The sequence below is a fragment of the Psychroflexus salis genome, assembly GCF_014640175.1.
GTDB lineage: Bacteria > Bacteroidota > Bacteroidia > Flavobacteriales > Flavobacteriaceae > Psychroflexus > Psychroflexus salis.
The window spans coordinates 1-115,343 of sequence record NZ_BMGL01000011.1; the positions used below are offsets into that span (position 1 = coordinate 1).

The 115,343-nt window shown below is 33.7% G+C and carries 103 protein-coding genes, 1 tRNA gene and 1 pseudogene (1 of these 105 running past the window's edge); 65 read left to right on the forward strand and 40 right to left on the reverse strand.

The window, feature by feature from the left end:
• The first annotated feature begins 580 nt into the window (after positions 1–580).
• Positions 581–781 (forward strand): twin-arginine translocase TatA/TatE family subunit, encoded by a 201-nt coding sequence (gene tatA, locus IEV63_RS09845; protein WP_188406643.1) that lies wholly within the window; start codon positions 581–583, stop codon positions 779–781.
• A 330-nt stretch (positions 782–1,111) separates the two neighbouring features.
• Here tatA and IEV63_RS09850 read toward each other — a convergent pair whose 3' ends face one another.
• Positions 1,112–3,094: a putative porin gene (locus tag IEV63_RS09850; RefSeq protein ID WP_188406644.1), complete on the reverse strand. Its 1,983-nt coding sequence runs from the start codon at positions 3,092–3,094 to the stop codon at positions 1,112–1,114.
• A 101-nt stretch (positions 3,095–3,195) separates the two neighbouring features.
• Here IEV63_RS09850 and rnhB point away from each other — a divergent pair, with 101 nt between their 5' ends.
• The 13 genes from rnhB to IEV63_RS09915 all read left to right on the forward strand — a co-directional run bounded on the left by rnhB (position 3,196) and on the right by IEV63_RS09915 (position 16,249).
• Positions 3,196–3,795, forward strand: a complete 600-nt coding sequence (rnhB, locus tag IEV63_RS09855; protein ID WP_188406645.1) for a ribonuclease HII — start codon at positions 3,196–3,198, stop codon at positions 3,793–3,795.
• A 139-nt stretch (positions 3,796–3,934) separates the two neighbouring features.
• Positions 3,935–6,241 (forward strand): putative monovalent cation/H+ antiporter subunit A, encoded by a 2,307-nt coding sequence (locus tag IEV63_RS09860; RefSeq protein WP_188406646.1) that lies wholly within the window; start codon positions 3,935–3,937, stop codon positions 6,239–6,241.
• A 3-nt stretch (positions 6,242–6,244) separates the two neighbouring features.
• Positions 6,245–6,655, forward strand: coding sequence for a Na+/H+ antiporter subunit B (locus IEV63_RS09865; protein WP_188406647.1), 411 nt, complete (start codon positions 6,245–6,247; stop codon positions 6,653–6,655).
• Position 6,656: 1 nt separating this feature from the next.
• On the forward strand, positions 6,657–7,010 hold the full coding sequence (locus IEV63_RS09870; protein WP_188406648.1) for a Na+/H+ antiporter subunit C: 354 nt from the start codon (positions 6,657–6,659) through the stop codon (positions 7,008–7,010).
• Positions 7,007–8,530: a proton-conducting transporter transmembrane domain-containing protein gene (locus IEV63_RS09875; RefSeq protein WP_188406649.1), complete on the forward strand. Its 1,524-nt coding sequence runs from the start codon at positions 7,007–7,009 to the stop codon at positions 8,528–8,530. Before IEV63_RS09870 ends, IEV63_RS09875 begins: the two co-directional genes overlap by 4 nt.
• Positions 8,520–8,996, forward strand: coding sequence for a Na+/H+ antiporter subunit E (locus IEV63_RS09880; RefSeq protein WP_188406650.1), 477 nt, complete (start codon positions 8,520–8,522; stop codon positions 8,994–8,996). The genes IEV63_RS09875 and IEV63_RS09880 overlap by 11 nt, the downstream gene beginning before the upstream one ends.
• A complete protein-coding gene (locus IEV63_RS09885; protein ID WP_188406651.1) occupies positions 8,993–9,271 on the forward strand; it encodes a cation:proton antiporter in 279 nt (92 codons plus the stop codon). Before IEV63_RS09880 ends, IEV63_RS09885 begins: the two co-directional genes overlap by 4 nt.
• On the forward strand, positions 9,264–9,695 hold the full coding sequence (mnhG, locus tag IEV63_RS09890; protein WP_188406652.1) for a monovalent cation/H(+) antiporter subunit G: 432 nt from the start codon (positions 9,264–9,266) through the stop codon (positions 9,693–9,695). The genes IEV63_RS09885 and mnhG overlap by 8 nt, the downstream gene beginning before the upstream one ends.
• Positions 9,661–10,833, forward strand: a complete 1,173-nt coding sequence (locus tag IEV63_RS09895) for an aminotransferase class I/II-fold pyridoxal phosphate-dependent enzyme (protein WP_188406653.1) — start codon at positions 9,661–9,663, stop codon at positions 10,831–10,833. Before mnhG ends, IEV63_RS09895 begins: the two co-directional genes overlap by 35 nt.
• 288 nt (positions 10,834–11,121) lie before the next feature.
• A complete protein-coding gene (locus tag IEV63_RS09900; protein WP_188406654.1) occupies positions 11,122–11,817 on the forward strand; it encodes a TetR/AcrR family transcriptional regulator in 696 nt (231 codons plus the stop codon).
• Positions 11,801–13,468, forward strand: a complete 1,668-nt coding sequence (locus IEV63_RS09905; RefSeq protein ID WP_188406655.1) for a peptidase domain-containing ABC transporter — start codon at positions 11,801–11,803, stop codon at positions 13,466–13,468. The genes IEV63_RS09900 and IEV63_RS09905 overlap by 17 nt, the downstream gene beginning before the upstream one ends.
• A gap of 11 nt (positions 13,469–13,479) precedes the next feature.
• Positions 13,480–14,829: an HlyD family secretion protein gene (locus IEV63_RS09910; RefSeq protein ID WP_188406656.1), complete on the forward strand. Its 1,350-nt coding sequence runs from the start codon at positions 13,480–13,482 to the stop codon at positions 14,827–14,829.
• A 4-nt stretch (positions 14,830–14,833) separates the two neighbouring features.
• A complete protein-coding gene (locus IEV63_RS09915; RefSeq protein WP_188406657.1) occupies positions 14,834–16,249 on the forward strand; it encodes a TolC family protein in 1,416 nt (471 codons plus the stop codon).
• Here the strand turns inward: IEV63_RS09915 and IEV63_RS09920 are convergent.
• From IEV63_RS09920 to IEV63_RS09930, 3 genes are all read right to left on the reverse strand, one after another.
• Complete coding sequence (locus IEV63_RS09920) at positions 16,246–16,479, reverse strand: VF530 family protein (RefSeq protein WP_188406658.1); 234 nt, start codon at positions 16,477–16,479, stop codon at positions 16,246–16,248. The two genes, IEV63_RS09915 and IEV63_RS09920, sit on opposite strands and share 4 nt — an antisense overlap.
• 18 nt (positions 16,480–16,497) lie before the next feature.
• A complete protein-coding gene (locus tag IEV63_RS09925) occupies positions 16,498–17,781 on the reverse strand; it encodes a DEAD/DEAH box helicase (protein ID WP_188406659.1) in 1,284 nt (427 codons plus the stop codon).
• A 239-nt stretch (positions 17,782–18,020) separates the two neighbouring features.
• Entirely contained in the window at positions 18,021–19,715 is a 1,695-nt protein-coding gene (locus IEV63_RS09930) for a glutamine--tRNA ligase/YqeY domain fusion protein (RefSeq protein WP_188406660.1), read from the reverse strand.
• Positions 19,716–20,007: 292 nt separating this feature from the next.
• Here IEV63_RS09930 and IEV63_RS09935 point away from each other — a divergent pair, with 292 nt between their 5' ends.
• Positions 20,008–20,691, forward strand: coding sequence for a LysE family translocator (locus IEV63_RS09935; RefSeq protein WP_188406661.1), 684 nt, complete (start codon positions 20,008–20,010; stop codon positions 20,689–20,691).
• Here IEV63_RS09935 and IEV63_RS09940 read toward each other — a convergent pair.
• The 12 genes from IEV63_RS09940 to IEV63_RS09995 all read right to left on the reverse strand — a co-directional run bounded on the left by IEV63_RS09940 (position 20,688) and on the right by IEV63_RS09995 (position 37,124).
• Positions 20,688–23,138, reverse strand: a complete 2,451-nt coding sequence (locus IEV63_RS09940; RefSeq protein WP_188406662.1) for a ligase-associated DNA damage response DEXH box helicase — start codon at positions 23,136–23,138, stop codon at positions 20,688–20,690. The two genes, IEV63_RS09935 and IEV63_RS09940, sit on opposite strands and share 4 nt — an antisense overlap.
• 206 nt (positions 23,139–23,344) lie before the next feature.
• On the reverse strand, positions 23,345–25,972 hold the full coding sequence (locus IEV63_RS09945) for a T9SS-dependent M36 family metallopeptidase (RefSeq protein WP_188406663.1): 2,628 nt from the start codon (positions 25,970–25,972) through the stop codon (positions 23,345–23,347).
• A 112-nt stretch (positions 25,973–26,084) separates the two neighbouring features.
• The gene (locus IEV63_RS09950) at positions 26,085–26,567 is read right to left on the reverse strand and encodes a DUF4199 domain-containing protein (protein ID WP_188406664.1); all 483 of its coding nucleotides are present in this window, start codon (positions 26,565–26,567) and stop codon (positions 26,085–26,087) included.
• Positions 26,568–26,590: 23 nt separating this feature from the next.
• Positions 26,591–29,956, reverse strand: coding sequence for a preprotein translocase subunit SecA (gene secA / locus IEV63_RS09955; RefSeq protein ID WP_188406665.1), 3,366 nt, complete (start codon positions 29,954–29,956; stop codon positions 26,591–26,593).
• Between the two features lie 109 nt (positions 29,957–30,065).
• Entirely contained in the window at positions 30,066–30,287 is a 222-nt protein-coding gene (locus IEV63_RS09960; RefSeq protein ID WP_188406666.1) for a DUF2795 domain-containing protein, read from the reverse strand.
• 127 nt (positions 30,288–30,414) lie between these two features.
• A complete protein-coding gene (locus IEV63_RS09965; protein ID WP_188406667.1) occupies positions 30,415–30,990 on the reverse strand; it encodes a cob(I)yrinic acid a,c-diamide adenosyltransferase in 576 nt (191 codons plus the stop codon).
• A 3-nt stretch (positions 30,991–30,993) separates the two neighbouring features.
• A complete protein-coding gene (locus IEV63_RS09970; protein WP_188406755.1) occupies positions 30,994–31,221 on the reverse strand; it encodes a hypothetical protein in 228 nt (75 codons plus the stop codon).
• 122 nt (positions 31,222–31,343) lie between these two features.
• The gene (locus IEV63_RS09975; protein WP_188406668.1) at positions 31,344–32,366 is read right to left on the reverse strand and encodes a UDP-glucose--hexose-1-phosphate uridylyltransferase; all 1,023 of its coding nucleotides are present in this window, start codon (positions 32,364–32,366) and stop codon (positions 31,344–31,346) included.
• 11 nt (positions 32,367–32,377) lie between these two features.
• On the reverse strand, positions 32,378–33,526 hold the full coding sequence (gene galK / locus IEV63_RS09980) for a galactokinase (protein WP_188406669.1): 1,149 nt from the start codon (positions 33,524–33,526) through the stop codon (positions 32,378–32,380).
• Between the two features lie 29 nt (positions 33,527–33,555).
• The gene (locus tag IEV63_RS09985; protein WP_188406670.1) at positions 33,556–35,208 is read right to left on the reverse strand and encodes a sodium/sugar symporter; all 1,653 of its coding nucleotides are present in this window, start codon (positions 35,206–35,208) and stop codon (positions 33,556–33,558) included.
• A gap of 19 nt (positions 35,209–35,227) precedes the next feature.
• A complete protein-coding gene (locus IEV63_RS09990; RefSeq protein WP_188406671.1) occupies positions 35,228–36,124 on the reverse strand; it encodes an aldose 1-epimerase in 897 nt (298 codons plus the stop codon).
• A 1-nt stretch (position 36,125) separates the two neighbouring features.
• Entirely contained in the window at positions 36,126–37,124 is a 999-nt protein-coding gene (locus tag IEV63_RS09995) for a GntR family transcriptional regulator (RefSeq protein ID WP_188406672.1), read from the reverse strand.
• A gap of 100 nt (positions 37,125–37,224) precedes the next feature.
• Here IEV63_RS09995 and IEV63_RS10000 point away from each other — a divergent pair, with 100 nt between their 5' ends.
• From IEV63_RS10000 to IEV63_RS10035, 8 genes are all read left to right on the forward strand, one after another.
• The gene (locus tag IEV63_RS10000) at positions 37,225–37,545 is read left to right on the forward strand and encodes an SDR family NAD(P)-dependent oxidoreductase (RefSeq protein WP_188406673.1); all 321 of its coding nucleotides are present in this window, start codon (positions 37,225–37,227) and stop codon (positions 37,543–37,545) included.
• A gap of 207 nt (positions 37,546–37,752) precedes the next feature.
• Positions 37,753–38,448, forward strand: a complete 696-nt coding sequence (locus tag IEV63_RS10005; protein WP_188406674.1) for a CoA transferase subunit A — start codon at positions 37,753–37,755, stop codon at positions 38,446–38,448.
• Between the two features lie 168 nt (positions 38,449–38,616).
• A complete protein-coding gene (locus IEV63_RS10010) occupies positions 38,617–39,270 on the forward strand; it encodes a 3-oxoacid CoA-transferase subunit B (protein WP_188406675.1) in 654 nt (217 codons plus the stop codon).
• 43 nt (positions 39,271–39,313) lie between these two features.
• Entirely contained in the window at positions 39,314–40,303 is a 990-nt protein-coding gene (locus IEV63_RS10015) for a DUF1028 domain-containing protein (protein WP_188406676.1), read from the forward strand.
• A gap of 94 nt (positions 40,304–40,397) precedes the next feature.
• Entirely contained in the window at positions 40,398–40,775 is a 378-nt protein-coding gene (locus tag IEV63_RS10020; protein ID WP_188406677.1) for a GxxExxY protein, read from the forward strand.
• Positions 40,776–40,973: 198 nt separating this feature from the next.
• Complete coding sequence (locus IEV63_RS10025; RefSeq protein ID WP_188406678.1) at positions 40,974–43,334, forward strand: S9 family peptidase; 2,361 nt, start codon at positions 40,974–40,976, stop codon at positions 43,332–43,334.
• 253 nt (positions 43,335–43,587) lie between these two features.
• Complete coding sequence (locus tag IEV63_RS10030) at positions 43,588–44,178, forward strand: helix-turn-helix domain-containing protein (RefSeq protein ID WP_188406679.1); 591 nt, start codon at positions 43,588–43,590, stop codon at positions 44,176–44,178.
• Positions 44,179–44,444: 266 nt separating this feature from the next.
• Positions 44,445–45,611, forward strand: coding sequence for an AI-2E family transporter (locus tag IEV63_RS10035; RefSeq protein WP_188406680.1), 1,167 nt, complete (start codon positions 44,445–44,447; stop codon positions 45,609–45,611).
• 82 nt (positions 45,612–45,693) lie between these two features.
• Here IEV63_RS10035 and IEV63_RS10040 read toward each other — a convergent pair whose 3' ends face one another.
• Positions 45,694–47,760 carry a M16 family metallopeptidase gene (locus tag IEV63_RS10040; RefSeq protein ID WP_188406681.1) on the reverse strand — a complete coding sequence of 689 codons (2,067 nt, stop codon included), beginning with the start codon at positions 47,758–47,760 and terminating at the stop codon, positions 45,694–45,696.
• Between the two features lies 1 nt (position 47,761).
• Positions 47,762–49,087 carry a M16 family metallopeptidase gene (locus tag IEV63_RS10045; protein ID WP_188406682.1) on the reverse strand — a complete coding sequence of 442 codons (1,326 nt, stop codon included), beginning with the start codon at positions 49,085–49,087 and terminating at the stop codon, positions 47,762–47,764.
• A gap of 181 nt (positions 49,088–49,268) precedes the next feature.
• Between IEV63_RS10045 and IEV63_RS10050 the strand changes: the two genes are divergently transcribed.
• From IEV63_RS10050 to IEV63_RS10075, 6 genes are all read left to right on the forward strand, one after another.
• Complete coding sequence (locus IEV63_RS10050) at positions 49,269–49,709, forward strand: DUF4199 domain-containing protein (RefSeq protein WP_188406683.1); 441 nt, start codon at positions 49,269–49,271, stop codon at positions 49,707–49,709.
• Between the two features lie 269 nt (positions 49,710–49,978).
• A complete protein-coding gene (gene rplU / locus IEV63_RS10055; protein WP_188406684.1) occupies positions 49,979–50,491 on the forward strand; it encodes a 50S ribosomal protein L21 in 513 nt (170 codons plus the stop codon).
• 25 nt (positions 50,492–50,516) lie between these two features.
• Entirely contained in the window at positions 50,517–50,777 is a 261-nt protein-coding gene (gene rpmA / locus IEV63_RS10060; protein ID WP_188406685.1) for a 50S ribosomal protein L27, read from the forward strand.
• A 393-nt stretch (positions 50,778–51,170) separates the two neighbouring features.
• Positions 51,171–51,932 (forward strand): exodeoxyribonuclease III, encoded by a 762-nt coding sequence (locus tag IEV63_RS10065; protein ID WP_188406686.1) that lies wholly within the window; start codon positions 51,171–51,173, stop codon positions 51,930–51,932.
• 42 nt (positions 51,933–51,974) lie between these two features.
• Positions 51,975–52,940: an OmpA family protein gene (locus IEV63_RS10070; protein WP_188406687.1), complete on the forward strand. Its 966-nt coding sequence runs from the start codon at positions 51,975–51,977 to the stop codon at positions 52,938–52,940.
• A gap of 345 nt (positions 52,941–53,285) precedes the next feature.
• A complete protein-coding gene (locus IEV63_RS10075) occupies positions 53,286–54,113 on the forward strand; it encodes an ankyrin repeat domain-containing protein (RefSeq protein WP_188406688.1) in 828 nt (275 codons plus the stop codon).
• 165 nt (positions 54,114–54,278) lie between these two features.
• Here IEV63_RS10075 and IEV63_RS10080 read toward each other — a convergent pair whose 3' ends face one another.
• Entirely contained in the window at positions 54,279–54,872 is a 594-nt protein-coding gene (locus tag IEV63_RS10080; protein ID WP_188406689.1) for a riboflavin synthase, read from the reverse strand.
• Positions 54,873–54,995: 123 nt separating this feature from the next.
• Here IEV63_RS10080 and pdxA point away from each other — a divergent pair, with 123 nt between their 5' ends.
• From pdxA to rpmF, 3 genes are read left to right on the forward strand one after another with little or no spacing between them, the layout of a single operon-like run.
• Positions 54,996–56,069, forward strand: a complete 1,074-nt coding sequence (gene pdxA / locus IEV63_RS10085; protein ID WP_188406690.1) for a 4-hydroxythreonine-4-phosphate dehydrogenase PdxA — start codon at positions 54,996–54,998, stop codon at positions 56,067–56,069.
• Between the two features lie 57 nt (positions 56,070–56,126).
• Positions 56,127–56,675 (forward strand): YceD family protein, encoded by a 549-nt coding sequence (locus IEV63_RS10090; protein ID WP_188406691.1) that lies wholly within the window; start codon positions 56,127–56,129, stop codon positions 56,673–56,675.
• Between the two features lie 12 nt (positions 56,676–56,687).
• On the forward strand, positions 56,688–56,894 hold the full coding sequence (gene rpmF, locus IEV63_RS10095; RefSeq protein WP_188406692.1) for a 50S ribosomal protein L32: 207 nt from the start codon (positions 56,688–56,690) through the stop codon (positions 56,892–56,894).
• 561 nt (positions 56,895–57,455) lie between these two features.
• On the opposite strand, the gene IEV63_RS10100 is transcribed toward rpmF, so the two are convergent.
• Positions 57,456–57,893, reverse strand: a complete 438-nt coding sequence (locus tag IEV63_RS10100) for a retropepsin-like aspartic protease (protein WP_188406693.1) — start codon at positions 57,891–57,893, stop codon at positions 57,456–57,458.
• Positions 57,894–57,944: 51 nt separating this feature from the next.
• Between IEV63_RS10100 and IEV63_RS10105 the strand changes: the two genes are divergently transcribed.
• The 8 genes from IEV63_RS10105 (at position 57,945) to IEV63_RS10140 (ending at position 63,292) form a co-directional block, all read left to right on the forward strand.
• Positions 57,945–58,721: a TatD family hydrolase gene (locus tag IEV63_RS10105; RefSeq protein ID WP_188406694.1), complete on the forward strand. Its 777-nt coding sequence runs from the start codon at positions 57,945–57,947 to the stop codon at positions 58,719–58,721.
• Positions 58,711–59,760: an asparaginase gene (locus tag IEV63_RS10110; RefSeq protein WP_188406695.1), complete on the forward strand. Its 1,050-nt coding sequence runs from the start codon at positions 58,711–58,713 to the stop codon at positions 59,758–59,760. The genes IEV63_RS10105 and IEV63_RS10110 overlap by 11 nt, the downstream gene beginning before the upstream one ends.
• Before the next feature lie 92 nt (positions 59,761–59,852).
• Positions 59,853–59,940 (forward strand) — tRNA-Ser (locus IEV63_RS10115).
• Between the two features lie 75 nt (positions 59,941–60,015).
• On the forward strand, positions 60,016–60,915 hold the full coding sequence (locus IEV63_RS10120; RefSeq protein ID WP_188406696.1) for a MotA/TolQ/ExbB proton channel family protein: 900 nt from the start codon (positions 60,016–60,018) through the stop codon (positions 60,913–60,915).
• A gap of 9 nt (positions 60,916–60,924) precedes the next feature.
• Positions 60,925–61,362 carry a hypothetical protein gene (locus tag IEV63_RS10125; protein WP_188406697.1) on the forward strand — a complete coding sequence of 146 codons (438 nt, stop codon included), beginning with the start codon at positions 60,925–60,927 and terminating at the stop codon, positions 61,360–61,362.
• Between the two features lie 3 nt (positions 61,363–61,365).
• The gene (locus IEV63_RS10130) at positions 61,366–61,977 is read left to right on the forward strand and encodes an ExbD/TolR family protein (RefSeq protein WP_188406698.1); all 612 of its coding nucleotides are present in this window, start codon (positions 61,366–61,368) and stop codon (positions 61,975–61,977) included.
• Between the two features lie 27 nt (positions 61,978–62,004).
• Positions 62,005–62,487 (forward strand): ExbD/TolR family protein, encoded by a 483-nt coding sequence (locus IEV63_RS10135; RefSeq protein ID WP_188406699.1) that lies wholly within the window; start codon positions 62,005–62,007, stop codon positions 62,485–62,487.
• Positions 62,488–62,584: 97 nt separating this feature from the next.
• On the forward strand, positions 62,585–63,292 hold the full coding sequence (locus tag IEV63_RS10140; protein WP_188406700.1) for a porin family protein: 708 nt from the start codon (positions 62,585–62,587) through the stop codon (positions 63,290–63,292).
• On the opposite strand, the gene IEV63_RS10145 is transcribed toward IEV63_RS10140, so the two are convergent.
• From IEV63_RS10145 to IEV63_RS10160, 4 genes are all read right to left on the reverse strand, one after another.
• Positions 63,287–63,892, reverse strand: coding sequence for a hypothetical protein (locus tag IEV63_RS10145; protein ID WP_188406701.1), 606 nt, complete (start codon positions 63,890–63,892; stop codon positions 63,287–63,289). The genes IEV63_RS10140 and IEV63_RS10145 overlap by 6 nt on opposite strands.
• Entirely contained in the window at positions 63,892–65,340 is a 1,449-nt protein-coding gene (gene rpoN / locus IEV63_RS10150) for an RNA polymerase factor sigma-54 (protein ID WP_188406702.1), read from the reverse strand. Before rpoN ends, IEV63_RS10145 begins: the two co-directional genes overlap by 1 nt.
• 106 nt (positions 65,341–65,446) lie before the next feature.
• Positions 65,447–66,889: an asparagine--tRNA ligase gene (asnS, locus tag IEV63_RS10155; protein WP_188406703.1), complete on the reverse strand. Its 1,443-nt coding sequence runs from the start codon at positions 66,887–66,889 to the stop codon at positions 65,447–65,449.
• A gap of 581 nt (positions 66,890–67,470) precedes the next feature.
• Positions 67,471–69,852 (reverse strand): efflux RND transporter permease subunit, encoded by a 2,382-nt coding sequence (locus IEV63_RS10160; protein WP_188406704.1) that lies wholly within the window; start codon positions 69,850–69,852, stop codon positions 67,471–67,473.
• A 352-nt stretch (positions 69,853–70,204) separates the two neighbouring features.
• Here IEV63_RS10160 and IEV63_RS10165 point away from each other — a divergent pair, with 352 nt between their 5' ends.
• From IEV63_RS10165 to IEV63_RS10175, 3 genes are all read left to right on the forward strand, one after another.
• Positions 70,205–71,452 carry a PAS domain-containing sensor histidine kinase gene (locus IEV63_RS10165; protein ID WP_188406705.1) on the forward strand — a complete coding sequence of 416 codons (1,248 nt, stop codon included), beginning with the start codon at positions 70,205–70,207 and terminating at the stop codon, positions 71,450–71,452.
• Entirely contained in the window at positions 71,445–72,482 is a 1,038-nt protein-coding gene (locus tag IEV63_RS10170) for a response regulator (protein ID WP_188406706.1), read from the forward strand. The genes IEV63_RS10165 and IEV63_RS10170 overlap by 8 nt, the downstream gene beginning before the upstream one ends.
• A gap of 77 nt (positions 72,483–72,559) precedes the next feature.
• Positions 72,560–73,348: a universal stress protein gene (locus tag IEV63_RS10175; protein WP_188406707.1), complete on the forward strand. Its 789-nt coding sequence runs from the start codon at positions 72,560–72,562 to the stop codon at positions 73,346–73,348.
• A 6-nt stretch (positions 73,349–73,354) separates the two neighbouring features.
• On the opposite strand, the gene IEV63_RS10180 is transcribed toward IEV63_RS10175, so the two are convergent.
• Positions 73,355–74,188: a universal stress protein gene (locus IEV63_RS10180; protein ID WP_188406708.1), complete on the reverse strand. Its 834-nt coding sequence runs from the start codon at positions 74,186–74,188 to the stop codon at positions 73,355–73,357.
• A 201-nt stretch (positions 74,189–74,389) separates the two neighbouring features.
• Between IEV63_RS10180 and rimP the strand changes: the two genes are divergently transcribed.
• Genes rimP through infB form a run of 3 tightly spaced genes read left to right on the forward strand, consistent with a single transcriptional unit; the run spans position 74,390 to position 78,879 of the window.
• Positions 74,390–74,863: a ribosome assembly cofactor RimP gene (gene rimP / locus IEV63_RS10185; RefSeq protein ID WP_188406709.1), complete on the forward strand. Its 474-nt coding sequence runs from the start codon at positions 74,390–74,392 to the stop codon at positions 74,861–74,863.
• A 4-nt stretch (positions 74,864–74,867) separates the two neighbouring features.
• Complete coding sequence (gene nusA / locus IEV63_RS10190; protein WP_188406710.1) at positions 74,868–76,103, forward strand: transcription termination factor NusA; 1,236 nt, start codon at positions 74,868–74,870, stop codon at positions 76,101–76,103.
• Between the two features lie 52 nt (positions 76,104–76,155).
• On the forward strand, positions 76,156–78,879 hold the full coding sequence (gene infB / locus IEV63_RS10195) for a translation initiation factor IF-2 (protein WP_188406711.1): 2,724 nt from the start codon (positions 76,156–76,158) through the stop codon (positions 78,877–78,879).
• 584 nt (positions 78,880–79,463) lie between these two features.
• On the opposite strand, the gene IEV63_RS10200 is transcribed toward infB, so the two are convergent.
• The 6 genes from IEV63_RS10200 to gldJ form a co-directional block, all read right to left on the reverse strand.
• Positions 79,464–79,625 carry a hypothetical protein gene (locus IEV63_RS10200; RefSeq protein WP_188406712.1) on the reverse strand — a complete coding sequence of 54 codons (162 nt, stop codon included), beginning with the start codon at positions 79,623–79,625 and terminating at the stop codon, positions 79,464–79,466.
• Positions 79,626–79,635: 10 nt separating this feature from the next.
• A complete protein-coding gene (locus IEV63_RS10205) occupies positions 79,636–81,096 on the reverse strand; it encodes a P-loop NTPase family protein (protein ID WP_188406713.1) in 1,461 nt (486 codons plus the stop codon).
• Positions 81,097–81,098: 2 nt separating this feature from the next.
• Entirely contained in the window at positions 81,099–82,220 is a 1,122-nt protein-coding gene (locus IEV63_RS10210; RefSeq protein ID WP_188406714.1) for a vWA domain-containing protein, read from the reverse strand.
• Between the two features lie 216 nt (positions 82,221–82,436).
• Complete coding sequence (locus IEV63_RS10215; RefSeq protein WP_188406715.1) at positions 82,437–83,783, reverse strand: MATE family efflux transporter; 1,347 nt, start codon at positions 83,781–83,783, stop codon at positions 82,437–82,439.
• 1 nt (position 83,784) lies between these two features.
• A complete protein-coding gene (locus IEV63_RS10220) occupies positions 83,785–85,062 on the reverse strand; it encodes a UDP-N-acetylmuramoyl-tripeptide--D-alanyl-D-alanine ligase (RefSeq protein ID WP_188406716.1) in 1,278 nt (425 codons plus the stop codon).
• Between the two features lie 74 nt (positions 85,063–85,136).
• Positions 85,137–86,798 (reverse strand): gliding motility lipoprotein GldJ, encoded by a 1,662-nt coding sequence (gldJ, locus tag IEV63_RS10225; RefSeq protein WP_188406717.1) that lies wholly within the window; start codon positions 86,796–86,798, stop codon positions 85,137–85,139.
• Positions 86,799–86,971: 173 nt separating this feature from the next.
• Here gldJ and porU point away from each other — a divergent pair, with 173 nt between their 5' ends.
• The 7 genes from porU to IEV63_RS10260 all read left to right on the forward strand — a co-directional run bounded on the left by porU (position 86,972) and on the right by IEV63_RS10260 (position 96,986).
• Complete coding sequence (gene porU, locus IEV63_RS10230) at positions 86,972–90,814, forward strand: type IX secretion system sortase PorU (RefSeq protein ID WP_188406718.1); 3,843 nt, start codon at positions 86,972–86,974, stop codon at positions 90,812–90,814.
• Between the two features lie 40 nt (positions 90,815–90,854).
• The gene (gene porV / locus IEV63_RS10235; RefSeq protein WP_188406719.1) at positions 90,855–92,018 is read left to right on the forward strand and encodes a type IX secretion system outer membrane channel protein PorV; all 1,164 of its coding nucleotides are present in this window, start codon (positions 90,855–90,857) and stop codon (positions 92,016–92,018) included.
• Between the two features lie 7 nt (positions 92,019–92,025).
• A complete protein-coding gene (gene cdd, locus IEV63_RS10240) occupies positions 92,026–92,508 on the forward strand; it encodes a cytidine deaminase (RefSeq protein WP_188406720.1) in 483 nt (160 codons plus the stop codon).
• Positions 92,509–92,676: 168 nt separating this feature from the next.
• Positions 92,677–93,675, forward strand: a complete 999-nt coding sequence (gene pdhA / locus IEV63_RS10245) for a pyruvate dehydrogenase (acetyl-transferring) E1 component subunit alpha (RefSeq protein ID WP_188406721.1) — start codon at positions 92,677–92,679, stop codon at positions 93,673–93,675.
• A gap of 9 nt (positions 93,676–93,684) precedes the next feature.
• Positions 93,685–95,361, forward strand: coding sequence for a pyruvate dehydrogenase complex dihydrolipoamide acetyltransferase (locus IEV63_RS10250; protein WP_188406722.1), 1,677 nt, complete (start codon positions 93,685–93,687; stop codon positions 95,359–95,361).
• Positions 95,362–95,484: 123 nt separating this feature from the next.
• A complete protein-coding gene (locus IEV63_RS10255) occupies positions 95,485–96,222 on the forward strand; it encodes an MlaE family ABC transporter permease (protein WP_188406723.1) in 738 nt (245 codons plus the stop codon).
• A complete protein-coding gene (locus tag IEV63_RS10260) occupies positions 96,222–96,986 on the forward strand; it encodes an ABC transporter ATP-binding protein (protein WP_188406724.1) in 765 nt (254 codons plus the stop codon). Before IEV63_RS10255 ends, IEV63_RS10260 begins: the two co-directional genes overlap by 1 nt.
• A 28-nt stretch (positions 96,987–97,014) precedes the next feature.
• Here IEV63_RS10260 and IEV63_RS10265 read toward each other — a convergent pair whose 3' ends face one another.
• The 7 genes from IEV63_RS10265 to IEV63_RS10295 all read right to left on the reverse strand — a co-directional run bounded on the left by IEV63_RS10265 (position 97,015) and on the right by IEV63_RS10295 (position 103,135).
• On the reverse strand, positions 97,015–98,463 hold the full coding sequence (locus tag IEV63_RS10265) for a DUF389 domain-containing protein (protein WP_188406725.1): 1,449 nt from the start codon (positions 98,461–98,463) through the stop codon (positions 97,015–97,017).
• Positions 98,463–99,545 (reverse strand): mannose-1-phosphate guanylyltransferase, encoded by a 1,083-nt coding sequence (locus IEV63_RS10270; protein ID WP_188406752.1) that lies wholly within the window; start codon positions 99,543–99,545, stop codon positions 98,463–98,465. Before IEV63_RS10270 ends, IEV63_RS10265 begins: the two co-directional genes overlap by 1 nt.
• A 14-nt stretch (positions 99,546–99,559) precedes the next feature.
• Positions 99,560–100,153, reverse strand: coding sequence for a SprT-like domain-containing protein (locus IEV63_RS10275; RefSeq protein ID WP_188406726.1), 594 nt, complete (start codon positions 100,151–100,153; stop codon positions 99,560–99,562).
• A gap of 2 nt (positions 100,154–100,155) precedes the next feature.
• Complete coding sequence (locus IEV63_RS10280; RefSeq protein ID WP_188406727.1) at positions 100,156–100,839, reverse strand: SDR family NAD(P)-dependent oxidoreductase; 684 nt, start codon at positions 100,837–100,839, stop codon at positions 100,156–100,158.
• 1 nt (position 100,840) lies between these two features.
• Positions 100,841–101,752 (reverse strand): M20/M25/M40 family metallo-hydrolase, encoded by a 912-nt coding sequence (locus IEV63_RS10285; protein ID WP_188406728.1) that lies wholly within the window; start codon positions 101,750–101,752, stop codon positions 100,841–100,843.
• A gap of 69 nt (positions 101,753–101,821) precedes the next feature.
• Positions 101,822–102,151: a MerR family transcriptional regulator gene (locus IEV63_RS10290; protein ID WP_188406729.1), complete on the reverse strand. Its 330-nt coding sequence runs from the start codon at positions 102,149–102,151 to the stop codon at positions 101,822–101,824.
• Positions 102,152–103,135, reverse strand: coding sequence for a M23 family metallopeptidase (locus IEV63_RS10295; RefSeq protein ID WP_188406730.1), 984 nt, complete (start codon positions 103,133–103,135; stop codon positions 102,152–102,154).
• Positions 103,136–103,253: 118 nt separating this feature from the next.
• Here IEV63_RS10295 and alaS point away from each other — a divergent pair, with 118 nt between their 5' ends.
• From alaS to IEV63_RS10355, 12 genes and pseudogenes are all read left to right on the forward strand, one after another.
• Positions 103,254–105,887 (forward strand): alanine--tRNA ligase, encoded by a 2,634-nt coding sequence (alaS, locus tag IEV63_RS10300; protein ID WP_188406731.1) that lies wholly within the window; start codon positions 103,254–103,256, stop codon positions 105,885–105,887.
• A 1-nt stretch (position 105,888) separates the two neighbouring features.
• Positions 105,889–106,836: a GSCFA domain-containing protein gene (locus tag IEV63_RS10305; protein WP_188406732.1), complete on the forward strand. Its 948-nt coding sequence runs from the start codon at positions 105,889–105,891 to the stop codon at positions 106,834–106,836.
• Positions 106,833–107,393: a TetR/AcrR family transcriptional regulator gene (locus tag IEV63_RS10310; protein WP_188406733.1), complete on the forward strand. Its 561-nt coding sequence runs from the start codon at positions 106,833–106,835 to the stop codon at positions 107,391–107,393. The genes IEV63_RS10305 and IEV63_RS10310 overlap by 4 nt, the downstream gene beginning before the upstream one ends.
• 54 nt (positions 107,394–107,447) lie before the next feature.
• Positions 107,448–108,407 (forward strand): Fic family protein, encoded by a 960-nt coding sequence (locus IEV63_RS10315; protein WP_188406734.1) that lies wholly within the window; start codon positions 107,448–107,450, stop codon positions 108,405–108,407.
• A 310-nt stretch (positions 108,408–108,717) separates the two neighbouring features.
• Positions 108,718–109,791 carry a 2Fe-2S iron-sulfur cluster-binding protein gene (locus tag IEV63_RS10320; protein WP_188406735.1) on the forward strand — a complete coding sequence of 358 codons (1,074 nt, stop codon included), beginning with the start codon at positions 108,718–108,720 and terminating at the stop codon, positions 109,789–109,791.
• 203 nt (positions 109,792–109,994) lie between these two features.
• On the forward strand, positions 109,995–110,978 hold the full coding sequence (paaA, locus tag IEV63_RS10325) for a 1,2-phenylacetyl-CoA epoxidase subunit PaaA (protein WP_229737230.1): 984 nt from the start codon (positions 109,995–109,997) through the stop codon (positions 110,976–110,978).
• 34 nt (positions 110,979–111,012) lie between these two features.
• On the forward strand, positions 111,013–111,297 hold the full coding sequence (gene paaB / locus IEV63_RS10330) for a 1,2-phenylacetyl-CoA epoxidase subunit PaaB (protein ID WP_188406736.1): 285 nt from the start codon (positions 111,013–111,015) through the stop codon (positions 111,295–111,297).
• 21 nt (positions 111,298–111,318) lie between these two features.
• The gene (gene paaC / locus IEV63_RS10335) at positions 111,319–112,074 is read left to right on the forward strand and encodes a 1,2-phenylacetyl-CoA epoxidase subunit PaaC (protein WP_188406737.1); all 756 of its coding nucleotides are present in this window, start codon (positions 111,319–111,321) and stop codon (positions 112,072–112,074) included.
• 45 nt (positions 112,075–112,119) lie between these two features.
• Positions 112,120–112,338 (forward strand): DUF433 domain-containing protein, encoded by a 219-nt coding sequence (locus IEV63_RS10340; RefSeq protein WP_188406738.1) that lies wholly within the window; start codon positions 112,120–112,122, stop codon positions 112,336–112,338.
• Between the two features lie 56 nt (positions 112,339–112,394).
• A pseudogene (locus IEV63_RS13145) lies at positions 112,395–112,535 on the forward strand (DUF5615 family PIN-like protein); the annotation flags it as partial.
• 158 nt (positions 112,536–112,693) lie between these two features.
• Positions 112,694–113,194: a 1,2-phenylacetyl-CoA epoxidase subunit PaaD gene (gene paaD / locus IEV63_RS10350; RefSeq protein ID WP_188406739.1), complete on the forward strand. Its 501-nt coding sequence runs from the start codon at positions 112,694–112,696 to the stop codon at positions 113,192–113,194.
• Positions 113,195–113,306: 112 nt separating this feature from the next.
• Positions 113,307–114,269 (forward strand): glycosyl transferase family 90, encoded by a 963-nt coding sequence (locus IEV63_RS10355; protein WP_188406740.1) that lies wholly within the window; start codon positions 113,307–113,309, stop codon positions 114,267–114,269.
• A 204-nt stretch (positions 114,270–114,473) separates the two neighbouring features.
• On the opposite strand, the gene IEV63_RS10360 is transcribed toward IEV63_RS10355, so the two are convergent.
• Both IEV63_RS10360 and IEV63_RS10365 read right to left on the reverse strand, forming a co-directional pair.
• A complete protein-coding gene (locus tag IEV63_RS10360) occupies positions 114,474–114,791 on the reverse strand; it encodes a heavy metal-binding domain-containing protein (RefSeq protein WP_188406741.1) in 318 nt (105 codons plus the stop codon).
• A gap of 49 nt (positions 114,792–114,840) precedes the next feature.
• Positions 114,841–115,343, reverse strand: partial view of a Gfo/Idh/MocA family protein gene (locus IEV63_RS10365; protein ID WP_188406742.1) — the 3' portion only. It continues 472 nt past the right edge of the window; 503 of the gene's 975 nt are visible here — the last part of the coding sequence; the start codon falls outside the window, past its right edge; the stop codon is at positions 114,841–114,843.

Here is a 115,343-nt window from a genome sequence, read left to right on the forward strand (position 1 = left end):
GTAAATTGTTGAGTGAACTCATCGACAAGACAAAAAATATCAGTAATTTTGCTGTAAGATAACATAAGAAATAGCTTTTATATATTTGAATTTCAACACTTTAAATATAAAGCTATTTCTTTTTTTTATGCAATAAAACTTTCAAAAATATTAATTGAACTCAGGTTATTAGCTTCATTACCATAGGAATAACAATATTACAAAGTTATTTTGCGTATTTGTTTTATTTTGCTAAAGGTTTTCAACATCCTTGAAAGCTTCATAAATAGGGCATTGCCGCATTTGTGCTTTTTAATGTTAGACGTTTACCTATTAATTTTTCCAATATATGTATTAGTTCATTTATATATAATTTTATTTTAAAATACCTTTTGTAATTAGGAGATTTTTAAAAAATCTGCCAGAAGCAAGTTTTAATCTCGGTATTAAAGATTAGAATCTTACATCCTCACACTTTTTAATCAAATTAGTGTTACTACACAAGTCTGATCTATACACATTCATCTAGATACATTATTATCTTTTTAAAATAGGCATCATTTGTTTTTATTTCCGTAATTTTGCATCAAATAAAAAGCTTATGAATACTTTATTTGTAATTATGGGAGTGGTTGGACCTTGGCAAATTGCTGTTGTGGTCGTTTTAATTTTACTATTGTTTGGGGGTAAAAAAATTCCTGAATTAATGCGCGGATTAGGTAGCGGAATTAAAGAATTTAAAGATGCTTCTAAAGAAGAGAACGAAGATAAAACCGAAGATTCTAAAAAATCAATCAAGTAATATAGGTACTTAGTACTAGTTATAACTACAAAGCGCTTCTTATACAGATGCGCTTTTTTTGTTGAATAAAAACCATCCTACATCCCTTGTAATTTGAGTTAAAACAGATGCGGATGTTAGTTAGTAGTGAGTAGTGAATAGTGGGTAGTTTTTTAGTTAGTAGTGAGTAAGTAGTTTTTTAGTGAGTAGTTTTAAAGAAATATTCTTGATTTAAGCTTCTTTTTTGCTTTTCCCGACTAATTTGGGATAGGATTGGGGGTAAATAGAAAGCAATTTTGTTTTATTAACGACCTTGTGAAATCAAGTTCGTATTATTTTAAAAGTAGCGAACTACAAAAAGAAATTCCAAACCAAGCCAAACCGAAATCTAAAGTCTCGTAATGCGTAGCCTGGCGCTGTAAAATTAGTATTACCTTCAAACAAGCCTGTTGCATTTTCTAAGACAAAAAACAATCTTGCCGAGCGTACTTTAGCATTAAAAAACAGATCTACATTGTAAAAACCTTCTAAGTTTGTAAAGTCCTGCACAACAAATTCGTTTAAAATAGGATTAAACATAGTCGAGTTGAAATCGGTAAAGTATTTAAAGCTAATTCCTGTTTGAATAAAAGTTGCTTTTTCGAACCAATGATCTTGATAATAAAGTGTGTTCCGGCTTACAAAGTCAGGCGTAGGGAGTAAATTTTCACCATTTAACACATTTTGGTATAACAAGCTGTGATGCATACCAAAAACACCAAACTGCATATCGTTTGTAGCCTTTACTTTTACATACCGCACATCTTGGTCTGTAGCCTGTAAGGCTTTTACATTGGTAAAAACTTCTTCTAAACTTTCAATCTCTCCTAGGCTGCCGAAGTAGGTGTAATTTTTAATTTGTGTTAGGGAAGCTTCTAAGTTTCCGAATTTTTTGTGGCTAATTTTTCCACCTAAAATTTGGGTATCTATATTGTCTAAATTATTAAACCAGTTGTAATTTTGATATGCGCTTTGATTTAATAGGTAATTAAAATCTGGTGCGCGCGAGCTAACAGATAAAAAGGCGTTTACATCGGTTTGTTTATTAATGGCGTAATTGAGTTCTCCTTTTAAAAAACTTCCATCAAACTCTCCTGCAACATTATATTTTGCTTCGCCTTTATAAGATAAGTCTCCTATTTTGTTAGCATAAATTCCACTTAGCGAATACAGATTGCCATTTAATAAATTAGGGATTAAACTACCATCTTCTTGAACATAAATAGCGTTGTATTGGTATCTAAAGTCGGTAATTTGTGCTGCAAATTCAAATTTACCAAGCAAATTTTGCTTATAACTAGCTTTTAGCTCATTTTGATATTCAAAATGCTTTACTTCATCTCGTATATTGTCGTTTACCAAGGTTGGCCCAAAATAAGAACTTGCATCTTCTTGGTTAAAAGCATAATTTTTATCTTCAATGCTCAATTCGTGTGCAAGCCGTATTTGGTTATTTTGTGTAGAGTCGTTTCCGCGAACCAAAATATATTCTTGGTCAATGTATAACCTATTGCCCCATAAGCGACTAAAGGCATCTTGAAATTGAACGGCCAAGGAAGCTCTGTTTTCAAATTCGGGTACTTCATTAACAAAATTTTGAACAGATTCTGTGGTTAGTCCACCATTTTCTTGCTGTTCTAAATCATGCGAAGTAAAGTGAAAGCGTAAAAAATACCGATCACTTTTATTTCGGTAATTAAAACTCGTAGAAAAGTTGCTGGCTTCAGAACGCGCATGAACATATTCTCCTAAGGAATTTAAAGCTTCATAAGCAACTGAAAAATTTAACCGAGGATTTAAATTGGTAGTAAAAAACGATTTCAAACTTTGGCCTTGTTCCAAAACCGTTCTAAAATATAATTCTGTAAAAGGAGTAGGTGTTTCGTAATAATAAATATCGTCTTTTGTTTTGTAATTAAAATGTTTAGCACTTGCTCCTAGCTTAGGTGTAAGCGAAAAATCTTGAAAATCATGCCCTAATTTATTGTAAGGCATACCAACATTATGCAAGGCTAATAATTCAAAATTATCTTTGCGTAAATAATTGGCCTTAAAGTATTTTTGAATGCTTAAAGAAGTATCTACAACAGTAGTATCGCGTTCTCGGTTAATTATTTTATAGTCGGTAGCAGGTGGCATATCGTCTTTTTTGTTAACCCGCTGGGTATCAATTCCGCGTTCTGCACGATTTACAGGTTCGCCTCCGCCAGCACCTTCTGTTTTTTTTAAGCGCTCTTGGCCTTGCATAAAACCAATGCTAAAAACAAATATGAAAAAATAGATATACCGATGCATAATTTAAAAAAACAACAGCCGCAAAAGTAGCATTATTTTAAAGAATGATTTTGAATAGCTAGACTTCTTATGGCTTATTTATAAATTTGTATTTTTGAAGTATGCTTAAAGCCTTTTTAAATAAAAATCTATTAGAGTGCGGAACAGATGAAGCTGGTCGTGGTTGCTTGGCTGGTCCTGTTACTGCAGCAGCTGTAATTTTACATCCTTCTTTTTCTAATTCTGTTTTAAACGATTCTAAACAGCTTAGTTTATTGAAGCGAAATAAGCTAAGGGGATTAATTTTAGAAGAAGCAATTTGCTTCGGAATTGCCCACGTTATGATGCATGAAATTGACGAAATAAACATTTTACAAGCATCGATTAAGGCTATGCATAAAAGTATTGCACAATTAAAACCTAAACCAGAATTTATTTTAGTCGATGGTAATAAATTTCATAAATTTAAAGGTATTCCTCATCAATGTATTGTTAAAGGCGATGCCAAATATTTAAGTATAGCAGCGGCTTCTGTCCTAGCTAAAACCCAACGCGATGCTTATATGGAAAAAATTCATCAAGAATTCCCTATGTACAATTGGAAACAAAACAAAGGTTACCCAACAAAAGAGCATCGAGCAGCTATTCAAAAATATGGAATTACCCAATACCACCGTAAAAGCTTCAAATTACTTCCAGAGCAATTGGCTCTTCCACTTTAATCGTTTAAAAGGCATCATATTAGTTCCAAATAAATGCTTAAGAGCTTAACTAAATTCCATTTCCTTAACAAAGCTTTCAACTTCTAAAAATAGTCTCAATTATTATAATGCCTATATTTGCAGCTTATTGTTACAAGATATGTTGTATTCTATTTTAGCTGGGTTTGTTGTGGCCATAGCTTTAATTTTCACGGGAAAAATCTTTAAATCGAAATGGTCGGTTGCACTTACATTGCTTCCGCTTAGTTTATTTGTTTATTTTTTAAGCTATATTCCTACTATACAATCGGGTGCAACTGTATTTCAAAGCATTAGTTGGATCCCTTCATTTGGCGTAAATTTAAGCTTCCAATTAGATGGTTTATCCTTGTTGTTTTCGTTAATGATTACGGGTATTGGTACCTTGGTATTTGCTTATACTTCAGCTTACTTAAAAAAGCATGTTTACTTAGATCGTTTTTATGCTTATTTGAGTTTGTTTATGGCAGCTATGCTGGGCTTGGTACTTTCAGATAATTTAATTTCACTCTTTGTTTTTTGGGAATTAACAAGTATTTCTTCGTTTTACTTAATCGGCTTTAATAATACTTCTGAAGCTTCTCGAAAATCGGCTTTAACTGCATTAGGAATTACAGGAATTGGTGGGTTGTTTTTATTAGCTGGAGCTTTATTATTGGGATATATTACAAATTCCTATTCAATTGTTGAAATGCTTCAGCATAAAGAACTGCTTCAACAACATGAGTTTTATCTAGTAGCGGTGGTTTTTATATTTGGTGCAGCCTTTACCAAATCGGCCCAATTTCCTTTTCATTTTTGGTTACCCGGTGCTATGAAAGCTCCAACACCGGTTTCTACTTATTTGCATTCGGCAACTATGGTAAAAGCGGGAGTATATTTGTTGCTTCGTTTTAGCCCGACACTAGGCAGCACAGAATTGTGGAACACTACACTCATTATTGTTGGTGCAGCAACCATGTTGTATTCTGCTTTTCATTTAATTTTCAGAACCGATTTAAAGGGAATTTTAGCTTATTCTACTATTGCAGCTTTAGGAATTTTAGTGTTTTTAATTGGTTTAGGTACGCAAGCCGCAATAACAGCTGCTTTGGTTTTTATTGTTGTACATGCTTTGTATAAAGCATCATTATTTTTAATTACAGGAATTATAGACCACGAAACAGGAACAAGAGATATTACACAGCTTGCAGGTTTACGAAAAGTGCTTATGCCAGTTGCTGTAGCAGGATTTATAGCAGCTTTAATAAGTGGAGGTGTACCACCAAGTATTGGTTTTGTTGGCAAAGATTTAATTTATGAAGCTACTCTACACATGCCTAATAATGCGGTTTTATTAACTGCAATAGCTATTGTAACCAATATTTTACTTTTTTATGCTGGCTTTGTGGTGGGCGTAAAACCTTTTATGGGAAAGCTCCCTACTACATTTGAAAATTTGCATATGCCAAGTTCATTAATGTGGGTGCCACCATTGCTAATGGTAACTGCAGGATTGGTGTTTGGTATGTTTCCTAATTTAATTGAAACAGCTTTTGTAGCCAATGCAGTTTCGAGTTTAGTGATAGATAATGAAGCCTTTCACCTTAAACTTTGGCATGGATTCAACACTGTTTTAGGTTTAAGCGCTCTTACTTTAGGTCTTGGTGTTATAGTGTATGTAGTATTGAAACCCAAGCACAAACTCGAAAATTTTATCGAAAAATTAGAAGTAGCTTCACCTAAAAGCATCTTGTTTTTTTTAACCAACGGCTTTGAAGATTTTTCGAAGTCATGGACAAACTTTTTTCAAAATGGCTATTTGCGCCATTATATTGCTACTATAGTTGGTTTTTTGGTAATAGCTTTGGCTTTTATTATTTTTTCTAACTTCGATTTAAAGTTAGATTTTAGTTCATTTTCAGAATTAACAGCTTACGAAATTGCTATAGTACTAATGATGATTGGTGCCGTAGTATTTACTGTTTTTACAAACTCAAGGCTTGCAGCTGTAGCATCGATGGGTGTAGTTGGCTTCGCTTTTTGTTTGTTATTTTTATTTTATTCTGCTCCCGATTTGGCAATGACGCAATTTTCTGTAGATACCTTAACGGTAATTTTATTTGTCCTAGTCTTGTATAAATTACCTAAATACTTACATCTTTCTAAAAATGTATTGCGATTAGAACACGGAATTTTAAGTTTGACTTTTGGAGGTTTAATATCCATCTTGGTATTAAAAGTATTACAAGAAGACCAGAATTCAGAAATTACTAATTTTTATGCTGAAAATTCTTACTTACTCGCCAAAGGCAAAAACGTGGTAAACGTAATTTTAGTAGATTTTAGAGGAGTAGATACTTTAGTAGAAATAAGTGTGCTAATTGTAGCCGCCCTCGGGGTGTTTGGTTTATTAAAACTGCGTTTAAAAACAAGAGATAAAAAATAAATTATGAAAACCATTATATTACGTACAGCATCAGATTTTTTGTTACCCGTATTGCTTTTGTTTTCGCTGTTTATTTTATTGCGCGGACATTATTTGCCAGGTGGTGGGTTTATAGGTGGTTTGGTAGCTGCCATTGCATTTGTACTAGATGCTTTTGCTAATGGATTAAAAAATGCAAAATCGCTTTTAAAAATTCATCCAGGTTTTTTAATGCCTGTAGGTTTGTCGTTAGCTTTTTTAAGTGCTATAAGTCCACTTTTTTTCGATTTACCTATAATGACAGGGCTTTGGGCTAGCGAGCCGATACCTGTAATTGGCAATTTAGGTTCGGCTTTGATTTTTGACACAGGCGTTTATTTAGTAGTTATTGGCGCAGCTTTAACCATTATTTTCACCATTTCAGAAACGGCTTAATATGGAAATACTTTTAGCTATAGTAACAGGAATTCTTTACGCAGCTGGCATTTATATGATGTTAAGAAGAAGCCTTGTAAAACTAATTTTAGGAATTATACTCCTAGGTAATGGTGTAAATTTATTAATCTTTTTACTAGGAAGAATTACCAAAGGCAAACCGCCTATTATTCCTGAAGAAGCTAAAGTTTTTGAAGAGCTTTACGCAGATCCAGTCCCACAAGCCTTAATACTAACTGCAATTGTTATTAGCTTTGGCTTACAGGCCTTTGCTATTATTTTAGTAAAAAGAGCTTATAAGGTTTTAGGTACAGATGATCTTGATCAATTAAATACAACCGACGAAGACTCATGAGCAATTTAATTATATTATGTCCTTTATTAATCCATTTGCTGTTTAGCATCTTGCTCATGTTTGCATGGCGTAGCTTAAAATGGCAAAAGAGTTTAACCATAATAGGAAACAGTTTTGCATTAGTAGCCAGTATTTGGGTGTTTATTTTTATTTATGAAAATGGTACACAAACCGTGCAATCGGGTAATTGGGAAGCTCCATTCGGAATTACATTTGTAGCTGATATGTTAGCAGCTACATTGGTTTTACTAACCTGTATAAGTGGCTTTGCAGTTGCTATTTTTTCTGTTGTTTCAGTTATAAAAGCTAGATTAAAATTTGGATATTTTAGTGTATTTCATTTTTTATTAATGGGCTTAACAGGAGCGTTTTTAACAGGCGATATTTTTAATTTATATGTTTGGTTCGAAATAATTATTATTAGCTCTTTTGTACTTATTAGTCTAGGTGGCGAACGCAACCAACTAGAAGGTGCTGTAAAATATTTTACGCTTAACATCCTGGCTTCTATGATTTTTCTAACTGCACTTGGAGTTTTGTACGGGTTAACGGGTACTTTAAATATGGCAGACCTTTCTCAAAAAATTGTCTTACTCGAAAACCAAGCACTAGTCGAAATTTGTGCAGTCTTGTTTTTAGTTGGTTTTGGTATTAAATCGGCTGTTTTTCCATTGTATTTTTGGTTGCCAGCATCCTACCATACACCACCTTCTGCAGTTTCTGCTATATTTGCCGGTTTGCTAACTAAAGTAGGTGTTTATGCTTTAATTCGGGTATTTACCTTGATTTTTGTAGGCGATTTATTCTTAGAAACACTTTTAATAAGCATTGCTATTTTAAGTATTTTTAGTGGAGGTATAGGCGCTTTAATTCAAAATAATATACGCAAAGTATTTTCGTATTTAATTATTTGTCATATCGGATTTATGATAGGTGGCTTAGGCTTATTTACAAGTGTAGCCATTGCGGGAACAATTTTTTATTTAATACACGACATTATTGTAAAAACCAACTTGTTTTTAATAAGTGGTTTAATTTACAGATTACGTTCTACATCAAGCTTAAAAAAACTCGGTGGCTTGTATAGCGAGTATCCTAAAATAAGTTTGCTTTTAGCTATTCCATTATTTTCTTTAGTTGGCATACCTCCTTTATCTGGATTTTGGCCAAAAATATCCTTGTTATTAGCTGGTTTTGAACGTGAAAATTACTGGTTTGTTGGAGCTGTTATTTTTGGAAGTTTAATTACTTTAGTTATTATAGCCAAAGTTTGGTCTGAAGCTTTTTGGAAGAATCCCCAGCCCGTTAAAAAATGGAAAAATTTTGTCGATTTTTGTGAACTTAAACACATACAGAAAGCACAACTAATTTTTCCTATAGCTTTTTTAAGTGTTGTATCTTTATACATTGGTTTTGGAGCTGAGCATATTCAGCAATTATCCGAACGTATAGCCATGGAGCTTATGGATAACCAACAATATATAGACGCTGTCTTTAAAACTAGAGCCAATGCGAGGTAAATTTTTAGCCAACATACTACTTACCATTATATGGGTGTTTTTAACAGGAAGTTTTGCTGTTGTCAACTTCATTTTTGGTTTTGTAATTAGCTTTTTAATCTTATGGATTATAAGTGCTCGCGATCATGAAAATAAATATGTACAACTTATACCAAAGTTAATTTCATTTTTTCTATTTTTTTTGTGGGAAGTTATAAAAGCAAATCTTCAGGTAGCTTACGAAGTAATTACTCCCACTAACAACATGAAACCTGGTATTGTAAAATTACCTCTAGATGCCAAAACTAATTTAGAAATAACATTGCTTGCCAATTTAATTACACTCACACCAGGAACCTTAAGCTTAGATGTTTCTGAAGATAAAAAAGTACTTTACGTACATTCAATGTATGTACACAATAAACAAGAATTTATAAACGATATTAAAAATGGCTTTGAACGCCGCTTATTAGCTATTTTACGATGAGTTTACACGATTATTTATATTACGTAATTCTGCCTATTCTGGCCATTTCATCGCTAGTTGTTTTTATACGCTTTGTAAAAGGGCCAACTATTGTAGATCGCGTTGTTGCGCTAGACCTAATTATAACATTAGGTATTGGCGAAATTGCTATTTATAGTATTATAAACAATAAACCTACTTTTTTAGATATTGCTACTATTTTAGCATTAATAGCCTTTTTAGGAACTGTGGCATTTGCCTTTTATTTAGAAAAAAGAAATAAAAAAGATGACTGATATTTTTATATTCATTCTAGCAACACTAGGAGCTATATTTGCTATGTTAGCCGCCATTGGCATACTAAGAATGCCAGATACCTATTTGCGTATATCGGTAACAACTAAAGCAGCAACTTTAGGTATAGGTTTAATATTAGGAGCAGCTGCACTTTATTTTGGCGATTTTGCAGTTTCTACACGTGTGCAAGCAATTATTATTTTTATTGTATTAACTGCTCCAGTAGGAGCCCACTTAATCGGTAGGACGTCCTACTTTACAGGGAATAAAATGTGGAAAAACTCTGTTATTGATGAGCTCGAAGGAAAATATGATAAGAAAAAACATCAACTACTTAGTGAAGATGTAAAAAAACAACATCAAAAAGAAGAACAAAAAAAAGAAGCTGATGGAAGAAAAAAAGCAGAAGAAGATAAATGGTAGTTTTCCTCTTCAACTTCACCATAAGCTAGCTGAACGGAAAAAAAACAAAAACTTAAGAACCCTACCTGATTATTTTCCAAAATACGATTTTTCGTCTAACGATTATCTTGGTTTTGCCAAAGTAAAAAGCATTACAGAAAAAGCACATGATTTACTTAAGGAAGAATCCAATATAAATTCTGCTACAAGTTCGCGGTTAATTCGAGGAAACTATTCTTTGTTAGAAAAAACTGAACGTGAATTGGCTGCATTTTATCAATCTGAAACTGCGCTTATTTTTAATTCGGGATACCTTGCTAACTTAGGATTGTTATCGAGTATTCTTACAAAAGATGCTATTGTTTTTTACGATGAATTAGCACATGCATCCATTCGAGACGGTTTACAGCTTGGGTATGGCAGGTCTTATAAATTTCAACATAATCAAGTAGCAGACTTAGCTAAGAAAATTAAGCTTCAACAAAGTAAACATCCAAACACAGCAATTTATGTAATTACTGAAGCTATTTTCTCTATGGATGGAGATGGTCCCAACTTAAATGAAATACTGCAAGTTTGCAAAAACACAAATTGCTACTTAATTGTAGATGAAGCACATTCTAATCCAATTTTTAAGCTTAAAGATTTATTGAGCGAGCATGCTTTAAACGATGTTTTTGCCAGAATAGTAACTTTTGGAAAAGGCATTGGTGTGCACGGAGCAGCTATTTTAGGTAGCGAAAAATTAAAAGCCTATCTAGTTAATTTTAGCCGAAGCTTTATTTATACTACTGCAGCAGCTCCGCATATGGCCGCTTCAATTATAGCAGCACATCGGCATTTTGAAGCAGATAAAAATCAATTGAGCTTTTTAAAAGAAAATATTAGTCAATTTAGAAGTGTAATGCATCAATTAAATTTGCAACATTACTTTATTGAAAGTTACAGCCAAATACAATCTTGCGTTATTAAAGGAAACGAAAAAGTAAGCCAAGCAGCAGCATTTCTTCAAGAAAAAGAATTTGATGTTCGTGCTATAAAAAGCCCTACTGTACCCCAAGGAAAAGAGCGACTTCGGTTTTGTATACATAGTTTTAATAATCCTAGTGAGATTGAAGCTGTGTTAAAAAATTTAGCTGTTTATTTAACTGATTATTAAAATGATATCTTTTAGATGTTAAACATATTTTTTATAAAAATTGATTTCTATTTTCTAAGCAGAAGTTGAATCCTTTAAACCACAACATAAGTTTAACACGCATTTTTTAAGAAAAAAAAATGATTTTCAAGACTATTAACCTAGAAAAATTATTCTTAATACTTGATTATTAGATGTTTATTCGCCTTTTTACTCGTCTGATTTTTAGATTAAACGCGTTAAAAATATGGTAAAGCTTCCTAATGTAATAGTATTACTATTATCTTTGTTAGTCTCTATATGAAGTGAATGACAGAAGCATTAAGTAATATTCGAATTCAAATCAACGAAAAGTTGTATTTAAAAGATCCTGAAAGCTCACAATTAGGGTCTTTAATTGTTTCTGAAGGAATCCAACTCATCAATTTAATCGGTTTCGAGCAGTTTACTTTTAAAAAACTTGCTAAGCGCATCAATTCTACAGAAAGCTCTGTATACCGTTATTTTGAGAACAAGCATAAATTTTTGTTGTATATTACTTCATTATATTGGAGTTATATGGAGTATAGGCTGGTTATAGCCACAAATTCTATAAAAGACAAATACGACAAATTAATGAAGGCAATAGAAATTGTTACAAGTACACCAGATAATTCATTTTTTAATACATCAGTAGACCAAATTGCACTTCGTGAGATTGTAATTTCAGAATTTACGAAAGCATACCATAATAAGTCTGTAGACGAAGAAAATAAACAGGGTTTTTTTAAAGTATATAAACGCTTAGTTTTTCGCTTAACCGACATGATAGAAGATTTAGATTCAAGTTATTTACATACCAAAAGTCTTGCATCTTTGTTGTTAGATGGTGCTTTACATCAGCATTTTTTGGCGATGCATTTTCAAAGCATTACCAACTGTAGTACAGCTCAAAAAACAGGTGATTTTTTTAAAAACTTGGTGAGTAATCAAATAAACTATACGCCCAATGAGTTCACAAAATAGTCCAGGACCTTTACAAAGGTTGTTTAAATTATTACGTTTAGAACTACGTAGCATCTACCTTATATTAGGTTATGCAGCTTTTGCTGGAGTGGTTTCGCTTTCTTTGCCTTTAGGTATACAAGCCATAATTAACTTTATTCAGGCTGGAGAGTTTAGAATTACTATGATTGTACTTATAACATTGGTATTAATTAGTGTAATATTTACAGGCTTGCTTAGTTATATGCAAATGAGAGTTGCTGAAGATTTACAGCAGCGATTATTTACGAAAACATCTTTCGAATTTATTTATCGTTTCCCTAGAATTCTTACTACTGCTTTTGGTTCAAATTATCCACCAGAATTAGCCAACCGCTTTTTCGATACTATGACCATACAAAAAGGAATTCCTAAAATGTTAATCGATTTTTCTACATCGGGAATTCAAATTTTATTCGGTTTAATTTTACTATCTTTTTATCATCCATTTTTTATTCTTTTTGGTGTTTTCCTTGTTTTGTTAATGTATTTAGTCTTCAAATTTAGTGCTCCAGAAGGTCTTCGTACCAGCTTAATTCAATCAAAATACAAATACCAAACTGCTCATTGGATCGAAGAAGTAGCTAGAAATACCGATAGCTTCAAAGTTTTAGGAAGTGCAAAACTTGCTTCATCTAAACACGATGATATTGTAATAAAATACTTAAATTCTAGAGAAAATCATTTCAAAATATTGAGACTACAATTCTTTAAAATGATTGGTTTTAAAGTTCTAGTATTGGGAGCTCTTCTTATTATTGGTGGTCTACTAGTGGTTAATCAACAGATGAATATAGGTCAGTTTGTTGGAGCAGAAGTAATTGTAATTTTAATGGTTAATTCTGTAGAAAAACTTATTCTCGGATTAGAAAATGTTTACGACGTTTTAACTGGGTTAGAAAAAATAGGAGCTGTAAACGATTTAGAATTAGAACGTTTTGGTGGAATTACACCTTTTAGTCCAAAAGATAATTTTGAAATAGAATTAAAAGACATTGGACTACAATTTAAAAATGCTACACGCAAATCTCTCAACGGAATTAATCTTAAAATAGAATCTAAAGATCGAATTTTTATCGATGGTACATCTGGTTCAGGAAAAACAACTTTACTTAAATTAATTTCAGGATTAGTACTGCCAACCGAAGGAGATTTCTTTGTTAATGATCTCACTTTTAAAAATATACAAATTGATCATTATAGAAGTTTCGTAGGACATTCGTTAATTGGCAATTTCCCATTCGAAGGTAGCATACGAGATAATATTACTTTTAACGATGCTAATGTAAGTCAAGAAAATTTAGATTGGGCCATCGAAAAACTAAATTTAATGGGCTTTATTAAGTCTCAAAGCCATGGAATAGACACCGTAATTGCTACAGAAGGAAGAAACATACCTTACACAGCTGCTAAAAAAATAATGCTAGCCAGAGCTATTGTTACTAAACCTAAACTATTAGTGCTAAAAGATCCTTTAGTAGAGTTTCAAGACGACGAAATTAACAAAATAATGAACTTTTTATTCGAACCTTCCAATCCTTGGGCAATAGTCGTAGTTAGTAGAAACAGCAAATGGATAGAAAGGTGTAATCGAAAAATATTTTTGGATAAAGGAAAAATAACTAACACTTAAGTATTGTAATCATGCTACATATTTCTAAAAATAAAATTCAAATTAGGGAAGATTACAATAAGTTTAAATCTGTAAAATTCTCATCAGACGATAGGAGGTATAACAGCTTCAACAAGTTTGTTATAGCCCTTTTTATAATTGTATTTATCGTTTTGTTTTTGCCGTGGACTCAATTTGTTCGTGGAAACGGAAGTATTACTACTTTACGGCCAGAACAAAGACCCCAATCTATACAATCGGCTATACCTGGAAGAATTGAAAAATGGTATATACAAGAAGGCGATTATGTTAGTAAAGGCGATACAATTGTGCATATTTCTGAAGTTAAAGATGCCTATTTCGATCCTGATTTATTGGCAAGAACCCAATCGCAGGTTAAAGCTAAAAACTTTTCTTTTGAATCTTATCGAAACAAAGTAAAAGCACTCGATTATCAAATTGCAGCATTAAAAGAAGAGCGTGACTTAAAATTAGAACAGGCTCAGAATAAATTACTACAAGCCAATTTAAAAGTGCAAAGTGATAGTATTAATTTTGAAGCAGCTAAACTTCAATTAAGCATCGCCGAAAGACAGTTAAATCGTAATGAAATACTAGAAAACGAAGGTTTAAAAGCGGTAACCGATGTAGAATCAAAAAAGGTAAAATACCAAGAAAGCTTAGCTAAAATTATTTCGCAAGAAAACAAACTTTTAGAAAGTAAAAATGAAGTGCTCAATGCACAAATTGAAATTACGAGCATTAAGGCAGGTTATAAAGATAAAATAGCCAAAGCTGAAAGTGAACAATACACAGCAAAATCAGACCAAGCTAATACAGAATCGCAACTGTATAAGTTAGAAAACGAATTTGTAAATTATAGCATACGTAGTGGTTTAAACTATATTGTTGCTCCACAAGATGGTTATATTAATAGAGCAAGACAACAAGGTGTTGGAGAAACTTTTAAAGAAGGAGCAGAGATTGTTACCATTATGCCTGCAGAAGTAGAATTAGCTGTAGAAACTTTTGTAGCTCCAATAGACTTACCGCTTGTTCATGTTGGAGAAGAAGTTCGTATTATTTTCGATGGTTGGCCATTTATCTTTTTCTCCGGTTGGCCTAATTTATCTTACGGTACTTTTGGTGGAAAAATTGTAGCAGTAGAGCGTTTTATTAGCCCTAATGGTAAATATCGAGTTTTAATTGCTCCAGACCCAAAAGAGCCTAGTTGGCCAGAGCCTATCCGGGCAGGAACTGGTGCCCGATCTTTTGCATTGTTAAACAATGTTCCTGTTTGGTACGAATTATGGCGTCAAATTAATGGTTTCCCACCCGATTATTATCAGCCAGATGTTGAAACTACAAAAATTAAAAAATAATTTAATGAAGAAATATTTCTTATTTATTTTATTTTTTTCACTATCCAGTAGTGCCTTAAAAGCCCAGTCAGAAACCAACACAGGTTTAGATTTAAGCTTGCAAGAGTTTTTGGCATATGTTAAGTTGTACCATCCTATTGCAAAACAAGCAGAACTCAAAATTTCGCAAGCAGAAGCAAAATTGATGAAAGCTAGAGGAAATTTTGACCCTAAGTTATATAGCAGTTTTACAGAAAAAGATTTCAAAGAAACAGATTACTACCAAATGTTTAATGCAGGTTTAAGTATTCCAGTTTGGTTTGGATTAGATATTAAGGCAGGATACGAACAAGCAGAAGGTAGTTTTTTAAATCCTGAACGGACTGTGCCAGAAGATGGTTTGTATAAGGCTGGAATTTCTTTGCCTTTAGGCCAAGGTTTATTTATTAATGAACGTATGGCTACTTTAAAAAAAGCAAAAATTATTCAAAATTTAAATCAGGCCGAGCGCGATTTAAAAGTAAACGAAGTGCTGTATAAAGCATCTTTAACTTATATAGATTGGTACCAAGCTCAAAAACAAGTCGATATTTTTGAAGAATTTCTAGAAAATGCAGAGATTCGTTTTCAAGGCATAAAACAAAGTGCTTTACAAGGCGATATTCCAACTATCGATACGCTTGAAGCTAAAATTACTGTGCAAAAAAGAGAATTGAGCTTAGAAAAATCTAAGTTGAAACTCATCCAATCTCGATTTAAGCTATCCAACTTTTTATGGTTAGAAAACAACGTGCCTTTGCAGTTAGATGAAGGGGTTTTGCCAGCTGAATTAAACGAGCTGAGCATGGATAATATTTTAGGAACAAACCTTTTGCAGCTCGAAAATTACAATGTAGAACAACATCCTTTATTGCAATTTTTAAGCTACGGTATAGCATCTTTAGAAGTTGACAGAAAACTGGCTGCAGAACGTTTAAAGCCTGTTTTAGATGTAGAGTATAATTTTTTAAGCGAACAACCTAATCAAGTAGATACATTTACACCTAATAATTTTCAAGCTGGAGTTAGTTTTAGTATTCCTTTGTTTTTGCGAAAGGAACGAGGCGATTTAAAACTTACTAAACTTAAAATTCAAGATGCTGAATTAGAATACGAATTTCAAAATTTAGAGTTGCGTAACCAAATTGATGCTGCGCAAGAAAGTATTAGCTCTTTTGATAGGCAATTAGTTACCATAGAACAAATTGCTGTAAACTTTGATAAATTATTACAAGCTGAAGAACGCAAATTTTCTTTTGGAGAAAGCTCTGTTTTTTTAATTAACTCTCGAGAACAAAAATTAATCGATGCCAGACTAGAGCAAATAAAAGCGAATGCCCGTTTATTTGAATCGAAAGCATTATTGTTTAATTTACTTGCAAACGAGATTTTAGTAGATTAAAACAACGATTTGGTTTGCTTTAAATAAGAAATATACAAAGCTTCTACTTTGTTTCTAGCCCAAGGAGTTTTCCGAAGAAATTTTAAACTAGATTTTACAGAAGGATTATCCTTAAAACAATTAATGTTGATTTTTTCAGCTAATTTTCCCCAACCATATTCCTTGTGCAATTCTGTTATAATTTTTTCTAATGTAATGCCGTGTAAAGGATTATTTTGTTGCTTTTCCATACCTGTAATTTTTGAAAATTAGCGCCAAGATTTTTTCGAATTTGGTCTTGAATTTCCTGTTCTTGGTCGTTGTCCGCCAGATTTATTTCCACTGCTTTTTGTGTTTCCTGAATGTGCACTGGGCTTTCTTCCGCGTTGTTGTGGGTTAAATGGTTTAGTCGATGCATTAGGATCAGGTTCAAATCCTTCTAAAATATCCATCGGGATTTTATCGCCAATTAACTTTTCAATATCTCTTAAAAATGAAGTTTCATCAGCACTTACCAAAGAAATAGCTAATCCACTTGCTCCAGCTCTTCCTGTTCTTCCAATTCGGTGAACGTAATCTTCAGATACGTTAGGCAATTCAAAATTAACCACAAATGGTAGTAAAGGAATATCCAGCCCACGGGAAGCAATATCTGTAGCAACCAATGCTTTTACACTTCCGTCTTTAAAACCAGCTAAAGCTTTGGTTCGTGCACCTTGACTTTTGTTGCCATGTATGGCTGCAGCATTGATGTTTGCCGACTCTAATTTCTTGGCCAGTTTATTGGCACCGTGCTTAGTTCTAGTAAAAATGAGTATTTGTTCCCAGTTTCCTTCAGAAATAAGCTTGATCAATAAATCGGTTTTTTTCTCTTTAGCAACTCTGTATACTTGTTGTTGAATAGCTTCTACAGTTGTGTTTTCTGGAGTAGATTCAACCGAAACGGGACTTTTTAGAAATTCACCAGCCAAATTTCGTATTTCTTTTGAAAAAGTAGCCGAAAACAAAAGCGTTTGCCGTTGCTTAGGAATTAATCCCATAATTTTTTTAATATCTCTTAAAAAGCCCATGTCTAGCATTCGGTCAGCTTCATCTAAAACTAAAATTTCAAGGCTTCTTAAAGACAATAAACCTTGGTTGTTTAAATCGATAAGTCGGCCAGGAGTGGCAATTAAGATATCTACTCCATTGCGAAGTGTTGCTACTTGCGATTTTTGGTTTACTCCACCAAAAATAACGCTAGAACGCAAGTCTACAAATCGACTGTAATCTTTAACATTTTGATAAATTTGAGCTGCCAATTCGCGCGTTGGTGTTAAAATTAAAGCACGAACAGGTCTATTTCGTAAAGGGGGTTTTTTAGCTAAGTTCTGGATTAACGGAAGTGTAAACCCTGCGGTTTTACCAGTTCCTGTTTGAGCTGATGCTAATACATCTTTACCTTCTAAAATAGGCGGAATAGATTTAGCTTGAATGGGAGTTGGGTTTTCGTAACCTTGTGCGCTTACAGCTTTTACAAGATTATCGGAGAGTCCTAATGACTTAAATGACATAGTTTGTTTTTTTGAAATGACAATCTATGGTATCAGCGGTCATTCCTTTTTATGAATTGGCAAAGGTAGGCTTTAATTTACAATTAACCTGCAGGTTAATTGTATTAGCAGTACTATGTATATTTATGGATGGTTTTCAATAAAAATAGCCACTACTACACGAATAAAAATTAGTGTACTTGCCTTCTGCAAGCAGGTTAGTGGCTTTATTATGAATTTTTAATTGAAGTAAAAGCTTTTTACTTTTCCTTCCAATTATCACGTAAAGTAACGGTTCGGTTAAAAATGAGATGGTTTTCTGTTGAATCTCGATCAACACAAAAATAGCCTTTACGTTGAAACTGGACTACTTCTTCAACTTTTGCATTTTTAAGGCTAGGCTCAACATAAGCGGTAATAACTTCCAAAGAATTTGGATTTATAAAATCTAGGAAATCCTTGTCTTTATATTCGGTCGGATCTTCTACACTAAACAAACGATCATAAAGGCGAACTTCTGCTGCAACCGCATGCGGTATAGAAACCCAATGCAAAGTCCCTTTTACTTTTCTTTTTGATGCTTCAGTGCCACTTCCACTTTTACTATCTTCATCGTAGGTACAATGTACTTCAACAATGTTTCCAGCTTCATCTTTAATGGCTTTTTCAGCTTTAATGATATAGGCATTTTTTAAGCGAACTTCTTTTCCCAATTTAAGTCTAAAAAACTTTCGGTTGGCTTCTTCTCTAAAGTCTTCTTTTTCAATATAAATTTCACGAGAAAAAGGAACTTGGCGTTCTCCTGCAGCTTCGTCTTCTGGATTACCAGCCTGTTCGGTAGGCAAGTTTTCTGCAGTTAGCCATTCTTCTTTTCCTTCAGGGTAATTCGTAATTACCACTTTTAATGGGTCTAAAACACTCATTACACGTGGAGCGGTTTTATTTAAATCTTCACGAACGCAAAATTCTAAATGAGAGAGGTCGATTCTGTTTTCTCGTTTTCCAATTCCTATGCTATCTGCAAAATTTCGAATAGAAGCTGGAGAATAACCTCTGCGGCGTAGTCCAGAAATGGTTGGCATACGCGGATCATCCCAACTTTCTACCACTTTATTTTCTACTAACTCAGCTAATTTTCGTTTACTTACAACGGTATGGCTTAAATTTCTTCTAGCAAATTCACGTTGTTTTGGGGGGAATTCGCCTGGCTTACAAACTTTATTTATAAACCAATTATATAATTCGCGGTGGGGTAAAAACTCTAAGGTACAGAATGAATGCGAAATTTGTTCAATAAAATCAGATTCGCCATGTGCCCAATCGTACATCGGGTAAATGTTCCAATCGTTTCCAGTTCGGTGATGTGCTTTATGTAAGCAGCGATACATGACAGGATCACGCATTAACATGTTAGGAGAAGCCATATCTATTTTTGCACGTACTACGTGTTCTTTTTCTTTGGTTTCCCCATTTTTCATGGCTTCAAAAAGAGAAAGGTTTTCTTCCACATTTCGGTTTCTGTACGGACTTGGTTTTCCAGGTTCAGACGGGGTTCCTTTTTGAGCAGCTATTTCTTCAGAAGTTTGGCTATCTACGTAAGCATCTCCATTTTTAATCAACTCTACCGTCCAATCGTATAACTGCTGAAAATAATCGGATGCATAACATTCTTTTGCCCATTTAAAACCTAACCACTCCACATCTGCTTTAATAGCATCTACAAATTCTTTTTCTTCTTTAATTGGATTGGTATCGTCGAAACGCAAATTAACAGGTGCGTTATATTTTAAGCCCAAACCAAAATTTAAGCAAATGGATGAAGCATGTCCAATGTGCAAATAACCGTTGGGTTCGGGGGGGAAACGAAACTTTAATTGATCTTTTGTATAGTCCTTTTGTAAATCTTCTTCAATAATTTGCTCAATAAAATTGAGTGATTTCTTCTCTTCTGACATGTGCTCAAGTTAAGCTGCGAATTTACTGAATTTCTACTTCACATAAAGCAAAGCTTAAAAAGAAATACGTACATCGTAAAAATACCTTACTATCGATGATTTATAGCTTAAAATTACGATGTGATAGCCATAGATAATAAATTGAGTTTTAGAAAATATTTGTTGCGAATACATGAATAAAAATCTATGCATTTGGGGCTGTTTTTATATAAATTTGGTTAACTGACCGAAAAACGGACATAAACTTATTTACTATTGAAACTTTGTTAACTTTGAACATCAAAATTAATTTATGCTACAAGATATTTTAGCAGCACTGCCGCTAGGTCTTTTTTTGGCTTTTTTAATTGGGCCTGTTTTTTTTATTTTGCTAGAAACAGCTGCTATGCGGGGATTTCGAGCTGCTTTGGCATTCGATTTGGGCGTGATTTTAGCCGATATTGTTTTTCTTTGTGTAGCTTATTTTGGAACCAATCAACTTTTGCTGCGCATTAAAGACGACCCTGCTTTGTTTTTGTTTGGTGGCACCGTATTAACTACCTATGGAATAATAGGTTTTTTAAAAGTGAAAAAAACCAGCCTAAATCCTGCTAAATTTCAAATTCAAAAACTCAAAGGTAAAGCTTACTTAGGCATTGCAGGAAAAGGTTTTTTACTTAACTTCATTAATATTGGCGTGTTGGGTTTTTGGTTGGGCTTAATTATTGTTTTTGGGCCTAGTTTAGATATGCAACCTAATCGACTTATTACTTTTTTTAGTACCGTATTAATAACCTATTTAGTCATTGATATTTTTAAAATTTTATTAGCTAAAAAACTAAATAAAAAATTAACTCCTACTCGTGTGGCCATGGCTAAAAAAATAATAAGTATTGTTATCATTGTTTTTGGTACAGTTCTTATATTTCGTGGGCTTTTTCCTAATCAAACTAAAAAATTTGAGCCTGGTGTGGAAGAAATAATGCCTAATCCTTAAGATTGAAGCTTTTTAATCATACGTTGAATGCGGTCTTTTAATTTTTCTGAAGAAAGTTTTTCGCGTAAGCGATCGGTGATAATTGGAAAGGAAAACGGCGTAGCATATTTGCAATCTCTCCAAATAATTTCTTGATTCTGAATGCGCTCTAAAGCCAATTGAAGCCTTCCTTGTTCTAAACTGTGCTCAAAAGTTTCTACGTAAGCTTGTTGGTATAATAAATTAGTAGCATCAAAATCTTTAAACACATCAAAAATAAGTTGCGAACTGGATTGTAAATGTTTGTTTTGTACACTTTTATTTGGATAGCCTGTAAAAACCAATCCCGCAATAACTGCAATGTCTCTAAATTTTCTTTTTGCCATTTCTGTAGCATTTAAGCTTTTTTCTAAATCTTGCATTAAGTAAGCCGAAGAAAATAAGTTGTTATCTAAGACTTGTTGCATATCTACTTTGGTGTCCGAAAGTAACTCGAATCCATAATCGTTAAACGCGATGGAAAACGATATGGGTTGCAGTAAACTGATGCGGTAAGCTAATAAACTCGCTAAAGCTTCATGTACAAATCGACCTTCGAATGGGTAAAAAACATGATGATTTCCTTCTCTAGTTGAAAAAGTTTCAATTAAAAATTCTTTATCTGTGGGAATGATAGATTCCAATTCCTGTCGTTCAAAAATTGGAGCTAAAGCTTGTAGTTCTTCAGACTTTTTGGGTTGATGCGCTGCATATAATTCAGCTCTTAACAATTCGGACATTTGCGAAGACAAACTTAATCTCCCGCCCATCCAGCTGGGTACTTTAGCCGTTTTTTGTTTCGATTTTCGTACCAAAACTTGCATGCTTTTTATACGTACCAACTCTAAATTTCTTCCTGCAAAAGTAAATACATCACCGGGTTTTAATTTAGAAATGAACCATTCTTCAATTGAGCCTAAAAACCCGCCACTGATATATTTTACTGTTAAAACTGCATCACTCACAATCGTGCCAATTTGAAGCCGATGCCGCATAGCAATTCCGCGGTGAGTTACTTTAAATTTTCTATCTTCTCCAATTTCGACTTTTTTGTATTCATTGTAGTTTTGAAGGGACTCGCCACCATACACAATAAAATTTAAAGCCCAATTCCATTGCGTTTCTGTTAGGGCTTGAAAGCAAAAAGTAGATTTTATTTCGGGATAAATTTCATTGGGGTAAAAACCATCAGAAACTGCTAAAGTGGTTAAATATTGCACCAATACATCGAAGGAGTTTATATAAGGCAGTCGGTTTTCTACTGCATTTTTTCGAACTGCTTTTTGCAAAGCAGAAGCTTCAATTAATTCGATGGCATGTGTTGGTAAAAAGTAAATTTTACTGGTTTTTCCAGGTTGATGTCCGCTTCGTCCCGCGCGTTGAAGAAATCGAGCAACGCCTTTAGGTCCGCCGATTTGTATAATGGTTTCTACGGGTGCAAAATCTACTCCTAAGTCTAAGCTCGAAGTACAAACCACAGCTTTTAAACTTTCGTTTCGTATAGCATTTTCTACCCAAATTCTAGTTTCTTTATTAATGCTGCCGTGGTGCATGGCCAATTCTCCTGCAAATTCAGGATATTTTTCTAATATTTTTTGAAACCAAATTTCGCATTGCGAACGGGTGTTAGTGAAAATTAAAGTGGTTTTCGAATTTTTAATAATTGGAATAATCTGCTCTAAAAGATGAATTCCTAAATGACCACGCCATGGAAACTTTTCCATTTCTTTAGGAATAATACTTTTTACTACAATCTTTTTTTGAAGATTGGCTTTTATAAGTGTAGTTTGTTTTTTATTAGAAGCCGCATCGCCTAAAAGAACTTCGAGTGCTTGCTTTAAGTTTCCGATGGTTGCCGAAATTCCCCAAATACGTAAATCTGTTGTAATATTTTTTATTCGAGAAAGCGCTAATTCCATTTGTACGCCGCGTTTGGTGCCGAGTAATTCGTGCCACTCGTCTACCACAATGGCATGGCAATTTTTGAAGGTCTCAGGGTAGTTTTTACTCGCCAATAACAACTGCAAGCTTTCTGGAGTAGTAATCAGGAAGTCGGGCATATTCCGTTTTTGCTTTGCTCTTTCTTTTTGTGGAGTATCGCCTGTTCGAATTCCAACTTGAAAAGGCAAATTTAAATCTTCGATTAAACGCTCAATAGATTGTTTAATTTCTAAGGAAAGTGCTCGAAGCGGTGTTATCCAGACTGCTTTTAATCCTTTTTCAGCTTTTGAAGCTGTTGAAGTTTGCAATAAATCGGCTAGAATCGGAATCCAAAGTGCGTATGTTTTCCCACTGCCTGTTGGCGCATTTAAAAGTCCATTTTTTCTTTCGGCATAAGCTTTCCAAGTATCTTTTTGAAACTGAAATGGCTCCCATCCTTGATGTCTGAACCAAGCTTCAATTTGATTTTGAAATTCGTTTTTTTTCATTGTAGCAGTTCGTTTCAAAAGTAGGCGATAAAGTTTTTATACCTAAAAAATAAAGTTACGATAATAAACTTTCAAATGAAGTATATCAACTTATTCACAAACTTTTTTACATCATCAAATAATACAAATTGAATACGTTTAGATTTTCAGTAAAAAAAATCTGCTTCAATGTATGAAGCAGATTTAATTATATAGAAAGCTTCAATTTAGTTTACCAATAGTTTTTTTGTGAATGTGGCTTCATTTGAAATTACTTTAATTAGATAAACTCCAGAATTCAATTCATTAATAGGTAATACAATTGCATTTGAAGCATCTTTTCGGTAATTTACTAGCTTTTTACCATTGATGTTAAATATTGAAATTTCAACTTCTCCCGAAATACGATTTCCTAAGTCCAAATGGATTTGATGCTTAGCCGGATTTGGCCACAATTTAAATTCTTCATTAATAAAGCCTTGATTGCTTAAGTTAGTACAATCGAGTTCATCGGTGGGTGGCATATCGAAAGCTTCAACTTGGTCAAAACGATTATCAGCATCGCCTTGGTCTGCGCTCCAACCTAAGCCCCGGTTGGCGAATGCTTGCCAAATTAAACATTGGTTAGCTCCATTGTTTGCCAATTCATCTGCCATTAAAATAGCATCTCGTCCATCGACAAATCCGGGACTACAGTTTTGTAATTTAAGGCCATCGATAACCAATTGTAAAGCGATGTTGTTACCGCCATTGCCATTATAAAGATCAGGGTCAAAACCGTATACATCAATTAAATCCCAGGTCATATTCCAAAGCATTTGTGCCCAAATGTATCCAATACCGTGTGGTTGAGATAAATTTTGGTTGTTGGTAATGTCAAAAGTGAAAGGACTAATTGCAGTGTTTGTACTATATGGGGTAGGGCGAATACCGTTTCCAGTAATGGGTTGAGAAATTGCGAAGGTTCCATAACCACGGCCTTGAGTAGCAACATCGGTAGCTTTCATAGTAAGCAAGAGGCCTAAAAAATCGCTCCAACCTTCGCCCATTTGTTCTTCGTTAAATAAACAATTGGCTTGCAAACTTCCGCCAGTTAATCGGTTAGAAACCCCGTGTCCATATTCATGAGCAATAATTCCGTTATCGAAATCACCATCGATAAAATAAGGCCCGTTATTAGCTAAAGTAGCGTTAATAGTAGTGTTCGATTCTAATTCTGTTATAAGTGCTTCCCCATCGGCTTGAGATACCATGATGGAAGGAATATTAATTAAATTTGAATTTCCTCCCATATTTATAGGCATTCCTCCAACGTTATTTACCACAATTACAGCTAAAGCTCCAGCTTGCTGAGCTTTTTCAACTTTAGAAACAAAAGTACATTCGCCTCTACGCACTACAGCAATTTTATTGTTTAGTTCGGCTGTGTTTGTTATTGTACCACAAGCCAGATAATCTGTAGTAAACTCATTAATGTCGTTTACTAAAACCAAATCTGTTGTTATAGGATCGCTAGAAAGTCGTGGGCCAAAGTTGGCTTCTAAACCGTTAATTCCATCAGCAAGATTAGTTGGGCTTACAATAGTTAAAGGAGGATTTATAGGGCCTACAGGCGACCATAAATACATGGTCATGGATGGATTGTTTCCATCGGGAGGTGTTCCAAAAGTAGCATTGTTTATACCTGCGCCATCTTGGGCATCGGCATACACAAAATCATTTCCAATACCTTCGCCAGTATAATTTGTAGCTTGAAAATTTCCTGAAGCCTCATCAAATCCATACTGATGTAGGATATCGTGTAAAATATTATTCCAATAAAACAAATTGGTAATAGCTGCATCCTCATAAACTTCTGGAGGAGCATCGAAAGCCAAGGGATAATCGAACACTAAATTGTTTCCGCCGTCGGGTGCATGTCCAATTGTATTTTGTCCCGCTCTATCTTCTTGCGCCCAGACATTATTTCCACGAGTAATAGTAAATTCTGCTCCAACAACTCCGTTGGTATCGTGCCATCCAAATGGCGATGCGTTGGCATCTGCTGGATCTATAATTAAACTCCTTTCTCCGTGATTGGGCGACTCTACAGGAATTGGATATACATTATATTGTGCACCATCGGTAGCTATTGTATAGTTTTGAAGGGTAGAAAATAAACTTTCATTCTGAGGAGCGATTGAACTACTTAAGCCTAAATTTTGATTACTATGCTTGTGGTTTAAGTTGCAAGATAAATTCCAATTGTTTTTACTTATTATTTCGCCAGTTTGTGCGTCTACCCGAACACTCCACCAATTATTTTGGTTTTTTGCATGAATGGAAAGATCCCAAGCTAAACGAATTTCATTTGCTCCTTTAATTTTTTGATACACTAATTTAACAGGAATTTGGTCGTAAGAAATATTGGCTTTATTGTATAAAAATTCTGTGGCACTTTTGGCATCTACAACTTGTAAATTAATAGGAGAATCTAACCCAAGTTGTTGACTAGCATTTACAATGGCTTCAGTTGGATTAATTGTTGTTGAAGAAGTATTGATTCGGTTTGCAATATTACTTTCGAAGTTGTTTGAGAAATGAAGCACTTTTTCGTCTCTTATTGCCAAAACACCCAAAGCATTAAAAATAGGAATTCCGCTAAATTGTTGAATTATATAAACGTTATTTGTTTTGGTACTTTTAGCATAATGCGAAGAATTTACTTCAACATCGGTAACATCTTGTTGACTAAATTTATTATTAGCAACTTCTTCGTTTAATTTTTGTTGAATAAGATTAGTAAAATCTTGTGCAAATAATGGGAATGAAAAGCTGTAAATGATACAGAATACAACTAACTTTTTAAAAGACATGTTTCAAATTTTGAACAAAATAGAGGAAAAATTTCTTTTAAAAAATTAAAAAGTGATTTGCAGTTTTTTTTTAACAATTGTAAATTAAAACTCTTGAGCTTTGTTGTTTATTTTAATCAGCCTTTTTGCTTTGAAGAAAAAGCGCAACAATTCCAGAAATAACAATTCCCATAGATACATTAAATAAAATTGCGTTTTTAATGTAAGCTTCTAAGCTGTGAAAGTTTTTAGCTGAAGTTTCTTTTCCGCCACTTATAAGGTATCGATCGATTGCTAAATCGATAAAATCTGGCGATAGAAATGTATTCATATAATAAATAGTTGCAGGAGAAAGGGACGCAATTAATATAGAGAGAATGCCGCCCGATAAAAAAGCTTGTTGCCAGCTAACCTTGCCTTTGTAGTATTGGTATTTTTTCTCGCGTATAGCTAAGTAAAAAAATACCACCTGTGGAAAAATGATTAATAAGCTATAAAAAGTATGGAATTGAATAAGCTCATCGTGCCAGCCTAAGTATTTTTCTAGCGAAAGCCAAAGCATATTGAAGGCGGTGCAGTATAATGCCCATTTAAATTCTATTTCAAACTTTTTCAAAATGCTTTGGTTTAATTAATTGTTTAATCATGCTTGGTTAATACCCATTCTCCTTTCTGAATTAAAGGGATGGCTTGCTTATATTTTACTGTTTTTTCTTCTCCGTTGCTTACGTTTTTAATCGTTACTTTATCGTTTCTTCCAATTTTAGGCTGTTCTCTAACAATGGTTTCAGTAACTTGTTGTTGAGGTCTTCCTGCTTGCTGTCCAGCAGCCCTATTTTGTGCAGCTTGCTCGTCTAAATTTCGAACTTCATCTTTGTGGGTTTGCACTCGTTCTTTTGGGCGTTGACTTTTGGCTTCTTGAATATTTGATGAATCGCGTTGAGGAATTTCACCTTTAAATAAAAATGAAATAACATCTTTATTAACTTCATCTAACATTACTTTAAAAAGTTCGAATGCTTCAAATTTATAGATAAGTAGTGGGTCTTTTTGTTCGTGAACAGCTAACTGAACGCTTTGTTTCAACTCATCCATTTTACGTAGATGATTTTTCCAAGCTTCATCTATAATAGCAAGTGTAATATTTTTTTCAAAATCGGTTACTAATTCTTTTCCTTGGCTTTCGTAGGCATTTTTTAAATTGGTAGCTACTTGTAAGGTCTTGGAGCCATCGGTAAATGGTACAGCAATACGTTCGAAACGTTCGCCGTGTTCTTCAAATACATTTTTAATCACTGGGAATGCAATTTCTGCATTGCGTTCCATTTTCTCCGCGTAATTTTGGTAAGACGCTTTGTACAATTCACCTGCAATTTTTTGCGGTTGCATTTTTTCAAACTCTTCTTTAGTAAATGGCGGCTCTATGGAGAAGAAACGAATACTTTCGAACTGGAAGTTTTCGTAATCGTTGGTTTGTTTATTTGTTTCGGTGATAGATTCTGCTGTATCGAAAATCATATTAGCAATATCAATGCGTAAGCGTTCACCAAATAAAGCGTTGTAACGGCGTTTGTAAATTACTTCACGCTGCGCATTCATTACATCATCGTATTCTAATAAACGTTTACGAATACCAAAGTTGTTTTCTTCTACTTTACGTTGAGCGCGTTCAATAGATTTAGAAATCATGGAGTGCTGAATTACTTCTCCATCTTCTAAGCCCATTCGGTCCATTAATTTAGCAATACGTTCTGAACCAAACAATCGCATTAAATTATCTTCTAAAGAAACATAAAACTGCGAACTTCCGGGATCTCCTTGACGACCAGCTCTACCACGTAACTGTCGATCAACTCGTCTAGAATCGTGTCTCTCGGTACCAATTATAGCTAAACCACCTGCTTTTTTTACTTCATCAGAAAGTTTAATATCTGTACCACGTCCAGCCATGTTTGTAGCAATAGTTACGATGCCTGGTTTTCCTGCTTCAGCAACAATATCGGCTTCTTTTTTGTGCAATTTCGCGTTTAGCACATTGTGATTGATGCTTCTAATTTTCAACATTCGGCTAAGTAACTCAGATATTTCAACGGAGGTTGTACCGATTAATACAGGTCTACCAGCTTCCGAAAGCTGTACAACTTCATCGATAATGGCATTGTATTTTTCTCGTTTGGTTTTAAAAACCATGTCTTGCCTATCGTCTCTAGCAATAGGTTTATTGGTAGGAATTTCTACCACGTCTAACTTATAAATTTCCCAAAATTCACCTGCTTCGGTTACTGCGGTTCCTGTCATCCCTGCAAGTTTACGGTACATCCTAAAGTAATTTTGTAGCGTTACTGTAGCAAAGGTTTGGGTTGCATCTTCAATTTTTACACTTTCTTTAGCTTCGATGGCTTGATGCAGACCATCGCTGTAACGACGCCCATCCATAATACGACCAGTTTGCTCATCAACAATTTTTACTTTATTGTCCATGACCACATATTCGGTATCTTTTTCGAATAGGGTGTATGCTTTTAAAAGTTGTCTTAGCGTGTGTATGCGTTCACTTTTTACACTAAAGTCTCTGTATAATTCTTCTTTTTTTGCAATTTCTTCTTCTTTAGGAAGATTGTCGTTTTCAATTTTTGCAATTTCTACACCAATTTCGGGTAAGACAAAAAAGTCTTGGTCCTCTTTTCCAGAAAGAAACTCAACTCCTTTGTCTGTTAAATCAATTTGATTGCTTTTTTCTTCAATTACAAAATACAAAGTTTCATCTACCTTATGCATTTCGCGATTGTTGTCTTGCATGTAGAAATTCTCTGTTTTTTGAAGCAATTGTTTTACACCTTCTTCACTTAAAAATTTAATTAAAGCTTTATTTTTAGGTAAACCACGGAAAACTCTTAATAATTGAAAGCCACCATCTTTGGTGTCGCCATTTTTAATTAGTTTTTTTGCTTCAGCAAGTACGCCAGTTAAATAAGCACGTTGGGCTTCAACTATTTTTTGGATTTGTGGTTTTAAGACTTCAAACTCGTGTACATCACCTTTAGGTACTGGGCCTGAAATAATCAAGGGTGTTCTTGCATCGTCAATTAAAACAGAATCAACTTCATCTACAATAGCATAATTGGGTTTACGTTGCACCAAATCTTTGGGTGAGTGGCTCATGTTATCGCGCAAATAATCGAAACCAAATTCGTTGTTTGTGCCATAAGTAATATCTGCATTGTAGGCGTCACGGCGTTCTTGCGAGTTGGGTTTGTAATAATCAACACAATCTACACGCATGCCATGAAACTCGAATAATGGTGCCATCCAAAGGCTATCTCGTTTTGCCAAATAATCGTTTACAGTAACTAAATGCACGCCTTTTTCGGTTAAAGCATTTAGGTAAACTGGAAGCGTAGCCACTAAGGTTTTACCTTCACCAGTTTGCATTTCTGCAATTTTACCTTGGTGTAAAGCTAAACCACCGATTAATTGTACATCGTAATGAATCATATCCCAAGTTACCTCTTTGCCAGCAGCGTTCCATGAATTACTCCAGATGGCTTTATCGTCTTTAAGTTTTATGTATTCTTTTGATGCAGAAAGTTGTCTGTCAAATTCAGAAGCTTCGACTTCGAGTTCGGTATTGTGGAAAAATCGCTTAGCCGTTTCTTTTACAGTTGCAAAAGCTTCTGGTAATATTTCTTCGAGTACTTTTTCTGAAGCTTCATAAATTTGTTCTTCTAAGGCATCAATTTCTGAGTAGATATCTTCTTTCTCAACAATATCTTCTACATTTTCAGCTTTTTCAGAAAGTTCGTCTACTTTTTTGGTAAACTCCGAAGTTGCATCGGCAATTTTTTGTTTGAATTGTATGGTATTAGCTCTTAATTGATCTAAGCTATACGTTTCAAATTCATTTTCGAATGTTTTTATTTTCTTGATGATTGGCTTTAAGGCTTCTACATCTTTTTTGGATTTGTCACCAACAAATACTTTTAAAACAGAATCTAATAATCCCATAGTGGATATTTAATTTTATACTTTACCTGAACTAAAATTTAGTACATCAAAGGTAATGAAAAAAAAAAGTCTCTTATGAGACTTTTTCGTTTTGTATGTTGAAATTTTCTTAATATTCGTCTTCGTTCCAGAGGTAATCTTCGTCTGTTGGGTAATCAGGCCAAATTTCATCCATTGAATCGTAGGTATCTTCTTCATCTTCAATAGACTGAAGATTTTCTACTACTTCTAAGGGCGCTCCAGTTCGAATTGCGTAATCTATCAACTCGTCTTTGGTAGCTGGCCAAGGAGCATCACTTAAATACGAAGCTAATTCTAATGTCCAGTACATCTTACGTAAATTATAATTTTTGCAAATGTAATTTTTTTGCGCTAATTGTCAAGTTTTTTTTTGTTTATTTAGGGAAAGGCTAGTTAGTTGTCTAGTTATCAGTATACTTAACTGTGTAGCCTGCCTTTTATTCTTCTTTATTGGGTATCCATTTTACTTCTTCGGCATTTACATCTTTGCTAATTTTTCTTGCGAGTACAAACAAATAGTCCGAAAGTCGATTTAAATATCGCAAAACATCTTCATCGAAAGTTTCAAAATTATAAAGAGCAGTTGCTAAACGTTCGGCTCTTCTACACACGCAACGTGCAATATGGCAATGTGAAACTGTTGGATGACCACCAGGTAAAATAAAATGTGTCATGGGTGGTAGCTCATCATTCATTTGATCTATGGCTTTTTCTAAAGTTTCAATATTTTGCTGATTTATTTTAGGAATATTTAATCGATCTTTCCCATTTTTAAGTTTCGCTTTTTCTGGGTCTGTTGCTAAGATAGCGCCAATGGTAAATAAGCGGTCTTGAATATGATTTAGCAATTGGTTGGCACTTTTGTTTGCATAGGTGTCTTTTACTAAACCAATGTGCGAGTTCAGCTCGTCTACGGTTCCATAAGCTTCGATGCGTAAATGCGATTTTGGTACACGTGTACCACCAAAAAGTGCAGTTGTGCCTTTATCTCCTGTTTTAGTATAAATCTTCATACATTACTTGTTTTTGTTTCTTCTTTTTTGATGAATGTTTTTTCTGAAATTTCGTTGTTCGCGTTCGTATCTTTTTTTACGGTTATGCTTGTTGTTTAAAAGTATAAGCACAAATAAGACAGCTATTAAAATAATAACTAAAATGAGTTGGATTTCGGGTGGAATAGCTTCTAACATAATGGCTATATGAATGTTTATAATTCCTGTAACTTTAGCTTTAATTTTGAACAAAGTTAAACAATAAAAAAAAAGCGATAATCATAATGAAATGCTTATCGCGTTTAAAAAATAGATTGAATTGTCTTTTTGAAGAATCTTAGATAGTTTAAAATACTTTATTTATTGTATAATTTTTATTTAATTAAGCTTTTTAATCGGTCAACCGCTTGTTCAGCTGTAATATCGCGTTGTGGGGTTCCGAACATTTCGTAGCCTACCATAAATTTCTTTATGGTTGCGCTGCGTAATAGCGGTGGATAAAAACTCATGTGCCAATGCCAATGTTTGTTTGCTTCACCATTAGTTGGAGCTTGATGAATTCCTGCTGAATACGGAAACGAGCAATTAAATAATCGATCGTAAGCATTAGTAAGCACCGAAATGGCTTCTGCGTAAGCGGTAACTTCTTCCATATTCATTTCTAAAATATTTTTCTGATGCTGTTTTGGAGCAATCATTACTTCAAATGGCCAAACAGCCCAAAAAGGAGTAAGTACAACAAAATGTTCATTTTGATAAATTATACGTTCGTTCAGTTGAAGCTCTTGTACTAAATAATTACCTAAAAGACTTGATTTATGGGCATCCCAATGCTTTTTTTGGCTTTTGTGTTTCTTCAAAACTTCATTCGGTATGGAAGACTGACTCCAAATTTGCCCATGTGGATGCGGATTGCTACAACCCATTATCGCTCCTTTGTTTTCAAAAATTTGTACGTGATTAATTTCCTTTTTAGCCCCTAAAGTTTGGTATTCATTCTGCCAAGCTTCAACCACTTTAACAATGTCTTTAACATCCATATCGGGCAAGCTTTTAGAATGGTCGGGACTAAAACAAATTACCTTACAAATTCCGCTTTCACTTTCAGCCTTTAGTAAGCCTTCGTTTAAGCTGAATTGTTTAGTATTTACCTGCAATGCTGCAAAATCGTTAGTGAAGATAAAAACATCTTTATAATTTGGATTTTGCTCACCGTTAATTCGTTTATTTCCTGCACATAAATAACAATCAGGATCGTGTGCTGGACGAGCTTCGTTAGCTACATCTTCTTGTTTGCCTTGCCAGGGTCGTTTGGTGCGATGTGGTGAAACCAAAACCCATTCACCCGTTAAAATATTGTATCGTTTATGCGAAAAATCTTGTAAGTCTGTATTCATCATACCGTGTTTTAATCTACTACATGTGTTCCTTTCGAAAGTTTTACTTTATAAATGGAACAGTCTTTTTGAAATTCATTTTTAAAAGCATGGCTTACTTCTTTTTTGAAGCTTTTTAGTTCTTTTTTATGCACTAAATTTAAAGTGCAACCCCCAAAACCACCACCCATCATTCGGGCTCCGATTACAGCATCAGATTTTTTAGCAAATTCGACCAAGAAATCTAATTCGGCACAACTTACTTGGTATTGTTGGCTTAAACCTTCGTGCGATTGATACAACAATTCTCCAACGGTTTTTAAATCCTGATTTTCTATAGCCTTCATAAAAGCACGGACTCGAATATTTTCTTGAATTACGTATAAAGCCTTTTGGTAATCTTCTTCTTTTAACTGACTTTTTATTCGGTTTAAATCTTGAATAGTCGCATCGCGAAGTGCTTTTACTTTCAATAATTTTGAAACCCGTTCGCAAACTGCTCTTCGATTATTATAAGCACTTTCAGATAAATCATGTTTTACATTGGTATTGATTAAAACGAGTTTGTAGTTTTTAAAATTAATTTGAAAAGCTTCTGAAGAAATGCTGTGACAATCCATTAATAGCGCACTTTTCTTTTCACCAAACATGCTGGCATATTGATCCATAATTCCGCAGTGAACCCCAGCATAATTGTGTTCTGCTTTTTGGGAAATTAAAATCATTTCATTTTTGCTCAAACCTAATTGAAACAATTCATTTAAGGCAAAAACTACACTGTTTTCCAAGGCTGCAGAAGAAGACATGCCAGCTCCACCAGGAATATTTCCCGAAAAAACAAGATTAAAATTTCCTAATTCAATTCCTTTCTTTTGAAGCTCGCCAATCACACCTAAAATGTAATTTTGCCAGCCACCTTTATTCAGCGGAGCTACATCTGTTAAGTAAAAGGAAAAACTTTCGTCCTTATCGATTGCAAAAGCTGTAGATTTTTCATTTTCAGTTTTAGCTATAGCTAAAGCAATTCCTTTATTAATGGCAGCTGGAAAAGCGAAGCCATCGTTATAATCGGTATGTTCGCCTATCAAGTTAATTCTTCCAGGAGAAAAAACAACTACTTTAGGAGAACTGAATAATTCTTCAAATTTTTGCTTTACGTTTTTTATTAATTTATTTTTCATATAAAATAGAGTCTAGTTCATTACATTATTTACGACCAAAACAGCGCATATAAAACCACCAGAATAATCATAATGGCAAAAGCTCCAATGTTGAAAAGTGGTGATGTTTTAAACAAATCTTTAGTTATTGAAATTCCTTTTTCATCATCTTTTCCTTGATGCTGGATATAACTAAAAACACCAATAACAAGCATGGTTAACAGCAGAGTGTATCCCATTTGGTCTAAAAATGGTACGTTTACAAAAAATGGATTTGTAGACCATTCTTTTGGAGCAACTTTAAAATACATCGCGATGGGTATGGAACTTAAAACACCTACAATAGCTCCTTTGTTGGTGGTTTTTTTCCAAAATAATCCTAATAAAAAAACAGCTAAAATTCCTGGACTGACTACACCTGTATATTCTTGAATAAATTGAAAAGCTTGATCAATTCCGCCTAAAAGTGGTGCCACAATACAACCGATGATTAAGGCAACCCCAGCCGATAAACGACCAACATTAACGGTAGTTTTATCGTTTGCATTTTTATTGATATACGGTTTATAAATATCCATGGTAAAAATGGTAGAAGTAGAATTAAGCATGGAAGCTAAAGAAGAAACAATAGCAGCCGAAAGTGCAGCAAAAGCTAAACCTTTCATGCCAACAGGTAAAAGTTGAAGCAACCAAGGATAAGCTTTATCAGCTTGACCCACCGAAGGAAGATTTTTTTGTCCAATATCGCCTAAACTTGCTAACAACTCAGGATCGTTTACAATTACATAAGCAGCAATACCCGGAATGACCACAATTACTGGAATAATTAGCTTTAAAAATGCGGCAAATAAAATTCCTTTTTGCGATTCTTTTAAAGATTTGGCAGCTAAAGTTCGTTGAATAATGTACTGATTAAAGCCCCAGTAATACAAATTAGCTACCCACATTCCGCCAACTAAAACACCAATTCCTGGTAAGTTTTTGTATTCTGGATTCGATTTATCTAAAATCATTTCGAATCGGTCTGGTACTTCGTTATATATAGTCTTAAAACCTGAAATAATTCCTTCTCCACCCGAGACGGTATTTAGTGCTAAGTAGGTGGTTACTACTCCGCCTAAAATTAAAAATACTACTTGTATTACATCGGTCCAAGCTACTGCCGATAAACCACCGTATAACGAATAAGCTGCAGCAAAAAGCGCTAAACCAATAACGCCATAAATTAATGGAACACCAATAATAGTTTCTAAAGCGAGAGCACCTAAATACAATACTGAAGCTAAGTTGACAAACACATACAGTGCAATCCAAAATATAGCCAAAATGGTTTTAAGGTTAGTAGAATATCGACTTTCAACAAAACCTGGAATGGTGTAAATCCCCTTTTTAATAAAAATAGGTAAGAAGTATTTTCCTACAATAATTAAGGTAATAGCCGCCATCCATTCGTAAGATGCAATGGCTAAACCCGAAGCAAAACCTGATCCAGACATTCCGATAAACTGCTCAGCCGAAATATTAGCCGCAATTAGCGAAGCGCCAATGGCCCACCATGGCAAGGATTTACTCGCTAAAAAATAATCTTCTGCTGTTTTTTGTTGCCCTTTCTTATCTCTCGATACCCACAAGCCAATTCCCAAAATTAAAACGGCGTAGCCTATAAAAATCAAATAATCTATTAATTCAAAGTTGGTTGACATACGTGCTTTTATTTTTAGGTTAGTTATTAAATTTTATTTTCCATGTTTCTGTGTAAGCTTGATTTTCTACTAAGGTTTTTAAACCTTTTTTATGATTAAAACTGTCTGATATTCCAGTCATAGGTTCAATCGCAATTCTATTTTCGTTTGTTGGAGCATACAATTGTAAATACTTTGTATCGCTGCCACCATTTACATTTAGCTTATAATTTTCGGTTTGTAGTTTTATGTTCGGGTTATACAAAACAAAACAATCGTCAATATAAGGAGTATTCAAAGGAAAGGGTTTGGGAGCAAAACTATGTGCTAATCCAATCGTAATTTGTTCTTGATTAAAAAGTATTTTCTTTAAGCTATCAAATTCTAAAAGAGTTTTCGCCATGTTTTGACTTACAAAATAAGGATGCCAACCTATGGTAAAAGGAAAACTTTCAGTTCCTTTATTAACTATTTGAACAGCCACATATAGTGCAGTATTTTGTAAAGTGTAAGTTAATTGTATACTATAAGGAAAAGGAAAACCATTTGGCGGGTTAACATCTTCAAAATTTAAAATTAGTATAGACTCCTTTTGGTTTTGGTACTGATTTACAAGCTTAAATTCCTTATTATATACCAAACCATGTATTGCGTTTTGAGCGCCATTCTCGTTGCAATCTAATTGATAATTTTTTCCGTTGTGTGAATAATTTCCATGTTGAATACGGTTAGCAAATGGAAACAAAATAGAAGAAGCAAAACTTTCTGCGTAGGTTTTGTGTTCTAAATCTGCAATAATAAGTTGATTTTTATAACTTAATTGTTGAAGTCTTCCACCTTCCAAAAGCGAAAAATCAGCTATCAAATTTCCATCAGGGCTTTGTAAGTTTATTTGTTTTAAAGCTTTATCTTTTGCAGTATACTTTTCAATTTTCATGTTAAATCGATTTTCGTAAACTCAATTTACTCGGGTTAGCAATTTGTTTTTTTTGTTGATTAGTAATCAATTCTGCCAATTGTTTTCCCATAAATTTAAAATCGGTTGAAATGGTGGTTATTCCGCCTTCTAAAACTTCTTTTAATAAGGAATCGTTATAAGAAACCAATCCGATATCTTTTACAAATTCAAATCCTTTGGTTTTCATTTGTTTTATAATCTTAATCAAACTTTTATCTTCTAAAACCAAATAGGCTTGATTTTTTTGAATGCTTATTTCCATATTTTCTGTGTGAATATGAAATGGAATTTGATAGGTTTCACAAAATTTTTCAAATCCAGTTAAAATTCCTTTAGGCTGTTTAGCTTCATTAAAAAGCAAATTGAATTGCTCGTATTTTTGAATGTGTTTTTCTATTTGTTGAAGCCCTTCAAATACATCATTTTCAAAATTCTGAAAAACTGCAGGATATTTTTGATGCTCTTCATGAATTTGATCCAAAATAAAAACTTTTTCAGTTTGTAATTGACTTATGCTTTGTTGTGTGTTAAGAAGATTGGCAGGCATTATTACGTAAAACGAATAATCTCCAATGTTTTCGTAAATAATTTGATCAAAAAATTTTTTGTTGAAATGATGAAAGTATACATCTACTTGCACATTTTTTCCTAAACCATCTAGCAAAGCATTGTACAAATCTTCTTTAAAAGCGTTGAGCTCATCAAATAAAACAAAGACCTTTTGAGTGATAGCTACATCTTCGCTGCTTACAAAATAGCCTTTTCCAACAATAGAATTGATTATTCCACGATTCTTTAATTCATTAAAAGCCATTAGCACTGTGTCTCTCGAAACCGAATGCTGTGTTTTAATTTTGTTTAACGAAGGAAGTTTATCGCCCTTTTTTAAATGTCCGTTTAAAAGAGCATATTCAAGAGATTTAATAATTTGCCGATATTTTGGTAAATTCGATTTTTGATTTACATGTATCAAATTCATAAAGCAAATATAAAATAATATTTCAATAAAACAAACTGGTAGGTACTAGTTGGTTTCCTGGTTAAATAATTCTACTATTGTGTTTTAAAATATATTCTATATGAAAGCTAAAGTAATAGTAACTGGTGGTTCCGGGTACATTGGTTCGCACACTGCAATCGAACTGATAAATGCTGGTTTTAAAGTTTTAATAATTGATGATTTATCCAACTCATCTAAAGAAACTTTAAACCGAATTGAACAAATTACCGAGAGAATGCCTGATTTTATAGAACTAAATTTAGCCAATAAAAAAGATAGGTTTCAAGTTATAAAAAAACAAAAAAGGACTCATATTACAGACAATGACAAGGCCCAAATCCTGCTATTTAAGGTGAAGAAAATCATCAGTTACTCCATATTGCTTACGAACATGCTTTAGTCTCCTGTAAATGGCTAAATCGCAGATTACCTAATGAAGCCTAACAAGAATCGGCCATAAAAGGAAATCGAGTAGTTTATAAGTTTACAAACTTATTAGTGTACAGAAAAATAAAATACTTTAAATACTTTTTTAATATATTTATTTTTGTATAACTTTTTTGTCAAACACTCAAAAAATCAGTATTTTTCACTAAAATTTTTAAGAATGATTAAAAAAGTAGTAGCAAACGCAACTGAAGCTTTAGAAGGCGTAGAAGACGATATGACTTTTATGCTGGGAGGCTTTGGGTTAAGCGGAATTGCAGAAAATAGCATAGCAGAATTGGTGCGTAGAAACGTGAAAAATGTTACTTGTATTTCCAATAATGCTGGGGTAGATGATTTTGGCCTTGGTTTATTGCTTCAAAAAAAACAAATTAAAAAAATGATTTCTTCCTACGTAGGAGAAAATGCCGAATTTGAACGCCAAATGCTTAGTGGAGAACTGGAAGTAGATTTAATTCCGCAAGGAACTTTAGCTGAGCGTTGCCGAGCAGCTCAAAATGGAATTCCTGCTTTTTATACTCCAGCTGGCTACGGAACTGAAGTTGCTGAAGGAAAAGAAGTACGTGAATTTAATGGCAAACCACACATTATGGAACATGCGTTTAAAGCAGACTTTGCCTTTGTAAAAGCTTGGAAAGGAGACGAAGCTGGGAACTTAATCTTTAAAGGAACAGCTCGGAATTTTAATCCCAATATGTGTGGTGCGGCAAAAATAACTGTGGTTGAAGTAGAAGAATTAGTAAAACCAGGCGAATTGGATCCTAATTTTGTACACATCCCAGGAATTTTTGTGCAACGCATTTACCAAGGGAAAAATTATGAAAAACGCATTGAGCAACGAACGGTGAGGAAATGATGAAAACGTTTTTGTTGGGTTTTATGAGGTGACAATGTTGTAGAGATGTTTTATTAAAACATCTCTACAACGAGAAAATACCCACAAACAAACCCATCAAAACAATCCACAACCAAAAAAGAGAAAAAAACATAATTATCAAATTAGATAATTTTCAAATTATAAAACATGTTAGACAAAAACGGAATAGCACAACGCATAGCCAAAGAAGTAAAAGATGGATACTACGTAAACTTAGGAATAGGAATTCCAACTCTCGTAGCCAACTTTGTTAGAGACGATATAGAGGTAGAATTTCAAAGCGAAAATGGAATTTTAGGCATGGGACCATTTCCATTAGAAAATGAAGTTGATCCCGATTTAATTAATGCGGGAAAGCAAACTATCACGGCTCGTCCTGGAGCCAGTTTTTTCGATTCGGCTATGAGTTTTGGGATGATTCGTGGTCAACATGTAGATTTAACCATTCTTGGTGCAATGGAAGTTTCGCAAGATGGCGACATTGCCAATTGGAAAATCCCCGGTAAAATGGTAAAAGGCATGGGTGGTGCGATGGATTTAGTTGGTTCTGCAGAACACATTATTGTAGCGATGATGCATACCAATAAAGCAGGCGCTTCAAAGTTACTCAAATCCTGTTCGCTTCCGCTTACTGGAGTAAAATGTGTAACCAAAATTGTAACTAATTTAGCGGTTTTAGAAGTAGCTAACGGAAAATTCAAATTACTAGAACGAGCACCTGGCGTAAGTGTAGAAGAAATTAAAAATGCTACCGAAGGCGAAATGTTGGTCCCAAACGACGTTCCAGAAATGCAATTATAAGTTTTAAAACATCCACATTTATTTTTCAATTCAAAAAAAATCAATGAAAAAAAATCTCTGTATACTCCTGTTTTCAGTATTATTTCTTCAAAATTCAGTTGCACAAAAGATTCCTTTACAAGATGATTTTGCACACACTTATTCCATTGTAGCTTACGACGAAAAGACTGGGGAATTAGCCGTTGGCGTCCAAAGTCATTGGTTTGCTGTAGGCAAAGTGGTACCTTGGGTAAAAGCTGGAGTTGGCGCTATTGTGAGTCAATCTTTTGTGAATATAGATTATGGAATTTACGGGCTTCAATATTTAGAAGAAGGTGTGCATCCTAAAGAAGCTTTTACCGAAGTTTTTAATAAAGATGAAGGTGCAGCATATCGGCAAGTTGCTATAATGAATACTAGCGGAGAAGTTTTTGCTTATACAGGCGAACAATGTATAGTGGAAGCTTCGCATTACGAAGGAAAAAACTTTTCGGTACAAGCCAACATGATGGCCAACAATCGGGTAGTTCCCAGCATGGTTGAAGCGTACCAAAGAAATGCAAAATTACCTTTAGCTGAACGTGTTTTAGCTAGTTTAAAGGCAGCTCAAGATGCTGGTGGAGATATTCGCGGAATGCAGTCGGCTGCTTTGGTAGTTGTCGATGGAAAAATTGATGAAAACACCAATCCTAATGTTAAAAAAATAGATTTACGCGTTGATGATGCAGCCTATCCTTTAGCTGAATTGGAACGTTTGTTGATTGTGCATCGTGCGTACGAATTTATGAATGAAGCTGATGTGGCTTTAGAAAAAAAGAATTTCTCAAAAGCACTTCAATTATACGTTGAAGCCGAAAAACTTCAACCTGAAAATATCGAAATTCAATTCTGGAAAGCTCTGGCTATGATGCAATCTTCCAAAAAAGATAAAGGCATTCGGGATATGAAAAAAATTATTAGTCAACACAACAATTGGCAACATTTATTATATCGATTAGTAGAGGCTGAAGTTGTGCCGCTTTCTAAAGCAGATTTGAAAGCTTTAGAACAGTAATAAAGCCACTAATGCACTAATACACGAATATTATTTAGTGTATATTCGTGAACTTGCCTAATGTAAGTTGGTTCGTGGCATTTAAGATATTAAAATGAGTAGAGAATTTATCTATAAAGAAGAAAGTTATAAAATAATTGGTAGGTGCATGGAAGTGCATAACGAATTAGGTCATGGATTTTTGGAAATTGTTTACAAGGATGCCTTAGAGTTAGTATTTAAACAAGATGATATTTTTTTTGAAAGAGAAAAGCCCTACGAAGTATATTTTAGAAACATTCTACTTCCCCATAAATTTTATGCTGACTTTGTGGTGTTTGATAAAATCATTCTTGAAATAAAATGTGCCACTGGAATTGCAGATGAACATATAGCACAAACCATTAATTACCTAAAAGTATCAGGAAATAAACTAGGTCTTTTAGTAAATTTTGGAAGAGGTAAACTAGAATATAAAAGAATAGTATATTAGTGATTAGTCCTGAATACAAGAATCTTCACAAAGCCTTATTCGTGTACATTTGTGTATCTGTGGCGATAAAAAATATTTAGTTTAAAATGAAGCCACGCATACACCAATTGATGTGAATATTTATTGTGAACATGCGTGCATTAGTGGCAAAAAAAAGTCGTGTTTTCTAAATCAACTTATAACCATAAATTTAAACATATGAAATATAAATACACTTTAACCGCTTTCATTTTTTTATTGATAAGCACAGTTTCTTTTTCGCAAACGTCTACATTAAACATCGAGAAAATAATGCAACACCCAAGTTGGATGGGTGTTTCTCCAGAAAATGTACAATGGAGTGAGCAAGGGGAAAAAATCTATTTTCAAGATCGAAATAGTCGACCTGAAGACGATTCTATTTTTGTATTAAGTGGAAAGAATTTCAATCAGCTTCATAAAATCGCTAGGCATGAAAAAGTAGAAACCCATTCACAATATGCTTCCTATTCAAAAAATAAAAAACAGAAGTTAATTACCGATGCTCATCAATTAAAAATCTATGATATTACTAAAAATGAAACTGAAACCATTTTAGAATTAGATTCAGCTATTCGAAATGCTAAATTTATTTCCGATCAAAACATTGCTTTTGAAAACAACGGAAATCTTTTTTTATTGGATTTGAAAAATATGAAGTTAGAAAAATTGACCAACTTTAATAAAGGAAGTGCTCCATCAGATTCAAATAAAAATAAGAATAAAGAAGAAACCTGGGTTGAAGCAGAAAACCTTCAATTATTAGCCGAAGTAAAAGCTAAAAAAGAAGCTTCAGAAGCTACAAAAAAGCAAAGAAAACCAGCTGATAAAAAATTCACTTTTTACCAAGAAGACAAACAGCTTCGGTATTTGAAGCTTTCACCAAACTTAAAACAAATTTACTTTTCACTTCGCCTACCCAGCAAAAGTAAATCAACTATAGTGCCGAATTATGTAGATGAATCGGGTTTTACCGAAGATTTATCAGCGCGTCCAAAAGTGGGGCAAAAACCAGCTGCAGAAGAATTGTATGTATACGATTTAGTAAAAGATACCGTTTTTCAAATCGATGCTACCAACTTACCCGATTTAAAAAAACTACCAGAATTCACGAATGATTATCCAGAAAAAGATTGGAGTAATTGGGAACGAACCTTACAATTTTCGGAAGTTAAATTTTCTGATAATGGAAATTTTGCGGTGGTAGATGTTCGATCGAACGACAATAAACACCGTTGGATTTGCAGCATCAATTCTGAAGATAAAAGCCTTGAAGTGCTTGATCATCAACACAACGAAGCTTGGATTGGTGGCCCAGGAATTAATGCTTATGCCAATTATGCTACTTGGGATTTTATTCCGAATACAGATAAAATTTATTTTCAATCGGAAGAAACGGGTTACTCACATTTGTATAGCTTCAACTTAAAAACTGAGACTAAAAAGGCATTGACTTCTGGTAAATTTGAAGTTTTTAATCCTATTCTTTCAAAAAATGGAAAACAGTGGTATTTCACATCTTCAGAAGTAAATTCTGGTGAGCGTCATTTTTATTCCATGAAATTGGATGGCAGCAAAAAGCAGCAAATTACTTCGTTTAACGGAAGTAATTTGGTTTCACTTTCACCCGACGAAAAGCAATTGGCAATTTTACATTCTACCGCCAACCAACCTTGGGAGTTGTATTTGAAGAAGAATTCTGCCAAAGCAAACCCCGTGCAAATTACCAATGGAGTTTCAATGGAATTTACAGCCTACAATTGGAAAACACCAGAATTTATCACTTTTGAAGCTGCAGATGGGGCAGAAGTACAAGCTCGATTATATCAGCCTACAGCAGAAGTAAAAAACAACGCAGCTGTAGTTTTTGTGCATGGCGCAGGCTATTTGCAAAATGCGCATCGGTGGTGGTCTAGTTATTTTCGAGAATACATGTTTCATAATTTGTTAAGCGATTTAGGTTATACGGTAATTGATGTAGACTACCGTGGCAGCGCAGGTTATGGAGCCGAATGGCGAACTGGAATTTACCGCCACATGGGTGGAAAAGATTTAAGCGACCAAGTAGATGCCGTAGATTTTTTAGTTGAAGAACACGGAATTAATCCCGAAAAAGTAGGCATTTATGGTGGAAGTTATGGAGGATTTATTACGTTAATGGCCATGTTTAACGAAGCGGAAACTTTTGCAGCTGGCGCAGCCTTGCGTTCGGTAACCGATTGGGCGCATTACAACCATGGCTACACCAGTAATATTTTAAACGAACCTACTACCGACCCAAAAGCTTACCAAAAATCCAGCCCGATTTATTTTGCAGAAGGTTTGCAAGGCGATTTGCTCATTGCTCATGGAATGATTGACACCAACGTACATTTTCAAGACGTAGTTCGCTTGTCGCAACGCCTTATCGAATTGCAAAAAGACAACTGGGAAATGGCGGTTTATCCCATCGAAGATCACGGTTTTACCCAGCCAAGCAGTTGGATAGACGAGTACAAGCGCATTTTAAAATTGTTTAATGAGAGTTTATTGGGAGATTAACAAAACATAAATGTATTTAGCTACGAATCACACTAATGTTCACTAATGCTTAAGTTGTTTTTATTATGTTGTGTGGGTTGAATAAAATTTGAAGCGTTTTATTCTAAGCTTTACTTACTTAAATAATCTTAAAATTTGAATTTTAGTTTGACGACATTTTAATGACAAAGTAAATGTCGTGTATAAATCCGAATAATAGCGCTAGAAATAATCTTCAAAATTTATACATTTAATCCAGCGTAAATGAAGACACATGAACGAGATAGGTAAAAAAATTCGAGGAATCCGAAAAGCAAAAGGGATGACACAAGAAGAGCTTGCTGAAAAATCTTCATTAAACTTGAGAACTATTCAGCGTATTGAGATTTCAAAGAACGAACCTAGAGGAAAAACACTTAGCCTAATTTGTGAAGTTTTAGAAATTGATTTAGAAGCTTTTCTTGTTGAAGAAAATTCAACTAAAAACCAAAGTGTAATCGCTCAAATTATTCAGGTAATTTTTCTTGTTGTTTTCAATTTAATCTTGATGGGCATTATTGGATTTTTAACCTTGGACTCCAAAGCAAATACCAATAGTTTGTTTGGTGGTGTTATTGTGAGTATTTTAATTCCCTTATTCATTGTCATTTTTACCCATACAATGAACAGAAATGAGCGCATGCTTAAATTTGGATTAGGCTATGGAATATATTTGACATTAGCTGTGGTTGAACTTGGACTTCCTATAGGATTTAAAACAGGATTAATTCCTTGTTTATTGATAAGTTTATTTTTTTTGTATTTTGGAAGTGAAATCATTACTCGTAAAGTCTCATTTCAAGAAAAAACACCGGAACATCGTTGATGTTTAGTGACTTAAAATCACACTAGACTAGGAATAAGGCTTTAAATTCTCATAAACACATATAGTGTTGTTTAGAAGCTTGTACCGAATGTTATTTAATGCAGCAAATGCTCCTTAAAAAACCTGCCAGCAGCAGCCTGGTAGGTCGATATTAAACATCTGAGCATTACATATCTACAATATATAATCAAAATGGTATTATTACCTTAATTTCTCTTAAGCTTTGCAGCAAAATTATTTGATTACTTTTGTTTAAAATCCTGTTTATGAACAAATCAACCAACTATAATTTTACCAAGATTATTTCGCAACCCTTTTACATGCGAGCCACCTTTGTTTTAATTGGAATTTGCTTATTTTTTTATGTACTTAACTTGTTAAGCAATGTTTTAATTCCCATAAGTTTCGGACTTATGTTTGCTATTTTACTAAATCCTGTTGTTAATCGTTTAAGAAGGTGGAAAATTCCCAAGATTATTGCTATTTTTCTTAGTTTGTTATTGGCTTTAGGAATAGTGATTGGCTTGCTCTCATTTATTTATACCCAAGTAGCTAGTTTTGCTGAATATGGCGATCAATTTAAAATACGTGGTACCGAAATAAAGGATAATTTGCAATTATGGGTAACCGATTCGCTCGGCTTTGATAAACAGGCGCAATCTGATGCGCTTAACAATTTAGTTGATAAATCTAAAGATTATATCGGAACGTTTTTAGATTCAATTTTGACTTTACTCACCAACATATTACTGGTGTTTATCTATATTTTTATGTTTTTACTTTACAAACCACTGTTCGTTAATTTCTTTTATGAAGTATTTGATGATAAACAACAGGATAAAGTGCATTCTATTTTAGAAAGTTCGAAATCTGCAATTCAAGGTTATGTGGTAGGCTTAATGCTCGAAATGCTCGTTATTGCAGTATTGAACTCAACTGCATATTTAATTATAGGCTTAGAGTATGCTGTTTTACTTGGTATTATTTGTGCTATACTAAATTTAATTCCCTATATCGGTGGCATTATTGGTGTTTCTTTACCCATAGTAATGTACATGTTAACTGGAGGAGACGATTTAACAACGCCTGTAATAATTGCAGCTGCTTACACGGGTATACAGTTGTTCGATAATTATTTTGTAGTGCCTAAAGTAGTCTCATCTCAAGTTTCTATTAACGCATTTGTTGCTATTGTAATCGTGTTTTTTGGTGGCGCACTCTGGGGAATTTCGGGTATGTTTTTGTCGATTTTATTTGTTGCTATCTTGAAAATAATTTTTGAAAATGTAGAAAACTTAAGACCTTGGTCTAAAATTTTAGGTGATGATTTGAAAGCAGCAGAAAAAAGAAATATAGATGAAGCTAATGAAGCTAAATTAATTGTAGGAAGTAATCTAAATGAAGAAGAAGCCACTACAAAAGAAGAAAATTAATCTATGCTTTAGATGATTAGTGTATAAAAAAACAAAAAACCCTGCATTTGCAGGGTTTTTTGTTTAAATAAGAAATTTAATTTTATTTAAAATCTTCTTCTGAAACTTCTTTATTAAGTAAAATATCGTCGAAGTTAATTACTAATTCTTGTCCTATATCTTGTACGTATTTAAATGGAAATTTTAAACCATCTATTTCAGTATAATCTTCATATTTAATCGTAGTAGTAAAAGATTGTCCTCCTTGCTCAACTGTTGTGGCTGTCATTAATTTTAAACCTGTACCAACAGAATAATATTCTTTTATGTTTTCTGAAATTTGAACAACATAGGCATCTTCACCATCTAAATTTTGAATACTAAGTAACTCTATGCCTTCACTAGGATTTAGCTCTGGAAAAATGCCAGCCATTTTCTTTTGGGCTTCGATTTGTTCTTCATCAAATTCCATTTTTTGACCTTGTGTTTCGGTATATCCTTTTGCACCGTCAAAAACTGTTTTGTTAATAGCCATAGCACCCATGTTAATGCTTTGTAACATTTTACCATCGCTTGTATTTTTCATCAATACATTTAAGCTCATACCTTGAATACTTGCATTTCCTTTCATTACTACGCTTTCTACAGCTTTGGCGTTTTCTTCTCCGCCAATGGCTTCAATATAATCTGCATAAACTGTAGCTAAAGTAACACCGTCGGGAATCGGTTTTGAAAACTCAGGTTTCTCAACTTGATTAGCTTCTTTATCAAAATACATTACAGGAAGTGTTTTTCCTTGGTAGTCAATGTTTTCAAGTCCAGATGCAATATCTGCACCTTTACCACCAATTACAAAACGCAAATGTTCAGGTTTAATGTACTTATTTGCAACACGTTTTACATCTTCTACGGATACAGCATTAATTTTCTTTAAATAGTTTTCGTAAAAATCTTCTGATAAGTCGTTTAATTCAATGTTTAACGCATAATTTGCAACGGTGCCAGGGTTTTCTAAACGCAATACAAATGTACCTGCAAAGCTTTTCTTAACATCTTCTAATTTCTGAGCATCTACATCTTCAGTTCTAATTTTATCAATTTCTTTTAAAATTTCAACTACTGTGCTATCGGTAACTGCGTTTCTTACTTGGCTAGAAGCGCTAAAACGCGACGCCATAGGGTAGCGGCTTGTGCCAACGCTTGAGCGTGCTCCGTATGTCCATCCTTTGTCTTCTCTAAGATTCATGTTTAGGTAACTTCCAAAACTTCCTCCTAAAATATCGTTCATTACTAAAACAGAAAAGTAATCTTCATCTCCTAACCTTAGGTCAACTAAATTTTGCACAGTAACTTGACTTTGCACTGCATTCGGCATATCAACAAGGTTAATTTGCGCAAACTCTGCGTCCTGTGGTGTTACTAAATTATGATCTTGTGTTGCATTGCCTTTCCACTTTTTAAAGTGCTTTTTAACTAATTTTTTTACTTCTTTTATAGAAATGTCTCCAACTACCACCATGTATGCTTTCGCTGGCGTAAGATTTTCATTATACATTTGTTGGATGTCTTCTAAAGTGATACTTTCAACACTTTCTACAGTTTCTATTTGGCCATAAGGATGGTCTATACCATAGCTTAATGCAGAAGCTACTTGGCTTGTAATTGCAGGCGTGTTTTTTTCGTTAGATTTAATGCCTTCAATTAATTTTGCTCTTTCGGCTTCTAACTCTTCTTCTGTAAAAACAGGATTTAATAAACCATCTGCCATTAATTCTACCACTCTTGGGAAGAATTTTGAAAGTGAACTTGCGTAAACACTTGAAGAACCATAACTTATGTTAGCTCCAAGAAAGTCTACTTCTTCGTTAAATTCATCTTTAGTAATATTCTCTGTACCTGTTCCCATTAAAGAAGAAAGCAAGGCAGACGTGCCTGGTTTTTCTTCGAAAGAAGGTGGTAAATCGGTTAAGATTCTAGCAGTTACTCTCGGTAATTTATTGTTTTCTACAACTAAAACTTTAAGTCCATTTTTAAGTGTAAAAGTTTCAGGTTCGCCTAAATTAATACTTGGTGCTGGTCCAGGCGTTGGCATCTGTGAGCGGTCAATCTGTGCAAATATCGAAGCACTTACAAAAAGACAAAATAGGCTTATTATGAGTTTATTTTTCATTTTATTGATCGTTTGGTGTTGGTAAATAGTCTAAGTCTAATCGAGAAGATGCATTTAAGTACTTATTGGCAACTTCTTTAATTTCTTCGCGAGTAATGCTTCTGTAAATTTCAATTTCCTTGTTAATTAAATCAACATCATCAAAAAGTACGTGATAAGTAGCAAGCGACGAAGCAATACCTTGAATGCTTGAGTTAGAACTTACATATCTGTTTTCGAACTTATTTTGTAATTTTTCATATTCGCGTTCAGATATTAATTCTGCTTTTAATTTTTCAATTTCATCGTCTACACTCGCAGCAATTTCACTTAAATCAGTATCGCCCATAGCTAAACCACCCATTACATAAGTTCCGTAATCTTCTTGTGTTCTATTAAGGGCAAGAACTTGAAGCGCAATCTTTTCATCATCAACTAAGCGTTTGTACATTCTAGAACTTTTTCCATCAGTTAAGATAGAAGAAATCATATCTAAAACATACGTATCGCGTTCACCCATTCCTGGTGTTCTGTATACAAAGATTTTAGCTGGAATTTGAATGTTGTCGTCGTATTCAGTAGCAACAATAGTTTCTTCAATTGGGTCTTCTTCAATTTTAACTCGCTCTACTTCTGGGCCTTTAGGTATTTCACTAAAGTATTTATTAGCTAAAACTTTAGTTTCTTCTAAATCAATGTCGCCAGCAATAACAAGCGTAGCATTATTTGGTCCGTAAAATTTATCGAAAAAGTCTAAAAACTCATCTAATTCTGCTGCATCTAAATCGGCCATGGTTCCAATAACAGAACCTTTGTATGGATGTTTTTCGAATAAATAAGGATTGATGCCTGTGGAGTAAATAATTTTCCCATAAGGAGCATTATCAACTCTAGTTCTTTTTTCTTCTTTTACTACTTCGTTTTGTGTGTCTACTCCAATTTTGTTAATTACGGGGTGAAACATACGCTCAGACTCCATCCACAAACCTAATTCTAAATTGTTTGATGGAAAAGTTTCGTAGTAATATGTTCTATCAAATGTAGTGTTGGCATTATTTTGCCCGCCATTTGCCGAAACAATATCGAACCATTCACCACGTTCAATATTTTCGGTTCCTTCAAAAAGTAAGTGCTCAAAAAAGTGAGCAAAACCCGTTCTTCCTTCTACTTCATCTTTTGCTCCAACATGGTACATTACCCCCACCGTTACAACGGGAGCTGAATTGTCTTGATGAAGAATTACATCTAAGCCATTGTCCATGGTGTATAGCTCATAATCTACTTGTTGGGCGAAGCCAACAAAAGAAAGCAATACGGCAATGACAGATAAGCTAATTTTTTGTGTCATTTTTATTAGTTTTAATTTGTTAGTATAATATGTATGTTGTTTAAAACATTTGTTACAAATATGAAGGTTTTTTTGGATAGCAACTTCTTAAAACTTTCTAAATTTAATAAAATTTAAAATTAACAAGTATTTAATTTAATAAAATGAAGAATTCTTTAAATTTACCATAAAAATATAAATAATGAATAATTTTACTTTACCTATACGTTTTGCATTTGCATTAGCCACATCGCTAATTGCCTATTTTTTGGTTTTATCTTTATTTGGATTACATACCAATCCTTTTTTCAGTTTATTTAATGGAGTAATTACGGGTTTTGCAATTTATGAAGCGATACGCTATAGAAGGATAGAAACAGGTGAAGATTATAATTATACCACTGGGTTTTCGGCTGGATTGGTTACTGGATTTATCGCTTCTATTTTATTTACAGTTTTTATGGCTGTTTATGCCACAGAATTAGAGCCGGTTTTTTTAAGTGAATTAGTTTCAGACTTTGCTAGTCATTACGATATAGGTGTTGCTACTTTTGCTTTTATTGTATTGTTAATGGGTTTAGCTACAACCGTGGTATTAACCTTAGCTTTTATGCAATTGTTTAAGAATAAACTAAAAGGATAAGTTTTATTATTACATTATTTTTTTCAAATCTTTATACCGAATGTTGTTTTAAATGTCCCTGCCGAATAAAGTTCGTACATCGGTATTAAATAGTGAAGACATACAATCGAAATGCTATTAATTTTACTAAATTGATATTTTTACATCATCACACTAATTTTAAATCACTTCATATACAGTAAAATATAGTTTTAAAACAAACTTTGTGGTTTCAGATTTAAGCACTATATTTGCACACATTTTTAAAAAATAATTTAAATTTATACACTATGTATGCAATTGTAGAGATGGCAGGGCAGCAATTTAAAGTTGCAAAAGACCAGAAAGTGTATGTTCACCGTTTGGCTTCTAATGAAGGAGACAGCGTAACTTTTGACAATGTAATGTTGTTAATGGATGGTGAAAATACTACAATCGGCGCCCCAGCTATAGATGGTGCTCAAGTAAAAGCAAAAGTTTTAGGGCATTTAAAAGGCGATAAAGTTATCGTTTTTAAGAAAAAGAGACGTAAAGGTTACCGTAAGAAAAACGGACACAGACAATCCTTAACTGAAGTTTTAATTGAAGAAATTATCGCTTCTGGTGCTAAGAAAGCAGCGCCAAAGAAAGAAGAAAAAGCAACTCCTAAAGCTGAAGCTAAAAAGTCTGAAGCTCCTAAGGGAGAAAGTGCAGATTTAGAAAGCATGACAGTAGCAGATTTAAAAAAATTAGCTAAAGATCGTGGTTTAGAAGGTTATTCTGCTTTAAAGAAAGCAGAATTAATTGAAGCACTAAGTAAATAATATTAATTTTTAAAAACCTAAAGAGATGGCTCACAAGAAAGGTGTAGGTAGTTCTAAAAACGGAAGAGAATCAGAATCAAAACGCTTAGGTGTTAAGATTTTTGGCGGTCAACCAGCGATTGCAGGCAATATTATTGTTAGACAACGCGGTACTGCTCATAGACCAGGTGAAAATGTGTACGCTGGTAAAGATCATACCCTTCACGCAAAAGTGGATGGAATTGTAAAATTTAGTAGAACAAAAGATGATAAATCTTATGTTTCAATTGAGCCTGTACAAGCTTAATTACTAGAAAAAAAATTTAAAAAAGCCGTTTCAACATATTTGAAACGGCTTTTTTTATGCATTTATGTCTCTCTTTTCCTTGCTATTGGTTTAAATAATGATATGCAAAGAAAAAATCATCTTTTTGTCTCTTTGTTCTCAATTCTTAATATTTAATACTACCCAAACACCATTTACCATAGAACATTTCTCTCAAGGTAAAAAAGTTGGTAGCTGATAGTTTTTAGTAGGAAGTCTTTTGTTTTTTTTATCCTTTTTCATCTTTTAGTCTTTTAGTCTTTTCATCATTTATTCTTTTCATCATTTATTCGCTTATCTAATATTGCTAATCTCTTTTCTCCACATGTCTTTTTTCTTGCTAAAATCCATTACTTTTGAAACCAAATTATTGCAATGAAAATACTTTCTTATAACGTAAACGGAATTCGTGCTGCCTTAAAAAAAGACTTGATAGAATGGCTTCAAGCCGCTGATGCAGACGTGGTATGTTTTCAAGAAACCAAAGCTCAACCCGAACAGATTGATAATTCGTTATTTGAAGCGATAGGATACAATTATTGTTATTGGTATTCAGCCCAAAAAAAAGGATATAGCGGCGTGGGAATCATCAGTAAAAACCAGCCTAAAAATGTAGTTTACGGAACGGGAATTGATTATATGGATGCCGAAGGAAGAAACTTACGGGCAGATTTCGATGAAATTTCCATCATGAGTATGTATTTGCCATCGGGAACTAACGATACACGACTGGATTTTAAATTGAAGTACATGTCCGATTTGCAAACCTATATCAATCAATTGACTAAGGAAGTTCCAAATCTAAATATTTGTGGTGATTATAATATTTGCCACGAACCTATCGACATTCACGATCCTATTCGATTAAAAAATGTATCCGGTTTTTTACCAGTAGAACGCAAATGGCTTTCAGGCTTCTTAGCCAGTGGTTTTATTGATACATTTAGGCTTCAGCATCCTGATGAAACTACCTATTCATGGTGGAGTTATCGTGCTAATGCCAGAGCAAACAATAAAGGTTGGCGTTTAGATTACCATTTATTAGCCAAGCATTTACAAGATAAAATTAAACGCACTGCAATTTTAAACCAAGCCAAGCACAGCGACCATTGTCCTGTACTTTTAGAACTAAATTAAATACGAAAACCAATTTAAAACCGTTCAACTAAAAAACAAACTATGAAATCAATACGCTTAATTTTTGCCATTGCTCTCCCGGCACTTTTACTTACATCTTGTGTAAGCCAGAAAAAATTTAAAGACTTAGAAGGAAATTATAATAGTTTGGTAGACGATTATCAGCTGCTAAAAGAAAAACAACAAGATACCGAAAGTGAGCTAGCCGATGTAAAATCGCAGTTAGCTAACTTACAAAGTGAATACAATCAGTTGAAAAAAGATGAAGAAGAATTGCGAATGCAGTATGCCAACATGCAAACCAATTACCTAAATTTATCCAAATCATACGATGCTTTGGAGAAAAATAGTTCTTCTGCTTTAGCTGAAAATTCCAAACGCAATCGCGAGTTATTAAAAGAATTAGAAGAAAAAGAAAAAACCTTAGCCGTAGAACAAGATCGACTAGAAAAGTTGCAAAAGGATTTAGCATCTCGTTCGCAACGCATCGATGAGCTAGAAGGCTTAATTGCCGACAAAGAGCAAAAAATGAATAGCTTACGCGAAAATCTATCCAAAGCATTAACTAACTTTGAAGGTAAAGGCTTAACGGTAGAACAACGTGACGGAAAGGTTTATGTTTCTATGGAAAATAAATTGTTGTTTAGTTCAGGAAGCTGGTCGGTAGGAAGCGAAGGAAAAAAAGCAGTAGCCGAATTAGGAAAAGTCTTAGCTCAAAATCCAGATATTGCCGTTTCAATTGAAGGTCACACCGACGACGATCCGTATCGTGGAACGGGACAACTTACCGACAACTGGGATTTATCTACCAAACGCGCCACCGAAGTTTTAAAACTTTTATTGAAAAATAATGATATTGATCCACAGAATTTAACCGCTGCAGGAAAAGGCGAACACGCACCAGTTGCTACCAATGAAACCGCAGATGGCAAAGCCAAAAACCGTAGAATTGAAGTAGTCTTAACTCCAAAATTAGACGAGATTTCGAATATGCTGAATGAGATGTAAGTTGGTATAAATTTTAAATTTTGAGTTCCAGATTTTGAATTGAATTTGGAACTCTTTTTTTTACTGATATCAAACTATTGTAATAAGTTAATTGGCTTAGGCACTTGCTTAATAGTAGAGCTGATGTACTTTCTCTGCGAACTTAGCGTCTTTGCGGTTATTTTTTCTCACCCCAGAGACGCAATGAACGCAGAGATTTATAACTTTAGCGTGAAAAATGTATACAAATATACACTAATCAATACGTTAAATAAGCGATAGTGCAGATTTCAAATCCGCGCCAATAGTAAAGATGTATTTATGCAAATAGCTTTATAATACCGTAACTTTATCAAAATCAATTTAATGATGAAAAAATTTATTTTAATATTCATACCACTACTAGTTTATAGCTGTCTAGATTTTAGACAGCCATCACATCGTTTTTCAAACTTTTATGGAACAACAGCGGAACGAATTGTTAAAGCGATTGAGAAAAATGATTTACAGGTTATTAGGGAAGAAGCAAATAAAAATGAAGAAATCTTAAATTTTAAAGACCCTAAATACAATGTTTCTCTACTGTCGATATCCATTCTCAACAATAGAAAAAAAGCTTTTGAAGAATTATTAAAATTAGGTGCTGACCCTAATATAATGGATTTTGGATGTAATAAACCATTGGGTACAGCGATAATGTTGGGTTCTCCGAATTGCAACTTGTTTTTTATTAATAAACTCGTCGAATATAATGCAGATGTTAGATTAAGATATGATGATGAATATGCTGAAGCCTGTAATAATGTATTAAATAATGAAGCCATCGTAGATGTAATTATTTATAAGCAAAATAATAAGAAATGTGTCATCAAAATGCTAAAAGCATTAACCACTAACTTAAAGGATATTGATTTGAATAAATATAATAACCCTGATGATTACTATCATAATGTAGTTTACAACTGCCTAAGAAAAGCAAATTTAGAAGCATTAAAGTTTTTTATAATCGATTTAAAGTGCGAAGTCCCTGATAAAATATTTATAACTGGTGGAGTTTTAGACGGCTTTGATAGTGGTTATCTTTCTTTAGAAGAAATACTTGCAAGTGATTCTTTTCCTGCACGTAATAAGCCTTTTAATGCTAAGGTAAGAGATGAACTATTAAATTATTTAAAGAATAAGGATACAGATTAATGTTTTGGATAGTAGGGGTTGCAACCTGTGCTGTTTACTAAAAACAAAGTTTTACATCAGCTTATAAAAAAATTCCTTCAATTAAAGCATGGCAGCTTTATTTCTTTTGCTAGGTAGCATTAATTTTAATAAAAATTGGTGGCTAATAACAAAGTGAAAAAAAAATTATTTCCCTTGTACCTCCATTAAACGCTTAACATATTTGCCAATTACATCAAACTCTAAGTTTACTACATCACTTTCTTTTAAAGAATAAAAATTGGTATGATCGAAGGTATACGGAATAATAGCAACACTAAATGTATTAATCCTGCTATCTACCACGGTTAAACTTACCCCATTAATGGTAATGCTTCCCTTTTCAATGGTTATATTTTGTTGCTCAGGTTGGTATTCAAAACTAAAAAACCAGCTTCCATCTTCGGTCTTTACTTCTGTACAAATGGCAGTTTGGTCTACATGACCTTGCACAATGTGGCCATCCAAATGCGCATTTAAACGTATGCCACGTTCTAAATTAACAGGAGTTCCTACTTTCCAGTTTCCTAAATTGGTTTTGTCTAGGGTTTCCTTTATTGCTGTAACTTGATACGAATTTTCATCGCACTCCACCACGGTTAAACAAACTCCATTATGCGCAACACTTTGGTCTATTTTTAAATCTTTAGCTATTTTGGCTTCAATAATAAAATGGTAATTGCTGCCCTCTTGTTCAATAGAGCTAACTTTTCCTATTTCTTCAATAATTCCTGTAAACATTTCCTTGATTATTTAGTTACCTTTGTGCAGCAAAAGTAATTGAAATAAAGCTAGTATTTCTTCATTTGTAATTTACTTAAGTTCGATTTAAGAAATAGCTAGATTTAAAATTTGAAACAGCGTATGAGCACAAACAAACCCATAAAAGTAGGTATTAGTATTGGAGATTTAAATGGTATAGGCCCCGAAATTGCTTTAAAAGCTTTTGAAGATGTCCGTATGCTAGATTTTTGTACGCCTGTAATTTTTGCTAACGTAAAAATGCTTTCTTTTTTTAAAAAGTATTTTAACTTAGAGTTGAGGTTACACGGTATACCGCACGCAACTAAAGCGGTACACGGAAAAATAAATGTGGTAAACGCATGGAAATCTAATTTTAAAGTGAATTTTGGTGAAGAAGATAAAGTAGCTGGAAAATATGCAGTCCGTTCTATTGAAGTAGCCACTGAAGCTTTAATAAATAAAGATATCGATGTCTTAGTAACTGCACCGATTAATAAAAATAGTATTCAATCTGAAGAATTTACATTTCCTGGTCACACCGATTATTTTGCAGAAAAACTAAAAGGAGAAAATTTAATGTTTATGGTTTCAGACCAATTGAAGGTTGGTTTACTCACAGACCATGTGCCGGTTAAAGATGTAGCAAAACACATAACGCCCGAACGCATTCAGAAAAAAGTGCAATTAATGAGCGAGTCTCTGCAAAAAGATTTTGGAATAGTAAAACCAAGAATAGCCGTTTTAGGAATTAATCCACATAGTGGCGATAACGGCGTAATTGGTAACGAAGACCAGTTGGTTTTACAACCAACCATTCATAAAATAAACGATTTACAGGGCGAGTTAGTGTATGGACCCTATGCAGCAGATTCTTTTTTTGGATCTAAAAATCATGAAAATTTCGATGCGGTTTTAGCAGCTTACCATGACCAAGGCCTAATACCATTTAAAACTTTAGCTTTTGGAAAAGGCGTAAACTTTACAGCAGGAATGAATCGAATTAGGACTTCGCCCGATCACGGCACCGCTTTCGATATTGCTGGAAAAAACCAAGCGGACCCAAGCTCTTTTGTACAAGCAGTTTATAGGGCTATCGATATTTTTAAAAACAGAATGGATTTTTTAGAAATGAACGCAAACCCACTGCCTGTACAGCCTAAAAGTAAAGATAATAGACGTAATAAACTTAATTAAGATAGCAACTTGTAGTTTGTAATTATTTTTTATATTTGCAGGCTCAAAACTGATGTTGTGAAAAAGGTATTTAAAGATTACACAATTCCATTTGTGGGATTGAAAATTGGAAAGCACCAGTTTGAATATGAGTTAGATAATTCGTTCTTTGAACTTTTTGATTACCAAGAATTCAATGCTGCAAATGTAAAAGCAAATTTGCTTTTAACTAAAAAGGCAAACATGCTTGAGTTAGATTTTGAAGTTGTAGGAAAAGTAAATTTAAATTGTGACCTTACCCTGGAGCCTTATAATCAAGACATTAAAAATAAATTGAGCATAGTTGTTAAGTTTGGCGACGATTATGAAGAAGTAAACGAAGAATTACTAATTCTGCCACACGGAGAGTATGAAGTAGAGGTGCAGCAGTATATTTATGAAGCAGTAATTTTAGGGCTTCCTGCTAAACGCATACATCCTGGTGTTGAAGATGGAACTTTAGATTCTGAAATTTTAAATAAATTACAAGAATTAAAGCCACAAACTAGTGACGAGAAAGAAGAAACAAAAGACGAAGACGAAATAGACCCGAGATGGGATAAGTTAAAAGGATTATTAAAAGATTAATACATAAGAGCAATGGCGCATCCAAAGAGAAAGATTTCCAAAACAAGAAGAGACAAACGTAGAACGCACTATAAAGCAACTGCACCACAAGTTGCTATCGATTCTACTACTGGTGAAGCACACCTTTACCATAGAGCACACTGGAGTGAAGGTAAATTATATTACCGTGGCCAAGTGCTTATCGACAATACTGAAGAAGAAGTAGATACCGAAGCTTAAACTAAGTTTGGTATTTTGTAATACAGCTCCCAATTTTGGGGGCTTTTTTTGTTTAATTCAGTTTATGGATGTCATTATTTTAGCTTGTAAATATTCCCTAGGAATTGTCACTCCGCAAAGTTCCCTACCAACTCTCACTCCGTGCAACGACACGGAGTCTTATTGCTATGAAAACGCAAAGCAAGTTCGATTCAACTTTTCAGCTCAAATTCATGAGATTCCGCATCAAGTGCGGAATGACAGTTTTGATTGGTGTTTTTTAATTCCGAATTCTTGTGTGGAATGGCCAGCGTTTTATTTGTCAAGATTTTTCTGTTTACTAGCTTTCAATTTTAAGTTATGCTTTGATAGGTAAACTAGCGAGTTGAAATTAAAACTAAATTCCTAGCCCCGATTGTAGTGGTTACCCTGCAGAGCTGATGCTTATATTTTTAGGTTTTTGCGGTGGCGACCCTAGAAGCCGCAGGAAAGACTATAAAAATAAAGCAGCAGCTAGAAGCGTAAAAACGAAAAGCGGGAAATGGCTACATATACTAGTATAAGTTTTTTAACAGAGATGCTTTATTTTAAATATAAGCGTTTCTTTTTGTAGTCGATAATTGCTTTGCCTGTGTTTAAAATATCGGCGCCAATTATACCATGAATTACTTCAGATTCGTGTTCTACTAAGGCTCGGTTAACGTGGCTTAAGTCAAACAAAACTAAGTCGAATTCATTGTAATTCCAGTCTTTGATAGATAGTTTATTGGCGGATGATGTGCGTGTAAGCATGTTAGAAGCACCAGCGCCAGCTGCACGTATTTTACTGTCTTCTGTTTGTAGCTTAAAGTAGTCCGCATACTTAAAATCAACGCAAGAATTAGATGCGCCTGTATCTAAAATAAAGTCGCCAGACACGCCATTAATTTGGCAGGAAAGCTGTAAATGTTGAGTTGCTGTTGTGGTTAATTTTACCAAATGAAATTTCTTTTGGAATAAGAACTTCTTTAATGATGACATTTTTGCAATTTTTGGCAAATATAGAGCAAGCGATTCAATAAATTTGCCAACATGATTTTAATAGATACACACACCCATTTGTACAGCGAGCAATTCGATGAAGATCGAGATGAAGCTATACAGCGCGCCATTGCAAACGGAGTTGAACGCTTTTATATTCCTGCTATCGACTCTTCGTACACCGAAGCCATGTACAAGCTGGAAAAAAATTATCCCAATTGCATGCAGTTAATGATGGGCTTGCATCCAACCTCGGTACAAGAAAATGTAGATAATGAATTAAGCCATATTGAAGAGCAGTTGCATGAAAGAAATTTTGCTGCTATTGGTGAAATTGGAATTGATTTGTACTGGGATAAAACAAAATTAGATTTACAAATCCGTGCTTTTAAACAACAAATACACTGGGCTAAACAATATAAGTTACCTATTGTTATACATTGTAGAGAAGCATTTAATGAAGTGTTTGCTGTGTTAGAAGAAGAAAAAGGTGAAGATTTATACGGAATTTTTCATTGTTTTACTGGAACTTTTGAGCAAGCTGAAAAAGCAATTGAATTGGGGATGAAACTAGGAATAGGAGGCGTTGTAACTTTTAAAAATGGTAAAATCGATCAGTTTTTAGATCGTATTTCTCTTCGAGAAATTGTATTGGAAACCGACTCGCCTTATCTCGCTCCATCGCCATACCGTGGAAAACGAAACGAAAGTAGTTACCTGCTAAATGTCGCTAAAAAAGTAGCTTCAGTTTATAACTTAAGCCTAGATGAAGTTGCTCGTATTACTTCGAATAATGCTAAAGAAATATTTAAAAATTATGACAAGTAAAAACACATCTAATATTCTATTAATTTACACGGGAGGCACCATAGGGATGATAAAAGATCCAAAAAGTGGAACTCTAAAGCCTTTTAATTTTGATCAATTATTAGAACGGATTCCTGAGCTTCAGCTATTAGAGCATCATATTGATGTAATTAGTTTTGATAAACCCATCGATTCTTCAGACATGAATATTACTCATTATGTAAATCTTGTAGAATTGATTGAAAGCAATTATGCGCAATACGATGGTTTTGTTATTTTGCATGGCAGCGACACCATGTCTTATACTTCTTCGGTGATTTCGTTTATGTTAGAAAATTTATCGAAACCAGTTATTTTTACTGGTTCGCAATTGCCTATTGGAGACTTACGCACTGATGCTAAAGAAAACTTAATAACCAGCATACAAATTGCAGGATTAAAGCGAAATGGTAAAACCATTATTAATGAAGTAGGCCTGTATTTTGAATATAAATTGTATCGAGCTAATCGAACTACTAAAATTAATGCTGAACATTTTGAAGCATTTGCGAGCTTAAACTATCCTGCTTTAGCCGAATCTGGTGTAAATTTAAAGGTTAATGAAACGGCTTTGCTAACCACCCATAAAAAGAAAAAATTAGTTGTACATAAAGATTTAGAAGATGCTATTTTAATTATAAAAGTATTTCCTGCTATTAATGAAACAAGTTTACGGCATTTGTTACAAACACCTAAACTAAAAGGAGTGGTTTTAGAAACCTTTGGAAGTGGGAACACTAAATTAGATCAATGGTTTTTAAAATTATTACACGAAGCCGTACAAAATAATATTGCAGTAGTTAACGTTACACAATGTAGTGGTGGAAGTGTAAATATGGGGAAATACGAAACAAGCGAAGGCTTAAAAAAAATAGGTGTAATTTCCGGAAAAGATATAACAACTGAAGCAGCTGTAGCTAAATTAATGTATTTGCTAACCAAAAAATTAGGAAAAAAAGTTTTTCGAACCATATTTGAAACTTCTTTACGTGGCGAATTAAGCCTAGTAGAGCGGTATTAAACAATAGTTATGTAGAAATTTTAATATTAATAAGATAATTACACGATTTTTTTTGCTGTTTATGTTTATAAACATAAATTTACGCCTTATTAAGAGAGGTGGCCGAGTGGTCGAAGGCGCACGCCTGGAAAGTGTGTAAACGCCAAAAGCGTTTCGAGGGTTCGAATCCCTTCCTCTCTGCTGTAAGTAATTAAATGATTTATTTATATATTTAACCCCAAATTAAAACAAGTACTAATTTTAAGACAAACAACAATGAAAAGACTATTTTCAATTTTAACCTTAGCCGGTTTATTTTTTGCAAGCACTACTTTAAGTGCAAATGTGTATTTTGAAAATGCGAATACAACATCAGTTTGGTTACAAGAAGATGAAGCAGTAGATGCCGACAGCACTTCTGTAGCTGATGGAGAGCAAACCGAAATGCAAGCTGATTCTACAGCTGTAGAAGAAGTTGAAGAACCTGTTGAAGCTGCAACCGAAGAAGTAGCACAAACTGCCGAAGTAGAAGAAGAAGAAACCTTAGGCTTTCACCAAGAATTAAAGAAAAGATTTATTGAAGGTGGACCTGGTTTTATGGGTATTGTACTTTTGTGTTTAATTTTAGGTTTAGCTATTGCTATTGAAAGAATTATTTACTTAAATCTTGCCACTACCAACTCTAAGAAACTTTCTGCTACCGTAGAAGATGCCTTAAATAGCGGTGGAGTAGAAGCTGCAAAAGAAGTTTGTCGAAACACAAGCGGTCCAGTTGCTTCAATATACTACCAAGGTTTAGACCGAATGGATGAAGGAGTTGATGCTGCTGAAAAAGCAGTTGTTGCCTACGGAGGTGTGCAAATGGGACAATTAGAGAAAAACGTATCTTGGGTTTCTTTGTTTATTGCTTTAGCACCAATGTTAGGTTTTATGGGTACTGTAATAGGTATGATTAAAGCTTTCGATAAAATTGAAGCGGCAGGAGATATGCAACCATCTTTAGTAGCTGGTGGTATTAAAGTTGCACTTTTAACAACCGTATTTGGTTTAATTGTTGCAATTATTCTTCAAATATTTTATAATTATATCGTAGCTAAAATCGACAGTATTGTAAACGATATGGAAGATGCATCAATTACTTTAATCGACTTGTTAGTAGCACACAAAAACAAATAATACTTTATTATGAGTAAGTTTTTAAAAATATTTAAAATTGTTGTTGGTGTTTTAGGAGCCATTCTATTTTTTAGAATCCTAAATACTGGCGACGAAGCATTAGAATTAGATGCAGTGTTACAGTCCAGCGTGGTTTCTCCACTTATGTATGTAGCTTATGCTATACTTTTACTTTGTATTTTATCTGTATTAGTATTTGTAGTAAAAGGCTTATTTACTGGAAATGTAAAAAATACTTTAATAGGGCTAGGTTCTTTTATTGTAGTACTTATTGTATCTTTTCTAGTGTCTGAAGGTCAAGAAACAGCCTTGAGGGATGGCGAAGTTCTTTCTGCATATGGCTCTAGATGGGTAAGTGCAGGATTAACTATGTTTTACATACTCGTAGCTATTTCAATACTAGCTATTGTAGCTTCAAATTTGAAAGGTTTAATAGCAAAATCATAAATTATGGCTAGAAGAAATGCACCAGAAGTTAATGCAGGTTCTATGGCAGATATTGCCTTCCTATTATTGATTTTCTTCCTGGTAACAACCACTATTGAAACCGATAGTGGTATAAGCCGAAAATTACCTCCCATTGAGCCGCCAGATATGGAAGATGTTACTTTAAAAGAAAAAAACATTTTCGAAGTATTGGTAGACGATGCAGGAAATATTCTTGTTGAAGAAAAATTGATGGATGTAAAAGATTTACGTCAAGCAGCTATTCAGTTTTTAGATAATGGTGGAGGAAATGGAAACGAAGCTTGCGACTACTGTCGTGGTCCTAGAGATCCGGAATCTTCAGACAATCCAGATAAAGCCGTTATTTCTTTACAAAATAATAGGCAGACTAAGTATAAGAACTATATTACGGTTCAAAACGAATTGGTTGCAGCTTATAATTTTTTAAGAAACAGAGAAGCTAATCGTCTTTTTGGTACAGATTTTACGGCAATGGAAAAAGCTTTTAACGATCCTGAGTATCCTCAGAGTAAAAAAGATAAGTTGGAAGATCGCATCAAAATTATTAAAAAGATGTATCCACAGAAACTATCTGAAGCTGAACCCAAACGTTAATCATCTAAATTAATTAACATTAAAACTATGTCAAAGTTTAAAAAGAAAGGAGATGGCGGAACGCCTGCTATTTCAACTGCATCTTTACCCGATATTGTTTTTATGCTACTGTTCTTTTTTATGGTAGTAACTGTAATGCGTGATACGTCCTTGAAAGTGCAAAACGTTTTGCCTTATGCTAACCAAACTGAAAAGTTAGATAAAAAGGATTTGGTTATGTATATTTATGCAGGGAAACCATCCGAACGATACCAACAACAATATGGTACTGAAGCTAGAATACAATTAAACGATAAATATGCATCTGTGTCTGATATTCAGCAATTTATTTTTGAAGAGAGACAGTCTAAAAGAGAAGAATTGGTGCCCTACTTAACCACTGCTTTAAAAGTTGACCAAGAAACCAATATGGGTTTAGTGTCTGATATTAAGCAAGAATTAAGAAAGGCAGAAGCCTTAAAAATTAATTACACCACTAAACAAGGTAATTCTTTAGCGAATTACGAATAGTTAGTACTTGTAAGTTTATTGGTGTAATAGGAAAGCTGTTTTTATTTAAAAAGCAGCTTTTTTATTTTTTTGTACTTCTTTGATTTACCTTTGTTACATGAAGTTTTTTTACAGTATATTCTTTTTTGTAATAGCCTTTTTTGCTTGTTTTTCTCAAACAGATGAACGTGTTTTGAATTTAGACGAAACAGATTCTTTATATAGAGAAGACCAGTTTTATTTCGGCTTCCACATTAATTTATTGCATAATTTGCCTGAAGGCATAAATCAATCTGGTTTGTCTGGCGGTATTATGGGTGGTTTTATTCGTGATATGCCTATTAATAAAAGACGAAATTGGGCTATAGGATTGGGTTTAGGTGTTTCTGCTAACACCTATGGAAGTAACCTTTTTATAGGCAAAAACGAAAGCGGTGAAGGAGTTTTTCAAATTCTTGACCGTGATGAAGTTGAATACTCTACCAACCGTTTTTCGACTTATATTGCCGAAGTCCCTGTTCAATTAAGATGGAGAACATCAACCCCAACAAAATCTTCTTTTTATCGTATTTATGCAGGCTTTACTTTTGGGTACTTGTATCATTTTAGAAGCCGTTTTGAAGGCAACGAATCTACTTTAAAATATTCTTCTTTATCTGAGTTAAACCGAATACGTACAGGTTTACATCTTTCATTTGGTAGTAATTTTGTCAATTTTCACATCCAGTATAATTTCAATACGTTGTTCGATGCTCAAATAGCCGATACCAATACTAATTTAGATTTTCAAATATTTAAATTCGGTTTTATCTTTTATATGCTATAGCAGCAAATTAAAAAAATACAGTTGAGGAATTGCCCCTATTAATGCACCAATTACCAATTCTAGACCAGTGTGAGCTCGTAAGTGTAACCTGGAAGAAGAAACCCAGCCAATTCCAAAAATTAATAAAGCTAAAACTATTAAATTGATTTGATAAAAATGAACCATATATGCAATTATAAAACAGGTTAACCCCGTTATTCCAGAAACATGCAAACTGGCTTTGTAATTGAAAAAAACTAATATACTTGCCGAAATTCCCGTAAAAAATATTCCTGAAAAAAAATAAAATAGCACTTGGTTTACATCGTTTTGAAAAACAAAATTGACAATAAATGCAGCAATAGTTGTAAAAAACAAAACAGGTAGTCTACGTTCTTTAACATTCGGCATTTGGTAACTACTAATTAGCTTAAACTTTTTTAAAGTAAATAAAAAAAACAATGGGATTAGAATAGTTAAGGCTGAAATTGCAATAAGTTGAGCTACTATGTAGTGTGGCGTGTAAAGATTTTTAGCTTCTAAAAAATAATACATTATGCCTGCTAACGGAAGCCAAATCGGGTGAAAAAAATAAGAGCCAAAGGTTAAAAATCGTTTCATTATATTTCCTTTCTAAGTCTAGCTACAGGAATGTCAAGCTGCTCCCTATATTTGGCTACTGTTCTTCTAGCTATTGGATATCCTTTTTCTTTTAAAACGGATGCTAATTTCGAATCGGTGTAAGGTTTCTTTTTGTTCTCTTTTGAAACAGCTGTTTCTAGTATTTTTTTAATTTCTCGTGTAGATACGTCTTCGCCTTTATCATTTTTCATCGATTCTGAAAAAAATACTTTTATCAATTTTGTGCCATAGGGTGTGTCTACATATTTGCTATTAGCAACTCGCGAAACGGTTGAAATATCCATATCTATTTCTTCGGCTATATCTTTAAGAATCATTGGTTTTAAATCGCGTTCATCGCCACTTAAAAAATATTCTCTTTGGTAATTCATAATTGCACTCATCGTTAACATGAGTGTTTCTTGGCGTTGCCGTATAGCTTCAATAAACCATTTTGCAGAATCTAGCTTTTGTTTAATAAACAAAACTGTTTGCTTCTGCGATTTTGACTTTTCTTTACTTTCTTTATACGAATTAAGCATGTTCGCATAATTTTTTGAAACATGCATCATGGGTACGTTTCTAGAATTTAAGCTTAATTCTAAATCTCCATCTTTAATTTTAATAGTGAAATCGGGAATAACATGCTCTACCATTTTAGTTCCTCCAGCATAAGAAGCACCTGGTTTAGGATTTAAACCTTCAATCTCTTCAATTGCTTCTTTTAATTCTTCTTCAGTAATTGAAAATTTATGCATTAATTTTTGATAATGTTTTTTCGCAAACATATCAAAAGCATTATTTATAATATTGGCGGCTAAGTCAACTGATTTTGATGCATTTTTTTGCTTAAGTTGAATAGCTAAACACTCTTCTAAATTTCTTGCACCTACTCCAGCTGGATCTAAACTTTGTACTTTCATTAGTACTTGGTTTAGTTCAGTTTCATTGGTATATACATTTTGGGTGAAAGCTAAATCGTCTAGTAAATCTAGTGTACTTCTTCTTATATAACCAGCTTCATCGATGCTACCCACTAAAAACTCTGCTATTTTTTCTTCTTGTTGAGACATCGAAAAAGTTTGCAATTGGTTGTTTAAATACTCTGTAAAACTAGTACCAGATGCGTAAGGAACTTTTTTATCATCATCGTCTGGCGAATAATTATTGGTGTAGAGTTTATAATCGGGTATTTCGTCGTCGCTAAGGTAATCGTCTACATCAAAATCAGTTTCAATTACATCATGGTCTTCATTTTGGTTAGAATTGTCGAACTCATCTGCAAATTCATCCTTTTCTTTTCCAGATTCTAAGGCAGGATTTTCTTCTAATTCTTGTTTTATACGTTGTTCGAAAGCAAGTGTAGGTAACTGAATTAATTTCATCAACTGGATTTGCTGAGGAGACAGTTTTTGTGATAATTTTAAATTAAATTGTTGCTTAAGCATTGTATAATTAATGTTTCAATCAAAGATAGCGAAATATTGATAGATGAAGTTATGGATTGGATACTAAAGTGCAATAAAAAGTCGCTTTAAAAGCGACTTTTTATTTTTAAAATTCAGCATTTTGTGGGGTTCTGGGATAAGGAATTACATCTCTAATGTTACTCATTCCTGTAGCAAATAAGACTAATCTTTCAAATCCAAGACCAAAGCCACTATGTTTACATGTACCAAATTTTCGAGTTTCTAAATACCACCACAATTCTTCTGGATCGATATGCAAAGCCTTCATTTTTTCTAGTAATACATCATAGCGTTCTTCTCGCTGAGACCCACCAACAATTTCGCCAATACCAGGAAACAAAATGTCCATAGCACGAACCGTTTTGCCATCTTCGTTTAAACGCATATAAAAAGCTTTTATATTAGTAGGATAATCGAATAAAATTACAGGACATTTAAAGTGTTTTTCAACTAAAAATCGTTCGTGTTCACTTTGTAAGTCAGCTCCCCAATCTTCAATCGGGTATTGAAACTTCTTCTTTTTATTGGGTTTCGAATTTTTTAGAATTTCGATGGCTTCAGTATAACTTACCCGTTTAAAATTGTTTTTTAATACAAAATCAATTTTTTCACGTAGTGGCATAGGTGCTCTTTCTGCTTGTGGTTTGTTTTTGTCTTCTTGTAACAATCGGTTTTCTAAAAAAGCTAAATCGCTATTGCATTCTTTTTGAATATAATCTAGTACATATTTAATAAAGTCTTCTGCTAAGTCCATGTTTCCATCTAATTCACAAAAAGCTACTTCGGGTTCAATCATCCAAAATTCTGCTAAATGTCGAGATGTGTTGGAATTTTCGGCTCTAAAAGTTGGACCAAAAGTATATACTTTGCTTAAACCTAGTGCATATGTTTCTGCTTCTAATTGGCCACTAACACTTAAGTTGGTTTCTTTTCCAAAAAAATCTTCTTTAAAGTTTACATTTCCATCATCGTTTTTTGGTATTTCGTCTAAGTTGAAATTGGTTACTTTAAAAGTTTCGCCAGCTCCTTCTGCATCTGATCCTGTTATTATTGGTGTATGCACATGGTTAAATCCCTTACTGTTAAAATATTGATGTACAGCAAAAGAAAGTTTAGAGCGAACTCTCATTATAGCACCAAAGGTATTAGTGCGAACTCTTAAATGTGCTTGTTCTCTTAGTTTTTCTAAGCTGTGTCGTTTAGGCGATAAAATAGTTTTTCTAACATCTTCTGGATTAGCTTCACCCAGTATGCTAAGTTTTTCGACTTCAATTTCAACACGTTGACCGCTACCTTCACTCTCTTTTAAAGTGCCTTGAACCAAAACAGCCGCACCTACGTTAACTTGATTTAATATTGTTTGATCAAAATTTTCAAAATCAACAACACATTGAAGGTTTTCTACGCAAGATCCGTCGTTTAATGCTATAAAACGATTGCTTCTAAACGACCTAACCCATCCTTTACATTCAAATTCTTTGAGTAAATCTCCGCTTTCAAGAATTTCTTTTACTCCAGCTTTTATCATTTTAAAGTAGATTTTTTTATGTCTCGCAAATATACTTTTTTAAGCTAATTCTTTGCAGCGTTTTAAAATGAATTAGAGAAGTCGCACAGAATGTTCTTCTAACTATCTCCTATCTATTACAAGAGTTATCAAAACAACACGCCAGCAAAAACTTTAACTACTAATATTTAACTTTTTGCACGTTAAAATGATTCATTTGATATTCAAAATGTATTCTAGCTAAACTGCTTCATCTGAAGTTAAAAAAAATAAATAGCAATTTTTTCTACTCAGATAAAAATTATTTGAATCTTAGAAACATAACGGAGTCTATCAAAAATAATGTAGAAATTTACCTACTTTTTGATGAAGAAATATGCTGAAATTTTGTTTTTTATCTAATAAAACCGCGATTTTATTAGTATTTTATGTGTAAAAATATTTTTTTTAACATAAAAATACAAAAAATACCCATTATCGGGTATGCTTTTCTATGTTGTTTATTTATATATTTGGTGTTAGAGAATAAGTTTTAGGGGTATTTCTTATTCAATTTTAAAAGCCTAGCAATTGCTAGGCTTTTTTGTGTTTATAACTTAAATTTATTCTTCGTGATCTAAGATTTCAATTTGTGGTTTTTTGAGTGTTTTTTTATTGGCAATACTGCGTTCTAAAGACAAAAGTAAAGATGGTAATAACAATAAATTAGCTAGCATTGCAAATAATAAGGTGGCAGATACTAAGCCACCTAGAGCAACAGTACCGCCAAAACTGGAAATCATAAATACAGAAAAACCAAAAAATAATACGATGGATGTGTAAAACATACTTACTGCAGTTTCGCGTAAAGCGGGATATACAGATTTCTTTATTTTCCAATGATGTTGTTTTAGCTCTTGCCTATACTTTGCTAAAAAATGAATCGTATCGTCTACACTAATTCCAAATGCAATACTAAATACTAGAATAGTGGATGGTTTTATAGGAATGCCTAATAATCCCATCATACCAGCTGTCATTAATAATGGAAGCAAATTGGGGATTAACGAAATTAAGATCATCCTAAACGATCGAAACATCCAAGCCATAAAAATGGCAATTAACAATATTGCCAATCCAAGAGAAATGACCAGGTTTTTAACTAAATAACGTGTTCCTTTTTGAAAAATAAGGGCTTTGCCTGTAATACTTACCTCATATTTTTCTTTTGGAAAAATTTTATTGATTTGCGGCCACAAGCTAGCTTCTATGAGTTCCATTTCTTCGGTGCCTACATCTTTCATAAATGTAGTAATTCTTGCATATTGCCCGGTTGAATCTATAAATGCTGAAAAATTATTTTCGTCTCCAGCTATACTTTTTATATAAGGTGCAATGAAGTTTTGCTCTTGCCTTGTAGGTAGCTCGTAATATTTTGGGTTATTATTATAAAAAGCCTGTTTGCTGTATTTCGCAATATTTACTATCGAGATAGGTTTAGAGAGTTGCGGTAAATCTTCAATTAAAATAGATAATTTTTCCATTTTTTGAATTGTACTCAGCTTTGTAACTCCTTGTTTTTGCTTTGTGTTAATCATTATTTCTAATGGCATAATGCCATCAAATTCCTTTTCAAAAAATTGAATATCTTTAAAAAATGCTGCTTTTTGGGGCATATCTTCTAATAGACTCCCCGATATTTTAATGTTGTAAATGCCTATTATGCTTAAAACTAAAACGCTTATCGATATAAAGTAAATGCTTATGCGTTTGTGCTTAACTTTTGCTTCCATCCAATCTACAAAACCTTCAATCCATTGTTTGCCAAGATGTTTTAAATGCTTGTCTTTAGGGGCTGGCATGTAGCTGTAAATGATAGGTATTATAAGTAAACTAAGTAAAAATATAGAAATAATACATATAGAAGCCACAACTCCAAATTCTGTTAATAATTCACTCTGTGTAAAGATAAAGGTAGCAAAACCAGATGCAGTTGTTAAGTTGGTCATAAGCGTGGCGTTCCCCACTTTTGTTATCACACGTTGTAAAGATTTAGCCTGGTTACCATGTTTTTTTATCTCTTGTTGATATTTATTAATTAAAAAAATACAATTCGGTATGCCAATTACAATAATCAAGGGCGGAATAATGGCAGTTAATACGGTAATTTCGTATCCAAAAAGCCCTAAAAAACCAAATGCCCACATTACACCTATAACAACGGTAATCATTGAAATTAAGGTAGCTCGATAACTCCTAAAGAAAAAGAAAAATATAAATGAAGTAACTAACAAAGCACCTAAAACAAACCACTGTATTTCATCAACAATATTTTGCGAGTTGAGTGTGCGTATGTATGGCATGCCTGAAACATAAATACGCATGTTGTACTCTTCTTGAAATTTTTCCATGTAAGGCACAAAATCGTGTAACACAAACTCTTTGCGTTCTTTTTTGTTTACTATGGCTTTATCTAAATAGATTGCTGTTTGAAAAGTATTCGATTTTTTACTATAAACTAAACCTTCATAAAAAGGTAAATTTTCTAGTAATTCCTTTTTATAAGCTAAAAGCGCTTTTTCATTTAACGGATCTGAAGGAAATGCAGCTTCAAATTCAAAGCTTTTTTCTTTTTGATTTTTTGTGAGTTTTTGAAGGTTACCAATCCCTAAGGCATATTCAACTTCGGGAAATTTGGTTAAACTATCGGTTAAATTTGTCCAAGCCTGATATTTTTTTGGAGTAAATAAATCTGGATCTTTGGTTGCAATTACAATTAAGTTTCCTTCGTCTCCAAATTTTTCTAAGAAGCCTTTATATTCAATATTTATTGAATCATTATCGGGTAGTAAATTGGCTTCAGTATAAGAAAATCGCATTTTTTGCCACTGCGTTGAAAGAAAAAGTGTAGCAAGCATTAATAGAATTATAATTAAAATTCTATTCCTTAAAATGAAACGCGCTATGGTATTCCAAAAACCGAACGTAAATAATTTTATTTTCATGTATCAAAAAGAGCGCAAATTTATTAAAACCCAAGCAATGTAGGCTAAGCTTTTGCAAAAGCTTTTGTTTCAATTTGTTCTATTTTTATAAAATGGGTTTTAATTTCTGTTTTTGCTGATTTTTCCTGCCTAATACAATGAGTAAATTTTGTTTTTTAAATAGCCTTAATGGGTTTAAAGCTACTATAAAAGCTATGTTTTTTGTTGAAACACGAAAGCATTAAATAAAATATTCGATACTTTAAAGATTATTTTGAATAAAACAAAAGAGAACTCAGCTTGCTAGAAGTTTTTTAAACTTTGTGTCAAAAGATTAAAATGTATTGTAAATTTGAGCAATTAAATAACATTTGTGGATAAAGAAATTGGACAAAAAAGTATATTTTCATTACTATTTAAAGGTATTTCTGAAGGTGTATTGGTTGTAAATGAAGACCAAATTATAGTGCAGGTAAACGATTCTGCAGAAGAAATGTTTGGTTACGAAAACAACGAACTTATAGGTCAGCATTTAAATTTGCTTATACCATCTCATGTTCATGAAAAACACGACACTTACTTTAAGCAGTTTATTGAAAAAGGGGAAAGTAGAAAAATGGGTATTGGTCGAGATTTATTTGGAATTAAAAAAAACGGGAACAAATTTCCTGTAGAAGCTGGACTAAGTCCATTTCAATACGACAATTATAATTTTGTACTTTCCTTAGTAACAGATATAACTACTCGAAAAGAAAACGAAAAAGAAATAAATGATCTTAACCAAGCCTTAGAAAAGAAAGTTAGTCAGCGTACCAATGAGCTTAAACGCACAGTAGATCAGCTTTACGATTTTAATAAAGAGTTGGAGCAGGAAATTAAAAAGCGTAAGCAGGCAGAAACTAAAATTAAAAATTCACTTAAAAAAGAACGAGAATTAAACGATTTAAAAACCAAATTTTTGTCTTTAGTCTCTCACGAATTTAAAACTCCTTTAAGCGGAATCTTATCTTCGGCAACTTTAATAGGAAAGTACCAAAAAGAAGACCAACAAGCCAACCGCGAAAAACATTTAAATACGATTAAAAACAAAGTACATTATTTAACCAATATCTTAAACGACTTCTTGTCTATAGAGCGTTTAGAATCGGGTAAAGTGAATTATAAATTTGAAGAATTTAGTTTGGTAGGTCTAGTAAACGAAGTGGTTTACTCTGCTAACATCAACCTTAAAAATGGGCAAGAAATTAATTATCCTAAAAATTTAGAAGACTGTATTTTAAAACAAGATAAAAGTGTTTTAGAGTTAGTACTGTCTAATTTATTAAGCAATGCTATCAAATATTCTAACGAAGATACAACCATCAACTTTGATATTCAACAAGCTGGTCATATGTTGTTTTTTGAAGTAAAAGACCAAGGTATTGGAATACCACAAAAAGACCAAAAGCATATATTTGAACGATATTTTAGAGCAGAAAATGCATTATTAAATCAAGGTACAGGTATTGGATTAAACATCGCTATGGTACATTTGCAAAATCTTGGAGGCGATATAAGTTTTGAAAGTAAAGAAGGCAAAGGCAGTATTTTTAAAGTAAAAATTCCTATACAATATGAGTAAACGAGTACTTTTAATTGAAGACGACCAAACTGTAAGAGAAAATACAGAAGAACTTTTAATGCTATCGGACTATAAAGTTTATACAGCAAAAAATGGGAAAGAAGGCGTTGCGGTTGCTAAAAAAGAATTGCCAGATATTATTGTTTGCGATGTTATGATGCCCGAAATGGATGGGTATGGTGTTTTAACACATCTAGCTGAAGACGAAAAAACTTTAGCTATTCCTTTTATTTTTCTTTCGGCTAAAACTGATCATAAAGATATAAGAAAAGGAATGGATTTGGGCGCAGACGACTACTTAACTAAACCTTTTGAAGAAGACGACTTAATTAATGCTATTGAAAGTAGAATAGCTAAAGTAGATATTTTAAAGTCAAGGAGACAAAACGAATCTTCAATAAAGCAAAATTTAAACATTACACACTTTAAGGAAAGCTTAAAGACTTACCCTACCCAAAATTTTTCTGCAGGAGATTATATTTACCAACCCAATGAAGCAGCAAGCAATTTGTACTTAATTAAACGAGGCGTGGTAAAATCCTATCATGTAGATGCATCGGGAAAAGAATTAATAACAGGACTGCATAAGATAGATTCTTTTTTTGGAAATTTAATTTTTAAAAAGCCCGTGGTGCATAAAGAATATGCCGCAGCTTTAGAAGATTCTGAAATACATTGCATACCAAAGCAAGATGTACAATCTTTTTTAGAAGCCAATCACCATGTGTTGTACGACATTATAGATATATTAGATGAGCATTTAGAAGACACAAAAAATCAGTTGTTAGATATGGCATATAGCTCTGTACAGCGAAAAACAGCTCAGACCATACTTCTTTTTACCGAACGTTTAAAGAAAAATAAGCTTAGCCAGATTCGAATTTCAAGATCAGATTTAGCATCGGTGGCTGGTATTGCATCAGAAAGTTTAATTAGAACATTATCTAAATTCAAAAAACAAGGAATTTTAGAAATAGAAGGAAGAAACATAAAAATAAACGATTTTGAAGCCTTAGAAAAAATAACTTAATCAACCTTAATTGATAAAAGTCATTTTTTTGAAATAGCAACTTAAATACATTTGGCGAAAATATTTTTTTCGATTAAATGAATCTATTGCTACTTACCGATTTTTCGCATCATGCAATGCACTCGCATCGGTATGCATTAGAACTTTATAAAAATCGACCTATAAACGTATTTTTACTTCATGTAAAAAAGCCATGTGTAAACACAGAAAAATGTAGTGGTAGCTGTAAGTTGGCTTTGCATCAAAAATTAAATACAGATTTACAAAGTTTAAGCAATGTAAATAAAGAAGCTACTTACAAAAGTTTAATGGCCGAAGGAAGTTTTATAGAAGAAGTAAGAGCAGCCATAATTAAACATAATATTGACTTACTTGTTATTGGCGCCAAAGGCAAGTCTACTCAAAATGAAGCAGCCATAGGAAGTCACACACACGCTATTGCTACTAAAGTTAAATGTCCAGTTTTAATTGTTTTTGAAAATAGCACTTTAATGAATCCTTCAAGAATTTTATTTCCTGTAAATTACACAGATGCTTTATACCCAGCTTGTTTGGATAAATTAAAAAACTTACCTGACTGGGAAAATTTAGAGATTTTTATATTAGAGTTAAAACCACTTACAGTAGCAGAGCATCTTGTATTAAGCTCAAAACAAATTTTAGAAGATAATTTAAGCACCGAACTATCAGTTACTTTTTTTAACAAAGAAAAACATCAGGTAAAACTAACAAAAGAGAGTGCAGCATACGATTTAATGGTCTTTGCAGCTAAAAATTTAAGTGTTGGGAATCAGGTATTTTCGGAGTTAAAAACAAATAAGGGAGCTTTACCTAATCAAGCCCCCTTATTTGTATTACATGCATAAAATGCTTTATTCGCTTATATTGAAAGTAATTACAGGTCTTTTGGCATGGTTTACAATGTGCTCACTTAAGCTACCATTAAGCAGCCTAGAAATCCCTTTTCTGCCGTGAGTTCCAATGCCAATAACATCAGCTTTCATTTTATTTGCAAAATTTAAAATTCCATCTTCTGTGTTTTTATCATTTCGAACAACAATTTTAAAATTAGGGTCATTCACTTTGTTTTTAAATTTTTCAATTTGCTCGTCGATATGGTCTGATGTCCTAAATTTACCTACAGTATTTACAAAAACGGTAGTCATATCAACATTCATTTTTTTAGAAAATTTTCGAGCATTTTCGTAAGATTCGGCAGTTTCTAGAGCTAAGTTAGTAGCAAATAATAAGTGTTTGGCTTTAAATTCTTCCGTTTCACTTTTAATAACTAAAACAGGAATTTTAGAATACCGAACTACTTTTTCTGTATTTGAGCCCACAAAAACTTCTTTTAAGCCTTCCGCTCCGTGCGATCCCATAATAATTAAATCACAATTATGTTTTTCGCCAACTTTCATTATTCCGTCAAAAGCTTCATTAAATTCAACAGTTTCATGAACTTTTATATCTTTTAAATAATCTTTATTCATTGCTGCTGTAAAACGTTGGTGAGCTAATTTCATAAAGAAAATAGATTCAGGTAAATCGCTACTAGAAGACGCTTTAGGATCTATTAAATCTAGAGGTAAATCTAGTAAGTGAAGTAAAAATATTTCACCATTATGTTTTTTAGCAATTTTAGCGGCTACTTTTAAAGCATTTTCTGCTAAAGGAGAAAAGTCGGTTGGTACAAGGATTTTTTTCATATTAAAAATTTTAATAAATATACAAAAAGTATTTGTTTTAGTATTTAAGCCGCACTAAGCTTTTTAAATTATCTTCAATATATTGGTCTACAAAAATATCCTTAATTAAAAATTTTTCAAAACCAATATTTATATGTAATTTTGCAAATGATTTTAAGAATTGGAGGAACGAGGGGACAATAGTCCCCTCTTTTTATAACTATGAGTACGTTAGCACAAAAAGCAGAGACTTATTTAAAACAAGCCATTACAGAAAACCCACAACTTTTTGTGGTTAGTTTAGATGTTACCAATGCCAACCATATAAAAGTGGTAATCGATGGAGATCAAGACGTTTCGATTTCAGACTGTATGGCAGTAAGCCGAGCCATCGAGCATGAGTTAGATAGAGATGAAGAAGATTTTGCCGTAGAAGTAACATCTTTTGGTGTGGGCGAAAAACTTATGTTTCCTAGGCAGTTTATTAAAAACGTTGGAAGAAAACTCGATGTAGAAACCGATAAAGAAAAAATTAAAGCTGACTTAGTTTCTGCTACCAGCCAAGCTATTCGGCTTACTTGGAAAGCTAGAGAACCTAAGCCAGTAGGCAAAGGAAAGCATACTGTAGATAAAGAAGTAGAACTAGCTTATGCAGATATAAAACAAGCAAAAGTGATGATAACATTTAACAAATAATGATATGGAAAATATCGATTTAATTAATTCATTTTCAGAATTTAAAGATGATAAATTTATAGATCGTGTAACTTTAATGTCTATTCTGGAAGAAGTATTTAGAGCAGCTTTAAAAAGAAAATACGGAGAAGACGATAATTTTGATATTATTATCAATCCAGATAAAGGTGATTTAGAAATTTGGAGAAACCGAATTGTTGTAAACGATGGAGAAGTTGAAGACAGTAACCAAGAAATATCACTAACTGAAGCAAGGCAAATTGAGCCAGATTTTGAAGTAGGCGAAGATGTTTCTGAAGAAGTAAAATTAGCACAACTTGGAAGAAGAGCAATTTTGTCTTTAAGACAGAACCTAATTGCTAAAATTCACGAACACGATAACACCAATATCTTTAAACAATTTAAAGATTTAGAAGGCGAAATTTACACCGCCGAAGTACACCATGTACGACATAAAGTTGTTATATTAGTAGATGATGATGGCAACGAATTAATTATACCAAAGGAGCACCAAATACCAAGAGATTTTTACCGAAAAGGAGATTCCGTTCGCGGTGTAATTCACAGTGTAGAACTTCGAGGTAATAAACCATCTATTATTTTGTCTAGAACTTCTCCTGTATTTTTAGAAAAGTTATTCGAACAAGAAATTCCAGAAGTTTTCGATGGTTTAATTAATGTAAAAGGTTGTGTTCGTGTTCCTGGTGAAAAAGCTAAAGTTGCTGTAGATACCTACGATGACCGAATTGATCCTGTTGGAGCTTGCGTAGGTATGCGCGGTTCTAGAATACACGGAATTGTTCGCGAATTGGGGAACGAGAACATAGATGTAATTAATTTTACAAATAACATTCATCTTTACATAACTAGAGCTTTAAGTCCAGCAAAAATTGTTTCGCTTAAACTGAATGAAGACAAAAAAACGGCAGAAGTTTCTTTAAAACCAGAAGAAGTTTCTAAAGCAATAGGGCGAGGCGGACATAATATAAGGCTGGCATGCCAATTAACAGGTTACGAAATTGAAGTAATTCGCGATGGATTAGCAGAAGAAGATGTAGAGCTAACTGAATTTACGGATGAAATTGATACCTGGATTATAAATGAATTTAAGAAAATAGGCCTAGATACAGCAAGAAGTATTTTAGAGCAAGATATCCAAGATTTAGTTCGTAGAACGGATTTGGAAGAAGAAACAATAGTAGAAGTAATTAGAATTTTAAAAGAAGAATTTGAAGATTAGTGATTTCAACTAATCTTTGTGTATTTTTGGACTGCAAATTAGAGAGCATTATATGGCTGAAGCAAAAAAAATTAGATTAAATAAGGTTTTACGAGAGTTTAATATTTCACTAGACCGAGCGGTAGAATTTCTTAGTTCCGAAGGTTATGAAATAGAAGCTAGACCGACTACCAAAATTTCTGACGAAGTGTATCAGGTGCTTTCTGATAACTTCGAGACGGATAAGAGTAAAAAAGTAGCTTCAAAAGAAGTAAGCGAAGAGAAAAAGAAAGAAAAAGAAGAAATTCGCTTAGCTAGAGAAAAAGAGCTTCAAAAAATTAAGGATGCTGAAGCAGCTAAAGCTAAAGCCCGTGAAGAAGAAATTTTAAAAGCTAAAGAAAAAGCGAAACTTGCAGGACCAAAACAAGTAGGTAAAATAGATTTAGATAAGAGCAAAAAAGCTAAAGATTCTTCTAGTGAAAAAAAATCGCCTGAAGATAAATCTAAACAAGAAGCATCCAAAAGTGAAAAAGCAACACCATCAAATGCTAAGCAAAACCTGCAGCCCAATCAAAAAAATAAATCTAATTCTGCCGACCAGCAGCCAGCAAAACGCAAGGAAGCTGAACCTGGAGATGCTGGTACTGAAGCACACGAAACTTCTTACACAAAATTAAAAGGCCCTAATTTTACTGGCGAAAAAATTGATCTCGATCAATTTAAGAAGAAGAAAAAACCAGAAGCGAAAAAGCCATCTACATCATCTGCAGACCAAAAGAAAAAACGCAGAAAACGAATAACTAAAAATCCTACTGCAGGAAGAAATGCTGCGGACAATAGGAAGAATAAAGGCAATGCACGTGGTCAAAAAGCAACACCTAAAGCAGAACCCACTGAAGAAGAAGTACAAAAGCAAGTACGCGAAACCTTAGAAAAGTTACAAGGAAAAGGTGGCAAAGGAAAAGGAGCACGCTACCGTAAAGATAAAAGAGACCAACATAAGCAAAAATCTCAACAGGAACTTGAACAGCAAGAGCTAGATAGTAAAACATTAAAAGTAACAGAATTTGTTACAGTTAATGAAGTATCTACCATGATGGATGTACCCGTTACTAAAATTATTTCTGCATGTATGTCTTTGGGAATGATGGTAACGATGAACCAACGTCTAGATGCAGATACTTTAAGTATTGTAGCTGAAGAATTTGGTTATGATGTAGAGTTTGTTTCTGAAGAAATTGAACCAATTACCGATTTGGTAGAAGAAAATCCAGAAGATTTAGAGCCACGTGCGCCAATTGTTACCGTAATGGGACACGTAGACCACGGTAAAACATCTTTATTAGATTACATAAGAGAAGAAAATGTAATAGCAGGCGAGAGTGGTGGAATTACTCAGCATATAGGTGCTTACGGAGTAAAATTAAAAGATGGTCAAAAAATAGCATTTTTAGATACACCTGGTCACGAAGCTTTTACAGCTATGCGAGCTCGTGGTGCAAAAGTAACCGATATTGCAATAATTGTAGTAGCAGCAGACGACGATGTTATGCCGCAAACAAAAGAAGCAATTGCTCATGCTCAAGCTGCAGAAGTACCAATTGTTTTTGCAATTAATAAAGTAGATTTGCCTACTGCAAACCCAGAAAAAATTAAAGAAAAATTAGCCGCCTTAGATTTGTTAGTTGAAGATTGGGGTGGTAAAATTCAGTCGCACGACATTTCTGCTAAAAAAGGAACTGGTGTGGCAGAACTATTAGAAAAAGTATTGCTTGAAGCAGAAATTTTAGATTTAAAAGCAAATCCAAATCGTTTAGCTACAGGTACCGTTGTTGAAGCCTTTTTAGATAAAGGACGTGGTTATGTATCAACTATATTGGTTCAATCTGGTACGCTTAAAGTTGGAGATTACTTGCTAGCTGGTACAACTTCTGGTAAAATTAAAGCCATGCAAGATGAACGTGGTAATCGAGTTAACGAAGCTGGCCCATCAACTCCCGTTTCTATTTTAGGTTTAGATGGTGCTCCACAAGCCGGAGACACCTTCAAAGTAATGCAAGATGAACGAGAAGCGAAAGATATTGCTGCTAAACGAACTCAACTAATGCGCGAACAAAATGTACGTACGCAAAAACACATTACTTTAGATGAAATTGGTAGGCGTATTGCTTTAGGCGACTTTAAAGAATTAAATGTAATTCTAAAAGCTGATGTAGATGGTTCAGTTGAAGCTTTGAGCGATAGTTTGCAAAAATTATCTACAGAAGAAATTCAAGTGAAGATTATACATAAAGGTGTAGGTGCTATTACCGAGTCTGACGTATTGTTAGCTTCTGCTTCCGATGCCGTAATTATCGGCTTTAATGTAAGACCTGCTGGTGCAGCGAGACAATTGGCCGATAAAGAAGAAATCGATATCCGTATGTATTCTATTATCTATGATGCTATAAACGACATTAAAGATGCGATGGAAGGAATGCTTTCACCAGAATTAAAAGAAGAAATTACTGGTACGGCTGAAATTAGAGAAACTTTCAAGATTTCGAAAATTGGAACGATTGCAGGTTGTATGGTAACTTCAGGTAAAATTTATCGAAATTCAAATATTAGAATAATACGTGATGGTATTGTTGTTCATTCGGGAACATTATCAACGCTAAAACGTTTCAAAGACGATGTAAAAGAAGTTTCCAAAGGCTATGACTGTGGTATGCAAATTAAAAACTATAACGACATTAAAATCGATGACATTATAGAAGCTTACCAAGAAGTTGAGGTGAAAAAGAAACTGAAATAGAATTAAGTTTTTCATTAATATAAAAAAACCACCTCGATAATAGGTGGTTTTTTTGATGTAATTGGTGTTATTCATCAAATCTAATTTATTTAATAAACATCTGTATTACTCTAGTATTATAATTCACCACTAAGCTAATTCAATTGTTTTAGTGAATAAGTTGTGTTTTGTAAGTTTTTTATTTGGTATAAAACTTCTAAAAATCAATTAAATTAATCGTGTAAATATTTACATAATACGTGCCGTTTATAACATGGTTAAGCAATAAAAAAGGTAATTAGAACAATCTACATCAGTATTTGTAGTATAAGGGCTATGAAAGATAAAAATAGCTGGTCTTGTAAAATTGTACTGCTTAGCTTATTTGCTTTTTTGGTAAGCCACCTATGTTTGCACAAAGCTTAGGAGATGCACTTGGTTTTACAGATACGGTTAACGATGTTTCTAAAGCACCAATTAATATGTTTGTAGTTTTGGCTAGGTTATATCGGTATTAAAAAGTTGAAACCTTAATTTTTTTAAAAAGTATATAATAACAAAGGGAGTCCGTTTAGAACTCCCTTTTTTTATTTACGTTATATAAACTATTTACTGATGTTTTGTTTTCTATAAATCGAGTAAAAAATCACAATGGCAACAATTAATAAAAAGCCAAGTAAAAAAAACCAATTTTCACTTAGAAATTCACCAAGCACAAATTCATAGTTTTCTGAAACATTTTCGGGTTTTGGTATTTCACTTTGCATAAGATAAATATTAAATGTTGTTTAGATAGTCTCCAAGTAAATCTCTAAATTGATTTCCTTCTGTAAATCGATGTTTGCTTAGTTTTTGATGTGCAGTTAAAGCCCAAAGAACCAATTCCATATAAAAATATATATCTTCAGATTTTATGTCTTTTACATGTTTTTTCACAAACGAAAATAAGGGCTCAATCTGAATTAATTCAGCTTTATATTCATCATCAGATACATAATCAAATAATTCAACTTGATTCCCATCATAAAACCATTCTAGTATTGCTTTATAAGGTAGTTTATCGCTTTCTTTTTCTAATTTTTTTAAAGGTGGAAAATAATTTTCATGTTGTTTCTTAATAGCATTTTCTAATAATTGAAGCGCTACATAGTCTGCTCCAGCTTGTTCGCCTTCATAAAGCAATTCTACTTTGCCTGTAATCGAAGGAATAATCCCTACAAAATCAGATAATCGAACTTTTGTTTTATTTTCTCCATTGGTGAGTGCTCTTCGCTCTGCTGTGCTAATTAAGTTTTGGTATGCAGTAATACTTAACCGAGCACTCACACCGCTTTTAGCATCTACATATTCACTTTCGCGAGCTTCAAAACTAATTTGTTCTAGTAAGTCTTTTGCAATTTCAGGTACATCGACCATTTGTTGATTCACTTCTAGTTTAGCCTCTTGTTGGGTTATGGTTTTTGCGGTTGGTATATCTTTTGGATAATGGGTTAAGATTTGTGAACCAATACGATCTTTCAGTGGTGTTACAATACTACCACGATTGGTGTAATCTTCTGGATTAGCTGTAAATATAAATTGCAAATCTAAGGGTAAACGCAGTTTAAAACCTCGTATTTGGATATCGCCTTCTTGTAAAATATTGAATAAAGCCACTTGAATTCTAGCTTGTAAATCGGGAAGTTCGTTAATTACAAAAATACACCGATGGGCTCTAGGAATCATACCAAAGTGAATTACACGCTCATCGGTATAGTTTAATTTTAAATTAGCTGCTTTAATCGGATCGATGTCGCCAATTAAATCGGCTACAGAAACATCGGGAGTAGCTAATTTTTCGAAAAAACGTTCGCTACGATGCAACCAAGTAATTGGTGTTTTATCTCCGTGTTTTTCAATTTGTTCTTTAGCAAATCTAGAAATCGGATGTAAAGGATCATCGTTTATTTCAGAACCTTCAATTACTGGAATATATTCATCTAATAACTGAATTAAGTTTCGAGCGATTCTAGTTTTTGCCTGACCTCGCAATCCTAATAAATTAATGTTGTGTCTCGAAAGTATTGCTCTCTCTAATTCAGGAATAACTGTGTTTTCAAAACCGTGAATTCCTTCAAAGGTGTTTTCTTGATTTTTAATTTTGGTAATTAAATTAACCCTTAATTCATCTTTAATACTTTTTGAAAAGTAATTGGCAGCTTTTAAGTCACCTAAGTTTTGTATTGTCTTTATTTTCATAATTATCGCATTCTTTTTTTTCGGTTGTTTTCATAATCTTCAAAAATCATTTCTCCTAGACCTTCTAAGCCAGCATAAATAGCTTTTCCACGGTTTGATGCTGTAAATTCTTCAACAAATCTTCGCAAATACGGGTCTGAAGTTATCATAAATGTAGTTATAGGAATGTTTAATTTTTTAGCTTGTGCTGCCATATTGTAGCATTTTTCTGTAATAAAAGGGTCCAATCCAGCACTATTTTTGTAATAGCTACCATCGGTCATTTTTAAACAGCTTGGTTTACCATCGGTTATCATGAAAATTTGTTTATTGGCGTTTCGTTTTCTTCTTAAAATATCCATAGCCAATTGTAAACCAGCGACGGTATTGGTATGATACGGGCCAACTTGTAGGTAGGGTAAATCTTTTATTTTTACAGGCCAAGCATCATTTCCAAAAACTATAATATCTATGCTGTCTTTTGGGTAACGGGTGGTAACTAATTCGGCTAAAGCCATAGCTACTTTTTTTGCAGGTGTAATTCGATCTTCGCCATAAAGAATCATACTATGGCTAATATCAATCATTAAAACGGTGCTCATTTGGCTGTTATGCGAAGTTTCTTTTACAACTAAGTCATCTTCTGTAAGCTGAAAATCACCAATTCCATGATTTACTTGTGCGTTTTTAATAGAGTCGGTCATAGAAATTTTATCTAAAGTGTCTCCAAATTGATAGTCGCGAAGCACTCCAGTTTCTTCATCTCCAATGCCTGTATGTTTGGTTTTATGTTGCCCTGTTCTACTTTTTTTTAGTTTTCCGAAGATTTGCTCTAAAGCTCTTTTACGAATGGCTTGTTCGGTTTTATCTGTTATTTGTAAACCATTTTTTCCATCGGGCTTCACTTCTTCACGGAGATAGCCTTTCTTTTTTAAGTCTTCAATAAAATCTTCTAAGCTATAATCATCGGTGGTTAACTTATACTCTTTGTCAAGCTGTTTTAACCAATCCATGGCTTCATCAAAATCGCCAGATGTATAGGTAATTAATTCTTTAAATACTTCAAATAAACGATCGAAAGGTGAAGTGCTTTTAGCTTCAAATTGACTGAAACGAAAACCAGTAGAATTCATTTTTTTTTCCATAGCCTAAAAATAGGAGTAAATTGAAGCAATTGAAACTAAGTATTTGTTAAACTGCGGCTAAAATTTGAAAATATAAAATTTACAACTTAGTTGCTTTAATTTGAAATATTTAATGTGCTATGAACCAATTTAACAACAAAGTCAGTTCAGCTCTCTAAAAGCAAAAATCAATATTTTTAAATAGTATTTACAAGAAATTTAAAATAGCAATTGGTGTTAAATTGAATTAGCCTTTTCTAATTTAGCCTTTGCCACGTATTTGTTTTTAAATTTGAAAACCAAAACGCTAGAACGAATAAGCATCCAAACAAAAAAGGCAATCCATATTCCATAGAGTTTTAAGCCTAAATAATCGGTAATAAGTAGGGTTGGAATAAAGCCTAGAAAAGTTGCAATTACTAATAAATTACGAAGATATTTAGCTTCTCCCATACCTTTAAATATACCATCGAACATAAAAGCAATAGCATTTATGGGTTGCATAATTAAGACAATCCAAAACACACTTTCAAAAAGCCTCAGAACCGTTTCATCTTTGTTGAACAATAAGCCAATTTCTGTATAAAACACAGAACACATTATTCCTAGTACAATTGCTATTCCAACAGCATATTTACTTATGTCTTTACTTAAACTCCAAAGTTTAAGATACGCTTTTTCACCTAACAACTTTCCGCCAATTGCATTTCCTGCATTAGCATAACCATCAATAAAAAAAGAGAAAAACAACCAGATATTCATCAATATACTTTGTGCCGCTATGTATGTATTTCCATAAGCTGTTGCGTAGGTATTTGCTAAGTAAATAGCAATGTTTAAAGAAAGCGTTCGAATAAACAAATTAGCACTCATTAGCAATAAAGGTTTCATTTCTGGATTTATTCTTAAACTCAACTTTAAATGAAACGGAGTTTTTTTGAAGAAAAAATACAAAGCCATAATCAGCATAACTAATTGTGCGGCTATACTTGCCCAGGCTGCACCAATTATATGAAACCCGTTGAACCAGCCATCAATACCATATACCAAAATATAATTTAAACCGATGTTTACAGCACCACCAGCTAAACTACACTTCATAGCCCAAAGCGTGTTTTGTAACCCACGAAACACACCAAAAATAGCAAATGTTACTAGTGTTAGAGGGAACCCTAAGGCTCTTATCCGGTAATAACTCGATGCATAATTTAAGATTAATCCGTCTGCATTATAAGCTTTAAATATTAATTCGGCAAAAACTGCAGAACTGAAATAAATAATTAAGCTCAGTAAAAAGTTGAACAAAATTACCTGCGGTACTAAGGTCTTAATACTTAGAATTCGATTTTGCCCTAGTCTTTGGGATATTACAGCAGATATAGCTGTTTTAGTTTGCGCAATAATCCAAATAATAGCCGATAAAAACGAACCTACAATTCCAACAGCTGCAAGTGCTTCAACTGGATTTTTTTGAACATTTCCAATTATAGCAATATCTGCTAAGGATATTAAAGGTTCTGCAATTCCTGCAATTATTGCAGGAATTGCAATTTTATTGATGTCTTTAAAGCTTACTTTTTGCATTTTATAAATCGACCAAACAGCGTTCTAAGGCCATACCACGAGAACCTTTCAATAATATATGAAAATTAGTTATAACATTTTCTTGTAAGTGAATTTTCAAATCATCAAAATTTTTGAAAGCAGAAACTATATTTTTTAAATTTTTGTTTGCATCAAAAAAGGTATGTCCACAAACCAAAATTGTGTCAAATTTTAGCTCTTTAGTTAGTTGAATTATAAATTCGTGTTCTTTAATTGCATCTTTACCAATTTCAAACATATCTCCTAAAATCAGCATTTTTTGTTTAGCTTTAATAGCTTCAAAATTTCGTAAAGCTGCTTCCATGCTTGTAGGATTGGCATTATATGCATCCATTAAAATTGTGTTTTTTTCAGTTTGAATGAATTGAGATCGGTTTTCTTCGGTTGTAAAACTTTCAATTCCTTTTTTTATTTCGCTAAACGATAGCTTAAAATATTCCGCAATTCCTACTGCTGCAGCTACATTTTTAAAATTGTAGCTTCCAAACAATTCACTTTCTATGGTATTATTTTGATATTTAATTTTTAACTTAGGATGGGTTTGTAAGCAGTTAACAATGCAGTCTGCATTTTTTTCTCCTATTGTAAATCGCTTCATGTTTTTAGTTTTAGATAACTGGATACTATCTTCTGCATTTACGAATGCTAGCCCATTATTATTTGAAATAAAACTATACATTTCAGATTTACCTTTAATTACGCCTTCTACACCACCAAAACCTTCTAAGTGTGCTTTGCCGTAATTGGTAATATATCCAAAATTAGGTTCAGCAATTTTGCATAATGCTTGAATCTCTTTTTGGTGATTAGCTCCCATTTCTACAATGCCAATTTCTGTACCTTCATTAAAGGAAAGTAATGTTAACGGTACCCCGATATGATTATTTAAATTGCCCTTGGTAGCAACCGCTTTCAATTTTTGTTGAAGTACATTTAAAACAAGTTTTTTGGTTGTAGTTTTTCCATTGCTGCCCGTTATAGCTAAAATGGGAAGATTAAGAAATCTCCTATGATAGTTAGCTAACTCTTGTAAACAAGTAAGTACATCCTTGCAGTAGAAGTATCCTTTGCCTTGAAGGTCTTTATCGTCGACTACAGCTAATTTAGCTCCTTTGTTTAACGCATCTTCTGCATAATTGTTACCGTCAAAATTTTCACCTTTAAGGGCAAAAAATATTGAGTTTTCTCCGATTTTCCTTGTGTCTGTTGCAATCCCACTACTTTTTAGGAAATCTGAATGTAAATTAGAAATATTCATAACCATGTTAAGTTTGAAAATAAAAAAAGCCTTTTCACAAAGAAAAGGCTTTTTTAAAATATATGTTCTACAATTTAATTTCTAGTTCTACCTTTTTGGTTGGACTTAGATCCAACTTTAGACATTGCATTTCTAAATCCGATATAATCTGTCGCCATGTGTTGTGGGTAGTATCTTCTTTGAGCAGGATCTAACCAATATGCTCTATCTCTCCAAGATCCACCTTTCAATACACGAACCTTATCATCAATAAGTGTTGATCGGTTATTACTCTCATCTTTTTTTCTAACCATTTTCCCTGTATTTGGGTCAACAGTAATTTCGTTTTCAGGAGAATTGTACATTTTATTATCTACAGCTGTACTTGTTTGGTCGAAATAAACAGAAGATGCTTTATCTCCATCACGATAATTTACATTATAGCTTTCGTCAAATTGCGTACGCATGTAGGTTTCTTCTTCATCAATAGGTTGCTTTTGAATTTCACCAGGTAAATTAACAGCTACAATTTTAGCATTAGGTAAAGTATCATAAACCACTTCAGAAGCATCTAAAACTTTAACAGTCCCATCATCTTTGATTACATTTTTGGTGTAAACATTTCCTCGATAGTAGTTAAAATCGTTAAACTCGTTGTCTACTATTGGTCTGTAAACGTCGGCTACCCATTCTGCTACGTTACCAGCCATGTCGTATAAGCCATAATCGTTAGGCTCAAAAGATTTAACCTCTTCAGTAATGTCGGCACCATCATCACTCCAGCCACCAATTCCGCCATAATCGCCAGAACCTTGCTTAAAGTTTGCTTTTTGGTCACCTAGTGATTTTCTGTTTTCAGATCGCGTGTAACGACCATCCCAAGGATATTTTTTTCGACCACGATACGAATTAAAATCACGAATTGATGTCTGACCTAAGGCAGCATATTCCCATTCAGCTTCGGTAGGTAATCTATAATCTGGTAATAACACACCATCTTTTTGTTGAACAAATTTGTTTCTTCGTTCTCCATTTTCATCTTCATAACCTTTATTGTCTGACTGGCGACCACCAAGTAATTTTTCTTCATCGCCTCCATAAACTTGTGTAGGTGTATTAATATAAGTTTCAGTGGTAAATACTGATGTTGCAGCAGATTCTAAACGACCAGTTTCGCTGGTATAACCTTCTTTTTCTAAACGTAATTCGTTTACACGATCTGTTCTCCACTTGCTAAATTCTACTGCTTGAACCCAATTTACACCTACCACAGGATATTTTCTGTAGGCGGGGTGTCTTAAATAATTGTTGGTCATGTTTTCATTGAAACCAAGCGGGTTTCTCCAAACTAAAGTGTCGGGTACAGCACCATAATAAATATTTCTAAAATTAGATTCTGTAGGTGGAAATGTCTTTTTTAACCAATCTAAATATTCTAAATACATTAAATTGGTTACTTCATGCTCATCCATATAAAAGGATTGCACATGTTGTTGTGTAGGTGTGTTATTCCAGTCTTTCATCGGGTCGTCTTGAACTTTACCCATAGTAAAAGTACCACCTTCAACAAAAACCAAATTAGGACCAGGTTCTTGTTCGCGGTAATCGGTTTGGTATTCAACACCGCCGTCTCTTCCACTCAGATCCCAACCTGTGGCGCTAGAATACTTATCGTCGTTTTGAAAAAGCGAACAGCTTGTAACACTAACAACAACACTTAAAATAAGGAAAACTTTCCAGTAAGATTTGCACTTCATAATGATAATTTTATCCTAAAATAGGCTCGCAATATACTAATTAACGATGTAAAATCAAGTTTATTTTTATTAAATAGAGATTGCATTCATTTTTTAAACAAAAAAAGTATTTTTGAAGCTAAATAATACTTGCTGTAAGTTTACGTTATGCAGTAGATGAAGTTATAAATTACATGAGAAAAATATTTTTTAATTTTTTAATATTCATTCCTTTTTTTTGTGCAGCACAAAAGCAACAGATTAATTTAGAGTGGGTTGATGCTGAAAATGTTTCGTCTAGTGCAGATGAGCCAATTCTGATTCCGAGTTTCGATGCAAAATATCGTTATTATGATATTAACCTTAAAAAGCTAAGGTATGTACGTAGTTTTGATGGAACTCAATATTACGAAATATCAAATCCTGTTTATGAAGATGTCAATACAAACTTATTAAACAATATTGATGTAAATACAAGTCAATTAGAATATAAGTTTGGCTTAGGTAAAGCACGCAACTCTTCAAAAACAGTCTTAGAACTTAATCCCTTTGTTAAGGTTAATAATAAAGTACAACGTTTAGTTAGTTTTACACTTGCAAAAACATCAACTAAGCCCAAATTTTATCTACAACAAAAAAGCAACAACGATGTGCCTTCGGTTCAAAATTCAGTTCTTGCTTCTGGAAAGTGGAGAAAATTTTACGTTGAAGAATCAGGTATACATCGTATCGATTTAAGCTTTTTGCGAGACTTGGGGTTTTCGAATGACGAAATCAGCCCCAACACGTTAAAGATTTACAGTCACGGTGGAAAAATGCTTCCCTTAATCAATGCAGATACACCTCCAGACTTTTTCGGTTTACCCGAAATCCCATTGCAACTCGATTTGAATAATCCTACTCAGTTAGCTAGTGGAGATGCTATTTACTTTTATGCAGAAGCTACTGAAGGTCAATATTCACAAGAAAATGAAACCCATTTGAATTTATATGCAGATCGTGCTTACTATTATGTAACATTTAACGGTGGAAATGGTAAGCGGATTACGCCAGCAGCAGAGCCAACAGCTCCAGCAATACAAAGTATTACTACCTTTAACGATTTGCAATATTATGAAGTTGACGAAAGCTCATTATCTTTAGTGGGAAGGCGTTGGTTTGGCGATCGATTTGATATTACAACACAACGTAATTATAGTTTTGAGTTTCCTAATTTAGTTACATCTGAACCTGTGCAACTTCGAATTTTATTGGGTGGTATAGCTGTAAATACCACATCTTTTTCGGTTGGTTTAAATGGTGAATTTTTAGGTAACGCTAGTGTCCTATCAACTGGACGCGATTTACCTTCGAGAGGAACCACCTTTAGTAGGGTTGTAGATGTAAATTCGAATTCGATCGAAATTGCTTTAACTTACAATAAACAAGGAAATCCAGCGGCTCGTGGCTTTTTAGATTATATCCAGATACAGGCTGTTAGAGAATTAACGGCAACAAACCAACAGTTTAGCTTTCAAAATAATCAAGTAGCTCAACAAATAGGTGTTGGTGAATATATATTAGGAAATGCGAGTCGAGTTGAACAAGTTTGGGATATTACCGATATACATAATGTGCAAGCTTACAACAATCAACAAGCTTCGAATACATTTTCATTTAAGGTTAATTTAGGCGAGCCTAGAAAATACCATACTTTTTTAACAACGGATGTGCTTAGGCCAAGGATTGATGCAAGCCAACGAAATGTTGTGAATCAAAACCTAAAAGGAAGTATTTTTAATAATTCTCAAGGTCAATTTGAAGATGTAGATTATGTGGTGATTACACACTCTAACTTCATTCCGCAAGCAAATCGCTTAGCTAATTTAAGAGCAAATAGCAGTTCGTTAACTACTCGGGTGGTTAGTTTACAGGAGATTTATAACGAGTTTAATTCTGGCAAACAAGACATCGCTGCTATACGTAACTTTATTCGGTATATGTATTACAATGCATCTTCGCCCGAAAATAGATTGAAGTTTGTCGCTATTATTGGCGATACTTCGGTAGATTATAAGGATAGACTTCAAGGAAATAACAATATTGTTCCTACTTTTCAAAGCTTAGGGAGTTTTGCAACCACGGTAAGCTCTTTCATGTCGGACGATTTCTATACAATGATGGATCCAGATGAAGGAAGGATGATTTTTTCTAATGAATTAATGGATATTGCAGTAGGGAGAATTGTCGCCGATACGCCACAAATAGCCGACCAAATGATTGACAAAATTGAAGCTTACGAAAGTAGACCTTCTTATGCCAGCTGGCGAAATAACTTTTTATTGATTTCAGACGATGTAGATGTATCATGGGAGCACCAACAAATACAAGTACAACTAGATGATTTAGGCGATGAAATTTCTGCCAATAAACCAAATATTAATGTAAAAAAAATTCATTCTGATGCTTTTCAGCAAATATCTTCTGCAGGTGGCGATCGTTATCCCGAAGTCAACAAAGCCATTACAGAAGAAATAGAATTAGGTGTTTCAGTGGTAAACTATTTTGGTCATGGTGGTGTAGATGGCTTAGCACAAGAACGAATTGTTACTGTTGGTGATGTCCAGTCTTGGCGAAATCCATCGAGATATAATGTTTTTATAACGGTTACTTGCGATTTTACTAAATTTGATAATCCTTTGCGAGTAACTGCAGGTGAGTTGTGCTATCAAAACCCACAAGGTGGCCCAGTTTCATTAATTACCACTACACGAGCTATTGGTGTGGGAGACGGGGTTAGTTTCAATAATGTATTGGCACCCTTTTTATTCGATTACCAAAATACTGGAAATACAGTTGGCGAAGCTGTGCAGCAAACCAAAAATAATCTAGGCACAAATGGCAAGCGAATTGTTTTTTATATTGGCGATCCAGCTCTTAAATTACCTTATGGCGAACCAAGTATTCGTTTAACTTCGCTCAACGATCAAGCCTTTGGTCAAGCCAACGATACGCTTAAAGGTCTAAGTAAAAACAAAATTTCAGGAGAAATTGTAGATGCAAGCGGAAACCGAATTACAACCTACAACGGAAATTTAACTACTACTATTTTCGATAAACGCATTGAGCGTTCTACGCTTGCTAATAATGGAACTACAAATGGAAGTGGTGAATTACTTGTTTTAGATTTTACAACCTTAGGGGAAACGCTTTTTAAAGGACAATCTACTGTAAGGGAAGGTATTTTTGATGTTGAATTTATTTTGCCAAAAGACACTCGTGTACCAGTTGATAATGGAAGAATAAGTATGTATGCCGTACGCGATAACATCTTAGAAGATCAAGTTGGGTTTTCAAATGAAATTTTAGTGGGAGGAATTAACGAAAATGCCCCAGAAGATAACGACGGGCCGCTAATTCAATTGTCCATGAACGACGAAACCTTTGTAGATGGTGGTATTACCAATAGCTCTCCATTTATTTTAGCCAATTTAGAAGATATGAGCGGAATTAATACCGCTGGTGGAATTGGTCATGATATTGTAGCTATTTTAGATGAAAATGATGAAAACCCTGTGGTGTTAAATGAATATTATGAAGCCGAAGCAGATAATTTTACGCGTGGTAAGGTATATTATCAATTGCGCGACTTAGAACCAGGTCCGCATGTGTTGCGTTTTAGAGCTTGGGATACTTACAATAATTCATCTTTAGCAGAAATCCATTTTACTGTTTCTAGCGAAGAAGAATTAAGTATTACGCGGGTATTGAACTATCCAAACCCATTTACTGACTATACTGAGTTTTGGTTTAACCACAATCGGCCGTTTGAACCCCTAGAAGTACAAGTGCAAGTTTTTACAGTAACCGGAAAAGTAGTTTGGTCTCAAAACCAAGTAATCAACACCGATGGATTTTTATCTAGAGATATTATTTGGAACGGGAGAGACGATTTCGGCGATCGTATTGGGAAAGGGGTGTATGTGTATAAACTTACCGTCCGTTCAACATTAACCAATCAAAAATCAGAGAAATACGAAAAACTCGTTATTTTATAGTTTATAATAAAACCTATATTTGCAAACATTTAAAGAATTTATGAAAAAGTATTTTTTACCCCTTATTGCTTGTTTTTTAGTAGTACAAACTGGATTTAGTCAAACAGAGCCTGTTCGGCCAATTTCAACTGCAGTTCCATTTTTAGGTATCCCGGCAGATGCTCGCTCTTCAGCTATGGCAGACCAAGGTATCGCCACGCCTGTAGATGCGTTTTCACAGCAGTGGAATCCAGCTAAATTTGCCTTTTCTGAAGTTAAACAAGGGATAGGCTTTGGTTATACCCCGTATTTACGTGAATTAGTAGACGATATCAATTTAGGGACCTTAACTTACTTTAATCGTATTAATGAACGTAGCTCATTTTCTGGTAGCCTGCGCTATTTTGGATTAGGAGGTGTCGAGTTAAGACAAACTGCAGAACAAGTTGGAAGAGATGTAGAACCTAACGAACTTGCTGTAGATGTAAGTTATGCACTGCGTTTGAGCGAAAACTTTTCTATGGCAGTTACAGGTCGTTATTTACGTTCAGATTTAAGAATACCAAGTGGTATACAAGATGCTTCTGCAGCCAATAGTTTTGCTGCGGATTTACACGCTTTTTACCGTGGACCCGTAAAGGCTTATAAGGATTTTGATGGGCGATGGAGAGTAGGAGCTGCCATTACCAATATAGGTCCAAAAATTAGTTATGATAATGAGTTTGATAATTTTATTCCAACTACTTTTAAAATTGGTGGAGGTTTCGATTTTATCTTAGATGCTTCAAATAGAATAGGTGTTTATGTGGAAGCAAATAAGCTTTTAGTGCCCACACCACCAGAAATTCCAGAAGATGCTACAAATGAAGAACGCCAAGCATTAGCTGAAGAATACCGTAATCAAAGTCAGTTTGGAGCAATTTTTTCTTCTTGGAATGATGCACCCGATGGTCTTTCAGAAGAATTTAAAGAAATAATTTGGTCACTCGGAGCAGAATATTGGTATGAAGATAGTTTTGCTATCCGTGCAGGTTATTTTTATGAAGCCCCCGAAAAAGGCTTTCGCCAATACGCAACATTTGGTTTCGGTTTTAAGTATTCTTCTGTAATAATCGATGCTTCTTATCTGTTCTCTACAGCACAAGGCGTTACAAATCCATTAGAAGGAACACTTCGTTTCTCACTCTCATTTAATATTGGAGATAAAGCATATGTAGAATTTTAATTTCAGCATGATAAAAAAGCAAATTACTACAGAAATAGAAGTTTATGAAAAGGAAAGTGAGCTTCCTAAACACATTCAGCAATTAATGCTAAAAGCAAAAGAAGTTCGCTTAAATGCATATGCGCCTTACTCAAAATTTTTAGTAGGTGCAGCAATTTTGTTAGATAATGGAGAAGTAGTTACGGGTAGCAATCAAGAAAACTCTTCGTATCCATCTGGTTTATGTGCAGAAAGAACAGCTATTTATGCTGCTGGAGCAAATTATCCGAATCAAAAAATATTACAAATTGCAATTGCTGCTGGACCTAAGGAAAGAGAAAACATTAATCCTGTGCCACCATGCGGTGCATGTAGACAAGCCATTGCCGAATACGAACAAAAGCAAGAGCAAGCCATAGAAGTTTATTTTATGGGAAAAACAGGTAAGGTTTGCAGAGTTGCTTCACTATTAAGTCTATTACCTTTGGCTTTCGATAGGCATTTTTTATAATTTCAAATTAACTACAACGGTTTCGTAATTCTTCTAGCCATTATAAATCTTAAAGTGTTTTCAAATCCTATTTATTATATTACTTTTGTAATTCTGTTTTTTTTAAACTAATAATCATAGTTTATTATACTAAAAGCAGTTAGACGTAAAAGCAAAAATAATTGTGAGATGAAGAAAATCACCAAAGAGACTTACCTAAATTGGTACGAAGAAATGTCCTTCTGGCGCAAATTTGAGGATAAACTTGCTCAAGTTTACATTCAACAAAAAGTAAGAGGATTCCTGCACTTGTATAACGGACAAGAAGCAATCTTAGCAGGATCTTTACATGCAATGGATTTAACTAAAGACCGTATGATAACGGCCTACCGTAACCACGTTCAGCCTATTGGGATGGGTGTAGATCCAAAACGTGTTATGGCAGAATTGTACGGAAAAGGCACAGGAACATCGCAAGGTTTGGGTGGTTCTATGCATATTTTTTCAAAAGAACATCGTTTTTATGGTGGTCATGGTATTGTTGGTGGCCAAATTCCTTTAGGGGCGGGTCTTGCTTTTGCAGACAAATACTTTAAACGCGATAGTGTAACTTTATGTTTTTTTGGCGATGGTGCCGCAAGACAAGGGTCTTTACACGAAACATTTAATATGGCTGTAAATTGGAATTTGCCAGTTGTTTTTTGTGTTGAGAATAATGGTTACGCCATGGGAACTTCTGTTAAAAGAACTGCAAGCCACGAAGATATTTGGAAGCTTGGCCTTGGATACGAAATGCCATGTGGTCCAGTTGATGCAATGAATCCTGTAAAGGTAGCAGAAGCAATGGATGAAGCAATCGATAGAGCCCGTTCTGGGAAAGGTCCAACTTTCTTAGACTTAAAAACCTATCGTTACCGAGGACACTCCATGAGTGATGCTCAAAAATATAGAACAAAAGACGAAGTAGAAGAATACCAAAAAATAGATCCTATTACTCAAGTGAAGGAGATTATTTTAGATAAAAAATACGCTGATGAAGATGAATTGAAAAAAATCGACAAAAGCGTAAAAGATCGCGTAAAAGAATGCGAAAAATTTGCAGACGAATCTGATTATCCAGATAAAAATGTAATGTATGACGTTGTTTACGAACAAGAAGATTATCCTTTTATTCCACACAAATTATAATATTTTATTATGGCTGAAGTAGTAAATATGCCAAGACTTAGTGATACCATGGAAGAAGGAGTGGTGGCTAAGTGGCTAAAACAAAAAGGAGATAAAGTTGAAGAAGGCGATATTTTAGCTGAAATCGAAACTGATAAGGCAACTATGGAATTCGAGTCTTTCCACGATGGAGTTCTTTTGCATATTGGTATAGAAGAAGGTGAAGGTGCTCCGGTAGATTCTCTTTTAGCCATTATTGGTGAAGAAGGAGAAGATGTTAGCGATTTAATTGAAAAATCTAAATCTGGAGAAAATACTGAAGAGAGTAAAAAAGATGAAGCTAAAGAAGACTCATCAACTAAAGAAGATTCATCAACAGAAGCTGAAAACGAAAGTCAAGATGCAGAAGGAATTCCAGATAACGTAGAAGTGGTAACTATGCCTAGGCTAAGCGATACCATGGAAGAAGGTACCGTTGCAACTTGGTTGAAAAAAGTAGGCGATGAAGTTGAAGAAGGCGATATTTTAGCTGAAATCGAAACCGATAAAGCAACTATGGAATTCGAGTCGTTTTATAGCGGCGAATTACTTCATATAGGTATCGATGAAGGCGAATCTGCTCCAGTTGACGATGTATTAGCTATAATTGGACCTAGTGGTACAGATGTTGAAGCTATTTTAAAATCGGTTAAATCAGGTGGAAAAAGCAATAAAAAATCTGATCAAAAAGCTAGTGAAAATGCTTCATTTAGCCAAGAATCAGAAAATCAGTCAGAAGAAAATACTACTGAAACAAACGATGGAGAACGAATATTTGCTTCACCATTAGCTAAGAAAATTGCCGAAGAAAAAGGCTATAAACTTTCAGATATTAAAGGTTCAGGCGAAAATGGTCGCATTGTTAAGAAAGACGTAGAAAGTTTTACATCAAAGACAGATGCTCCAAAAGCTAGTGAAGCAAAATCTGAAGATAAAACACAAGCAAAAGAAGAAAAGCCAGTTGAAACTTACGTTCCAGCGGGCGAAGAATCTTTTGAAGAAGTGAAGAATTCACAAATGCGTAAAACCATTGCTAAGCGTTTATTAGAATCTAAAAATGCGGCTCCACACTACTATTTAAATATAGAAGTGAACATGGATAATGCAATGGCATCTAGAAAGCAAATTAACGAAATGCCCGATACCAAAGTTTCGTTTAACGATTTAGTCATTAAAGCTTCGGCTATGGCTTTGCGAAAGCATCCACAAGTGAACACACAATGGAAAGAAGATGTTATGCGTTATGCAAAGCATATTCATATTGGTGTAGCTGTTGCTGTAGATGAAGGTTTAGTAGTTCCTGTATTGGAATTTGCAGACCAACAAACGCTTAGTCAAATAGGAAATAATGTAAAAAGTTTAGCAGGTAAAGCCAGAAATAAAAAATTGCAACCCCAAGAAATGGAAGGCAGTACTTTTACCGTTTCTAACTTAGGCATGTTTGGTATTACTGAATTTACAAGTATTATTAACCAGCCTAATTCTTGTATTCTATCGGTTGGGGCCATTGTAGAAAAGCCAGTGGTTAAAAATGGAGAAATTGTGGTAGGCAACACCATGAAACTAACTTTAGCTTGCGACCATCGAACTGTAGATGGTGCAACTGGAGCAAAGTTTTTACAAACTTTAAAAACCTATTTAGAAAATCCAGTTACCATGCTCGCGTAACTTAAAATAAATGTATACTACAAAACCTACTCTTTATAATGAGTAGGTTTTTTGTTTATTATAAGAAACAAAATCCATTTTAAAGACATATTTTTTCTATTTTTAAAAATTCAAAAAAAATAAATGAATTACGTATCTTCCATAGGTCTTTATTTTATTATGATTAAAGATACTTTTCGTAGAATGACTAAGCGAAGTGTCTTGTGGAGACTAATTTTTCAAGAAATAAACGACTTGGTATTAAAGTCGATGGGGATAGTAATTTTCATTTCCTTTTTTATTGGTGCTGTAGTTACCATACAAACCGCTCTTAATTTAACTAACCCTTTAATTCCGAAAGAGCTTATAGGTTACGCTGCAAGACAATCTATATTATTAGAATTTGCACCTACTTTTGTGTCGGTAATTATGGCAGGTAAAGTGGGCTCGTTTATAACATCTAGCATTGGTACAATGCGCGTTACAGAACAAATTGATGCTTTGGAAGTAATGGGGATTAATTCGCTAAATTATTTAGTATTTCCTAAAATCATTGCTATGCTAATGTATCCTTTTATAATTGGTATCGCTATGTTTGTAGGTATTATGGGAGCCTATTTAGCTGGTGTTTATGGTGGTTTTTTAGACGGAGCTCAATTTTTAACTGGTTTAAGAGACGATTTTATTCCCTTTCATGTATTTTACGCATTCTTTAAAACTTTAGTATTTGCATTTTTATTAGCAACTATTCCGGCTTATCATGGGTACTATATGAAAGGTGGAGCGCTAGAAGTTGGAAAAGCTAGTACAACATCTTTTGTATGGACTAGTGTTGTAATTATTATTACCAACTATATTATAACTCAACTTTTATTAAGCTAATGATTAAAGTAGAAAACTTACATAAATCCTTTGGAGATACTAAAGTGCTTAAAGGCATCTCTACAGTTTTTGAAAAAGGGAAGACCAACTTAATTATCGGTCAATCAGGTTCTGGTAAAACAGTGTTTTTAAAAAATTTAGTGGGTTTATTTGAGCCAGAACAAGGATTCATCTATTACGAAGACAAACGTTATCAAAACCTAACTGCATCCGAACGAAGAAACCTTAGAAAAGAAATGGGAATGGTTTTTCAGGGTGGAGCATTGTTCGATTCGATGAATGTAGAAGAAAACGTGAAATTTCCATTGCGGATGTTTACCAAACTCAGCAATACTGAAATGAAAAATCGTGTTCAAGAAGTTTTAGAACGTGTGAATTTAAAGGATGTAAATACACGTTTTCCTGCAGAAATTAGCGGTGGAATGCAAAAAAGGGTTTCAATTGCTAGAGCTATAGTTAACCAACCAAAATTTTTGTTCTGTGACGAGCCTAATTCTGGTTTAGACCCAAGAACAGCAACAGTAATCGATAATCTTATTCAAGAATTAACCAAAGAATACAATATTACAACCGTAATAAACACCCACGATATGAATTCTGTGTTCGAAATTGGTGAAAAAATTGTGTATTTACAAGATGGTAATTTGGCTTGGGAAGGAACTAAAGAAGAAATTCACCATAGCGATAACCAAGATTTATCAGATTTTGTCTATTCATCTAACTTATTTAGAAAGGTAAAAAAGGCTTACCAAAGAGGTTTGTAATTCAACTTTAGCAAACGAAATAAAATAGTTAATTGCTAACTGTTTCTGTTGTTTCAATATCTACTTTTACTTTTCCCTGCTTAATTTTAAATGCGAGCCAATCGCTTAATCTTTTCTCAAAATCTTGTTTTTCTTCTTTTTCTAAAGGAGTTTTCCATTTAATTTTAAAATAAGGAACGGTGTCTAACTTATTGAAATCGGTAGATAGTAATTCTGCATATTCTACATTGGCTACATCACCATAGTTTAATTTTATTTCTTGAGCAATATCACCAAAAGGAACGTATTTAACGCTAGATTTAATTTTTTCCATTTCTTTTTTAAGTTCATCTATCTCCTTTCCTTTGCTAATTATTTCTAACGAATCTCGAGACTTTAATTCTAAGATGTAGGTCATTTGATCAAAATTTTCTGAGTTTTCATTCTGAAGAATTTTTAACTTGGCATCTTCGAGAGCAGAATAAGAAGACAATTTAGCTTTCCATAAATCAATTACAGATTGTGGTATTTCTTTTCCTAAAAATGAAACTTCTATCTCAGGATCGATCCCAGAATTATAATTGTAAACTGTTGCATTTTTTTGAATGAAGGCATTGGGGTATTCTATTAATTCTTGCTCCACAAAACGTTTTGCATCTTGCTCAAAATAAGATTCTTTTAATAAATTATAAAAAAGATAAATACTAGGAATGATTACAATTACTGCAATAGTTGAAGCAATTTGAGCAATGCGTTTTCTACGGATAGAGTTGGCATATTTAACCAATGGGAATTTTAAGATTTTTGAAACAACAAAAGTAGAAAGTGCAATGAAAATTGTGTTGATGGTAAATAAATACATCGCGCCACCAAAGTAGCTTAAATTCCAAACAGCTAAACCATAACCAGCTGTACAAAGCGGCGGCATTAAGGCAGTAGCAATTGCTACACCCGAAATTACAGTAATGATAGTTCCTTTTTTCGTTTTAGCGATGATTAAGGCTAAGCCACCAAATATGGCAACTAATACATCTAAAATAGTAGGATAAGTTCTTGCTTCTAATTCTGGTGTAAGCTCAGTTAGTGGCGAAACTTGAAAATATAAAAATGCAGTAAGCAAACTCAAACCCACCATAACACCTAGATTAATTAAAGACCTTCTTAAGGTGTCAATATCATTAATGGCAACTGAAAATCCTAAACCTACTATCGGACCCATTAATGGTGAAATCAACATCGCGCCAATAACAACCGCTGTTGAGCTTACATTTAAACCAACAGAAGCTACAATTATCGAAAAAATTAAAATCCAAGCAGTATGACCTTTAAAAGGAATGTCTTTTAAAATGGCTTCCATGGTAGAATCCCGATCGGTGTCTTCTCTTATGTCTAGTAGTTCATGTAAAAAAGAACGAATGCTTCCATATGTTTTTTTTACATTTTTTTGAACTTCGTTTTTTTCCTTTTGTCCCGAATTATTTGTGTTTTGTTCTTCCATTATTCATAAGTCTTGCCAAACTTTTTAATAGCATTCGCTCTTATCTGTTTGATGTCCTGTTCTTTTTCTTTAGGTACAATTACTAAAGCGTCTTTATGGTCTACAATAATGTAATTTTGCAAACCATCTACCACTACTAACTTTTTAGAAGAAGTACGAATAATGTTTCCTTCTGCATTATTTAGCAATATTTCTTGAGAATTAATAATTACATTTTCATGTTCATCTTTAGGTAATTCTTCATACAACGAACCCCAAGTGCCTAAATCACTCCAATCGAAACTTGCTTCTAACATATGCACATTACTTGCATGTTCTAAAATAGCATAATCTATCGAAATATTTTCAGCTTGTGTATAATTTGAATCTAGAAAAAATGATTCATCCTTTGTATTGAAGCTTTCAAGTCCTTTTTTAAATAAACTATACATATTTGGTTGATGCTTTTTAAAAGCATTTACAATAGCCTTTACACTCCAAATAAAAATTCCAGCATTCCAAAAATAATTACCATCAGCTAAAAAAGTTTTAGCCGTTTCATAGTTTGGTTTTTCAGTAAATCGTTCAACTTGTTTGATAGGCGATTTGTGAAATTGTTCTGCTTTTATGTAGCCATAACCCGTATTTGGAAAAGTGGGTTTTATACCTAAAGTCATTAAAATTTCTTGACGTTGAGTAGCATCAAAAGCTGCTTGAATATCGCTGTTAAATGAAGTTTCGTCTTCAATCCAATGATCACTTGGAGCAACTAAAATTTGCGCATTTGGATTTTCTTTTTGAATTTTTAATACTGCTAATAAAATGCAAGGTGCGGTATTTCGCACGGCAGGCTCTAAAACTATTTGCCTGTCTTCGATATTAGGAAGTTGTTGTTTTACTATATCTGCATAATCAGCATTGGTTAAGATGAAGATATTTTCGGCAGGAGCACTTTTTTCTAAACGGTTAAAAGTAGATTGAAGCAGGCTTTTTCCAGTTCCCAACATGTCGTGAAATTGTTTAGGAAAATCAGCTCTACTAACAGGCCAAAAGCGCGAACCTACGCCGCCAGCCATTAAAATTGCATAGTTATTTTTATTAATCATTTTTAGTTTCATTATAATGGTTCAACTTCTGCATGGGGCTGAAAAACATAAATTTGTCCTGTATGTTCGCAGGTACATTCGTATCGTTTTATGCGCTTTTTTCCTTTTGTAAAAACCCTTCCATTTTCTATTCGGAATCGTTTACCCATCGGAATTTCAAATATATAGTTTTTTAAATTAGGGGGGTCAAATTCTTTTAAAGCAACCGATAAAACTGCATCAGTATCGCTACTTGCTGTAGGATTTCTAAAATGCTTGGCTAGTAAAGGGAGCAACTTATTCGGGAAAATTTCGGGTGTTAAAAAAGGGAGCATTAGTAGTTGAAAACTCTGTTTCCATTCTATTCCGTGGGGTTTTATGCTGTTTCCATACTTTTCGTAGGCAAATAAATGAGCAAACTCGTGTATTAAAGTCATTAAAAACTTATACTGGTTTAAACTTGCATTAACCGTAATTTTTACTTGCCCTGTGGGTAATTTACGGTAATCGCCATGTCTAGTTTTTCTTTGACCGACAATTTGTAGTTGTACACGGTGTTTTTGAATAAGTTGAATTGTTGGCTGGACAGCGCGTTCAGGTAAATATTTTTTTAAAACATCTTTCACTTTTAAGGAGTTGAATTAGAAACTTGAAGCAGCTTTCCGTTATAAAACTGATGTCCTGTAAGCGCAAAATTAGCAATATAACTTCCCATTTCTTCTGCGCTTACAGGAGCTTCGAAACCAGGAAATGCTTCAGCTAACATCTCGGTCTGCACTGCGCCAAGTGCCAACACATTAAAACTCGGACCATTTTCTTTATATTCTTCAGCAAGTAATTCGGTAAAAGTAATTATTGCAGCTTTACTTGAACTGTAAGCAGCTAATCCAGGAAATTTCACGCTTCCCTGCACTCCGCCCATGCTACTTATGTTTAGTACATGCGAGTTTGCTTTAAGATAGGGTAATATTTGATGTGTAAGATTAAATACAGAAAACACGTTTACTTCATACACTTGTTTTACATCTTTCATTTTTGTACCTGCAAAATCTTGTTTTAAGAAGAAGCCTGCATTATTGATTAAAACATCTACAGCTTCCCAATTTTGCTTTACATAATTTACCGCTTTTTTAATTTCCTTTTCATCTCCTAAATCGCAAGATAAAGCAGTAACGTTAGGAAGTTTTAAATTTGTTACAGGTTTTTCATTCCTAGAGAGTGCCAAAATTTGATGCCCTTGTTGGGCTAAAAGTTTCACCATTTCAAAGCCTATTCCTCTACTAGTTCCTGTTATAACAATGTTTTTTTTCATATTAGTTAAGCTTAATTTCTTTTTCAGTTGAATTAGCCATTCCGCTGATACCTGGTATAAATGCTTGAATTACATTCTGCATGTGGTTGGTGTCTATTTCTGAAACTTCATCATCTACATGATGGTAATAATCGTAATTGGTAAAATCGAATGTACAAGCAGTTTGTGCTGGAATATTAAATTCGCTAAAAAATGGATAATTATCGCTGCGTTCAAAAAGTTGATAATCCTTAGCTTGTGGTAAAAAACCAAGCACTTCAGCTTCAGCGTAAACATTAAATTTTTCAGCAAAATTAGATGCTCCAAAACCAGTAAAATAGGCTAAATACGGCTTATTTTGCATAGGCACGCCAACCATTTCAATATTAAAAACAGTGTATAAGTTTAGTTTTTCTTTTTTCATTCGTCCGGCTAAATGATAAGAACCAAGAAGTCCCATTTCTTCAGCACTAAATAGAGCGAAAATTAAACTTCTTTTGCTTGGATTTTCAGCAAAATGTTTGGCTATTTCCATCACTGTAACCGTACCCGATGCATTATCGTTGGCACCATTAGCAATTTTGTCGCCATTTATTTCTTTTCCTTTTCCAATATGGTCGTAGTGAGCACCTATTATAATAAATTCGTTTTTTAATTTTGGATCCGTGCCTTCAACCAAACCAATTACATTATAAGCTGCTTTATTTTTAACCTGAAAAGAATCTCGATAAGTTTCGTAATAAGGTTGAATGTTATGTTTATGGAAGAAATTTTCAATATAATTGGCAGCTAAATTGATGCCTTCTGAGCCAGTTTCTCTTCCTGTTAACTCATCTGAAGCTAAATAGGTTAAATGTTTTTCAACATTATATTGAGCCAAAAGGCTAAATGGCATGCTTAAAAGACAAGCCATTACTAAAAAAATATTTTTCATAGGATTTATTTTAAAGCAAATTAAGCATTGATGATTACTTGGGCAAATTGAATTTGACTTAAGTTTATTTTATAATTGCTCCTTAATTTTGAGTAATTCGGCTTTTACATTTTTAAGTTTGCTAATCATTTCAAAGCTGCTTAAGGTTTTGTTTTTTTCTTCTTTAAGGTGAGTTTTGGCTCCTTCTAAAGTAAATCCACGCTCTTTAACTAGATGATAAATTAACTCGATAGTTTTTACATCTTCATTGGTAAACTTTCTGTTTCCTTTGGCGTTTTTTTTAGGTTTAATTTCATCAAATTCTTTTTCCCAAAACCTAATTAATGATGCATTTACTTCAAAAGCTTCAGCAACTTCTCCAATACCATAATACAATTTGCCTGCTAGTTTTGTTTTCATTTAGTCTAAAGATTGGTTTTCTTGTGAAGCTTTATTCAACATAATGTTGTAGTCTTCAGTGGTTAAGTCGTTGTAATAGTAATCGATAGGATTTACCGGTCTTCCGTTTCTTCTTACTTCGTAATGTAAATGTGGACCAGTAGACTTCCCTGTGTTTCCTACAAAACCGATAACTTCTCCACGACTTACTTTTTGGTTTCTACGCACGTTAAAATCGCTTAGGTGTGCATAATAAGTCTCTATGCCAAAACCATGGTCTAAAATAATCAAGTTTCCAAAACCACCCGATCTTCGGGTTCGTTTAATTTCTTTAACCACAGCATCTCCAGTTGCATAGACTTCGGTGCCAGTTGGTGCAGAAAAATCCATGCCATTGTGCATTTTACGGTGTCTATAAATAGGATCCATTCGCATACCATAACCCGAAGCTGTTCGTTTTAAATCGTCATTCTTAACTGGCTGAATGGCAGGAATACTTGCCAAAAGTGCATCTTTATTTTCGGCCAATGCCGTTATTTCGTCTAGCGATTTAGAATGGACTACAATTCGTTTGGATAGTTGGTCTAGTTTTTTCTTCGTACTAATAATTAGTTTAGAATTATCGTAACCTTCTAAGTCGTTGTAGCGGTTAATTCCACCAAAACCTGCCTTTCGTTGTTCAGGCGAAATAGGGTTGGCTTCAAAGTAAACACGGTAAATTTTGTCGTCTCGTTCTTCTAAATCTTCCAAAACGCTAACTACCTGATTCATTTTTCTATTCAATAATTCATATTGAAGCTCCATGTTTTGTAATTCTCTCTTGTAAGCTTTTTCCTTAGGGGTTTCTAGGTTCGGGATGTTTAAATAAATTATTAAAAACAGAACCGAAGTTACCATTACTCCTAAGATAAACAAAAGGCTTAAGCCTATTCTTTTACCTTTTTTAGGTTCGATCTTTCGGTAAGAAAGTGTTTCAGAATCGTAATAATATTTAACCTTACTCATTCTCTAAATTATACTATTTTTGCGAATAAAATTGAATTGCATCGCTCATCAAACAATATACAAAGATAAACATTGTTTTTTGGATGGATTAATTCACCTAAAATTATAGTTTCATTTTATGAAATCAACCGAAATAAGAAATCGATTTTTAGCATTTTTTAAAAGCAAATCTCACCACGTTGTTCCTTCAGCTCCAATGGTTTTAAAAGACGACCCGAGTTTGATGTTTACCAATGCAGGCATGAACCAGTTTAAAGAGTTTTTTTTAGGAAACTCAAAACCAAAATACCATCAAATTGCAGATACACAAAAATGTTTGCGCGTTAGTGGTAAGCATAATGATTTAGAAGAAGTAGGAAAAGATACCTACCACCATACGATGTTTGAGATGTTGGGAAATTGGAGCATAGGCGATCCAACAGACTCATCGGTTGGTTATTTTAAAATGGAAGCGATTGAGTGGGCTTGGGAATTTTTAACTGAAGAATTAAAAATTGATAAATCATCGCTTTATGTTACTGTTTTTGAAGGTGATCAAGCCGATGGTACAGCTAAAGACGATGAAGCATACCAAATATGGAAGCGCATTGTAGACGAAAATCAAATTTTACTTGGAGATAAAAAAGATAATTTTTGGGAAATGGGCGACCAGGGTCCATGTGGTCCTGCTTCCGAAATTCACGTAGATATTCGCTCTCCAGAAGAAAAACTTAAAGTATCAGGTAAAGATTTAGTAAATAAAGACCATCCGCAAGTAGTGGAGATTTGGAATTTAGTGTTTATTCAATATAACAGATTAGCCAACGGCAAACTACAGGAATTACCCGCAAAACATATTGATACAGGAATGGGTTTTGAACGTTTAAGCATGGTTATGCAAGGTGTTCAATCCAATTATGATACTGATGTTTTTACTCCTTTATTGTCTGAAATTGAAACTATTACAGGTTGTGCTTACGGTAAAACTGAAACTATAGATATTGCGATGCGTGTAATTGCTGACCATGTTAGAGCAGTCACTTTTGCTATTGCCGATGGGCAATTACCGAGTAGCACAGGAGCTGGGTATGTAATTAGAAGGATTTTACGAAGAGCTATTCGCTATGGATTTACTTTTTTAAATACCAAAGAAGCTTTTATTTTTAAATTGGTAAAAGTGCTTGTCTTTCAAATGGGTGATGCTTTTCCTGAGTTACAAAAACAGGACACTTTATGCGAAAATGTAATTCAAGAAGAAGAACATTCCTTTTTGCGAACATTGGCACAAGGTCTTACTTTATTAGACCAAATGATTGATAAAAATAAAGGGAATGAACTACCGGGCGAAAAAGCCTTCGAATTATACGATACCTATGGTTTTCCAGTAGACTTAACTTCGTTGATATTAGAAGAGAAGGGGTTGACTTTAGACGAAAAAGCTTTTCAAAAAGCTTTACAAGTTCAAAAAAATCGATCGAAGGATGCAGCAGCTTCTCAAACAGGAGACTGGAAGGTCTTGTTAACAAATGAAGCTGATCAATTTATAGGGTACGATACCTTAAAAGCTGATGTAAAATTGGTGAAATACCGAAAAATAATCAGTAAAAAAGATGGTGAACTATATCAATTGGTGTTTAATCAAACTCCATTTTATCCTGAAGGTGGTGGTCAAGTAGGCGATAAGGGTTATGTAGAAAGTGCTAATGGAGATGTTACCTACGTAATCGACACCAAAAAAGAAAACAACTTAATTATTCATTTTACAAAACAATTACCCGAGCAAATTGAAAAAGCTTTTACTGCGGTTGTAGACCAAAAGTTCAGAGCATTAACAGCTAGAAATCATACGGCTACACATTTGCTTCATCAAGCTTTGCGAACAGTTTTAGGAGCACATGTTGAGCAGAAAGGCTCGTTAGTAAATGCTAATTATTTGCGTTTCGATTTTTCTCATTTTTCAAAATTAAACGAAGAAGAATTAAAGCAAGTTGAAGCTTTGGTAAATGCACGAATTCAAGAGCAGCTTCCGTTAGTAGAGAACAGAAATATTCCTTACCATCAAGCTATTGAAAATGGAGCCATTGCCTTATTTGGCGAAAAATATGGCGATGAAGTGCGAACTATAAACTTTGGAAAATCAACTGAACTCTGTGGTGGTACACACGTACAAAACACGGCTGAATTATGGCATTTTATCATTACCCAAGAAACTTCTGTAGCTTCTGGGATACGCCGAATAGAAGCCATTACTAGCCAAGTGGCAAAAACTTATTTAACCGATAAAGTCAAAGCTTTCGATCAACTCCGAAAAATGCTTAATAATAGTAATGAACCCGAAAAGGTTTTACAGAATTTGCATGACGAGAATTTTCAACTTAAAAAAGAAATAGAAAGCCTTAAAAAAGCACAAGCTAAAAATTTAAAAGGCGATTTAAAAAATGAATTGCAAGAAGTTAACGGAATAAAATTTCTTGCAAAACAAGTAGATTTAGATGCTAATGCAATGAAAGATTTGGCTTTTCAACTTGGTGGTGAAGTAGATAATTTGTTTTTGATTTTTGGTGCCGATGTAAATGGAAAAGCTTTGTTAACTTGCTATATTGATAAAAAACTGGCTAAAAACAAACAGTTAAATGCTGGGCAGATTGTACGCGAATTAGGTAAACACATACAAGGCGGTGGTGGTGGCCAGCCGTTTTTTGCCACCGCAGGGGGTAAAAATCCAGACGGAATTGCAAAAGCGCTTCAAGCAGCAGAAAACTTTATAAAATAGCATGAAATTATCTACTCCCATATTAGTAAAGTCGCCAGATTTAAAACTGAATTATGGGAGTCAGTTTTTTAATATCGGTTCTTGCTTTGCAAATAATCTTGCGAATAAGCTAAGTTACTTTGGATTTAAAACGCAACAGAATCCTGTTGGAATTTTGTTTCACCCTTTTGCTATTGAACAATTCTGTAAATGGCTAGAAGCTGAAGCCATCAATCTAGATTTATTTGTAGAACAAAACAAAGTTTGGAAATCATTGCAAGCACATTCTGTAGTACAGGGAGAAACTCCCGAAGATTTACTTTTCAATTTACAAAAGGCAGTTGTAGAAACTCGAAATTATTTAAAGACAACAGACACTATTTTTATCACTTTCGGTACCGCATTTGTTTATCATCACCTTCCCACCAAAAAATATGTGGCCAATTGCCAAAAACAACATTCTTCTTTATTTAAAAAGGAACTCATTGAGATTAAAGCTTTAGTAGAAGCTATGCAACAAATCATTAAAACGCTTTCTAAATTTAACCAAGCAAACATCTATATTAGCGTTTCTCCTGTTCGGCATATTAAAGATGGGTTAGTAGAAAACAACTTGAGCAAAGCAAATTTGTTGGCTGCGGTACATCATGTTATTGAAAATAATACAAATGTAGATTATTTTCCAGCTTATGAAATTGTAATGGACGAACTACGGGATTATCGATTCTACAATCGCGATTTATTGCATCCTAACGAGTTGGCTATCGACTATGTTTGGGAAAAATTCAGTATTGCTTTTTTTGAAGAAAATGCTCTACAATTGATGCATAAAGTAGGTAAGTATAGAAAATTAAGTGCACATCGACCCTTGCAAGAAAACAAAGCTACTCAATTAGCTCATTTAGCTAAAATCAATGCTTTTAAACAAGATTTATTAGCAGAAGAACCCCATTTGCAACTCGATAAATGACAAATAAAAATGAAATATTAAAAGTAGCTGCGCAGCTCATACGCGAAAAAGGATATGTTGGTTTAAGCATGCGCGATTTAGCGAAGGCAATTGGCGTAAGAGCTTCTTCTTTGTACAATCATATTCCATCTAAACAAGCTATACTTAATGAAATAATTCTTCATTTAGCTGAAGAATTTACTTCTCAAATTAAAAATGTTGCTACAGAGCAAATTTCAAGCCTAACCAAACTAGAGCAAATTATAGAACATCATGTAGATTTAAGTTTGCACTCTCCCAATCAATTAGCTTTGCTAAATAATGAATGGATGCATTTAGAAGGCCAAGCATTGGTTAATTTTAAAACTAAGCGGAATCAATATGAAGAAAGTCTTCGCCAAATTATCAATGCTGGAAAATCTACCAAGGAGTTAAAACCACTTCATACAGAACTCGTTTTGTTTTCTATGCTTTCTACCTTAAGAAATCTAAATCTATGGATTAAAAAGCGTGGTTCAATTCCATCAAAACAACTCAAAAAAGAACTCAGTCAAGTATTACTTAGCGGTATAGCTTAATATCGGATTAGTTAAAAATTTTTAATATCCGATAATAAGACGTACTTTTGTGGCATGTGGGAAATAAATTTGTCATACCGAGAAAAGTTACAACCCAGCTTTAATAGGCTTTACGAGAAGCGAGACCTGCTTCACGAAGCAAGACCATTGCCACAAATTGCCTTGCAAAAAATACAAGAAGCTTTATCAGTAGAGTGGACTTATAACTCTAATAGCATAGAAGGAAACACACTTACATTGCAAGAAACCCAATTGGTTTTACAAGAAGGTATTACTATAAAAGGTAAATCCTTACGCGAACATTTTGAAGCCAAAAATCACGAATTGGCATTACATCATCTCTATACTTTAGTTCGTGAAGATTACCAATTAAACGCAAGCGATATACTCGATTTGCACCGCTACGTTTTACGAAGCATCGAAGAAGATTATGCAGGAAGACTTCGCACCGGTGGTGTTCGTATTTCTGGAGCTAATTTTGTGCCGCCTAACGCGCGCAAAGTCTCAGATTTGCTCGATGAGCTTATTCAATTTGTGTTAGAAAACCCTTTGCAGCTCAACGATATTGAGTTGGCTACGGTTTTTCATCACAAGTTTGTTTGGATTCATCCTTTTTTCGATGGAAACGGCCGTACTGTTCGTTTAGTCATGAATTTACTTTTGCTTAAAGTGGGTTTTACGCCGGCCATTATTTTAAGTACCGACCGCAAAAAGTATTATTCGGCCTTAAATACTGCCAACAAAGGTAATTACTATAAGCTGAGTTTACTTATGGTACAGGCCTTAGAACGTACCATGAATATTTATATTGGTTCGCTACCCGATAACGATATGGGTTTTATGGAAATTTCTAATTTAGTTCAAGAAGAAAGCTTACCATATGGCCAAGAGTATATTAGTTTATTAGCTAGGCAAGGAAAAATTGATGCCTATAAAGAAGGCAGAAACTGGCTTACTACTGAAGAAGCCGTTTTAAATTATATCCATAATCGGGAAAGAAAAAGAGCATTATAAAAACTTCGCCAAATTTAATTTACAGGAAAGTTAAATTATAATTTGAGTAACTAGATTGTAAGATTACCGAAGACTTTTTTAGCCCCGATAGGAATGAAAAGCCTGTAAAGCTGAAAAGCTTAAATTTTTTGTTGTTGAAAAGCGACCGATAGGAAGCTCTTGAAATAACTTTAAAATTTTGCTTTTTAGCTGCGGACTTGTAAAGGATAGCGGGATTAGCTTCGTAAATAACTCCAAATACTAAATTTAACATCATTTTTTTGAAAGTAAAACTAACAATCGTTAGTTTTGTTTATATAATTACAATTACATGGCTAAATTTTTTCCATTAAAAGTTAATGATGTTTACAAAGAAACGGAGGATTGTTCGGTTGTTTCTTTTGAAATACCAAATCATTTAAAGCAGGAGTTTTCTTACACACCAGGACAGCATTTAACTTTAAAAAAAATAATTAATGGCGAAGATGTAAGAAGATCTTATTCTTTGTGCTCAAGCCCATTAGATAATGAATGGAGAGTAGCTGTGAAGCAAATTTTTGAAGGTAAATTTTCGACTTACATCAACCAAGAATTAAAAAAAGATGAGGTAATTGAAGTGATGCCGCCATCGGGAGATTTTGGAGTTGATGTAGATGAAAAAGCTAGTAAAAACTACTTGTTTTTTGCGGCAGGTAGTGGTATTACACCAGTTTTGTCGATGCTTAAAACGCATTTAGCTAAAGAACCTAATGCAAATTGTAAATTATTCTATTTGAATAAGAACGCAAAATCCATTATTTTTAAGGAAGAAATTGAACAGTTGCGGAATCAGTTTTTTGGTAGATTGGAAATCTTTTATTTTTTAACCCGTGAACAGCGCGACATCGAATTATTGAACGGAAGATTTACACCAGCAAAAATTCAGCAATTAGCTTTGCAAGTTTTTGATGTAGAGGAAGTAAACGATGTATTTATTTGCGGTCCAGAAGAAATGATTTTTATGATTCAGAATGAATTAGTTAATTTAGGTTTACCTAAGAATCATATTCATTTTGAACTTTTTGTTTCGGGTTTAAGTGAAGCAGATAAAAAACGAGCAGAAGCAGCCATGGCCAAACGCAAAGATGGAACCCAAATAACCATTTTAGATGGTGGAAAGGAGTTTCACTTTGCAATGACTAAAGATTATGACAATATTCTAGATGCTGCTTTGGCAGCAGGAGCAGATTTGCCATTTGCTTGTAAAGGTGGAGTTTGTAGCACTTGTAAATGTCAGGTAAAAAAAGGCAATGTAGAGATGAAATTAAATTACGCGCTAGAGAAAGATGAGGTAGCACAAAATTATGTGTTAAGTTGTCAAGCGGTTCCAACTTCGGAAAATCTAGTGGTAGATTTTGATGTGTAAGTTGGTGTTTAGCGTTAACGATGAAGAATTGAGTATTTAGAACAAAAAAAAAGAACAAAGAAGTTAGACTTTGCGTTCTCTGCGACTCTGAGGTGAAATTAGCTATAAGGAATAAAAATACTATCGCTAAAGTAAAAATGGCTTTAATTGATTAACAGAATAGCCATAAGTATTAAAAATTAAGATGAAAAAAATAATTTGCTATGAAAAATAATGAAAATATGAAAGAACAAGAAAAGCAAACTAAAAGTTTAGAAGAAGTATTTGAAGCTAAAATAGCTCGAGATGAAAAAATTGAGCCTAAGGATTGGATGCCAGAAAAATACAGGAAAACGCATATTCGTCAAATTTCTCAGCACGCTCATTCTGAAATTGTAGGTATGCTACCCGAAGGTAATTGGATTACCCGAGCTCCTTCATTAAGAAGAAAAGTTGCTTTATTGGCTAAAGTTCAAGATGAAGCTGGTCATGGATTATACTTGTATTCAGCTTGTGAAACTTTAGGGATTTCTAGAGAAGAAATGTATGAGCAATTGCATTCTGGAAAGGCTAAATATTCTAGTATTTTTAATTATCCAACGCTAACTTGGGCCGATATGGGAGCCATTGGTTGGTTGGTAGATGGAGCAGCAATTATTAATCAGGTGCCACTTTGTAATACCTCGTTTGGACCTTACGCCCGAGCTATGGTGAGAGTTTGTAAGGAAGAAAGTTTTCATCAACGTCAAGGTTATGAAATTATGATGACACTTTGCAATGGAACTCAAGAACAAAAAGAAATGGCGCAAGACGCTTTAAATCGATGGTGGTGGCCATCTTTAATGATGCTTGGTCCAACAGACGATGAGTCTACGCACACCGAACAATCCATGAAATGGAAACTGAAACGAAAAACTAACGATGAGTTACGTCAGCAATTTATCGACCAAACCGTACCACAAGCTGATATTTTAGGCTTGACTATTCCTGATGCTGATTTAAAATACAATAATGATACGGGGCATTATGACTTTGGTGAAATTGATTGGGAAGAGTTTTGGCAAGTTGTAAAAGGTCATGGTATGTGTAACAAAGAGCGTATTTCGGCTAGAAAAAATGCTTGGGAAAATGGTAAATGGGTTCGCGATGCAGCTGTTGCTTATGCTGAAAAACAAGCTGAAAAACAAGCTGTGAAAAAAGCAGTGTAATTTATTTGCTTAATAAATCTATAAATTAAAAATTATGAATAAAGACTGGCCTTTATGGGAAGTATTTGTAAGAAGTAAAAACGGATTAGAACATCGCCATTTTGGAAGTTTGCGTGCAGCAGATGCAGAAATGGCAATTAATAATGCTCGAGATGTTTACACTAGAAGAAGTGAAGGCGTTAGTATTTGGGTGGTTGAATCGAAAAATATTACTGCATCTAATCCAGAACATAATGGTGAATTGTTTGAACCAGCAGCAGATAAAGCTTATCGTCATCCTACGTTTTACGATTTACCAGACGATATAGAACACATGTAATTTTAGCTAATTTTTAGCCTTATGACAAACGAAAATTTAATTCAATATATATACAGCATAGCCGATAATTCTTTAATTCTCGGTCAGCGATTAGGCGAACTTTGCGGACATGGTCCTACTTTAGAAACGGATATAGCTATAACGAACATCGCCTTAGATTTATTGGGGCAAACACGAAGTTACTACCAATATGTTGCCGAACTTAGTAAAGAAGACTTAACCGAAGATGATGTAGCTTTTTTAAGAAAAGAACGCGAGTATAAAAATGTATTATTGGTTGAGCAACCTAATACTGACTTTGCATATATTATAGCTCGACAGTACTTTTTTGATGTGTATCATTTTCTTTTATTAGAAAAAATGATGGATTCTAAAAATGTAAACTTACAGGCTATTGCCAAAAAAAGTATGAAGGAAGTTGCTTATCATAAACGTTTTTCGGGAGATTGGTTGAAACGACTAGGCGACGGGACCGAAGAAAGTCATCAAAAAATGCAACAAGCAGTAAAGGATTTATGGGTCTACACCGACGAATTATTTCATATGAATGAAGACGATGAAATTGTTACAAAAGCTGGTTTTGGAATAGATAATGCAGCATTAAAAGATGCCTATTACCAAGAGATTGAAGCTTTGTTAAAAGAATCGACTATTGAAATACCAACTACATCGTATTTTCAAAAAGGTGGTAAAAAAGGAATTCATACGGAGCATATGGGATACATTTTAGCAGATATGCAATACATGCAACGAACCTATCCAGATATGAAGTGGTAAGATTTAGTTTTCAAGAAAATTCTTAACTTTATAAAAATTAAGATGATGAAGTATAAAAAATATATAGAAGTTGACACTAGTAAAAGATTTGGAAAACCAATTTTAATTGGCACAAGAATTTCTGTTTATGATGTTCTAAATTGGTTAGCAAATGGAATGTGCCAATCTGAAATTTCAGCTGATTTTCCTGAGTTGAATCAAAAATTGATTAGCGCCTGCTTATTTTACGCTGCAGAAAAAGAAAACAGAACAAGAGTTGCTTAATGAAACTCTTATTTGATCAAAATATTTCTTTTAGAATTTAAAAGCTACTAGAAAACGATTTTCATTTTTGTGAACAAGTAAGAACTCTGGGTTTAGATAATGAAAGCGATTTCGCAATTTGGACTTTTGCCAAAGAGAATAATCATACCATTTTTACTTTTGATGCGGATTTTTTTGATGTTTCTAATATTAATTGACATCCACCTAAAATAATTTGGCTGAAAACTGGAAATTTAATTACAAAAAACATTGCCAAATTACTCGTTAAAAACAGTAATTTGATTAAAGAATTTGTCTGTGATAAAGCTTATAAAGAGCTGAGCTTTCTTCAATTGAACCATTAGCTAAAAAATAAATGAACACAATACAAAACATTGACCATAAATTATATTCAATTTTAAAATCAGTTCCTGATCCTGAAATACCAGTTCTTTCAATAATTGATTTAGGTGTTGTGCGTTCTGCTGTATTACTTGATAATGATAAAGTGAAAGTAGAAATTACACCAACCTACAGCGGTTGCCCTGCCATGGATGTAATTGGAGACGATGTAAAAAAAGCATTGTTAAATAATGGCTATGTGCCCGAAGTGAAACTTATTTTATCTCCAGCTTGGACAACCGATTGGATGACCGATGAAGGGAAAACAGCTTTAAAAGAATACGGTATTGCACCACCTACAGATGCTGAAACCGATAAGCAAGCTTTGCTTGGAAATAAGCAAGTCATTGCTTGCCCACAATGCGAATCTAAAAACACTAAACTCGTTAGTCAGTTTGCTTCAACTGCTTGTAAAGCTATGTTTAAATGTCAAGATTGCGAAGAAACATTTGATTACTTTAAGTGTTTGATTTAAAGTAAAACCTTCTTTTTAACGGAGTATTATTTTCAGTTTAAACAATACTTTTTCAATCATTCTCAATTGCAAGTTTTTATTTAATTTTACCATTCAATTTTAATTTGCATTAATGAATTCTCCAATTGTTTTCAATAACGGTAAAAATCCCAAGTGGAAATATTATTTAGAGCAGTACAGTCTTCGCTTATTGCCCAATTTTATATACCGTAATCGAACTAAAAAACTTTTGGAAAATGTAAGTTCTCGCAAAGATTACCCACAATTAATGCAACGCGTTAATTATTATAACAAATTAGAAGAAAAAACTGCTTTAAAAAATCCGGTTTCCATAGCCGATTTCAAATTAAAAGACATCGACCAAAAAGTTTATTTTTTTGATGCTTACCAAACTTTACGTGGATTTCCAGAACATTACCAATTTTGTCATGAATTTGGCGATGTGGTGCACATTCCAGAAACCCCTTCCATTTTAAAAAGTCGCCCGATTAGCGATGATAACCAAAATTCAGTAGTACTTAAATTAAATCGCGTACGTCATTTTGTGTATATCAAAAAAGATCAATCCTTTCAGCAAAAGAAAAACAAATTGGTGTTTCGGGGCAAAGTTACCTACAAAGAGCAACGCCGTAAGTTTTTTGAAATGTACTTCAAGCATCCTATGTGCGATTTGGGTGATACCCAGCAAAAAAAAATCAATCCAGACGAATGGAAGGTAAAAAAAACCAGCATTCATTATTTGTTACAATACAAATTTATCTTAGCCATCGAAGGTATCGATGTGGCGAGTAATCTTAAATGGGTGATGTCTTCAAACTCATTAGCCGTTATGCCTAAACCTAGTTTCGAAACCTGGTTTATGGAAGCTAAACTCATTCCCAATTACCATTATGTAGAAATAAAACCCGATTTTTCCGATGTAGAAGAACGTTTAAATTACTATATCGAACACGAAGATGAAGCTTTACAAATCATTAAAAATGCAAATGAATATGTAAAGCAATTTCAAGATAAAGAGCGGGAAGAACTTATTTCACTTTTAGTAATGCAGAAGTATTTTAAAATGACGAATTAGAATCCTGCTAAAAATTTGGCGGTTACCCCGTTTACAAAATTCGTTAGTTATAGCATTATTTATCATATCGGGGTCGGGCCTGCCTTCCAAGGAACTCAGGCAGGCTTTCGTCAGTCGCTTTCCTTTGCCTTGTTTTGGCAAAGCAAGAGCTCCAACAAAGCCTCCATCCCTAACCGAAATTGGAACTTTAATTTAAATTCTCAATTAAACTTTTACAGCCGTTCCCGAAGCGGTAACCATCAACATTCCGTTAGCTTTACCAAGTGTTTCATAGTCTAAGTCTACACCTACAATGGCGTTAGCTCCTAAATTTGCTGCTTTCTGTTCCATTTCTCGTAAAGCGGTTTCTTTAGCTTCCCGCAACACTTTTTCGTAAGAAGATGAGCGTCCACCTACCAAATCGGTTATACTAGCAAACAAATCTTTAAAAAGGTTGGCGCCAATAATGGTTTCTCCGGTTACAATACCTAAATATGCATTAATTTGTTTTCCTTCAATTGTATTTGTGGTTGTAATGATCATGATTGTTTATTTGGATTATACGTATAAAATTTTTCAAAAATGTTACAAATTAATAAGTCAATTTAATTTCCTTTTTTATAAAATCTAAGGTTTCAGCTAAATCTAAACTAAACTTCAAAGGCAACAAATCGCTTTCTATTTTTCCTTTTTTTATACAGGAATTTACTTCTTCAATTTCATGAATATATCCATTACCTTGGTATGGCAGCTCAATTTTTTCAGTAGAGTTTCTATTTTCATCGTAAATCTCCATCAATTCACATTGGTGAAAGCGGCTGTGTAACTTTATACTTCCTTTTGTTCCAAATAGTTCGGCTTCACTTGGCGTTGTGTTTTCAAATGTAGATTTTAAGTTTGCTTTTCCGCCAGTTGCATAATTAAAAAGCATGTGGCAAGAAGCATCAACCTGAGTTGGTGCTTTTCTAGCTAGGGCAATTATATCATTTGGTTTTCCTAAACACAATAAGCTCAAAAAAACAGGATAAATACCGATATCTAGTAAAGAACCACCGCCTAAAGCTTTATTAAAAAGTCTACTGTTTTCATCGTATT

Excerpts from the sequence above, each read along its gene's own strand:
- alaS (WP_188406731.1), top strand. The coding sequence starts at position 103,254 with ATGAAATCAACCGAAATAAGAAATCGATTTTTAGCATTTTTTAAAAGC.
- IEV63_RS09860 (WP_188406646.1), top strand. The coding sequence starts at position 3,935 with ATGTTGTATTCTATTTTAGCTGGGTTTGTTGTGGCCATAGCTTTAATT.
- IEV63_RS10140 (WP_188406700.1), top strand. The coding sequence starts at position 62,585 with ATGAAGTTTTTTTACAGTATATTCTTTTTTGTAATAGCCTTTTTTGCT.
- IEV63_RS10065 (WP_188406686.1), top strand. The coding sequence starts at position 51,171 with ATGAAAATACTTTCTTATAACGTAAACGGAATTCGTGCTGCCTTAAAA.
- IEV63_RS10040 (WP_188406681.1), bottom strand. The coding sequence starts at position 47,760 with ATGAAAAATAAACTCATAATAAGCCTATTTTGTCTTTTTGTAAGTGCT.
- cdd (WP_188406720.1), top strand. The coding sequence starts at position 92,026 with ATGATAAAAAAGCAAATTACTACAGAAATAGAAGTTTATGAAAAGGAA.
- IEV63_RS10295 (WP_188406730.1), bottom strand. The coding sequence starts at position 103,135 with ATGAGTAAGGTTAAATATTATTACGATTCTGAAACACTTTCTTACCGA.
- IEV63_RS10045 (WP_188406682.1), bottom strand. The coding sequence starts at position 49,087 with ATGACACAAAAAATTAGCTTATCTGTCATTGCCGTATTGCTTTCTTTT.
- IEV63_RS10180 (WP_188406708.1), bottom strand. The coding sequence starts at position 74,188 with ATGAAAAAAATCCTTGTACCAACCGACTTTTCTCCTTTAGCAGAAAAT.
- asnS (WP_188406703.1), bottom strand. The coding sequence starts at position 66,889 with ATGATAAAAGCTGGAGTAAAAGAAATTCTTGAAAGCGGAGATTTACTC.
- IEV63_RS10250 (WP_188406722.1), top strand. The coding sequence starts at position 93,685 with ATGGCTGAAGTAGTAAATATGCCAAGACTTAGTGATACCATGGAAGAA.
- rpmF (WP_188406692.1), top strand. The coding sequence starts at position 56,688 with ATGGCGCATCCAAAGAGAAAGATTTCCAAAACAAGAAGAGACAAACGT.
- IEV63_RS09875 (WP_188406649.1), top strand. The coding sequence starts at position 7,007 with ATGAGCAATTTAATTATATTATGTCCTTTATTAATCCATTTGCTGTTT.
- IEV63_RS09910 (WP_188406656.1), top strand. The coding sequence starts at position 13,480 with ATGCTACATATTTCTAAAAATAAAATTCAAATTAGGGAAGATTACAAT.
- IEV63_RS09920 (WP_188406658.1), bottom strand. The coding sequence starts at position 16,479 with ATGGAAAAGCAACAAAATAATCCTTTACACGGCATTACATTAGAAAAA.
- gldJ (WP_188406717.1), bottom strand. The coding sequence starts at position 86,798 with ATGAAGTGCAAATCTTACTGGAAAGTTTTCCTTATTTTAAGTGTTGTT.
- IEV63_RS09960 (WP_188406666.1), bottom strand. The coding sequence starts at position 30,287 with ATGTACTGGACATTAGAATTAGCTTCGTATTTAAGTGATGCTCCTTGG.
- IEV63_RS10135 (WP_188406699.1), top strand. The coding sequence starts at position 62,005 with ATGTCAAAGTTTAAAAAGAAAGGAGATGGCGGAACGCCTGCTATTTCA.
- rnhB (WP_188406645.1), top strand. The coding sequence starts at position 3,196 with ATGCTTAAAGCCTTTTTAAATAAAAATCTATTAGAGTGCGGAACAGAT.
- IEV63_RS10285 (WP_188406728.1), bottom strand. The coding sequence starts at position 101,752 with ATGAAAAATATTTTTTTAGTAATGGCTTGTCTTTTAAGCATGCCATTT.
- IEV63_RS10290 (WP_188406729.1), bottom strand. The coding sequence starts at position 102,151 with ATGAAAACAAAACTAGCAGGCAAATTGTATTATGGTATTGGAGAAGTT.
- IEV63_RS10100 (WP_188406693.1), bottom strand. The coding sequence starts at position 57,893 with ATGTCATCATTAAAGAAGTTCTTATTCCAAAAGAAATTTCATTTGGTA.
- IEV63_RS10255 (WP_188406723.1), top strand. The coding sequence starts at position 95,485 with ATGAATTACGTATCTTCCATAGGTCTTTATTTTATTATGATTAAAGAT.
- paaD (WP_188406739.1), top strand. The coding sequence starts at position 112,694 with ATGAACACAATACAAAACATTGACCATAAATTATATTCAATTTTAAAA.
- IEV63_RS09995 (WP_188406672.1), bottom strand. The coding sequence starts at position 37,124 with ATGAATTTGATACATGTAAATCAAAAATCGAATTTACCAAAATATCGG.
- IEV63_RS10310 (WP_188406733.1), top strand. The coding sequence starts at position 106,833 with ATGACAAATAAAAATGAAATATTAAAAGTAGCTGCGCAGCTCATACGC.
- IEV63_RS09895 (WP_188406653.1), top strand. The coding sequence starts at position 9,661 with ATGGAAGAAAAAAAGCAGAAGAAGATAAATGGTAGTTTTCCTCTTCAA.
- IEV63_RS10035 (WP_188406680.1), top strand. The coding sequence starts at position 44,445 with ATGAACAAATCAACCAACTATAATTTTACCAAGATTATTTCGCAACCC.
- IEV63_RS10160 (WP_188406704.1), bottom strand. The coding sequence starts at position 69,852 with ATGAAAATAAAATTATTTACGTTCGGTTTTTGGAATACCATAGCGCGT.
- IEV63_RS10030 (WP_188406679.1), top strand. The coding sequence starts at position 43,588 with ATGAACGAGATAGGTAAAAAAATTCGAGGAATCCGAAAAGCAAAAGGG.
- IEV63_RS09965 (WP_188406667.1), bottom strand. The coding sequence starts at position 30,990 with ATGAAGATTTATACTAAAACAGGAGATAAAGGCACAACTGCACTTTTT.
- IEV63_RS10220 (WP_188406716.1), bottom strand. The coding sequence starts at position 85,062 with ATGAATATTTCTAATTTACATTCAGATTTCCTAAAAAGTAGTGGGATT.
- IEV63_RS09985 (WP_188406670.1), bottom strand. The coding sequence starts at position 35,208 with ATGTCAACCAACTTTGAATTAATAGATTATTTGATTTTTATAGGCTAC.
- IEV63_RS10110 (WP_188406695.1), top strand. The coding sequence starts at position 58,711 with ATGACAAGTAAAAACACATCTAATATTCTATTAATTTACACGGGAGGC.
- rplU (WP_188406684.1), top strand. The coding sequence starts at position 49,979 with ATGTATGCAATTGTAGAGATGGCAGGGCAGCAATTTAAAGTTGCAAAA.
- IEV63_RS10315 (WP_188406734.1), top strand. The coding sequence starts at position 107,448 with ATGTGGGAAATAAATTTGTCATACCGAGAAAAGTTACAACCCAGCTTT.
- IEV63_RS09990 (WP_188406671.1), bottom strand. The coding sequence starts at position 36,124 with ATGAAAATTGAAAAGTATACTGCAAAAGATAAAGCTTTAAAACAAATA.
- IEV63_RS10280 (WP_188406727.1), bottom strand. The coding sequence starts at position 100,839 with ATGAAAAAAAACATTGTTATAACAGGAACTAGTAGAGGAATAGGCTTT.
- IEV63_RS10355 (WP_188406740.1), top strand. The coding sequence starts at position 113,307 with ATGAATTCTCCAATTGTTTTCAATAACGGTAAAAATCCCAAGTGGAAA.
- IEV63_RS10360 (WP_188406741.1), bottom strand. The coding sequence starts at position 114,791 with ATGATCATTACAACCACAAATACAATTGAAGGAAAACAAATTAATGCA.
- rpmA (WP_188406685.1), top strand. The coding sequence starts at position 50,517 with ATGGCTCACAAGAAAGGTGTAGGTAGTTCTAAAAACGGAAGAGAATCA.
- IEV63_RS10205 (WP_188406713.1), bottom strand. The coding sequence starts at position 81,096 with ATGAAAATAAAGACAATACAAAACTTAGGTGACTTAAAAGCTGCCAAT.
- IEV63_RS09935 (WP_188406661.1), top strand. The coding sequence starts at position 20,008 with ATGCTACAAGATATTTTAGCAGCACTGCCGCTAGGTCTTTTTTTGGCT.
- IEV63_RS10215 (WP_188406715.1), bottom strand. The coding sequence starts at position 83,783 with ATGCAAAAAGTAAGCTTTAAAGACATCAATAAAATTGCAATTCCTGCA.
- IEV63_RS09885 (WP_188406651.1), top strand. The coding sequence starts at position 8,993 with ATGAGTTTACACGATTATTTATATTACGTAATTCTGCCTATTCTGGCC.
- IEV63_RS09905 (WP_188406655.1), top strand. The coding sequence starts at position 11,801 with ATGAGTTCACAAAATAGTCCAGGACCTTTACAAAGGTTGTTTAAATTA.
- IEV63_RS10070 (WP_188406687.1), top strand. The coding sequence starts at position 51,975 with ATGAAATCAATACGCTTAATTTTTGCCATTGCTCTCCCGGCACTTTTA.
- IEV63_RS10175 (WP_188406707.1), top strand. The coding sequence starts at position 72,560 with ATGAATCTATTGCTACTTACCGATTTTTCGCATCATGCAATGCACTCG.
- IEV63_RS10005 (WP_188406674.1), top strand. The coding sequence starts at position 37,753 with ATGATTAAAAAAGTAGTAGCAAACGCAACTGAAGCTTTAGAAGGCGTA.
- IEV63_RS10200 (WP_188406712.1), bottom strand. The coding sequence starts at position 79,625 with ATGCAAAGTGAAATACCAAAACCCGAAAATGTTTCAGAAAACTATGAA.
- tatA (WP_188406643.1), top strand. The coding sequence starts at position 581 with ATGAATACTTTATTTGTAATTATGGGAGTGGTTGGACCTTGGCAAATT.
- IEV63_RS09865 (WP_188406647.1), top strand. The coding sequence starts at position 6,245 with ATGAAAACCATTATATTACGTACAGCATCAGATTTTTTGTTACCCGTA.
- infB (WP_188406711.1), top strand. The coding sequence starts at position 76,156 with ATGGCTGAAGCAAAAAAAATTAGATTAAATAAGGTTTTACGAGAGTTT.
- IEV63_RS09940 (WP_188406662.1), bottom strand. The coding sequence starts at position 23,138 with ATGAAAAAAAACGAATTTCAAAATCAAATTGAAGCTTGGTTCAGACAT.
- rimP (WP_188406709.1), top strand. The coding sequence starts at position 74,390 with ATGAGTACGTTAGCACAAAAAGCAGAGACTTATTTAAAACAAGCCATT.
- IEV63_RS10340 (WP_188406738.1), top strand. The coding sequence starts at position 112,120 with ATGAAGTATAAAAAATATATAGAAGTTGACACTAGTAAAAGATTTGGA.
- mnhG (WP_188406652.1), top strand. The coding sequence starts at position 9,264 with ATGACTGATATTTTTATATTCATTCTAGCAACACTAGGAGCTATATTT.
- IEV63_RS09880 (WP_188406650.1), top strand. The coding sequence starts at position 8,520 with ATGCGAGGTAAATTTTTAGCCAACATACTACTTACCATTATATGGGTG.
- IEV63_RS09850 (WP_188406644.1), bottom strand. The coding sequence starts at position 3,094 with ATGCATCGGTATATCTATTTTTTCATATTTGTTTTTAGCATTGGTTTT.
- IEV63_RS10025 (WP_188406678.1), top strand. The coding sequence starts at position 40,974 with ATGAAATATAAATACACTTTAACCGCTTTCATTTTTTTATTGATAAGC.
- IEV63_RS10080 (WP_188406689.1), bottom strand. The coding sequence starts at position 54,872 with ATGTTTACAGGAATTATTGAAGAAATAGGAAAAGTTAGCTCTATTGAA.
- IEV63_RS10260 (WP_188406724.1), top strand. The coding sequence starts at position 96,222 with ATGATTAAAGTAGAAAACTTACATAAATCCTTTGGAGATACTAAAGTG.
- IEV63_RS09900 (WP_188406654.1), top strand. The coding sequence starts at position 11,122 with ATGACAGAAGCATTAAGTAATATTCGAATTCAAATCAACGAAAAGTTG.
- IEV63_RS09915 (WP_188406657.1), top strand. The coding sequence starts at position 14,834 with ATGAAGAAATATTTCTTATTTATTTTATTTTTTTCACTATCCAGTAGT.
- IEV63_RS10305 (WP_188406732.1), top strand. The coding sequence starts at position 105,889 with ATGAAATTATCTACTCCCATATTAGTAAAGTCGCCAGATTTAAAACTG.
- IEV63_RS10075 (WP_188406688.1), top strand. The coding sequence starts at position 53,286 with ATGATGAAAAAATTTATTTTAATATTCATACCACTACTAGTTTATAGC.
- galK (WP_188406669.1), bottom strand. The coding sequence starts at position 33,526 with ATGAAAAATAAATTAATAAAAAACGTAAAGCAAAAATTTGAAGAATTA.
- IEV63_RS10265 (WP_188406725.1), bottom strand. The coding sequence starts at position 98,463 with ATGGAAGAACAAAACACAAATAATTCGGGACAAAAGGAAAAAAACGAA.
- IEV63_RS10020 (WP_188406677.1), top strand. The coding sequence starts at position 40,398 with ATGAGTAGAGAATTTATCTATAAAGAAGAAAGTTATAAAATAATTGGT.
- IEV63_RS09930 (WP_188406660.1), bottom strand. The coding sequence starts at position 19,715 with ATGTCAGAAGAGAAGAAATCACTCAATTTTATTGAGCAAATTATTGAA.
- IEV63_RS10125 (WP_188406697.1), top strand. The coding sequence starts at position 60,925 with ATGAGTAAGTTTTTAAAAATATTTAAAATTGTTGTTGGTGTTTTAGGA.
- IEV63_RS09975 (WP_188406668.1), bottom strand. The coding sequence starts at position 32,366 with ATGAATACAGACTTACAAGATTTTTCGCATAAACGATACAATATTTTA.
- IEV63_RS10320 (WP_188406735.1), top strand. The coding sequence starts at position 108,718 with ATGGCTAAATTTTTTCCATTAAAAGTTAATGATGTTTACAAAGAAACG.
- paaA (WP_229737230.1), top strand. The coding sequence starts at position 109,995 with ATGAAAAATAATGAAAATATGAAAGAACAAGAAAAGCAAACTAAAAGT.
- IEV63_RS10170 (WP_188406706.1), top strand. The coding sequence starts at position 71,445 with ATGAGTAAACGAGTACTTTTAATTGAAGACGACCAAACTGTAAGAGAA.
- porU (WP_188406718.1), top strand. The coding sequence starts at position 86,972 with ATGAGAAAAATATTTTTTAATTTTTTAATATTCATTCCTTTTTTTTGT.
- IEV63_RS10130 (WP_188406698.1), top strand. The coding sequence starts at position 61,366 with ATGGCTAGAAGAAATGCACCAGAAGTTAATGCAGGTTCTATGGCAGAT.
- IEV63_RS10120 (WP_188406696.1), top strand. The coding sequence starts at position 60,016 with ATGAAAAGACTATTTTCAATTTTAACCTTAGCCGGTTTATTTTTTGCA.
- IEV63_RS10050 (WP_188406683.1), top strand. The coding sequence starts at position 49,269 with ATGAATAATTTTACTTTACCTATACGTTTTGCATTTGCATTAGCCACA.
- nusA (WP_188406710.1), top strand. The coding sequence starts at position 74,868 with ATGGAAAATATCGATTTAATTAATTCATTTTCAGAATTTAAAGATGAT.
- IEV63_RS10000 (WP_188406673.1), top strand. The coding sequence starts at position 37,225 with ATGAAAGCTAAAGTAATAGTAACTGGTGGTTCCGGGTACATTGGTTCG.
- IEV63_RS10105 (WP_188406694.1), top strand. The coding sequence starts at position 57,945 with ATGATTTTAATAGATACACACACCCATTTGTACAGCGAGCAATTCGAT.
- IEV63_RS09945 (WP_188406663.1), bottom strand. The coding sequence starts at position 25,972 with ATGTCTTTTAAAAAGTTAGTTGTATTCTGTATCATTTACAGCTTTTCA.
- IEV63_RS10015 (WP_188406676.1), top strand. The coding sequence starts at position 39,314 with ATGAAAAAAAATCTCTGTATACTCCTGTTTTCAGTATTATTTCTTCAA.
- IEV63_RS09870 (WP_188406648.1), top strand. The coding sequence starts at position 6,657 with ATGGAAATACTTTTAGCTATAGTAACAGGAATTCTTTACGCAGCTGGC.
- pdhA (WP_188406721.1), top strand. The coding sequence starts at position 92,677 with ATGAAGAAAATCACCAAAGAGACTTACCTAAATTGGTACGAAGAAATG.
- IEV63_RS10210 (WP_188406714.1), bottom strand. The coding sequence starts at position 82,220 with ATGGAAAAAAAAATGAATTCTACTGGTTTTCGTTTCAGTCAATTTGAA.
- pdxA (WP_188406690.1), top strand. The coding sequence starts at position 54,996 with ATGAGCACAAACAAACCCATAAAAGTAGGTATTAGTATTGGAGATTTA.
- paaC (WP_188406737.1), top strand. The coding sequence starts at position 111,319 with ATGACAAACGAAAATTTAATTCAATATATATACAGCATAGCCGATAAT.
- IEV63_RS10010 (WP_188406675.1), top strand. The coding sequence starts at position 38,617 with ATGTTAGACAAAAACGGAATAGCACAACGCATAGCCAAAGAAGTAAAA.
- IEV63_RS10145 (WP_188406701.1), bottom strand. The coding sequence starts at position 63,892 with ATGAAACGATTTTTAACCTTTGGCTCTTATTTTTTTCACCCGATTTGG.
- paaB (WP_188406736.1), top strand. The coding sequence starts at position 111,013 with ATGAATAAAGACTGGCCTTTATGGGAAGTATTTGTAAGAAGTAAAAAC.
- rpoN (WP_188406702.1), bottom strand. The coding sequence starts at position 65,340 with ATGCTTAAGCAACAATTTAATTTAAAATTATCACAAAAACTGTCTCCT.
- secA (WP_188406665.1), bottom strand. The coding sequence starts at position 29,956 with ATGGGATTATTAGATTCTGTTTTAAAAGTATTTGTTGGTGACAAATCC.
- porV (WP_188406719.1), top strand. The coding sequence starts at position 90,855 with ATGAAAAAGTATTTTTTACCCCTTATTGCTTGTTTTTTAGTAGTACAA.
- IEV63_RS09925 (WP_188406659.1), bottom strand. The coding sequence starts at position 17,781 with ATGTCATTTAAGTCATTAGGACTCTCCGATAATCTTGTAAAAGCTGTA.